Source organism: Streptomyces sp. NPDC031474, from assembly GCF_055581185.1.
In genome coordinates this window covers 227,004-340,693 of record NZ_JBVIJX010000005.1, presented here as the reverse complement: position 1 = coordinate 340,693, position 113,690 = coordinate 227,004, and the positions used below count along the sequence as shown (strand labels likewise).

The 113,690-nt window shown below is 70.8% G+C and carries 100 protein-coding genes, 2 tRNA genes and 3 pseudogenes (2 of these 105 cut by a window edge); 46 read left to right on the top strand and 59 right to left on the bottom strand.

Features of this window, described 5'->3' with window-relative positions; translation table 11 throughout:
- The 3 genes in view from ACZ5SK_RS12265 to ACZ5SK_RS12255 are tightly spaced (at most 41 nt apart) and all read right to left on the bottom strand, a layout consistent with a single transcriptional unit that may run on beyond the window.
- Positions 1-14, bottom strand: the beginning of a protein-coding gene (locus ACZ5SK_RS12265) for an arylamine N-acetyltransferase family protein (protein ID WP_457494499.1). Its footprint begins 868 nt before the window's first position; the window shows 14 of its 882 coding nt (coding positions 1-14); it begins with the start codon at positions 12-14; its stop codon lies beyond the left edge, outside the window.
- A gap of 41 nt (positions 15-55) precedes the next feature.
- Positions 56-901, bottom strand: coding sequence for an EamA family transporter (locus ACZ5SK_RS12260; RefSeq protein WP_361705936.1), 846 nt, complete (start codon positions 899-901; stop codon positions 56-58).
- Positions 898-1,383, bottom strand: a complete 486-nt coding sequence (locus tag ACZ5SK_RS12255; RefSeq protein WP_334579306.1) for a YbaK/EbsC family protein — start codon at positions 1,381-1,383, stop codon at positions 898-900. Before ACZ5SK_RS12255 ends, ACZ5SK_RS12260 begins: the two co-directional genes overlap by 4 nt.
- Positions 1,384-1,548: 165 nt before the next feature.
- Here ACZ5SK_RS12255 and ACZ5SK_RS12250 point away from each other — a divergent pair, with 165 nt between their 5' ends.
- Both ACZ5SK_RS12250 and ACZ5SK_RS12245 read left to right on the top strand, forming a co-directional pair.
- Positions 1,549-1,896, top strand: coding sequence for a GntR family transcriptional regulator (locus ACZ5SK_RS12250; protein WP_334579305.1), 348 nt, complete (start codon positions 1,549-1,551; stop codon positions 1,894-1,896).
- Positions 1,893-2,879, top strand: coding sequence for a DUF1648 domain-containing protein (locus ACZ5SK_RS12245; protein ID WP_457494500.1), 987 nt, complete (start codon positions 1,893-1,895; stop codon positions 2,877-2,879). The genes ACZ5SK_RS12250 and ACZ5SK_RS12245 overlap by 4 nt, the downstream gene beginning before the upstream one ends.
- 49 nt (positions 2,880-2,928) lie before the next feature.
- Here ACZ5SK_RS12245 and ACZ5SK_RS12240 read toward each other — a convergent pair whose 3' ends face one another.
- Entirely contained in the window at positions 2,929-3,312 is a 384-nt protein-coding gene (locus ACZ5SK_RS12240) for a winged helix-turn-helix transcriptional regulator (RefSeq protein ID WP_334579303.1), read from the bottom strand.
- A 99-nt stretch (positions 3,313-3,411) separates the two neighbouring features.
- Between ACZ5SK_RS12240 and ACZ5SK_RS12235 the strand changes: the two genes are divergently transcribed.
- Positions 3,412-3,819: a RidA family protein gene (locus tag ACZ5SK_RS12235; RefSeq protein WP_334579302.1), complete on the top strand. Its 408-nt coding sequence runs from the start codon at positions 3,412-3,414 to the stop codon at positions 3,817-3,819.
- 10 nt (positions 3,820-3,829) lie between these two features.
- On the opposite strand, the gene ACZ5SK_RS12230 is transcribed toward ACZ5SK_RS12235, so the two are convergent.
- The 5 genes from ACZ5SK_RS12230 to ACZ5SK_RS12210 all read right to left on the bottom strand — a co-directional run bounded on the left by ACZ5SK_RS12230 (position 3,830) and on the right by ACZ5SK_RS12210 (position 9,295).
- On the bottom strand, positions 3,830-4,495 hold the full coding sequence (locus ACZ5SK_RS12230; protein WP_334579301.1) for a hypothetical protein: 666 nt from the start codon (positions 4,493-4,495) through the stop codon (positions 3,830-3,832).
- Complete coding sequence (locus tag ACZ5SK_RS12225; RefSeq protein WP_457494501.1) at positions 4,492-5,142, bottom strand: tetratricopeptide repeat protein; 651 nt, start codon at positions 5,140-5,142, stop codon at positions 4,492-4,494. The genes ACZ5SK_RS12230 and ACZ5SK_RS12225 overlap by 4 nt, the downstream gene beginning before the upstream one ends.
- A gap of 196 nt (positions 5,143-5,338) precedes the next feature.
- Positions 5,339-5,926, bottom strand: a complete 588-nt coding sequence (locus tag ACZ5SK_RS12220) for a lamin tail domain-containing protein (RefSeq protein ID WP_334579299.1) — start codon at positions 5,924-5,926, stop codon at positions 5,339-5,341.
- Positions 5,927-6,233: 307 nt separating this feature from the next.
- On the bottom strand, positions 6,234-8,474 hold the full coding sequence (locus ACZ5SK_RS12215) for an MMPL family transporter (RefSeq protein ID WP_334579298.1): 2,241 nt from the start codon (positions 8,472-8,474) through the stop codon (positions 6,234-6,236).
- 212 nt (positions 8,475-8,686) lie between these two features.
- Positions 8,687-9,295, bottom strand: coding sequence for a TetR/AcrR family transcriptional regulator (locus ACZ5SK_RS12210; RefSeq protein WP_334579297.1), 609 nt, complete (start codon positions 9,293-9,295; stop codon positions 8,687-8,689).
- Positions 9,296-9,486: 191 nt separating this feature from the next.
- On the opposite strand from ACZ5SK_RS12210, the gene ACZ5SK_RS12205 reads away from it, so the two are divergent.
- The gene (locus ACZ5SK_RS12205) at positions 9,487-12,744 is read left to right on the top strand and encodes a S41 family peptidase (protein ID WP_457494502.1); all 3,258 of its coding nucleotides are present in this window, start codon (positions 9,487-9,489) and stop codon (positions 12,742-12,744) included.
- On the opposite strand, the gene ACZ5SK_RS12200 is transcribed toward ACZ5SK_RS12205, so the two are convergent.
- The 5 genes from ACZ5SK_RS12200 to ACZ5SK_RS12180 all read right to left on the bottom strand — a co-directional run bounded on the left by ACZ5SK_RS12200 (position 12,733) and on the right by ACZ5SK_RS12180 (position 17,366).
- Complete coding sequence (locus ACZ5SK_RS12200; protein ID WP_468575911.1) at positions 12,733-13,488, bottom strand: hypothetical protein; 756 nt, start codon at positions 13,486-13,488, stop codon at positions 12,733-12,735. The two genes, ACZ5SK_RS12205 and ACZ5SK_RS12200, sit on opposite strands and share 12 nt — an antisense overlap.
- Positions 13,489-13,623: 135 nt before the next feature.
- Entirely contained in the window at positions 13,624-13,827 is a 204-nt protein-coding gene (locus ACZ5SK_RS12195) for a hypothetical protein (protein WP_334579294.1), read from the bottom strand.
- Between the two features lie 91 nt (positions 13,828-13,918).
- Positions 13,919-14,815, bottom strand: a complete 897-nt coding sequence (locus ACZ5SK_RS12190) for an SDR family oxidoreductase (protein ID WP_468575909.1) — start codon at positions 14,813-14,815, stop codon at positions 13,919-13,921.
- Positions 14,812-15,789 carry an alpha/beta fold hydrolase gene (locus tag ACZ5SK_RS12185; RefSeq protein ID WP_361705949.1) on the bottom strand — a complete coding sequence of 326 codons (978 nt, stop codon included), beginning with the start codon at positions 15,787-15,789 and terminating at the stop codon, positions 14,812-14,814. The genes ACZ5SK_RS12190 and ACZ5SK_RS12185 overlap by 4 nt, the downstream gene beginning before the upstream one ends.
- Positions 15,786-17,366, bottom strand: coding sequence for a flavin-containing monooxygenase (locus ACZ5SK_RS12180; protein ID WP_468575908.1), 1,581 nt, complete (start codon positions 17,364-17,366; stop codon positions 15,786-15,788). Before ACZ5SK_RS12180 ends, ACZ5SK_RS12185 begins: the two co-directional genes overlap by 4 nt.
- Positions 17,367-17,551: 185 nt before the next feature.
- Between ACZ5SK_RS12180 and ACZ5SK_RS12175 the strand changes: the two genes are divergently transcribed.
- Positions 17,552-18,220 (top strand): MerR family transcriptional regulator, encoded by a 669-nt coding sequence (locus ACZ5SK_RS12175; protein WP_334579290.1) that lies wholly within the window; start codon positions 17,552-17,554, stop codon positions 18,218-18,220.
- 23 nt (positions 18,221-18,243) lie between these two features.
- Here the strand turns inward: ACZ5SK_RS12175 and ACZ5SK_RS12170 are convergent, their stop codons facing one another.
- On the bottom strand, positions 18,244-19,047 hold the full coding sequence (locus ACZ5SK_RS12170; RefSeq protein ID WP_334579289.1) for an exodeoxyribonuclease III: 804 nt from the start codon (positions 19,045-19,047) through the stop codon (positions 18,244-18,246).
- A gap of 89 nt (positions 19,048-19,136) precedes the next feature.
- Here ACZ5SK_RS12170 and ACZ5SK_RS12165 point away from each other — a divergent pair, with 89 nt between their 5' ends.
- Entirely contained in the window at positions 19,137-19,619 is a 483-nt protein-coding gene (locus ACZ5SK_RS12165; protein WP_334579288.1) for a GNAT family N-acetyltransferase, read from the top strand.
- Here ACZ5SK_RS12165 and ACZ5SK_RS12160 read toward each other — a convergent pair.
- A complete protein-coding gene (locus tag ACZ5SK_RS12160) occupies positions 19,609-20,220 on the bottom strand; it encodes a response regulator transcription factor (protein WP_334581305.1) in 612 nt (203 codons plus the stop codon). The two genes, ACZ5SK_RS12165 and ACZ5SK_RS12160, sit on opposite strands and share 11 nt — an antisense overlap.
- 20 nt (positions 20,221-20,240) lie before the next feature.
- The gene (locus ACZ5SK_RS12155; RefSeq protein ID WP_468575975.1) at positions 20,241-21,590 is read right to left on the bottom strand and encodes a sensor histidine kinase; all 1,350 of its coding nucleotides are present in this window, start codon (positions 21,588-21,590) and stop codon (positions 20,241-20,243) included.
- 244 nt (positions 21,591-21,834) lie between these two features.
- On the opposite strand from ACZ5SK_RS12155, the gene ACZ5SK_RS12150 reads away from it, so the two are divergent.
- On the top strand, positions 21,835-22,677 hold the full coding sequence (locus ACZ5SK_RS12150) for an ABC transporter ATP-binding protein (RefSeq protein ID WP_468416542.1): 843 nt from the start codon (positions 21,835-21,837) through the stop codon (positions 22,675-22,677).
- Positions 22,671-25,109: an ABC transporter permease gene (locus ACZ5SK_RS12145; RefSeq protein WP_361705961.1), complete on the top strand. Its 2,439-nt coding sequence runs from the start codon at positions 22,671-22,673 to the stop codon at positions 25,107-25,109. Before ACZ5SK_RS12150 ends, ACZ5SK_RS12145 begins: the two co-directional genes overlap by 7 nt.
- 122 nt (positions 25,110-25,231) lie before the next feature.
- Here the strand turns inward: ACZ5SK_RS12145 and ACZ5SK_RS12140 are convergent.
- From ACZ5SK_RS12140 to galU, 7 genes are all read right to left on the bottom strand, one after another.
- Positions 25,232-25,305: transfer RNA gene (locus ACZ5SK_RS12140), tRNA-Ala, on the bottom strand.
- A 91-nt stretch (positions 25,306-25,396) separates the two neighbouring features.
- Complete coding sequence (gene sepX, locus ACZ5SK_RS12135; protein WP_457494506.1) at positions 25,397-26,761, bottom strand: divisome protein SepX/GlpR; 1,365 nt, start codon at positions 26,759-26,761, stop codon at positions 25,397-25,399.
- Positions 26,762-26,901: 140 nt separating this feature from the next.
- Positions 26,902-27,528, bottom strand: coding sequence for a GNAT family N-acetyltransferase (locus ACZ5SK_RS12130; RefSeq protein WP_443041345.1), 627 nt, complete (start codon positions 27,526-27,528; stop codon positions 26,902-26,904).
- Positions 27,525-28,043 (bottom strand): MogA/MoaB family molybdenum cofactor biosynthesis protein, encoded by a 519-nt coding sequence (locus ACZ5SK_RS12125; RefSeq protein WP_334579283.1) that lies wholly within the window; start codon positions 28,041-28,043, stop codon positions 27,525-27,527. Before ACZ5SK_RS12125 ends, ACZ5SK_RS12130 begins: the two co-directional genes overlap by 4 nt.
- Positions 28,040-28,519, bottom strand: coding sequence for a cyclic pyranopterin monophosphate synthase MoaC (gene moaC / locus ACZ5SK_RS12120; protein ID WP_319671112.1), 480 nt, complete (start codon positions 28,517-28,519; stop codon positions 28,040-28,042). The genes ACZ5SK_RS12125 and moaC overlap by 4 nt, the downstream gene beginning before the upstream one ends.
- 62 nt (positions 28,520-28,581) lie before the next feature.
- On the bottom strand, positions 28,582-29,907 hold the full coding sequence (glp, locus tag ACZ5SK_RS12115; RefSeq protein ID WP_334579282.1) for a molybdotransferase-like divisome protein Glp: 1,326 nt from the start codon (positions 29,905-29,907) through the stop codon (positions 28,582-28,584).
- The gene (gene galU / locus ACZ5SK_RS12110) at positions 29,904-30,815 is read right to left on the bottom strand and encodes a UTP--glucose-1-phosphate uridylyltransferase GalU (RefSeq protein ID WP_334579281.1); all 912 of its coding nucleotides are present in this window, start codon (positions 30,813-30,815) and stop codon (positions 29,904-29,906) included. The genes glp and galU overlap by 4 nt, the downstream gene beginning before the upstream one ends.
- 115 nt (positions 30,816-30,930) lie before the next feature.
- Between galU and ACZ5SK_RS12105 the strand changes: the two genes are divergently transcribed.
- Positions 30,931-31,545, top strand: a complete 615-nt coding sequence (locus tag ACZ5SK_RS12105; RefSeq protein WP_334579280.1) for a 5-formyltetrahydrofolate cyclo-ligase — start codon at positions 30,931-30,933, stop codon at positions 31,543-31,545.
- Between the two features lie 83 nt (positions 31,546-31,628).
- Here the strand turns inward: ACZ5SK_RS12105 and ACZ5SK_RS12100 are convergent, their stop codons facing one another.
- Positions 31,629-34,457 carry a penicillin acylase family protein gene (locus tag ACZ5SK_RS12100; protein ID WP_468416545.1) on the bottom strand — a complete coding sequence of 943 codons (2,829 nt, stop codon included), beginning with the start codon at positions 34,455-34,457 and terminating at the stop codon, positions 31,629-31,631.
- A 267-nt stretch (positions 34,458-34,724) separates the two neighbouring features.
- Here ACZ5SK_RS12100 and ACZ5SK_RS12095 point away from each other — a divergent pair, with 267 nt between their 5' ends.
- The 6 genes from ACZ5SK_RS12095 (at position 34,725) to mscL (ending at position 40,573) form a co-directional block, all read left to right on the top strand.
- The gene (locus tag ACZ5SK_RS12095) at positions 34,725-36,230 is read left to right on the top strand and encodes a potassium/proton antiporter (protein ID WP_334581302.1); all 1,506 of its coding nucleotides are present in this window, start codon (positions 34,725-34,727) and stop codon (positions 36,228-36,230) included.
- Between the two features lie 273 nt (positions 36,231-36,503).
- Positions 36,504-37,763: an MFS transporter gene (locus tag ACZ5SK_RS12090; protein ID WP_468416546.1), complete on the top strand. Its 1,260-nt coding sequence runs from the start codon at positions 36,504-36,506 to the stop codon at positions 37,761-37,763.
- Positions 37,764-37,831: 68 nt separating this feature from the next.
- Entirely contained in the window at positions 37,832-38,164 is a 333-nt protein-coding gene (locus ACZ5SK_RS12085; protein WP_334579277.1) for an FmdB family zinc ribbon protein, read from the top strand.
- 77 nt (positions 38,165-38,241) lie between these two features.
- Positions 38,242-39,138 (top strand): S-methyl-5'-thioadenosine phosphorylase, encoded by an 897-nt coding sequence (locus ACZ5SK_RS12080; RefSeq protein ID WP_334579276.1) that lies wholly within the window; start codon positions 38,242-38,244, stop codon positions 39,136-39,138.
- Positions 39,139-39,427: 289 nt separating this feature from the next.
- Complete coding sequence (locus ACZ5SK_RS12075) at positions 39,428-39,997, top strand: RcpC/CpaB family pilus assembly protein (RefSeq protein WP_443041275.1); 570 nt, start codon at positions 39,428-39,430, stop codon at positions 39,995-39,997.
- A gap of 108 nt (positions 39,998-40,105) precedes the next feature.
- Complete coding sequence (gene mscL / locus ACZ5SK_RS12070) at positions 40,106-40,573, top strand: large conductance mechanosensitive channel protein MscL (protein ID WP_361705971.1); 468 nt, start codon at positions 40,106-40,108, stop codon at positions 40,571-40,573.
- 40 nt (positions 40,574-40,613) lie between these two features.
- Here the strand turns inward: mscL and ACZ5SK_RS12065 are convergent, their stop codons facing one another.
- The 3 genes from ACZ5SK_RS12065 to ACZ5SK_RS12055 all read right to left on the bottom strand — a co-directional run bounded on the left by ACZ5SK_RS12065 (position 40,614) and on the right by ACZ5SK_RS12055 (position 43,184).
- Positions 40,614-40,796 carry a hypothetical protein gene (locus ACZ5SK_RS12065; protein ID WP_334579273.1) on the bottom strand — a complete coding sequence of 61 codons (183 nt, stop codon included), beginning with the start codon at positions 40,794-40,796 and terminating at the stop codon, positions 40,614-40,616.
- 364 nt (positions 40,797-41,160) lie between these two features.
- The gene (locus ACZ5SK_RS12060) at positions 41,161-41,712 is read right to left on the bottom strand and encodes an arsenate reductase/protein-tyrosine-phosphatase family protein (protein ID WP_334579272.1); all 552 of its coding nucleotides are present in this window, start codon (positions 41,710-41,712) and stop codon (positions 41,161-41,163) included.
- On the bottom strand, positions 41,709-43,184 hold the full coding sequence (locus tag ACZ5SK_RS12055) for a tyrosine-protein kinase domain-containing protein (RefSeq protein WP_334579271.1): 1,476 nt from the start codon (positions 43,182-43,184) through the stop codon (positions 41,709-41,711). The genes ACZ5SK_RS12060 and ACZ5SK_RS12055 overlap by 4 nt, the downstream gene beginning before the upstream one ends.
- A 473-nt stretch (positions 43,185-43,657) precedes the next feature.
- Here ACZ5SK_RS12055 and ACZ5SK_RS12050 point away from each other — a divergent pair, with 473 nt between their 5' ends.
- On the top strand, positions 43,658-44,182 hold the full coding sequence (locus ACZ5SK_RS12050) for a hypothetical protein (RefSeq protein WP_361705974.1): 525 nt from the start codon (positions 43,658-43,660) through the stop codon (positions 44,180-44,182).
- 230 nt (positions 44,183-44,412) lie between these two features.
- The gene (locus tag ACZ5SK_RS12045; protein ID WP_361705976.1) at positions 44,413-45,192 is read left to right on the top strand and encodes a glutaminyl-peptide cyclotransferase; all 780 of its coding nucleotides are present in this window, start codon (positions 44,413-44,415) and stop codon (positions 45,190-45,192) included.
- A gap of 71 nt (positions 45,193-45,263) precedes the next feature.
- Here ACZ5SK_RS12045 and ACZ5SK_RS12040 read toward each other — a convergent pair whose 3' ends face one another.
- From ACZ5SK_RS12040 to ACZ5SK_RS12025, 4 genes are read right to left on the bottom strand one after another with little or no spacing between them, the layout of a single operon-like run.
- Positions 45,264-46,460, bottom strand: coding sequence for a glycosyltransferase family 4 protein (locus ACZ5SK_RS12040; protein ID WP_361705978.1), 1,197 nt, complete (start codon positions 46,458-46,460; stop codon positions 45,264-45,266).
- Positions 46,447-47,208 (bottom strand): D-glucuronyl C5-epimerase family protein, encoded by a 762-nt coding sequence (locus ACZ5SK_RS12035; protein ID WP_361706079.1) that lies wholly within the window; start codon positions 47,206-47,208, stop codon positions 46,447-46,449. Before ACZ5SK_RS12035 ends, ACZ5SK_RS12040 begins: the two co-directional genes overlap by 14 nt.
- Positions 47,209-47,213: 5 nt before the next feature.
- The gene (locus tag ACZ5SK_RS12030) at positions 47,214-48,440 is read right to left on the bottom strand and encodes a glycosyltransferase family 4 protein (protein ID WP_334579266.1); all 1,227 of its coding nucleotides are present in this window, start codon (positions 48,438-48,440) and stop codon (positions 47,214-47,216) included.
- Positions 48,437-51,199 carry an O-antigen ligase family protein gene (locus ACZ5SK_RS12025; RefSeq protein ID WP_468575902.1) on the bottom strand — a complete coding sequence of 921 codons (2,763 nt, stop codon included), beginning with the start codon at positions 51,197-51,199 and terminating at the stop codon, positions 48,437-48,439. Before ACZ5SK_RS12025 ends, ACZ5SK_RS12030 begins: the two co-directional genes overlap by 4 nt.
- A 365-nt stretch (positions 51,200-51,564) precedes the next feature.
- On the opposite strand from ACZ5SK_RS12025, the gene ACZ5SK_RS12020 reads away from it, so the two are divergent.
- Entirely contained in the window at positions 51,565-52,872 is a 1,308-nt protein-coding gene (locus tag ACZ5SK_RS12020) for a glycosyltransferase family 4 protein (RefSeq protein ID WP_334579264.1), read from the top strand.
- The gene (locus ACZ5SK_RS12015; protein ID WP_468575900.1) at positions 52,869-53,480 is read left to right on the top strand and encodes an acetyltransferase; all 612 of its coding nucleotides are present in this window, start codon (positions 52,869-52,871) and stop codon (positions 53,478-53,480) included. The genes ACZ5SK_RS12020 and ACZ5SK_RS12015 overlap by 4 nt, the downstream gene beginning before the upstream one ends.
- A gap of 225 nt (positions 53,481-53,705) precedes the next feature.
- Here ACZ5SK_RS12015 and ACZ5SK_RS12010 read toward each other — a convergent pair whose 3' ends face one another.
- The 4 genes from ACZ5SK_RS12010 to ACZ5SK_RS11995 form a co-directional block, all read right to left on the bottom strand.
- Positions 53,706-54,872, bottom strand: coding sequence for a DegT/DnrJ/EryC1/StrS family aminotransferase (locus tag ACZ5SK_RS12010; protein ID WP_334579262.1), 1,167 nt, complete (start codon positions 54,870-54,872; stop codon positions 53,706-53,708).
- Positions 54,865-55,593 (bottom strand): sugar transferase, encoded by a 729-nt coding sequence (locus ACZ5SK_RS12005; RefSeq protein WP_468575899.1) that lies wholly within the window; start codon positions 55,591-55,593, stop codon positions 54,865-54,867. The genes ACZ5SK_RS12010 and ACZ5SK_RS12005 overlap by 8 nt, the downstream gene beginning before the upstream one ends.
- Positions 55,590-57,422 carry an SDR family NAD(P)-dependent oxidoreductase gene (locus ACZ5SK_RS12000; protein WP_334579260.1) on the bottom strand — a complete coding sequence of 611 codons (1,833 nt, stop codon included), beginning with the start codon at positions 57,420-57,422 and terminating at the stop codon, positions 55,590-55,592. Before ACZ5SK_RS12000 ends, ACZ5SK_RS12005 begins: the two co-directional genes overlap by 4 nt.
- 321 nt (positions 57,423-57,743) lie before the next feature.
- The gene (locus ACZ5SK_RS11995) at positions 57,744-59,504 is read right to left on the bottom strand and encodes a DUF4012 domain-containing protein (RefSeq protein WP_334579259.1); all 1,761 of its coding nucleotides are present in this window, start codon (positions 59,502-59,504) and stop codon (positions 57,744-57,746) included.
- A gap of 356 nt (positions 59,505-59,860) precedes the next feature.
- Here ACZ5SK_RS11995 and ACZ5SK_RS11990 point away from each other — a divergent pair, with 356 nt between their 5' ends.
- From ACZ5SK_RS11990 to ACZ5SK_RS11980, 3 genes are all read left to right on the top strand, one after another.
- Positions 59,861-60,889, top strand: coding sequence for a P1 family peptidase (locus ACZ5SK_RS11990; protein WP_468575897.1), 1,029 nt, complete (start codon positions 59,861-59,863; stop codon positions 60,887-60,889).
- A 205-nt stretch (positions 60,890-61,094) separates the two neighbouring features.
- Positions 61,095-62,333, top strand: a complete 1,239-nt coding sequence (locus ACZ5SK_RS11985; protein WP_334579257.1) for a L,D-transpeptidase — start codon at positions 61,095-61,097, stop codon at positions 62,331-62,333.
- Positions 62,334-62,528: 195 nt separating this feature from the next.
- Positions 62,529-63,275, top strand: a complete 747-nt coding sequence (locus tag ACZ5SK_RS11980; protein WP_361705987.1) for a DUF6227 family protein — start codon at positions 62,529-62,531, stop codon at positions 63,273-63,275.
- A gap of 87 nt (positions 63,276-63,362) precedes the next feature.
- Here the strand turns inward: ACZ5SK_RS11980 and ACZ5SK_RS11975 are convergent, their stop codons facing one another.
- The 5 genes from ACZ5SK_RS11975 to ACZ5SK_RS11955 form a co-directional block, all read right to left on the bottom strand.
- Positions 63,363-63,626 (bottom strand): hypothetical protein, encoded by a 264-nt coding sequence (locus tag ACZ5SK_RS11975; protein WP_361705990.1) that lies wholly within the window; start codon positions 63,624-63,626, stop codon positions 63,363-63,365.
- Between the two features lie 151 nt (positions 63,627-63,777).
- Positions 63,778-65,922: a PTS fructose transporter subunit IIABC gene (locus ACZ5SK_RS11970; RefSeq protein WP_468575895.1), complete on the bottom strand. Its 2,145-nt coding sequence runs from the start codon at positions 65,920-65,922 to the stop codon at positions 63,778-63,780.
- A 259-nt stretch (positions 65,923-66,181) separates the two neighbouring features.
- Positions 66,182-67,129 (bottom strand): 1-phosphofructokinase, encoded by a 948-nt coding sequence (gene pfkB, locus ACZ5SK_RS11965; RefSeq protein WP_361706085.1) that lies wholly within the window; start codon positions 67,127-67,129, stop codon positions 66,182-66,184.
- 68 nt (positions 67,130-67,197) lie between these two features.
- Positions 67,198-67,959: a DeoR/GlpR family DNA-binding transcription regulator gene (locus ACZ5SK_RS11960; protein ID WP_334579253.1), complete on the bottom strand. Its 762-nt coding sequence runs from the start codon at positions 67,957-67,959 to the stop codon at positions 67,198-67,200.
- A gap of 351 nt (positions 67,960-68,310) precedes the next feature.
- Positions 68,311-69,945 carry an MFS transporter gene (locus tag ACZ5SK_RS11955; protein ID WP_334579252.1) on the bottom strand — a complete coding sequence of 545 codons (1,635 nt, stop codon included), beginning with the start codon at positions 69,943-69,945 and terminating at the stop codon, positions 68,311-68,313.
- A 62-nt stretch (positions 69,946-70,007) separates the two neighbouring features.
- On the opposite strand from ACZ5SK_RS11955, the gene ACZ5SK_RS11950 reads away from it, so the two are divergent.
- Positions 70,008-70,991, top strand: a complete 984-nt coding sequence (locus ACZ5SK_RS11950; protein ID WP_334579251.1) for a helix-turn-helix transcriptional regulator — start codon at positions 70,008-70,010, stop codon at positions 70,989-70,991.
- Positions 70,992-71,345: 354 nt separating this feature from the next.
- Here the strand turns inward: ACZ5SK_RS11950 and ACZ5SK_RS11945 are convergent, their stop codons facing one another.
- Positions 71,346-72,059 (bottom strand): TetR/AcrR family transcriptional regulator, encoded by a 714-nt coding sequence (locus ACZ5SK_RS11945; protein WP_457494520.1) that lies wholly within the window; start codon positions 72,057-72,059, stop codon positions 71,346-71,348.
- 1,075 nt (positions 72,060-73,134) lie between these two features.
- Positions 73,135-74,133: a sigma-70 family RNA polymerase sigma factor gene (locus ACZ5SK_RS11940; RefSeq protein WP_334579250.1), complete on the bottom strand. Its 999-nt coding sequence runs from the start codon at positions 74,131-74,133 to the stop codon at positions 73,135-73,137.
- Positions 74,134-74,351: 218 nt separating this feature from the next.
- Here ACZ5SK_RS11940 and ACZ5SK_RS11935 point away from each other — a divergent pair, with 218 nt between their 5' ends.
- Positions 74,352-74,891 carry a GNAT family N-acetyltransferase gene (locus ACZ5SK_RS11935; protein ID WP_334579249.1) on the top strand — a complete coding sequence of 180 codons (540 nt, stop codon included), beginning with the start codon at positions 74,352-74,354 and terminating at the stop codon, positions 74,889-74,891.
- Positions 74,892-74,950: 59 nt separating this feature from the next.
- Here the strand turns inward: ACZ5SK_RS11935 and ACZ5SK_RS11930 are convergent, their stop codons facing one another.
- Positions 74,951-75,760: a dioxygenase family protein gene (locus ACZ5SK_RS11930; protein ID WP_334579248.1), complete on the bottom strand. Its 810-nt coding sequence runs from the start codon at positions 75,758-75,760 to the stop codon at positions 74,951-74,953.
- Between the two features lie 174 nt (positions 75,761-75,934).
- Here ACZ5SK_RS11930 and ACZ5SK_RS11925 point away from each other — a divergent pair, with 174 nt between their 5' ends.
- Positions 75,935-76,450 (top strand): MarR family winged helix-turn-helix transcriptional regulator, encoded by a 516-nt coding sequence (locus tag ACZ5SK_RS11925; protein ID WP_334579246.1) that lies wholly within the window; start codon positions 75,935-75,937, stop codon positions 76,448-76,450.
- A gap of 37 nt (positions 76,451-76,487) precedes the next feature.
- Here the strand turns inward: ACZ5SK_RS11925 and ACZ5SK_RS11920 are convergent, their stop codons facing one another.
- Together ACZ5SK_RS11920 and ACZ5SK_RS11915 are read right to left on the bottom strand one after the other, a co-directional pair.
- Complete coding sequence (locus tag ACZ5SK_RS11920; RefSeq protein ID WP_334579245.1) at positions 76,488-78,026, bottom strand: MFS transporter; 1,539 nt, start codon at positions 78,024-78,026, stop codon at positions 76,488-76,490.
- A 198-nt stretch (positions 78,027-78,224) separates the two neighbouring features.
- Complete coding sequence (locus ACZ5SK_RS11915) at positions 78,225-78,875, bottom strand: TetR/AcrR family transcriptional regulator (protein ID WP_334579244.1); 651 nt, start codon at positions 78,873-78,875, stop codon at positions 78,225-78,227.
- A 273-nt stretch (positions 78,876-79,148) separates the two neighbouring features.
- Between ACZ5SK_RS11915 and ACZ5SK_RS11910 the strand changes: the two genes are divergently transcribed.
- The 10 genes from ACZ5SK_RS11910 (at position 79,149) to ACZ5SK_RS11865 (ending at position 88,406) form a co-directional block, all read left to right on the top strand.
- The gene (locus tag ACZ5SK_RS11910) at positions 79,149-80,549 is read left to right on the top strand and encodes a M6 family metalloprotease domain-containing protein (RefSeq protein WP_468416558.1); all 1,401 of its coding nucleotides are present in this window, start codon (positions 79,149-79,151) and stop codon (positions 80,547-80,549) included.
- Between the two features lie 169 nt (positions 80,550-80,718).
- Positions 80,719-82,428: an IclR family transcriptional regulator domain-containing protein gene (locus ACZ5SK_RS11905; protein WP_468575890.1), complete on the top strand. Its 1,710-nt coding sequence runs from the start codon at positions 80,719-80,721 to the stop codon at positions 82,426-82,428.
- A 181-nt stretch (positions 82,429-82,609) separates the two neighbouring features.
- Positions 82,610-82,936, top strand: a complete 327-nt coding sequence (locus ACZ5SK_RS11900) for a non-heme iron oxygenase ferredoxin subunit (RefSeq protein WP_361706010.1) — start codon at positions 82,610-82,612, stop codon at positions 82,934-82,936.
- 3 nt (positions 82,937-82,939) lie between these two features.
- Positions 82,940-83,554 carry a TetR/AcrR family transcriptional regulator gene (locus ACZ5SK_RS11895; RefSeq protein WP_334579241.1) on the top strand — a complete coding sequence of 205 codons (615 nt, stop codon included), beginning with the start codon at positions 82,940-82,942 and terminating at the stop codon, positions 83,552-83,554.
- 290 nt (positions 83,555-83,844) lie between these two features.
- Positions 83,845-84,756, top strand: a complete 912-nt coding sequence (locus ACZ5SK_RS11890) for an alpha/beta hydrolase (protein ID WP_468575886.1) — start codon at positions 83,845-83,847, stop codon at positions 84,754-84,756.
- A 78-nt stretch (positions 84,757-84,834) separates the two neighbouring features.
- Positions 84,835-85,434, top strand: a complete 600-nt coding sequence (locus ACZ5SK_RS11885; protein ID WP_468575884.1) for a flavodoxin family protein — start codon at positions 84,835-84,837, stop codon at positions 85,432-85,434.
- A gap of 62 nt (positions 85,435-85,496) precedes the next feature.
- Positions 85,497-85,886 carry a nuclear transport factor 2 family protein gene (locus tag ACZ5SK_RS11880; RefSeq protein ID WP_468575883.1) on the top strand — a complete coding sequence of 130 codons (390 nt, stop codon included), beginning with the start codon at positions 85,497-85,499 and terminating at the stop codon, positions 85,884-85,886.
- A 25-nt stretch (positions 85,887-85,911) separates the two neighbouring features.
- A complete protein-coding gene (locus ACZ5SK_RS11875) occupies positions 85,912-86,610 on the top strand; it encodes a type 1 glutamine amidotransferase domain-containing protein (protein WP_334579238.1) in 699 nt (232 codons plus the stop codon).
- Positions 86,611-86,775: 165 nt separating this feature from the next.
- A complete protein-coding gene (locus ACZ5SK_RS11870; RefSeq protein ID WP_334579237.1) occupies positions 86,776-87,219 on the top strand; it encodes a PPOX class F420-dependent oxidoreductase in 444 nt (147 codons plus the stop codon).
- A gap of 308 nt (positions 87,220-87,527) precedes the next feature.
- Positions 87,528-88,406: a helix-turn-helix domain-containing protein gene (locus ACZ5SK_RS11865; protein ID WP_334579236.1), complete on the top strand. Its 879-nt coding sequence runs from the start codon at positions 87,528-87,530 to the stop codon at positions 88,404-88,406.
- 215 nt (positions 88,407-88,621) lie between these two features.
- On the opposite strand, the gene ACZ5SK_RS11860 is transcribed toward ACZ5SK_RS11865, so the two are convergent.
- Positions 88,622-89,494, bottom strand: coding sequence for a helix-turn-helix transcriptional regulator (locus ACZ5SK_RS11860; RefSeq protein WP_334579235.1), 873 nt, complete (start codon positions 89,492-89,494; stop codon positions 88,622-88,624).
- 104 nt (positions 89,495-89,598) lie between these two features.
- On the bottom strand, positions 89,599-90,468 hold the full coding sequence (locus tag ACZ5SK_RS11855) for a helix-turn-helix domain-containing protein (RefSeq protein ID WP_334579234.1): 870 nt from the start codon (positions 90,466-90,468) through the stop codon (positions 89,599-89,601).
- 229 nt (positions 90,469-90,697) lie between these two features.
- Between ACZ5SK_RS11855 and ACZ5SK_RS11850 the strand changes: the two genes are divergently transcribed.
- The 5 genes from ACZ5SK_RS11850 to ACZ5SK_RS11830 all read left to right on the top strand — a co-directional run bounded on the left by ACZ5SK_RS11850 (position 90,698) and on the right by ACZ5SK_RS11830 (position 96,017).
- Positions 90,698-91,030, top strand: coding sequence for a carboxymuconolactone decarboxylase family protein (locus ACZ5SK_RS11850; protein WP_334579233.1), 333 nt, complete (start codon positions 90,698-90,700; stop codon positions 91,028-91,030).
- 121 nt (positions 91,031-91,151) lie between these two features.
- Complete coding sequence (locus ACZ5SK_RS11845) at positions 91,152-92,168, top strand: zinc-dependent alcohol dehydrogenase family protein (RefSeq protein ID WP_334579232.1); 1,017 nt, start codon at positions 91,152-91,154, stop codon at positions 92,166-92,168.
- Positions 92,169-92,383: 215 nt separating this feature from the next.
- Positions 92,384-93,970, top strand: coding sequence for a Na+/H+ antiporter (locus tag ACZ5SK_RS11840; RefSeq protein WP_468575880.1), 1,587 nt, complete (start codon positions 92,384-92,386; stop codon positions 93,968-93,970).
- A 77-nt stretch (positions 93,971-94,047) separates the two neighbouring features.
- A complete protein-coding gene (locus ACZ5SK_RS11835) occupies positions 94,048-95,010 on the top strand; it encodes an amidohydrolase family protein (protein ID WP_468575879.1) in 963 nt (320 codons plus the stop codon).
- Positions 95,011-95,030: 20 nt separating this feature from the next.
- Complete coding sequence (locus ACZ5SK_RS11830) at positions 95,031-96,017, top strand: aldo/keto reductase (protein WP_468575878.1); 987 nt, start codon at positions 95,031-95,033, stop codon at positions 96,015-96,017.
- Positions 96,018-96,035: 18 nt separating this feature from the next.
- On the opposite strand, the gene ACZ5SK_RS11825 is transcribed toward ACZ5SK_RS11830, so the two are convergent.
- Complete coding sequence (locus ACZ5SK_RS11825) at positions 96,036-96,218, bottom strand: zinc-binding dehydrogenase (RefSeq protein ID WP_443041344.1); 183 nt, start codon at positions 96,216-96,218, stop codon at positions 96,036-96,038.
- Between ACZ5SK_RS11825 and ACZ5SK_RS11820 the strand changes: the two genes are divergently transcribed.
- The gene (locus tag ACZ5SK_RS11820; protein ID WP_334579228.1) at positions 96,214-96,342 is read left to right on the top strand and encodes a hypothetical protein; all 129 of its coding nucleotides are present in this window, start codon (positions 96,214-96,216) and stop codon (positions 96,340-96,342) included. The genes ACZ5SK_RS11825 and ACZ5SK_RS11820 overlap by 5 nt on opposite strands.
- 201 nt (positions 96,343-96,543) lie before the next feature.
- Here ACZ5SK_RS11820 and ACZ5SK_RS11815 read toward each other — a convergent pair whose 3' ends face one another.
- A complete protein-coding gene (locus tag ACZ5SK_RS11815) occupies positions 96,544-96,798 on the bottom strand; it encodes a hypothetical protein (RefSeq protein WP_361706033.1) in 255 nt (84 codons plus the stop codon).
- 53 nt (positions 96,799-96,851) lie between these two features.
- Positions 96,852-98,978 (bottom strand): annotated as a pseudogene (locus tag ACZ5SK_RS11810) (amidohydrolase); the annotation flags it as partial.
- 789 nt (positions 98,979-99,767) lie between these two features.
- Here ACZ5SK_RS11810 and ACZ5SK_RS11805 point away from each other — a divergent pair.
- The 3 genes and pseudogenes from ACZ5SK_RS11805 (at position 99,768) to ACZ5SK_RS11795 (ending at position 102,494) form a co-directional block, all read left to right on the top strand.
- Positions 99,768-100,984, top strand: a pseudogene (locus ACZ5SK_RS11805) (IS110 family RNA-guided transposase).
- 57 nt (positions 100,985-101,041) lie between these two features.
- The gene (locus tag ACZ5SK_RS11800) at positions 101,042-101,962 is read left to right on the top strand and encodes an aminoglycoside phosphotransferase family protein (protein ID WP_468575875.1); all 921 of its coding nucleotides are present in this window, start codon (positions 101,042-101,044) and stop codon (positions 101,960-101,962) included.
- Positions 101,963-102,421: 459 nt separating this feature from the next.
- Positions 102,422-102,494 (top strand) — tRNA-Arg (locus tag ACZ5SK_RS11795).
- On the opposite strand, the gene ACZ5SK_RS11790 is transcribed toward ACZ5SK_RS11795, so the two are convergent.
- The 8 genes and pseudogenes from ACZ5SK_RS11790 to ACZ5SK_RS11755 all read right to left on the bottom strand — a co-directional run bounded on the left by ACZ5SK_RS11790 (position 102,456) and on the right by ACZ5SK_RS11755 (position 112,008).
- Positions 102,456-103,013, bottom strand: a complete 558-nt coding sequence (locus tag ACZ5SK_RS11790) for a tyrosine-type recombinase/integrase (RefSeq protein ID WP_457494334.1) — start codon at positions 103,011-103,013, stop codon at positions 102,456-102,458. The two genes, ACZ5SK_RS11795 and ACZ5SK_RS11790, sit on opposite strands and share 39 nt — an antisense overlap.
- A 19-nt stretch (positions 103,014-103,032) precedes the next feature.
- A pseudogene (locus ACZ5SK_RS11785) lies at positions 103,033-104,139 on the bottom strand (hypothetical protein); the annotation flags it as partial.
- A 91-nt stretch (positions 104,140-104,230) separates the two neighbouring features.
- Positions 104,231-106,312 carry a methyltransferase, FxLD system gene (gene fxlM / locus ACZ5SK_RS11780; RefSeq protein ID WP_334579158.1) on the bottom strand — a complete coding sequence of 694 codons (2,082 nt, stop codon included), beginning with the start codon at positions 106,310-106,312 and terminating at the stop codon, positions 104,231-104,233.
- Between the two features lie 21 nt (positions 106,313-106,333).
- Entirely contained in the window at positions 106,334-107,608 is a 1,275-nt protein-coding gene (locus ACZ5SK_RS11775; RefSeq protein ID WP_457494268.1) for a lanthionine synthetase C family protein, read from the bottom strand.
- A complete protein-coding gene (locus tag ACZ5SK_RS11770; protein ID WP_334579156.1) occupies positions 107,605-110,559 on the bottom strand; it encodes a lantibiotic dehydratase in 2,955 nt (984 codons plus the stop codon). Before ACZ5SK_RS11770 ends, ACZ5SK_RS11775 begins: the two co-directional genes overlap by 4 nt.
- Positions 110,560-110,775: 216 nt before the next feature.
- The gene (locus ACZ5SK_RS11765) at positions 110,776-110,955 is read right to left on the bottom strand and encodes an FxLD family lanthipeptide (RefSeq protein WP_334579155.1); all 180 of its coding nucleotides are present in this window, start codon (positions 110,953-110,955) and stop codon (positions 110,776-110,778) included.
- A 190-nt stretch (positions 110,956-111,145) separates the two neighbouring features.
- Positions 111,146-111,334: a hypothetical protein gene (locus tag ACZ5SK_RS11760; protein ID WP_457494269.1), complete on the bottom strand. Its 189-nt coding sequence runs from the start codon at positions 111,332-111,334 to the stop codon at positions 111,146-111,148.
- Between the two features lie 227 nt (positions 111,335-111,561).
- Positions 111,562-112,008: an ATP-binding protein gene (locus ACZ5SK_RS11755; RefSeq protein WP_334579153.1), complete on the bottom strand. Its 447-nt coding sequence runs from the start codon at positions 112,006-112,008 to the stop codon at positions 111,562-111,564.
- Positions 112,009-112,249: 241 nt separating this feature from the next.
- Between ACZ5SK_RS11755 and ACZ5SK_RS11750 the strand changes: the two genes are divergently transcribed.
- Together ACZ5SK_RS11750 and ACZ5SK_RS11745 are read left to right on the top strand one after the other, a co-directional pair.
- Positions 112,250-113,533 carry an XRE family transcriptional regulator gene (locus ACZ5SK_RS11750; protein WP_468575873.1) on the top strand — a complete coding sequence of 428 codons (1,284 nt, stop codon included), beginning with the start codon at positions 112,250-112,252 and terminating at the stop codon, positions 113,531-113,533.
- A protein-coding gene (locus tag ACZ5SK_RS11745) for a GNAT family N-acetyltransferase (RefSeq protein WP_334579151.1) crosses the window boundary here: on the top strand, positions 113,530-113,690 show its 5' end (the start). 379 nt of this gene lie beyond the right edge of the window; the window shows 161 of its 540 coding nt (coding positions 1-161); the start codon lies at positions 113,530-113,532; the stop codon falls past the right edge of the window. Before ACZ5SK_RS11750 ends, ACZ5SK_RS11745 begins: the two co-directional genes overlap by 4 nt.

Genomic DNA, 113,690 nt, shown 5'->3' with positions numbered 1-113,690 from the left:
CTTGTCTCGGACATGACTTCACAATAATCCGCACAACGATCCGCGGGACGGCGGGTCAACCGGTGTGCAGCATCAACCCGATGCCGACGACGAGGAGTCCGGCGGCGACGAGACGCGGCGCACCGAACCGCTCCTTGAAGAGCAGAGCGCCAATGGCCGCGCCGACGAGGATCGACGACTCCCGTAGGGCCGCGACCGGTGCCAGTTCGGCGCGGGTCTGGGCCCACAGGACGAGGGCGTACGCGAGGACGGACAGGGCGGAGCCGAGGAGACCGAGGGCGGCGAAGGGGCGCAGGACGGTGACGGTCCGGCCGCGCCAGCGGTGGACGGCGTACGCCGGGATGACGGCGCCCTGCACGGCCATCAGCCAGGCGATGTACCCGAGGGAGGAGCCGGAGGCGCGGACGCCGAGTCCGTCGACGACGGTGTACGAGGCGATGGTCAGCCCGGTCGCCAGCGCGGCCCCGATCGCCGCCCAGTTCGGCCGCCGTCCGCGCAGCCCCCACAGGGCGACGCCGGTCAGTCCCGCGCACGACAGGGCGATGCCGGCGGCCGCCCAGCCGTCCGGCACCTCGTGCGCGAAGACGGCGGCCAGGACGGTGACGACGAGCGGCGCGGAGCCGCGCGCGATCGGGTACGCCTGCCCGAAGTCGCCGAGCCGGAACGACCGCATCAGCAGCACGTAGTAGGCGATGTGGATGAGCGCGGAGGAGAGCAGGTACGGCCACGCGCCGGCCGCCGGGAACGGGGTGAACGGCACGAGCGCGAGCCCGATGAGCATGCCTCCGCCGGCGATGAGCGTGAACCCGACGAGCTTGTCGGTGATCCGGTGGGCGATGGCGTTCCAGCCGGCGTGGGTGACCGCGGCGAACAGGACGGCCGCGGTGACCAGCGGGGTCACGCGGTGCGCTCGCGCACGTCCACGAGGGTGGCGTCGGCGTGCCGTACGAGGTCCTTGGGCGCCATGGGGAAGACGGTGTGCGGGGTGCCGGCGGCGGCCCACACGACGTCGTGCGCGAGCAGACCCCGGTCGGCCAGCACCCGCGTACGCGTCCGGTGCCCGAAGGGCGGCACACCGCCGATCGCGTACCCGGTCGTCTCCCGTACGACGTCGGCGCGTGCCCTCGTCACCTTCTCGGCGCCGAGTTCCCTGCGTACCAGTTCCACGTCGACGCGCGAGGCCCCGTCCATCAGCACCAGCACCGGCACCCCGTCCGCCGCGAAGATCAGCGACTTGCAGATCTGACTCAGCTCGCACCCGATCGCGGCGGCGGCCTCGGCGGCGGTCCGGGTCGCCTCGGGGAAACTCCGCGTCGGAAGGCCGTCCAGCCCGAGGGCGCGGAGGGCGTCGGCGAAGCGGGGGTGCGCGGCGGGGGTCGTCATGCGGGCACGCTAGCGGTCGGCGCGGAAGCGGGCGAGTGGATTGCGCGGGAGCGGGGCGGCGACACCCCGCTCCCGCGGGGCCAGAGCGCGCGGTGACGTCGTCGCATCGTTCGGCTCAAAACCTCGCTTCCCTTTCAAGCCGTTGGTGCTATCTTCACTAGCACCATGCTGTTGAGACTGAACGCTGCGGACAGTCGCCCCCTGCACGAGCAGGTGGCCGGCGCGATCCGGCGCGCCATCGCCGAGGGCGAGTGCGGGCCGGGAGATCGCCTTCCCCCGGCCCGGGACCTTTCCCTGGCCTTGGACGTGAACGTCAACACGGTTCTGCGGGGCCTTCGGGCGCTGCGCGACGAAGGGGTGCTGGAGTTCCGGCGCGGCCGGGGCGTGACGGTGGCCGACGGGGCGGACGAGCGCTCCGTCCTGCTGGACCGCGTACGCGACCTGGTGACCGACGCGGCACACCTCGGCTACAGCAAGGCTGACGTCATCGACATGATCAGGGGGATCTCGTGACCGATCGGGCGCGCAGGAGCGGAACGGCGTGGGGCGCTGTCGGCTGGGGCGTCGGCGTCCTGGCTCTGTTGTCGGCGCTGCCGTTGGCCGCGAGCGGCCGGCTCCCGGACCGGCTGGCGACCCACTGGGACGCCGGCTCGGACAGGCCCGACGGTTCCATGCCGCTCTGGGCCGCGGCGCTCTTCCCGGCGCTGATCTGGTCCGTACTGGCAGTCGTCGTCGTGCTGACGCTGCGCCGGGCAGGGGCCGGTGGCAGTGGCGGGATACCGGGGTGGGCGGCCGCGGGCCTCGGATTCGGCGGCGTGACGCTGCTCGGCGGGCAGGCGTCCGTCGTACGGGCGAACCTGGACCGCGCGGACTGGCACGAGGCGGGATCGGTGACGAACGGCGTCCTGGGCACGCTCGTCGTGGCAGCCGCCGTGGGGGCGGCCGGTCTGCTGGTCGCACGCCGGGCGCCGGCCGAGCCCCGGCCCGCGGCGGACGGCCCGACCCTGGAGATTCCCGCCGGGCAACGGGTCGTATGGCTCGCCCACGCCTCGAACTCCTGGCTCCAGGCGATCGCCGCCCTGACCGGGCTGCTCGCGATCACCGTCGTCGTGTCGGCGTTCGCGGGCCTGACGAACCGTCCGTTCCTGCTGGCGGCCGCGCCGTTCGGCTTGGCCTGCGTTCTGGTCCTCGGCTGCTCCTCGGTACGGGCACGGGTCAGCGAGCAGGGTCTGGACGTCGCTTTCGGCCCCCTCGGCCGGCCCACGCGGCACTGGGCCGCCGAGGACGTCGAGTCGGCACGCGTCGAGAACCGCACGCCGGCCCAGGTCGGCGGCTGGGGCTACCGACTCAGCGGGCAGGGAACCACCGTGATGCTGCGCGGCGGCGCATGCCTGGTCATCCACCCCTCAAAGGGCAGGGAATTCGCCGTGAGCCTGGACGACGCCGAACGCGGAGCCGCCCTTCTGAACTCCTTGAGGTCCCGCCGCTCAACGTGACACGTGAACGGCCGAGCCGGCACACGTGAACAGCCTGCGCCGCGGGTGCCTAGGCGTCGAAGCTGCTGCGGGAGGCCTCGATGTGGCCGAGGTAGCGGTGGGTCCAGTCGCACATCGCGTCGACCGTGGCACGCAGGCCCGAGCCCGCCTCGGTGAGGGTGTACTCGACCCTGGGCGGCACGGTGGGGTGCACCGTCCGCTCGACCAGGCCGTTGCGTTCCAGCATGCGCAGGTTCTGGGTGAGCATCTTGTGGCTGACGCCCTCGACCTCGTCCCGCAACTCGCTGAAGCGGAGGGTGCGTTCGCCGAGGGCCTCGATGATCAGGAGCGCCCACTTGTTGGCGACGTCCGAGAAGATCTCGCGCGCGAGGGAGTCGGCCCGCCTGAGGTCCGCCCTTTCCTCGGGCGTGCCCGTGAACTGCTTGGTCACCATCAGGTTCCCCAGTCACCGAAAAGTGCGTTCTTCCATGTCAGCAGCCACTCTCTTACGGTTTCCCAGTAACCACAAGAGAGCACGGAAGCAGGCACAATCATGCCCATCACCCTGATGAACCCCGCCGGACTGCCGGAGATCGACGCCTACCGGCAGGTGTCGGTCGCGACCGGTTCGAAGCTTGTCTTCGTCGCCGGACAGGTCGCCTGGGACGCCGACGGAGTCACCGTCGGCGAAGGCGACCTCGCCGCTCAGGTCGAGCGGTGCTACCTCAACGTCGGCACGGCCCTGGCGGCGGCCGGCGCCACCTTCGACGACGTGGCGAAGCTGACCGCCTACGTCGTCGACTGGACGCCCGACAAGATGCCCCTGTTCCTGGAGGGAGCGGGGCGTGCGTTCGCGAAGCTGGGAGTGACGCCGGTCCCGCCGGCCACGCTGCTGGGCGTCGCGGCGCTGGACGTCCCCGACCACCTGGTCGAGATCGAGGCGACGGCGGTCGTCGGCTGAGCGCCGTTCGTCACGCCTGCCAGGTGCTGGAGTACTGGATGTGCAGACGGCCGGGCACGTGGCGACGGGTGCCGGCGTGGGGCCAGGGACCGGCGCCGAGCTCGACGCAGAAGTGCCCGGGGCCCGGGTGACGGTGCGGGTACGACGGGGCCTCGTCGACGAGGCCGCGCAGCGCGGTGCCGTGTTCACGGAACGCGGTGGAGCTGCCCACGACGAAGAGGGTGTGCGCGGCGATGTCGAAATCGAGGTGGTCGCGGTACTCGCGGTGGTGACGCCTGTCGTGGTCGATGGCCGTCTCGTCGGGAAAGTCCTGGTCCGGGGTGGTCACCGTATGGGGTTTCCCGGCACCGAGGCGCGCCCGGATCTGCTTCCACGAGGCGGCCGGGAACTGCAGGCTGTGGTGGAGCAGGACCAGGTCCAGCGAGACCGGCTCACCGTCGCCGACGACACCCTCCGGGACCGGGTTGGCCCGGATCGGCAGATGGACCAGTGAGCGGGCGGACCGGGCGGCCAGCGCCCACAGGGCGACGAGCTGGGCCGCGCCGTCGCGGTCGGCGTACATCGACAGCCAGTGGCGGTCGTCGCGCAGCGCCAGCCGTCCGGGGGCCGGGTCCGCCCGGATCACCCGGAACTCGTCGCCGCCCAGCCGTACGTGATGCACCCGTACCCGAGTCACGGCAGACCGATCTCCTTGCGGGCTTCCGCGACCCAGCGCAGCACGCCGTGGGAGTCGGTGCTCTCGGCCAGTTCCGTGGCTTCCTGGAGCAGCGCCGCCGCGTCGCCTCGCCGCTCCTGCTGGGCGGCCAGATGGGCCAGCCCGATCAGGTTCGCCGCCACCCCCGGCAGGAAGCCCAGCTCCCGGCGCAGGCGGGTGGACTCCTCGAACTGCGCACGGGCCTCGTCCAGGCGGCCGGCCATGTGCGCGGAGAAGCCGAGGTGCCGCAAGGTGTAGGACGTCGTCAGCCGGTCGCCGGCGCGGGTGGCGAGGTCGAGGGCGCGTTCGAAGGCGGGCACGGCGGTCTCGTCGTCATCGCGGACCACTTGGTGGAAGGTGCCGACCCAGAACACCGCCTCGCCCTCGCCCCGCACGTCACCGAGCCGCCCGTACAGCTCCGCCGCCCGCTCGAAGAGCTCCAACTCCCGTGCGTTCTCGACCCGTTCCGCGAGGAAGCGGGCGTGAATCACCCGGCCGCGGCTCAGCGCGAGGTCCGCCTCGACCGCGTCGAGACTCCGGTCGGCGGCCGCCAGCGCACCGCTGTCGCCGCCGAACACGGCACGTTCGTAAAGGAGTTCAGCTTGCTCTATTCGCCCGTCGACAGTCATGCGGCGATCGTATCGATCACTTCGCAACGGGGGTGGACGCCCTGGCCGACCGCTTCGGCGTCGCCCCGGAACCGTGTCCGCGCAAGACGGTGTGGGCTGAGGTGCTGCGCGGATCGAGCCGGCGCTCGGGACATGGGCGAGCGGCGCGCCCGACCCGGAGGTAAGGGTCGGGCGCGCCGCCGTCTGTGCGGGTTCGTCAGTGGCGGTCACCGTCGTGGTGGCCGTTGCCGTCGTGGTGGCGGTCGCCGTCGTAGTGGCCGTTGCCGTCGTGCTGACGGTCGCCGTCGTGCCGGCGGTCCACGCCGTGGTGGCGGTCTACGCCGTGGTGGCGGTCGTGGCCCCAGGACTTCTCGTCGACGAAGCGGTCGCGGTCGTTGCGGAGGGTGGCGGTGTCGGCGTGGTTGTCCCACACCTCGCGCCGGCGGTCCTGGAAGAGGTCGGTGCGGGTGTCGCGGCCCTCTCCGGTGTGGATGCGGACGGTGCCGCGGGGCGCCAGGCGGTAGTGGCGGAAGGTGTAGGTGTCGCCGTGCTCGTCCGAGAGGGTCCAGTCGTGCAGGTTGATCTCGTGGCGGGTGGTGTTGGTCAGCTCCACCCACTCCTTGTTCAGGGAGCGGCCGGCGCGGTCGTCCCGGCCCGGTGCGTCGTACTGCACGGCGCTGATCTCCACGTTCGGCCTGGCCTGACGCGGGTGGCCGGCGGCGGACGCCGGCAGCGCCACCGTCCCGACGACGGCGACGGCGACCGCGGCGACGGTGAGACAGCGAGCGGAAACAGAAGCAGACACAAGGTCTCCTTGCTTGGTGCGGGTCGCGGCCAGATCGGCCGCGTGGCCCACACTCGACCACCGACCCCGCCCCAAGTGCCCCACTGACACCTCTCGTTACGAACCATCCACATTGCGGTGACAGTAGCCTTCAATGTCCATGTATGTAACGAACGCACCGAACCCTTGCGGTTCCGGCCCGCGCGGCCCTGATGGGGAGTGCGCCTCACCCGAAAGTGGGTCACAAAGAAGGAGCCGGTGAGGGCGCCCCGTCCCCACGGAGCCCTCACCGGCGGTCTTTCAGGTGTACTGGCAGGTCAGGCGCGTGTCAGGCGCGTACCAGTTCCCGGTCCTCGTCGCCGTCGCGGGAGGCGTCGGCTTCGTCCTGTGTGCGCAGCCCCTCGCCCTCGACGTCGACGTTGGGCAGGGCGCGGTCCAGCCACTTCGGGAGCCACCAGGCCTTCTTGCCGAGCAGCGCCAGCACCGCCGGCACGATCGCCATGCGCACGATGAACGCGTCGAAGAAGACGGCGATCGCGAGACCGAAGCCGATCATCTTGATCATCGACTCGCTGGAGCTGATGAAGCCGCCGAAGACGGCCATCATGATGATCGCGGCGGCGGCCACGACCTTGGCGCTGTGCCTGAAGCCGGTCACCACGGCCTGGCTCGGGCTCTCGCCGTGGACGTATGCCTCGCGTATGCGGGTCACGAGGAACACCTCGTAGTCCATCGCGAGTCCGAAGACCACGCCGACCATGAAGATCGGCATCATCGACATGATCGGGCCGGTCTCGTCGACGCCGATCAGGCCGGACAGCCAGCCCCACTGGAAGACCGCGACGACGGCGCCGAGCGCGGCGAGCACGCTGAGCAGGAAGCCGAGGGCCGCCTTCAGCGGGACCAGGATGGAGCGGAAGACCACGATCAGCAGGAGGAAGGCGAGGCCGACGACGAGACCCAGGTACGGGATCAGGGCGTCGTTGAGCTTCTGCGAGAAGTCGATGTTCATCGCGGTGGTGCCGGTGACCAGGACCTGTGCGCCGCTGTCGGCCTTGACGTCGACGCCCTGGTCACGGATGGCGTGCACCAGGTCCTCGGTCTGCGTCGAGGACGGCTTGGAGCCCGGGATGACGGTGATCATGGCGGTGTCGCCGGCCTTGTTGAAGACCGCCGGGGTGACCGTCGCGACGTCCTTGAGGTCCTTGATGCCGTCGGTGACGGAGGTGGCCGCGGCCTGCGGGTCGTCGCTGTTCTTGGCGTCGACCACGATCATCAGGGGGCCGTTGAAGCCGGGTCCGAAGCCCTCCGACAGCAGGTCGTAGGCGCGGCGCTGGGTCGTGGACGTCGGCTGTGAGCCGTCGTCGGGCAGGCCCAGCTCCAGCTGGGTGGCCGGGACGGCGATGGTGCCGAGGCCGACCAGGCCGAGCAGCAGCACGGCGGCCGGACGGCGGATGACGAAGCTCGCCCAGCGGGTGCCCAGGCCGGGCTTGGCCGCCGGCTTGTCCTGCTCGCCGCCCGGCGTGCGCTTGCCGCCGGCCGCCTTGCGCTTCTCGCCCGTCGCCCGGACCTTCTTGCCCGCGTAGCCGAGGAGCGCCGGGATCATGGTCAGTGCGATGAGGACGGCGACCACGACCGTGCCCGCCGCGGCGAGGCCCATCTTGGTCAGCATCGGGACGCCGACGACCGACAGGCCCGCCAGCGCGATGACGACCGTGAGGCCCGCGAAGACCACCGCGGAGCCGGCGGTGCCGGTGGCGCGGCCGATGGCTTCCTCACGGTCGCGTCCCTCGGCGAGTTCGCTGCGGTAGCGGGAGACGATGAACAGCGCGTAGTCGATGCCGACCGCGAGGCCGATCATCAGCGCGAGCGTGGAGGTGGTGTCGCCGAGGTCGAGCGCGTTGGCGAGGGCGGTGATGGTGGAGACGCCGATGCCGACGCCGATGATGGCGGTCAGCAGCGGCAGTCCGGCCGCGACCAGCGAGCCCAGGGTGAGGACGAGGACGACCGCGGCGATGGCGAGGCCGATGACCTCACCGATGGCTCCGGCCTCGGCCGCGGCCTGCAGGGCGTCGCCGCCGACGTCGACGGTGAGTCCGCTCGCCCGGGCGTCGTCCGCGGCCTTCTCCAGGGCGTCCCGCGTCGAGTCCTTCAACTCCATGCCGGGGACCTTGTACTTGACGGACGTGTAGGCGACCGTGCCGTCCTTGCTCACGGCGTGCGACGTGAACGGGTCGGCGACGGAGACGACCTCGGAGCCGTCGCCCAGCGCGCTGACGGTCTTCTCGACGGTCGCCTTGTTGGCGGCGTCCGTCATCTTCTGGCCCTCGGGGGCCTTGAAGACGATGCGTCCGGTCGCGCCGTCGGCGCTGGCCCCAGGGAAGCGCTGCTCCAGCAGGTCGAAGGCCTTCTGGGCCTCGACGCCGGGGATGGAGAAGGAGGTGGTGCCGGCGGCGGGCGCGGAGGCCGCGCCGACACCGGCGAGGGTCAGCAGCGCCACCCATATCAGGGCGACGAAGTGGCGTCGCCTGAAGGCGAGCCGGCCGAGTTTGTAAAGGAACGTGGCCACGGAGGCGTACTCCCGGTCAGGTCGTGTGGTGAGGGGGCCCGTGTCGAAAATCCCGGTCGGATCAGCGCACGTCGTCTGGTTGCGTGCGCCCGGCCGGGGTTCCTGCACAGGTCCCGAGGGCAGGGTTGACCAACCCGGCGGGGAGGCAGGGGTGATCGGCCCGACGACGTGAGCGGTGCGTCAGGATGGGCGGACCGTGGGGACGGTCGGGGTCAGGCGGTGGCAGGTGCGCAGAGGGCGGGGAGGACCACTGCGTCGATGTACGAAAGGAGGAACTCCTGCGTCGGCGGCTGCTCGTCGATCATCGAACGGGCGGCGAACCCGCCGATCATCATGTGCATCACGAACTCGATCGCCGGGTTGTCCGCTCGGACCTCGCCCCGGTCGATCGCCCGCTGGAGGACGCGGCGGAAGTCCGCCATCTCCGGTTCGATCAGGTGGTCCCGAAACGCCCGCAGAAGGTCGGGGTTGCCGTGGATCGCCATGGCCAGACCCCGCATCAGCGCGGAGTTCTGTTCCATCTCGCAGTCGTCCGAGCGTCGCGTGAGGGCGTGCATGTCGCCCCTGAGCGAGCCGGTGTCGATCTCGCCGAGACCGGCGATGCCCGGCTTGTTGTGCCGGACCGCCTTCGCCACCAGTTCGGCCTTGCCGCCCCACTGGCGGTAGAGCGTGGCCTTGCTGGAATGTGTGCGCGCGGCGACGGCGTCCATGGTGAGGGCGTCGTAGCCGACTTCGCGGAGCAGGACGAGCACGGCCTCGTACAGTTCGGCCTCACGCTCGGGCGTGATCCGACTGCGACGCGCCGTTGCGACCTCAGTCATGGCACACACCTTCCGATTCCGTCGTCGCCCACTCGTTTCGTACACCATGAACATACCCCGAGAGGCAGCGAAACGAAACCGTTTCGTACGTGCGCTGGCTCACGTGTGTGAAAGAGGCGTAAGCAAGCCGCACGTGTCGCCCGCACGCCGCACGAGTTGCCCGCCCTCTTCCGCCGGAAAAGCATGGAAAGGTGAGCTATCTGCGTCTGCCCCATCTCAGCGGCGATCTGTTGTGCTTCGTCGCCGAGGACGATCTCTGGCTGGCCCCCCTCACCGACCCGGGCCGCGCCTGGCGGCTCACCGTCGACCGTACCAAGGCCGGACACCCCCGCTTCTCCCCCGACGGCCGCCGGATCGCGTACACGAGCTGGCGCAGTCGCGTCCCGGAGATCCACCTCGTCCCGGTCGACGGCGGGCCGGGACGGCGACTGACGTACTGGGGCAACTCCGACACCCAGGTCTGCGGCTGGACACCCCCCGACCAGCACGGCCACGCCGACATCCTCGCCGTCGCCTCCCATGGCGAGCCCTTCTCCTACTACACCTGGGCCTACAAGGTGCCCACCGACGGCGCCCCCGGCCGCAAACTCCCCTGGGGGCCGGTCTCCGACCTCCAGGTCGCCGAGATCGACGGCGAGCGCAGAACCCTGCTCCTCACCGGCACCCCGCCGCACGAGCCCGCCGCCTGGAAACGCTACCGGGGCGGCGCCACGGGCCGCTTGTGGCTGCACGGGCAGCGGCTCCTGGAAGGCCTCGACGGGCATCTCGCGTCCCCCCTCTTCGTCGGCGGCCGGATCGCCTTCCTCTCCGACCACGAAGGCGTCGGCAACCTCTACTCCTGCGCCTACGACGGCTCCGACCTGCGCCGGCACACCGACCACGACGCGTTCTACGCCCGGCACGCCTCCAGTGACGGCACCCGTGTGGTGTACCAGTGCGCCGGGGACCTGTGGATCGTCGACGACCTCGCCGCCGGCTCCGAGCCGCGCCGGATCGACGTACGGCTGAGCGGGCCGCGCGCCGGACGGCGGCCCTACCAGATCCCGGCCGCCCAGCACGTGGACGGCATCTCCGTCGACGAGACCGGACGCGCGAGCGCCGTCGTCGTCCGCGGCAGTCTGTACTGGCTGACGCACCGCGACGGCCCCGCCCGGACGATCACCGACACCCCCGGGGTACGGGTGCGGCTGCCGGAGATGCTCGGCTCGGGCGGACAGGTCGCCTATGTGACGGACGCGGAGGGCGAGGACGCCGTCGAGATCGCCTACCTGCCGCGCGCGAGCGGCGACCGCGAGCCGCGACGGCTGGCCTCCGGGGAACTGGGACGGGTGCTGGAGATGGTCTCCGACCCGGAGGGCGAGCGGCTCGCCCTGGCCGCACACGACGGACGGCTCCTGCTCATGGACGCCACGGAGGACTCCAACGGCGAGGTCACCGAGCTGATCTCATCGGTCAACGGCCCCGTCCGCGACCTGGCCTTCTCCCCCGACGGCAGCTGGCTGACCTGGTCGCACCCCGGGATCGGACGCTCCCTGCGCCAGATCAAGATGGCCCGCACGAAGGACCGGCTGATCATCGACGTGACCAACGGCCGCTTCGAGGACGAGAACCCGGTGTTCACGAGGGACGGCCGCTATCTGGCATTCCTGTCCTGGCGCGGCTTCGACCCCGTGTACGACGTGCACACCGGCGACCTGTCCTTCCCGCTCGGCTGCCGCCCCTACCTCGTGCCGCTGTCGTCGGCGACCCCCTCCCCCTTCGCGCTGACCCCGGAGGGCCGTCCGGCGGCCGGCGGCCTGGACCCGGTGGAGGAGGAGGACGAAGGCGCCGGCGGGGCCGTCACCGTCGAGATCGAAGGGCTGGAGAGCCGCGTCACGCCCTTCCCGGTGGCCGCCTCCAAGTACTCGGCGCTGCACCCGGTGGCGGGCGGCGGGCTGGTCTGGCTGCGCTGGCCGATCTCCGGCGCGCTGGGCGAGACGTTCGCCAACCCCGACGACACCAGCGGGCGGCCGACGCTGGAGTACTTCACCATCAGCAAGGCGAAGAAGTCCGAACTCGTCGGCGACCTGGACTGGTTCGCGGTCAGCGGCGACGGCACCCGGCTCGTCGTGGTCGACGAGGGCGACCTGCGGGCGGTGCCGTCCGTCGAGGCCGGCGACCTCGACTCCACGGTCTGGATCGACCTGCGGCGCATCATGCACGAGGTGGACCCGGGCGCCGAGTGGCGTCAGTCCTACGAGGAGGCCGGGCGGCTGATCCGCGCCTACTTCTGGGAGCCCGGGATGTGCGGCATCGACTGGGACGCCGTCCTCGACCAGTACCGGCCGCTCGTCGAACGGGTCGCCTCGCCCGACGAGTTCGCGGACCTGCTGCGCGAAGTCCTCGGCGAACTGGGCACCTCCCACGCGTACGTCACCGCCGCCCGCCGCAACGAGGGCCCACCGCACTACCAGCGGCTGCAAGGGCTCCTGGGCGCCAACTTCGTACACCGCGAAGGCGGTTGGACGGTGCTGCGGATCCTGCCCGGCGACTCCTCCGACTCCAAGGCACGCTCGCCGCTGGCCGGCACCGGGATCCGCGAGGGCGCGGTGCTCACGCACGTGGACGGCCGGGCCGTGGACCCGGTGACCGGCCCGTACCCGCTCCTCGCCGGCGCCGGCGGCACCACCGTGGAGCTGACCTTCACGCCCGCCGAGGGCGAGGCGGGCCGCTCCCGCCGGGTGGCCGTCGTCCCCCTCGTCGACGAACGCCCCCTGCGCTACCAGGACTGGGTGGCCAAACGACGCGCCGTGGTACGGGAGTTGAGCGGCGGCCGGTGCGGCTACCTGCACATCCCCGACATGGGCGGCTCGGGCTGGGCCCAGTTCAACCGCGACCTGCGGATGGAGGTGTCACGGCCCGCGCTGATCGTCGACGTGCGCGGCAACGCGGGCGGCCACATCAGCGAACTGGTCGTGGAGAAACTGACACGCACCATCCTGGGCTGGGACCTCACCCGCGACGCCCAGCCGGTGTCGTACGCCTCGAACGCGCCGCGCGGCCCGGTGGTGGCCCTCGCCGACGAGGCGACCTCCTCGGACGGCGACATGATCACGGCCGCGTTCAAGCTGCTGAAGCTCGGCCCGGTGGTCGGCCAGCGCACCTGGGGCGGAGTCGTCGGCATGACCGGCCGCCACCAGCTCGGCGACGGCACGGTCATCACCGTCCCGATGAACGCGGCCTGGTTCGACGCGTACGGCTGGACCGTGGAGAACAAGGGCGTCACCCCCGACCTGGAGATACAGCGCACCCCCCTGGACTGGGCCGAAGGCCGCCACGCCCAACTGGACGACGCCGTCCAGCTCGCCCTCGACCTCCTCACCACCAGCCCCCCGGCGACCCCGCCCGACTACGCCAACACCCCGGACTGCTCCCGCCCGAAACTGCCGCCACGCACCTCAGGAGGCTGACGCGGGGGCGTTGCTGCCGGTCGGGGCCTGCGCGAAGGTGGCCGCGGCCACCACCTCGGGCCTGCGCACATACCCGCCGACGCTCTCCACCCGCACCACGAGCGCCAGCGGCGACGCCGTGTCGTACGCCCGGGCCAGTGCGCGGATCGCGCCCCGGGCGAAGAGCTGGGTCACACCCGACGTCGCCAGCAGGGCACAGCCCGCGATCATCACGAGGCGGCTGCCGGGCGCGAAGGGGTTGCGGGCCAGCACGACGATCGCGTGATCCACGAGCGTCGTCCCGTCCAGCGTCGACGCCCCGTACTCCTCGGCACCGTCCGCGGAGGCGATGCGGTACTCCGTCGGATACTGCCGGAACGCGTACGGCGCGTTCAACCGGTCGGCCAGCACCTGCCAGAGGGTGTTGCGCGCCGGTCCGCCGATCACCACCAGGTTCTCCTCTGCGTCGGACGCCATGACGAAGGCCCTGGCCCGGACCGTGGTCACCTCGTGCCGCCGCAGCTCCTGGGAGAGGAACTGGCGCAGGTTCATCGCCGCGAGGGCGTCCGTCTCGGAGATCTTCGGATGCCCCGGCGTCCCACTGGTCGACTCCGCGACGACCATCACCACCCGCCTGCGCCGGTCGAGCCGCCACACGCGCGCGGCGGGCTTCCTGGTCCGCTGATACTGCAGCAGGGCGCGGCCGAGCCACCCGACGACGAACGCCAGCAGCGAAGCGATGAGGTTGACCGTCAGATCCTGCACGACCGGCTCCCCCTCGCCCTCGCCTGTGCGTCAACCAGCAGTGTGCAGCAGCGGGTTGGCACACGAGAAGGGGTGCCCCCCGTCGGGGACACCCCTTCCGTCAACCGCTGTTCGACGTCCGCCGGGGGCGGTGCGTCAGAACGCTTCGTCGTCGCGGTGGTGCGGGGCCTCCGGCGAGCGGCGCTCCGACTCCTCGCGCTCCGGACGCATACGCTCGGACTCCTCGCCCGGACGCTTCTTGCCGCGCTGCTGGACCTGCTCCTTGCCCTGCTGGGCCTTCTGCTTGGCCTGCTGCTGCCACTGCTCGGACTGCTCCTGGAACTTGTCCTTCATACCCATGTGGGTTCACTCCTGTGGGAGATGAGGGGATTGTGGCCCCGTGGTGGGGCCTCGACCAGATTCACACGGGCGGTCACGGCGCGCATGTCGATCAACTACGCTGCGTAGTCCTCGCCTGTCGGGCCTGCTCGTCGGCGGAGCCGCCCGCCCCCACCAGCCCCGTCCGCATCCCTTGCAGCCGGGGCGCGAACCTCCGCATCTCCCGCGCACCGACCCTCCCGATCAGCCCGGGCAGATATCCGCGCACACCCTGCATCCCCCGCAGCCACCCCTGCCCGTACACATGCGCCGAGCGCCGCTCGATCCCGGCCACGAGCCGGTCGACCGTCGGCCCCAGCGGATACGTCCTGTTCGCCGGCCACGGCAGCCGCTGCCGCAGCTCCCGCATCACCTCCTCCTGATCCGCCCCGCGCACCATGTCCGTGTCCGTCCAGGACAGATAGCCGACGCCGACCCGGACCCCCCGGTGGGCGACCTCGGCGCGCAGACAGTGCGCGTACGCCTCCACCCCCGACTTCGACGCGCAGTACGCCGTCATCATGGGAGCCGGGGTGATCGCGGCGAGGGAGGCGATCTGCAGCAGATAGCCCCGGCTCTCCACAAGCACCGGCAGGAAGGCGCGGGCCGTCACCGCCGAGCCGATCAGGTTGACCTCGATGACCCGGCTCCAGGCCTGCGGGTCGGAGTCGGCGAACGGTCCGCCGCTCGCCACACCCGCGTTGGCGACGACGATGTCCACCTTCCCGAAGCGTTCCTTCACCTCCGCCGCGACCCGCGCCATCGCCTCGTGGTCGGTGACGTCGGCGTGCCAGTGACCGCTGTCGCCGTGCAACCGCTCGGCGACCCGCCCCAGTTCGTCGGGTTCCAGGCCGACCAGGGCGACCTTCGCACCGCGCGCGGAGAGCTTGCGGGCGAGCAACTCGCCCACGCCCCGCGCGGCCCCGGTCACGACGGCGACCTGCCCTTCAAGACTCACCCTGCCGCTCATGCGCCCTCCTTCACCTGCGTGTCCGGGGTGTGCGTGGTGTGCGTGCTGTTCGGGGTGTGCGTGATGTTCGGGATGTGCGTGGCGTGCGGCGCCTTCGGGGTGTACGGCGCGTATGTGGTGACGAGTTCGCGGATGCGTGCCGTGACGAGCTCGGGCGCCTCGACCGGCGTCATATGGCCGAGGCCGGCCAGTTCGGTCAGGCCGACGCAGTTCGGGAGCCCGGCGGCGATCCGGCGGGCGTGCACCGGCGGGGTGAGCCGGTCGCCGGTGCCGACGACCACCGCCGTCGGCACGCTCAACTCCCGTATCCCGTCGTCGAGATCGAGCAGACTCAGCACCTGCCCCCAGGTGTGGCGCACCCGGCGCGGGCACGCGTGCACGATCCGGGCGCACCTCTCCACCAGGTGCGGGGCCGAACCGGCGCCCATCGTGGCGTACTTGAGGATCGCCTTCGCGACCGGCGTGACCGGCCCGAGGGGCGCCTTCGACCCGAGGAATTGCCGGGTCAGCCAACCTCGCAGCCGGCCGGGCCGGATCGGCACCACGGTGGCCTCGGCGACCAGCCGCGAGGCGCCGGTGCTGCACAGCAGGACGGCGGCCGCGTGCTCCCGGAACGCGTCCCGGGCGGCCGCCGCCAGCACCGTCATGCCGCCCATGGAGTGACCGACGATGACGGCCTTCTCGCCGGGCGCGAGCGTCGCGCCGAGAACGGCGACCAGGTCGTCGGCGAGGACGTCCGTGCTGCACACCGCGCTCGGCGGGGTGCGTCCGTGGCCGCGCTGGTCGTAGACGACGACCCGGTGATCGGCGGCGAGATCCCGGATCTGGGCGGCCCAGAAAGCGGTCGAGCAGGTCCAGCCGTGGGCGAGGACGACGGCGGGGCCGGCCTCGGGGCCGTGCACCTCGACATGCAGCGGGGCGCCGTCGGCGGAGACGGCGGTGAGCTCGCGGGGAGAGACGCCGAAGACGCTCACGCGCTCACCTCGTCCTGCTTCTCACTCTTCTCGTCCTGCTTCTCGCTCTTCGCGTCCTGCTTCTCACTCTTCGCGTCCTGCTTCTCACTCTTCGCGTCGTTCTTGACGGTGGCGGGGGCGCGCAGGACCTCGTACTCCGCGAGGTCCACGCGTCGCGTCGCGCGCCGGAACTCGCCCGGCGTGCCCGGCCAGATGGTCGTGTTGCGGCCACTGGCGTCCAGGTACCAGCTGGTGCAGCCGCCCGTGCTCCACACCGTGCGCTTCATCCGCTCCTGTACCCGTCGGTTCCACGCGTGCACGGCGCTCGGACGGGCGTCCAGGGCCGCCCGTCCGCCGAGGACGTTCAGCTGCCGCAGATAGTCGGCCAGGTAGTTCAGCTGGGACTCGATGATGAGGATCATGGAGGAGTTCGCGAGGCCGCTGTTGGGGCCGATGATCGTCATCCAGTTGGGGAAGCCGACGGCGGAGGCGCCGCGCAGGGCCTCCATGCCGCCCTGCCAGCTCTCCGCGAGGGTCCGCCCGTCGGCGCCCACCACCCGGTCGGCGATCGGCATGTCGGTGACATGGAACCCGGTGCCGAAGACGATCGCGTCGGCCTCGGTCTCGGTGCCGTCGGCGGCCACCAGCGTGGACCCGCGGACCTCGCTCAGGCCGCTCGCGACGACGTCCACGTTGGGCTGCGCGAGGGCCGGATAGTAGGTGCTGGACAGCAGGATCCGCTTGCAGCCGATGCGGTAGTCGGGGGTCAGTTTGGCCCGCAGGGCCGGGTCCTTGATCGCCCGGGCCATGTTGCGCTTGGCGAGCTGCTCGACGAAGCCGAGCTCGTTGGGGTGCTTGGTGAACGCCTGGACCTGCAGCTCCCGGATGCCCCACAGCAACCCGCGCCGCAGCTGGGCCGTGACGGGCAGCGCCCGGTGGAGCGCGCGCTCGGCGCCGCTGATCGCCCGGTCGACGCGGGGCATCACCCACGGCGGGGTGCGCTGGAAGACCGTCAGCCGCGAGACGTCGGGCTGGAGGGCGGGCACGATCTGGATGGCGGAGGCGCCGGTGCCGACCATGGCGACACGCTGCCCGGTGAGATCGTGGTCGTGGTCCCAGCGGGCCGAGTGGAAGACCTTGCCCGGGAAGGTGTCGAGCCCCGGGACGTCCGGGATCTTCGGGTCGGACAGCGGTCCGGTCGCGGAGACGACGACGTCGGCGAGGTAGCGCCCCGCGCTGGTCTCGATGTCCCAGCGCAACTCCTGCGCGTCCCACGTCATCCGCAGGACCTCGGAGTCGAGGCGGAGGTGGGGGCGCAGCCCGAACACGTCGGTCACCCGCTCCAGATAGGCGCGGATGTGCTTCTGCCCGGAGAAGGTGCGCGGCCAGTCCGGGTTGGGCGCGAAGGAGAAGGAGTACAGGTGGGAGGGGATGTCGCAGGCGCACCCCGGGTAGTCGTTGTCCCGCCAGGTCCCGCCGACGCTGCCCGCCCGCTCCAGGACGACGAAGTCGGTGATCCCCTCGCGGCGCAGCCGCACGGCGGCCCCCAGCCCGCCGAAGCCGGACCCGATCACCGCCACCCGTACGTGTTCGGTCATCCCGACACACCTCCCAGCCGTGCGCACCGCTGCGCGGACTCTGCGGACCTCGCGGACTCTGCCAGTGAACACTGGCGCAATGGGAGGGTAGAGCAGTGCCGTACCGATGGGTAGAGGCCAGAAGAACGACGTCCACATCAGCGGCTGCCTCCGCGGGTACCCGCGGTACGACATAAGCTTCGCCCGTGGCCGAGAAGCGGGAATACCGGACGGAGGAGCTGGCCGGGGAGGCCGGCATCACGGTGCGCACCCTGCGCTTCTACCGCGAGCGCAAACTGCTTCCGCCGCCCCGCCGCGAAGGCCGCATCGCCTGGTACGACGACCATCACCTGGCCCGGCTGCGCACGATCGCGGCGCTGCTGGAGCGCGGCCACACCCTCACCGGCATCGCGGAGCTGGCGGACGCCCTCGACCACGGCCGCGGCGTCGCCGACCTCCTCGGCGTCGACGGCCCCACCGAGGAGGAACCGATCCACCTCACCCCCGAGGAACTCGCGGCCCGCTTCGAGGGCCAGGTCACCCCCGAGAACCTCGCCGCCTCCCTCGACCTCGGCTACCTGGGCATCGACGGCGACGAGATCGTCCACATCAGCCGACGGCTCCTGGACGTCTCCTCCGCCCTGGTCCGCGAGGGCATCCCGCTCGCCGAGGTGCTGGCCGCCGGCGTCCGCGTCCGCGAACACGCCGACGCCCTCGCCGAACTCTTCACCGCCCTGATCCTCCGCCACGCCACCGAGGCAGACCTCCCCCGCCTGCGCCCCCTCGCCCGCAGCGTCATGGAAGCCGAACTCTCCCTGGCCCTGGACCGACGGCTACGCAAAGGGAAGGGAAGTGAAGGGGCCTACAGGTCGTAGACGGCCCACAGGTCGTGGTCGGTCTACAGGTCGTAGACGACGGTCACCGGAGCGTGGTCCGACCAGCGTTCGCCGTGCGTGGCGGCCCGCTCCACGAGCCCCTTGACGGCCTTGCCCGCGAGAGGGGGCGTCGAGACGTGCAGGTCGATGCGCCATCCCGAGTCGTTGTCGAAGGCCCGTCCCCGGTACGACCACCAGGTGTACGGCCCGTCCACGTCCGGGTGCAGGGACCGTACGACGTCCACGTACCCGCCGTCCTGCGGGGCGAGGACCCGGGTCAGCCAGTCCCGCTCCTCCGGGAGGAAGCCGGAATTCCTGGTGTTGGAGCGCCAGTTCTTGAGGTCGGCCTGCTGGTGGGCGATGTTCCAGTCGCCGGTGATCAGGACCTCGCGGCCGTCGGCGGCGGCGCGCCCGCGCAGGTCCTTCAGGTAGGCGAGGAACTCGTCCATGAAGCGGACCTTCTCGTCCTGCCGGTCGGTGCCGACCTCGCCGGACGGGAGGTAGAGGGAGGCGACCGTCACACCGGGCAGGTCGGCCTCGACGTACCGGCCGCTGCCGTCGAACTCGGACGAGCCGAAGCCGACGCGGACGGCGTCCGGCTCGCGGCGCGTGTAGAGGGAGACGCCGGCGCGGCCCTTCGCGGCGGCCGGCGCGTGGGTGACGTACCAGCCCTCGGGGGCTCGGACCGCCTGAGGCAACTGCTCCGGCTCGGCACGCACCTCCTGCAGACACAGCACGTCGGCGGAGGTGTCCGCGAGCCACTCCACGAAGCCCTTCTTCGCGGCGGCTCGCAGTCCATTCACGTTCACGGAGGTCACGGTCAGCACCCGGGCACGATACCGGTCGGATCCATGCACACTGGAGCCGGTCCGAATGTCACTTTTTCCCGAGGATGCATAAAACTACAGTGAGTAGCATGAATCTGCGCAGAGTCCCCTTCGACCACCCCGACGCCATCAAGCTCAACGACGAGGTCCAGGCCGAGTACCACGAGCGCTACGGCGACGGCGGCGACGCCACCACCCTGGAGCCGTCCGACTTCCGGCCGCCGCGCGGGGTGTACCTCATCGCGTACGACGAGCTGGACCGCCCCGTGGCCACCGGCGGCTGGCGCAGCCAGGACAGCAACGGCGAGGGCAACGAGGACGGCGACGCCGAGCTGAAGCGGATGTACGTGATCCGCGAGATGCGCGGCCGGGGACTGGCCCGGCGCATGCTCACCGCCCTGGAGGAGGACGCACGGGACGCCGGGCGGCTCCGCATGGTCCTGGAGACCGGCACCGAGCAGCCCGAGGCCATCGCCCTGTACACCTCCAGCGGGTACGCGCCGTGCACGAAGTTCGGCTACTACCGGGAGTACGAGTCGAGCCGCTGCTTCGCCAAGCCGCTCAGCTCCTGAGGTACGTGAGGACCGCCAGGACCCGGCGGTGGGTGTCGTCCGCCGGGGGCAGGTCCAGCTTGGTGAGGATGCTGCCGATGTGCTTGCCGACGGCCGCCTCCGACACCACCAGCCGGCGCGCTATCGCCCCGTTGGACCGGCCCTCCGCGACCAGCTCCAGCACCTCCCGCTCGCGCGGGGTGAGCCGGGCCAGCGGGTCGCGGCGCCGGCGCAGCAACTGCCGTACGACCTCCGGGTCTACGACCGTGCCGCCGGCCGCGACCTCGCGCAGCGCGTCCACGAACTCCTCCACCTGCCCGACCCGGTCCTTGAGCAGGTAGCCGACGCCGGTGCCGTCCCCGGAGTCGAGGAGCTCGGCGGCGTAGGCGCGCTGCACGTACTGGCTGAGCACGAGCACCGGCAGCCCGGGCCGCTCCGCGCGCAGCCGGACCGCCGCCCGCAGCCCCTCGTCCTGAAAGCCGGGCGGCATGCGGACGTCGGTGACGACGACGTCGGGCGCGTGCTCGGCGACCGCCGACAGCAGCGCCTGCGCGTCACCGACCGCGGCCACGACCTCGTGGCCGAAGCGGTTGAGGAGGGTCTTCAGGCCGTCGCGCAGCAGAACGCCGTCCTCGGCGAGGACTACACGGAGCGCCCGGCCGTGTCCGTCGCCTCCGTCGCCTCCGTCGCTTGCATCAACGCGCTCGGCTGGCTCGGCTGGCTCGGCTCGCAAGGGATCTCCACACGCAGCAGGGTCGGTCCGCCCGGCGGGCTGGTCATGGTCAGTCTTCCATCGAGCGCCGACACCCGGTCGGCGAGACCGGTGAGGCCGGTGCCGCGCAAGGGATCGGCGCCGCCACGGCCGTCGTCCCGCACCTCCACGACCAGTCGTCCGGCACCGTGCTCCCCCGTGATCCACGCACGCCGCGCCCCGCTGTGCCGAGCCACGTTGGCCAGCGCCTCGCGGACCACGAAGTAGGCGGCCGCCTCCACGGCCTGCGGAAACCGAAGGGCGGCCGGGTCGAACGCGACATCCACGGGGACGGGCGAGCGGTCGGCGGCGTCGGCGACGGCCGCCTCCAAACCGTAGTCGGCCAGCACCTTGGGGTGGATGCCGTGGATCAGCTCGCGCAGTTCGGCAAGGGCCGCGCCCGCCTCCTCGTGCGCGCGGGCGAGCTGTTCGGCGAGCGGTCCGCCGGGCGGCGCGTCGAGCCGGGCCAGGCCGAGAGTCATGGCGAGGGCGACCAGCCGTTGTTGCGCGCCGTCGTGCAGGTCGCGTTCTATACGGCGGCGCTCGGCCTCGAACGCGTCGACCAACCGCGCGCGGGAACGCGTCAGTTCGACCACCCTGGCCTCCGCCTCGCCCCCGCGCGGCGCGACGAGGAGCCGGGTCAGCGCGGCCCGGGCGCCCGCCGCGACCCCGACGGCGTACGCCCCGAGGACGAGCAGCAGCACGCCCAGTGCGGACGCGGCGAGGGCGTCCGTCCAGCCGGTCACCGTCCACACCTTGAACACCTTCGTCTCACGGCCCTCGCCGACCGTCGCCAGCAGCACCGGCGTCGCGATCGCCGACAGCGGCAGGAACAACGCGACGGTGAGCAGCAGCGCCTCGGCCGGCCAGAGCAGACAGGCGGTGAGGAGGGCGTGGCCGAGCTCCCGCCAGGTGGCCCGTTCGCGCAGGCGGGTGGTGAGCCAGCTGCGCAGGCCCGGCGCGGGCGGCTCGACGTGCGTGCCGGGTGCGTCGTCCGCGTCGACCAGCCGCAGCCGACGCCGCTCCAGGGCGGCCACGGGCAGCCCGGCGAACGCGACGACGGCGAGCAGCGGCAACCCGACCAGGACGACCGCGAGAACAGCGCCCACCGCCACCAGCGCGACCAGGACGACCAGGACGACGGCCCCGGTGACCGCGCCAGTCAGCAGATAGCCGACCGCCCGCCAGGGCCACGACGACACCAGGTAGCCGGGGCGCGCCAGAGCCTGCCACACGGTCATGGACGCGGGCACGGCCGGGAAGGCCGGCGCGGACGCGGACGCAGTCACGGGCACGGGCACAGACGCAGACGCGGACGCGGGCACGGACGCAGACGTGGGTCGGGGTTGCATGCGGATCACCGTAGAAGGGGCGCCGCGCCACAACCACCGGGCTGGACGGAGGAACGGAGGTATGCCTGGCCCTACCCCAAGTCTCGCCCCTGCCCCACAGACCGGACAGGAGGGCGCACGGTTTCGTGGAGCCATGACCACACACGCCGTCCAACTGACCTCCGTGAGCAGGCGATACGGTGCCGCGGACACCGGGGTGACCGCGCTCGACGACGTCACTCTCGCCCTCCCCCGCGGCTCGTTCACGGCCGTGATGGGACCGTCCGGCTCGGGCAAGTCGACGCTGCTGCAGTGCGCCGCCGGGCTCGACCGACCGACCTCGGGGACGGTGCGGATCGGCGGGACCGAACTGAGCGGACTGAGCGAGCGACGGCTGACGTTGCTGCGCCGGGAGCGGATCGGATTCGTCTTCCAGTCGTACAACCTGCTGTCCGCCCTCACCGCCGAGCAGAACGTCGCCCTCCCGCTGCGGCTGGCCGGCCGCCGCCCGGCGAAGGCACGGGTCCGCGAGGCCCTGCGGCAGGTCGGACTCGCCGACCGCGCCGGTCACCGGCCCACCCAGCTCTCCGGCGGGCAGCAACAACGCGTCGCCCTGGCCCGCGCGTTGATCACCCGCCCGGAGGTCCTGTTCGGCGACGAGCCGACCGGCGCCCTGGACTCCACCACCGGCCGAGAGGTCCTGACCCTGCTGCGCTCCCTGGTCGACGAGTGCGGTCAGACCGTCGTCATGGTCACCCACGACCCCCTCGCCGCCTCCTCCGCGGACCGCGTGATCTTCCTGGTCGACGGCCGCATACACGGCGAACTGACCTGCGCGGGTGCGGGAGCAGGAGCGGGTGCGGGAGCAGGAGCGGGTGCGGCAGTGAAATCCGGTGCGGGAGCGGGTGGGTCGGCGGAGGAGATCGCGGCCCGGATGGCCGGGCTGGAGACCGCCGTCCCGGTGGCGACCCGACGGACGGTGAGCACCCCGTGCTGATCATCGCGCTGTGCACCCTGCGCGCGCGGGGGGTCGCGTTCGTCGGCAGTTTCGTCGCCCTCGCGCTCGGCGTCGCGCTGCTCACCGTGATGGGCCAGGCGCTGGCCGCATCGCAGAACGCGCCGGTGCGCGCCCCCGAGCGGTTCGCGGCGGCGCCGGTGGTGGTCAGGGGCCAGGACACCCTGCGCGTCCCCACCCCGAACGGCGAGCAGTCGACGGCCCTGGCGAGACCGCGCCCGATCCCCGCCAGGACCATCGCCGCACTGCGCACCGTCGGGCGGGTCACCGAGGACCGCGCCTTCCCCGTCAACGCACCGGGCGCCCCCGCCGACCTCGTCGGCCACCCCTGGTCGACGGCACGTTTCGCGCCGTACGAACTGACCGCGGGCCGGGCCCCCGAGACGGCCGGCGAGGTCGTGACGTCCGGCGCCTGGGCGCGCGCGGGCGCCGAACTGCGCACCCCGGACGGCCCGTTGCGGGTGGTCGGCACGGTGAGGGGACGCGGCTTCGAGAACGCCGTGTTCTACATGGACGCGCAAGCCGCCCGACTCTCCCCGGAGCCGGTCCAGTGGGTGGTGGAGGCGACCGCCACGGCCGTCCGGACAGCGATCGCCACCGCCGACACCGCCGACGCCGCCGTACGGGTCCTCACCGGTGACGGTCGCCGGCTGGCCGACGCCGACCCGGGCCGGGACGCCGAGGCCCTGACCGCGCTGAACGCCCTGTTCGGCACGGCCGGCGGCGTGACCGCCTTCGTGTCCGTGTTCGTCGTGGCGTCCACCTTCGCCTTCGCGGTCGACCGGCGGCGCCGCGAGTTCGGGCTGCTGCGCACCGCCGGCGCCACCCCCGGCCAGATCCGGCGGACGGTCCTGACGGAGGCGCTGCTGGTCGGCGCAGCCGCCTCGGCGACGGGCTGCGCGCTGGGCGCGTACGCCGCCCCGCTCCTCGCCGACCTGGTGGTCGACGGCGGGCTCGCACCGGCCTGGTACACGATCGGCGGCCCTGCGGCCGCGGTGTGGCCCTTCCATCTCGCCTTCTGGACGGGCCTGCTGGTCGCCCTGTGCGGGGCGGCCGCCGCGTCCTGGCGGGCCGGCCGGACCGCCCCGGCGCAGGCGCTGCGCGAGGCCTCGGTCGACGGCCGCGCCCTGACCCGGGGCCGGCGCCTGTGCGGTACGGCGCTGCTGCTGACGGCCGTCGCGACCTTGGCGTACGCCCTGGTGAGCGACCCGGGCGAGCTGCTGCACCGCAAGACGTACATCAGCCGGCCGATGCTGCTCATCACGGCGGCGGCGTTGCTGTCGCCGGTGCTGGTGCGCCCGCTGGTGCCCCGACTGCCGGGTGCGGTCGGACTGTTGGCGCGGGCGAACGCGGTCGTCGGGGTGCGCCGTACCGCCGCCGTGGCCGCGCCCGTCCTGGTCACGGTGGCACTCGCGGGGTCCCTGCTGGGCGCGACGGCCACCCTGAACGAGGCCCGCGCGGCGGAGGTGCGGCAGGCGACGGCCGCCGACTTCGTGGTGACGGCGCAGGCCGGAACGACGGTGCGGGCGGCGGCCGTAGAGCGCCTGCGGCAGGTCCCCGGCACCCTGGTGTCCGCCTCCGTCGCGACCGCCGTGTACACCTTGGAGGACGGCGTGGCGCTCGTGAAGTCCGAGGCCCGGGCGGCCGATCCGACGCTGCTCGCAGCGACCGTACGGCTGCCGGTGACAGCCGGACGGCTCGCCGATCTCGACGACGGGTCGATCGTCGTGACCGAGGAGTGGGCCCGGCACCGGGTGGGGCAGCGGGTGCGGGTGTGGCTCGGGGACGGCACCGCGAAGACCCTCCGCGTCGCCGCCGTCCTGGCGACGGGCACGGGAGACAACGGGGCGTACGTCACCCCGGCCAACGCGGGCGGCACGGCCGGCACGGGCGTCGACCGGGTGGACGTGCGGGTGCGGGCGGGGGCCGACGCGGCGGCGGTGGCTGCGGGGCTGCGGGCCGTCGACGGGGTGCGGGTGATGACCAAGGCGCAGTGGGTGCGGGCGAGTTACCCGCGGACCGACCGGACGACCCGGCTCGGCCTGCTGCTCGTCCTCGGCATCGCGCTGCTCTACACCGGTATCTCGCTCGCCAACACCCTGCTCATGTCGGCCGCCGAACGCCGGCGTGATCTGACGGCCCTGCGGCTGGCCGGCGCGACGGGCGGGCAGGTGCTGCGGCTGGCCGCCACGGAAGCGCTGACGGTCGTCGCGGTGGGAGGCCTGCTGGGCCTGCTGGTGACGTGCGCCAACCTGGCCGCCCTGACAGCCGCCCTCCACCAGCTCTCGGCCCCGACCCCGCTCACCCTGCCCTGGCCGGCCCTCGCCCGGACCACAGCAGCGTGCACGCTGCTCGCGCTGACAACCGCCCTGGCGTCAACGGCGGCGGCGTTACGACCACCCGCCGGCCCCTGACCCACCCGGGCCCCGTGCCCCGACCACCGGCCACGAACACCGCCCGCGCGCACTGGCCGCGCGCACTGGCCGTGAACACGATAGAGCCCCCGTCGGTAACCCGACGGGGGCTCTATGCTGCGTGGACCTGAGGGGATTTGAACCCCTGGCCCCCTCGATGCGAACGAGGTGCGCTACCGGACTGCGCCACAGGCCCTTGCAACGAGTGAAACTCTAGCACCCCCATCGTCCTGCTTGGAAATCCGTTCCCCGAGGCCGGGAGCGGGGTGCGCGGGGGCGCGGGGGCCTTATTCGTTGGCGGCGCGGGGACGCTCGCCGTCCTCGTACTGGTCGAACAGCGGGGTGCGTCCGCGTTCGCGCGAGCGTCGGGCCGAGGCCGCGCGTCGGGCGTCGCTGCGCTCGTCGCCGTCCGCCGTGCGGTCCTCCGCGCGGTCCGCGTCTTCCGGGTCCCCGGCCGCTGCGTCCGCGGCGTCCGCCGCTTCCTGTTCCGGCGCGACCGAGCTGGAGCGGGCCGAGCTCCAGGCGTCCGGCGCGGCGAGGTCCACGTCGGAGGTGGCCCGGGGAGCGACCGGGGCGGTCACGTACGTCGGCAGTGGTACCGGTACCGGGTCCCAGCTCTCGCCGTGGCCGGGCCGGCGCTGCCGCTCGCGCTGCTGGTCGACCCACTCCGCGTGGTCGGTCTGCTCGACGAGTGCCCTGCGGTCCGCGGCGAGCGCCAGCAGGCCCGGGTCGGTCTCCGGTTCGGGGGCCTCGTGCGGCTCCTCTGCGCCGGCGTCGGGGCCGGGGTCGACGGAGGACGCGTTCGCGGGGGCGGGTGCGCGCCGGCGCGGCTGACGCTCCCGCAGCCGCTGCGCGGCGACCTCGGCGCGTCTGCGGTCCATCTGGTAGGCGAAGCGGCGATGCTCCTGGGAGCGCAGGTACGCGATATAGGCGCTGAGCAGGACGGCGGGCACGCCGGGCGCCCAGAGAAAGGCGAGGCCGCCGACCGCCGCGACGATCGCGCCGAGCGTGAAGGCGAGGAAGAGCATCACGGTGGTGCGCCTGCGGCGGGCGAGCGACTTCGAGCGCTGGGCACGTGCGGCGGACGCCTGCGCGGAGGTCGCGCGGCGCGCGACCGGCACACGCCGGTCCGCCGCAGCGGCGCTCCCGTCGCGCGCGGGGGCGGAACCCTGATCCCGTGGCTCGCGCTGTTCGCGCTGTTCGCGCTGCTCGCGCTGTTCCCGCGTGGGCTTGGCCGCCGGGTCTCGGGCCGGTTCACGTGCCGTTTCCGGACGTCCCGGCCCTCGTTCCTGGGCCCGCTCCTGGCCGCGTTCCTGTCCTCGCTCGTGCCCCCGCTCCTGCTCTCGCTCCGGAACCGGCGCCTTCACCTGCGGGCGGGTCGGAGGCATGGCGAAGGCCCGGACGTCCACCGAGTCGGTGACGGCGTCCGAGGCGTCGGCGCCCTGCTCCCCCTCCTCGGTGGAGCGCGCCCGCAGGTCCCTGGCGTACCGGCGCTCCATACCCGCCCTTCCGGACAGCAGCCGGATGGCGGTGCTGAAGCGTTCCGTCGGACGGGCCTCGTTCAGCTCGTCCTGCCTACGGAGCCACATCGGCACCAAGTAGGCGGCCCAGGCCCCGACAATGACTGCGTAGATGAGGCCGCTGCTGCTCACGCCTCACACGGTAGAGGGGTTTGCGTGAGGCCATCCGCCAATTGAGCCGGTGTGTCGCACGATCTGGCTGATATTTCGAGCTTTTTTTGCGACCGATGCGATCAACCGATCATTTTCGAACGCTTATTCGACACGTTTTTTCAATTGGACGCGTTCCGCGAGCGCGCTCGCCGCCACCTGCTCAGCAGGCCTTCCGGGACCTCCTCCGCGGTGAGCGCGAAGACGAGATGGTCGCGCCAGGCGCCGTCGATGTGGAGATAGCGCGGCCGCAGCCCTTCCTCACGGAATCCGAGTTTCTCCACGACCCGGCGGCTGGGGCCGTTCTCGGGGCGAATGCAGACCTCGATGCGGTGCAGTCCGACGGTCCGGAAACAGTGGTCCACGACGAGCGCCACCGCCGTCGGCATCACCCCGCGGCCGGCCACCGACTCGTCCACCCAGTAGCCGACGTGCCCCGAGCACATCGACCCCCAGGTGATCCCGGCCACCGTCAACTGCCCGACGAGCCGCCCCTGGTACTCGATGACGAACGGCAGCATCCGCCCGGCGTTCGCCTCGGCCCGCAGGTGCCGGACCATCTGGCGGTAGGTCGGCCGGTGCGCGATCGGCCCGCTCGGCGCGGGCGGCGGGATGGTCGCCTCCCAGGGGCGCAGCCAGTCCCGGTTGCGCCGGTTGACCTCGCGCCAGGCCCGCTGGTCGCGCAGCTTTATCGGCCGCAGGACGATGTCGCCCTCCGCGAGCTCCACGGGCCAGGATGCGCTGTTCAGCTCGCACCCCCCGGGCCGGCCCCGGGTCTGGGGTGGTCACCGCCGCGGATCTGGTCGACGGCATGGATCAGCAGGGGTTCCAGGACGGCGAGACCGTCCTTCACCCCGCCGGTGGAGCCGGGCAGGTTGACGATCAGGGTGCGGCCCGCGACCCCGGCCAGGCCCCGGGAGAGCGCCGAGGTCGGCACCTTCTCCCGGCCGTAGGCGCGGATCGCCTCGGGAATCCCCGGCACCTCGTGGTCGATCACGCTGCGCGTCGCCTCGGGGGTGCGGTCGGTGGGCGAGATGCCGGTGCCGCCGGTGGTCACGATGACGTCGTAGCCGGCCTCGGCGCCCGCCCGCAGCGCCGCCTCGACCGGGGCGCCGTCGGGGACGACCTGCGGCCCGTCCACGGCGAAGCCGAACCGCTTGAGGCCGTCCGCGACCAGCGGGCCGCCGTTGTCCTCGTAGACCCCGGCGGCGGCCCGGTTGGAGGCGGTCACGACGAGCGCCCGGTACCCGACAGCCGTTGTCATGCCCGGCTCCAGTCGCCCGACTTGCCGCCCGTCTTCTCCTCCACGCGCACGTCCGTGATGACCGCTCCCTTGTCGACCGCCTTGACCATGTCGATCACGGTGAGCGCGGCGACGGAGACCGCGGTGAGGGCCTCCATCTCGACGCCCGTGCGGTCCGTCGTCTTCACCGTGGCGGTGATCTCCACGGCGTCGTCCGCGACCGACAGGTCCAGTTTCACACCGGAGACCGACAACGGGTGGCACAGCGGGATGAGGTCGGGGGTGCGTTTGGCGCCCATGATGCCCGCGATCCGCGCGGTGGCGAGGGCGTCACCCTTGGGTACCCCCTCGCCTCGCAGCAGCTCGACCACCTGGGGTGAGACGAGGACACGGCCGCTGGCCCGCGCGGTGCGCGCGGTGATGTCCTTGCCGGATACGTCGACCATGCGGGCCGCGCCCGCGTCGTCGATGTGCGTCAGTCGGTCCTGCGTACTCATGCTCTGTCGGCGCTCCCGGTCGGGCCTGTTGTGCGCGACACGGTACCCCCAACCAGGCGTGCTCAGCCGAGGAGGACCACGTCGACCTCGGTGCCGGGCTCGACGCACTCCGCATCCTCGGGGACGACGATCAGCGAGTCGGCGTGCGCGAGGGCCGCGATCAGATGGGAGCCGACGCCGCCGACCGGGCTGACGGCGCCGTCGGCATAGGTGGCGCGCAAGAACTGTCGGCGGCCCTTCGGCGAGGTCAGCGCCTTCTCGGCGGTCAGCTTCGCGCGCGTGGTGGGCCGGTGGACGTCGTCGAGGCCCATGAGTGTGCGGATGGCGGGGCGGACGAACAGTTCGAAGGAGACGTACGACGACACCGGGTTGCCGGGCAGGGCCAGCAGGGGGGTGTGGTCGGGGCCGATGGAGCCGAAGCCCTGAGGCTTGCCCGGCTGCATGGCGAGCTTGCGGAACGCGATGCCGCTGCCCGCCTCGTCCTCGTCGCCGACGTGCTCCAGCGCCTCCTTGACGACGTCGTAGGCCCCCACGCTCACACCGCCGGTGGTGACGACGAGGTCGGCGCGGACGAGCTGGTCCTCGATGGTGGAGCGGAGGGTGTCGGCGTCGTCGGCGACCGCGCCGACCCGGTAGGCGATGGCGCCGGCGTCGCGTGCCGCCGCGGTGAGGGCGAAGCTGTTGGAGTCGTAGATCTGGCCGCTGCCCAGTTCCTCGCCGGGCTGGACGAGTTCGCTGCCGGTGGACATGACGACCACGCGCGGGCGCGGGCGCACGCGTACAGTGCCGCGTCCGATCGCGGCGAGCAGGGCGATCTGCGGCGGGCCGAGGACGGTTCCGGCGTCGAGGGCGCGGTCGCCGGCCTTCACGTCGCTGCCCTTCGCGCGCACGTGCGCGCGTGCCTCGGCGGGCCGGTAGACGCGCACGTGCCCCGAGGCCTGCTCGGGCGCGAGGCTGCGGGCGCGCATCCCGGTGACGGGGCCCTCGCCGAGCCCGCCGTCGGTCCACTCCACAGGGACGACGGCCTCGGCGCCGGACGGGAGCGGGGCGCCCGTCATGATCCGGGCGGCCTGCCCCGGTCCCACGTACAGCAGGTCGGCCTGCTGTCCCGCCGCGACGTCCCCGACGACGTCCAGGGCCGCCGGGAACTCCTCGCTCGCGCCCGCGACATCCGCGACCCGCACCGCGTACCCGTCCATCGAGCTGTTGTCGAAGGGCGGCAGCGAGACCGGCACCGTGACGTCCTCGACGAGGACGCAGCCCTGGGCGTCGGGCAGTTGGAGCTCGATGGGTTCCAGGGGGCGGACGGCGGCGAGGATGTCCGCCAGGTGTTCGTCCACCGACCAGAGGCGGTCCTGGTCGGCGGGGCGGGGTGCGGCGGTGCTCAAAGTGGCTGCATCTCCTCGGTGACGTAACTGCGAAGCCAGGACCGGAAGTCCGGACCCAGATCTTCACGTTCGCACGCGAGTCTGACAATGGCACGCAGATAGTCGCCGCGGTCGCCGGTGTCGTAGCGCCGTCCCTTGAAGACGACGCCGTGGACGGGTCCGCCGACCTTCTCGTCCTGGGCGAGCTGCTGGAGGGCGTCGGTGAGTTGGATCTCGCCGCCGCGGCCGGGCTCGGTCTGGCGGAGTATGCCGAACACGCTCGGGTCGAGGACGTAGCGTCCGATGATCGCGTAGTTCGACGGGGCGTCCGCCGGGTCCGGCTTCTCGACGAGGCCGGTCACCTTGACCACGTCGCCTTGTGCGGTGGGCTCGACGGCCGCGCAGCCGTAGAGGTGGATCTGCGCGGGGGCGACCTCCATGAGCGCGACGACGCTGCCGCCGTGCCGTTCCTGGACCTCGATCATCCGCTGAAGCAGCGGGTCGCGGGGGTCGATCAGGTCATCCCCCAGGAGGACGGCGAACGGCTCTTGTCCGACGTGCGGGGCCGCGCACAGCACCGCGTGTCCGAGACCTTTGGGGTCGCCCTGTCGCACGTAGTGCATCGTCGCGAGGTCGCTGGACTGCTGGACCTTGGCGAGCCTGGCGGCGTCGCCCTTCTTCTGCAGCGCCGACTCGAGCTCGTAGTTGCGGTCGAAGTGGTCCTCCAGGGGACGCTTGTTGCGACCCGTGACCATGAGGACGTCGTCGAGCCCCGCGGAGACGGCCTCCTCGACCACGTACTGGATAGCCGGCTTGTCCACGACGGGCAGCATCTCCTTGGGAGTGGCCTTGGTGGCCGGCAGGAACCGGGTACCGAGACCGGCTGCGGGGATGACAGCCTTGCTGATCCTGGGGTGCGACTGAGTCATGGCGGCAACCTTATCCGGTGACTTTGAGAGAAATCTGTAGCTCCGGTTAATTCATGATCATATGACCGCGTTGGAATGGTGCGGGAGGAGTGCGGGAGCGATGCGGGAGCGACATATGAGTCACCTTGAAGGCGTACAGGAGCCTGACAAAGCTACGTTGCGGCGAGAGCTCCTCGCCGTGAGGAACAGGTTGACGTCGGACGACGTGCACCGGGCGGGCATCGCACTGGCCGCCCGCGCCCTGGAGCTGCCCGAGTTGACGCACGCGCGCGTAGTGGCGGCGTACGTCTCCGTGGGCACCGAACCCGGCACCCTGGCGCTGCTGGACGCGCTGCGCGGGCGGGGCGTACGTGTCCTGCTCCCCGTGCTCCTGCCCGACAACGACCTCGACTGGGGCGCCTACACCGGCGAGGACTCCCTCGCGCGGGTCCGGCACGGCGGGAAGATGGCCCTCCTGGAGCCGTCCGGCGAGCGCCTCGGCCCGGACGCCGTGACGGATGCCGACGTGGTGCTGCTGCCGGGGCTGGCGGTCGACGAGCGCGGCATGCGGCTGGGCCGCGGCGGAGGGTCGTACGACCGTGTACTGGCCCGGCTGGCGGACTCCGACGCGCGTCCCTCCCTGGTGGTGCTTCTCTACGACAGCGAGGTCGTCGAGCAGGTCCTGGTGGAGCCGCACGACCGACCGGTGCACGCGGTGGTGACGCCCTCGGCAGTGCGTCGCTTCACCTGAGGCACCCGCCTTCCTGGGCAACGGGAGAAGGTGAAGGGGGCCCTCCACGCGCGCGTGGAGGGCCCCCTTCACCGGGCGGTCGCTCAAGGCTTGAGGACCAGGGTGTCGCTGGTGCTGTCGTCGACCGCCTTCTTCGAGAAGGACCAGTCGAGCAGCTCACCGTTGGCCCACTTGCCCGTCTGGTCGGTGTAGTGGGCGCTGAAGGCGTGCCCCGAAGCGCCGCTGAGGTTGATCCACTTCGACTTGTCGAGGTCGTCGAGGTTGACCACCATCCGCATCGACGGCACCCACACGACGCCATAGCCGCCGGCCGCGTTCCAGCCCGTCGCGTTGACCGTCGCCTCCCCGCCCCCGAGCTTCCAGGGGCCGCGGTTGAGGATGTACTGCAGGAAGCCGGGGCCGCTGGTGCCCAGCGTCTGGTTCTTCAGGAACAGGCGGTGCAGCCGCCCCCAGCTCCAGGTGTCGATGTCCTTGCCGAGCTTGGCGGTCAGCTCCCAGCGGGCGTCGATCAGGGCCCGCGCGAACAGCTTGTCGCGGTTGTGGTCGGCGCCGGGGCGGCCGCTGACCGACTTGGGCGTCGTCCACCACTCGCTGTCGGTCTTCTGCATGAGGTTGCGCACGACCTCGAACCAGCGGTCGCCGCCGTCCGGCTGCGCCTGGTCGGCGTCGCGCTCACCGCACTCGCGGACCTTGTCGGTGTCGTCGACCGGGCCGGTGCTGTTGACCGGGTCGACCCACAGGCACTGCCCCTCGACGCGCAGCTCCTTGGGCAGCTTGTTGCCGAAGGCCAGCTTGAGGATGTTGCGCCAGACCGCGTTGAAGTAGGCGGCCGCCGCCGAGTCGGCGTCCTGGGTGTAGCCCCAGCCCTGCAGCAGCTTCTGCGCCTCGCGGACGTCCGGGTCGTCCAGGTTGATCTTCAGCAGGGTGGGCACGAGCAGCCGGGCGATCTGGCTGTCGTTGTCCAGCTGCATCTGCCGCATGTCATCGGTGGAGATCTTGCCGCCGCCCTTGATCTTGCCCTTGATCAGGTCGGTGATCCGCTGGCTGCGCGCCCCGTAGCCCCAGTCCGTGGTGAGCGTGTAGGGGTACTTGTCCTTGTCGACGACGGCCTGGTTGGCGGTGACGATGTACCCGCGCGCGGGGTCGTACTCGTAGGGCAGCTCGTCGAAGGCGATGTAGCCGGTCCACTTGTACCTGGAGTCCCAGCCGGGCGCGGGGATCGAGCCGTCGAGGCCCTTCGCACGCGTGGGGATCTTTCCGGGCAGCTGGTAGCCGATGTGGTTCGCGGTGTCGGCGTAGACGAGGTTCTGCGAGGGCACGTCGAAGAGCTTGGCCGCAGCGCGGAAGCTGTCCCAGTCCTTCGCCTTGTTCATGGCGAAGACGGCGTCCATGGAGTTGCCCGGTTCCAGAGCGGTCCACTTCAGGGCGACGCCGTAACCGTCGCCGCGGTCGGGCGCCGCGGTGTCGACGGTGGCCTTCTTGCCGACGTTGACGAGCTCGTCGTCACGGTCGGACAGCAGGGGCATCCCGTCCTCCGTCTGCCGGACGACGATCTTCTTGGACGTGCCGCCGGCGACCTTGATGGTCTCCTCACGCGTGGTGAAGGGCTTGACCTTCTTGTTGTAGATGTAACCGTCGTTCCCGGAGAGCTTCTCCAGGTAGAGGTCGGTCACGTCGACGCCCGAGTTGGTCATGCCCCAGGAGATCGTCTGATTGTGGCCGATTATCACACCGGGCATGCCCGCGAAGGTGTAGCCGGAGACGTCGTACTGGCACTTGGCCGACACGGTGCGGCAGTGCAGGCCCATCTGGTACCAGACGGACGGCAGCGAGGCCGACAGGTGCGGGTCGTTGGCCAGCAGCGGCTTTTTGGTGATCGTGTACTTCCCCGCGACGACCCAGGAGTTGGAGCCGATGCCGTTGCCGTTCACGCCGACGGCCGTGGGCAGGTCGTCCAGGACGTTGTAGAGGCCCGAGAGCTGGCTCTGCAGGGCCGAGCCCGACCCGTTCGACGTTCCCCTGCCGCCAGTGGCGCCGCCGCCTGTGCTGCCATCCGTGCTGCCGCCCGTGGAGCCGCCCGTGGAGCCGCCGTCCGAGCTGCCCCCACTGCCGGTGTCGCCGTCGCTCTGCTTGAACGTCTTGGTCAGCTCGTCGTACTCGCCGTCCTGGACGATCGCCTGGTTGCGGTCGTACGGATACTGCGGGTACAGCTCGGCGATCTGCTGCGGGCCGAGACGGCTGGTCATCAGGGCGCGGTCGATCTCGTCCTGCATGTTGCCGCGCAGGTCCCAGGCCATCGCCTTCAGCCAGGAGACCGAGTCGACCGGGGTCCACTCGGCGGGCTTGTAGTCGTTGGTGAAGCCCAGGGCCGCGTACTCCAGGGAGATGTCCGCGCCGTCCTTGCCCTTGAGGTAGGCGTTGACTCCCTTGGCGTACGCCTGGAGGTACTTCTTGGTGGCGGGCTTCAGCTTGGTGTCGTACTCCTGCTGGGCTACGCGGTCCCAGCCCAAAGTGCGCAGGAACTCGTCGTTGTCGACCTGGCCCTTGCCGAACATCTCCGACAGGCGTCCGGACGTCATGTGCCGGCGGACGTCCATCTCGTAGAACCGGTCCTGCGCCTGGACGTAGCCCTGCGCCATGAACAGATCCTCGTCGGAATCCGCGTAGATCTGCGGGATGCCGTAGCCGTCCCGTTTCACGTCGACGGGCCCGGAGAGGCCCTCGAGTGTGATCGAACCCTTGGTCTGCGGGAAGGACGCGCGGACGGTGCTGATGGACCAGTAGGCGCCGTACGCGATGCCTCCGATGATGGCCAGCACCAGCACAAGCACGATCAAACGGGCTTTGCGCCCCTTCTTCCTGCCGGACTTGCCGGGCTTGTCACCCGATGTGGCGGTGGTGTTGGGGGGCATCGCTGTCCTTGCTGTCCTAACGCGAGCGGCAGGCGGTCCTGGAGTGCTGGAGCAACCATAGGCGCAGGGCCTCGCGCCACTTGACGCGGAGTCGGGTACCAGCACGGAAGGATGTTCGATCCTGCCTCGGCGAGCGTCAAGAAATCGTCAAGAGTTAGGTAAGGTAACGAAGTAGTTGGGTCCGGAGCGTGCCGCTTCGTGTCCGATGTATCCGATGCACGTGTGCGCCCGTACGCGAGGCGCGCACGCCGGTGAAGGGAACCGCCGCTGACTGTCCACCACCTCAACCAGCTCCTGCTCGTCTGCTCGCTCGTCCTGCTCGTCGCCGTCGCAGCGGTCCGGATCTCCTCGCGCAGCGGGCTCCCCAGCCTGCTCGTGTACCTGGGGATCGGCATCGCCATGGGCCAGGACGGCATCGGCGACATCCACTTCGACAACGCCGAGCTGACCCAGGTCATCGGCTACGCCGCCCTGGTCGTGATCCTCGCCGAGGGCGGTCTCGGCACGAAGTGGAAGGAGATCGAGCCGGCCCTGCCGTCCGCCACCGCGCTGGCGCTGGCCGGCGTCGCGGTGAGTGTCGGCGTCACCGCCATGGCCGCGCACTTCGTGGTGGGGCTGGAATGGCGGCAGGCGCTGATCATCGGCGCGGTGGTGTCCTCGACGGACGCGGCGGCGGTCTTCTCCGTCCTGCGCAAGATCCCCCTGCCCGCGCGCGTGACGGGCACCCTGGAGGCCGAGTCCGGCTTCAACGACGCCCCGGTGGTCATCCTGGTGGTCGCCTTCTCCACGGCGGGCCCTGTCGAGCACTGGTACGTGCTGGTGGGCGAGATAGCCCTGGAGCTGGCCATCGGCGCCGCCATCGGCCTCGCGGTCGGCTGGCTGGGCTCCTGGGGTCTCAGGCACGTCGCGCTGCCCGCCTCCGGCCTCTACCCGATCGCCGTCATGGCGATCGCCGTCACCGCGTACGCGGCGGGCTCACTGGCGCACGGCAGCGGCTTCCTGGGCGTCTACCTCGCCTCGATGGTCATGGGCAACGCGAAACTGCCGCACTGGCCTGCCACGCGCGGGTTCGCCGACGGCCTCGGCTGGATCGCCCAGATCGGCATGTTCGTACTGCTCGGCCTCCTGGTGACCCCGCACGAGCTGGGCGACGACGTCCTGCCCGCCCTCGTCATCGGTCTCGTGCTCACGATGGTGGCCCGACCACTCAGCGTCATGCTCTGCCTCACACCGTTCCGGGTGCCATGGCAGGAGCAGACGCTGATGTCCTGGGCCGGGCTGCGCGGCGCCGTGCCCATCATCCTGGCGACGATCCCCATGGTGAACGGCGTCGAGGAAAGCCGCCGCATCTTCAACATCGTCTTCGTCCTGGTCGTCGTCTACACCCTGGTCCAGGGACCGACGCTGCCCTGGCTGGCACGCAAGCTGCGGCTGGGCGGGGAGCCCGAGGCAGCCGACCTGGGCGTCGAGTCGGCGCCCCTGGAGCGGCTGCGCGGGCACCTGCTGTCGGTCGCGATCCCCGAGGGGTCGAAGATGCACGGCGTCGAGGTCAACGAGCTGAGGCTGCCGGCCGGGGCTGCCGTGACCCTCGTCGTAAGGGATGGAAAATCGTTTGTTCCTCTGCCGGCGACGGTACTGCGGCACGGGGACGAGCTGCTCGTCGTCGCCACCGATCCCGTCCGGGACGCTGCGGAACAACGGCTCCGCGCGGTGGGCCACGGCGGCAAGCTGGCCGGGTGGCTCGGGACGGGCAGCACCGGCGCGGGCCGTTAAGGGTATGTTTCGTACAGTTCACCCTCCCGCCAAATGCAGGTGAACGCGCCCGTCGTGCTCGTTTTCACAGGTACACCAGGCGTTGATCCCTGTACGATGAAGGCGCATTCTGATCGACCAACTCTGCCTGACGCAGTGCTGGCGCGACCGTATGGCGGCCGAGAAGCCCTCCGCAGTGAGTGCCGGCATCTACCGCAGTCCGCGCAAGAGGACAGCTCTCGGCGCCCCGGCCCCATGTGGGCCGCGCTACCAGGCGGCAGAAAGGCACGGGCCGTGGCATCCACGGTCACCTCCCGCCCGGGATACGGACAGCTGCTGCGCACCCGCGGTGCCTGGACGTTCCTGCTCCCCGGCTTCGCGGCACGCCAGCCGTTCGCGATGCTCACCATCTCCATCGTGCTGCTGGTGCAGCACACCACCGGCTCCTACGGCGCGGCCGGCGCCGCCGCGGCCGTCACCGGCGTCTCCATGGCACTGTGCGCCCCCTACAGCGGCCGTCTCGCCGACCGCTACGGCCAGCGCGCCGTACTTGTCCCCGGCGTGCTCGTGCACACGCTCTCCGGCCTCACCCTCACGTCCCTCGCCCTCGCTCACGCGCCCCTGTGGGCGCTGTTCGCGGCGGCCGTGCCCACAGGCGCGTCCGTGCCGCAGATCGGGCCGATGGTGCGGGCCCGCTGGGGCGTGAAGCTGAAAAACTCACCCCTGATGACCACCGCGGCGGCCTTCGAGTCCGTCACCGACGAGCTCACCTTCGTCTTCGGCCCGCTGCTGGCGACCGCCCTGTGCACCGCCGTGAACCCGGCCGCCGGTCTCATCACCGAGGCCTCGCTGACCCTGTTCGGCGGTCTGCTGTTCGCCGCGCAGAAGGGCACGCAGCCCCAGGTCGCCGTCGGGCACGCGCGCGTGGAGCACGCCTCGGCGCTGCGCGTCCCCGGGGTGCGCGTGCTGATCGTGGTCTTCCTGGGCATCGGTTCCGTCTTCGGCGGCATGCAGGTCTCGTTGGCCGCGTTCACCGAATCGATCGGCGAGCCCGGCCTGAACGGCGTCCTCTACGGCACTTTCGCCGCCGGCAACATGCTCTCCGGCCTGGTCTGCGGCGCGATCGCCTGGAAGACCTCCCCGCGGCGACGCCTCGTCGTCGCCTACACCGCGCTGGCCCTCGTCGCCTCCGGCCTGTGGGCCGCACACTCGGTGCTCGTGCTGGCGGGCCTCGGCCTCCTGGTCGGCATGTGCATCGCGCCCGCACTGATCACCGGCTACACCCTGGTCGAGGGCCTCGTCCCGGCCGGGGCCCGCACGGAGGCGTTCACCTGGCTGACGGGCGCGGTGGCGCTCGGGCAGGCTGCGGCCGTCACGATCGCCGGGCAGTTGGAGGACCACTTCTGGGGCGGCGCCGGTTTCCTGGTGCCGATGGGCGGCACAGTGGCGGCGCTGGCGGTCCTGCTGGCGCTGCGTTCGCGGCTGGAGACGCGCCCACGCGCGCGTACCGTCGCACGTGGCGTCGGTCACCGCGTGCCGGTGACAGTGGACTGATGCTCGGGAATGCGTCAAGATAGACCGTCGTTAGCACTCACTGAGTGAGAGTGCCAGGAGGAAGACAAGTGCCGACCTACCAGTACCAGTGCACCGAGTGCGGCGAGGGCCTCGAGGCGGTGCAGAAGTTCACCGACGACGCCCTGACCGAGTGCCCCAACTGCGGTGGCCGCCTCAAGAAGGTGTTCTCCGCGGTCGGCATCGTCTTCAAGGGGTCCGGTTTCTACCGCAACGACAGCCGCGGCTCCTCGTCGAGCAGCTCCCCGGCGTCGTCCGCGTCGAAGTCGTCGACGTCCGGTTCCGACGCGAAGTCGTCGAGCTCGACCTCGACGTCCTCGACCTCTTCGGACTCGAAGTCGTCGAGCACCGGCACCTCGACCGGCAACAGCTCCGCCGCGTAAGGCCACTTCTTACGGGACCCTGTCGTCAACCGACGGCGGGGTCTTCGGCGTTCTCGACGGCAGTTAGGGTGCGGGACATGGCGAACAAGGCGGGCACGGAGCCCGGGGCGAACACAGACTTCGGGGCGAGCGCAGAGATCGAGGCGAACGCTGAGATCGGCGTGATCGGCGGGTCCGGCTTCTACGCGTTCCTCGACGACGTGACCGAAATCCAGGTCGACACCCCCTACGGACCGCCCAGCGACTCCCTCTTCCTCGGCAAGATCGCCGGCCGGCGGGTCGCCTTCCTGCCCCGGCACGGGCGCGGCCACCATCTGCCGCCCCACCGCATCAACTACCGGGCCAACCTGTGGGCGCTGCGTTCGCTCGGGGTGCGCCAGGTCCTCGGTCCGTGCGCGGTGGGCGGCCTGCGCCCCGAGTACGGACCCGGCACGCTGCTCGTGCCCGATCAGTTGGTGGACCGCACGAAGTCGCGGGTCGGGACATACTTCGACGGGCTGCCCCTGCCCGACGGCACCGTGCCCAACGTGGTGCACGTGTCCCTGGCCGACCCCTACTGCCCCGCCGGACGCTCGGCTGCGCTGAAGGCGGCGCGCGGGCGGGAGTGGGAGCCGGTGGACGGCGGGACACTGGTCGTGATCGAGGGGCCGCGGTTCTCGACCCGCGCCGAGTCGCTGTGGCATCAGGCGCAGGGCTGGGCGGTGGTGGGTATGACGGGCCATCCGGAGGCCGCGCTCGCCCGAGAACTCGAGCTCTGCTACACGTCGTTGACCCTGGTCACCGATTTGGACGCGGGTGCCGAGAGCGGTGAGGGCGTGTCCCACGAGGAAGTCCTGCAGGTGTTCGCGGCGAACGTGGACCGGCTACGAGGCGTCCTGTTCGACGCTGTGGCCGCACTGCCCTCGAACGAGGAGCGGGACTGCCTGTGCACGAACGCGCTGGGCGGACTGAACCCGGGGTTCGAGCTGCCATAGGCGGAACTCCTCGTTCGGGTGAAGGAGTTGTCCACAACCCGTCGGTAGTCCACCGGCTCCGGCGAGCGGCGGCGCGAAGTCTCATCGTGGTTTCGCAAGTCCGTCCCTCGTCGCAGGTGGTGATCCCATGTCCGACCCCTTCCCCGCCCGAACGTCTCCACTCGCCCCTCCCGCTCCACTCCCTCCTCCCGCTCCTCACAGTCGTCCCTCTCCCCTCGCTCCGCAGCCGCCTCTTCCGCGCACGTCCGCGGCGTACCCAGCCGGTGCGGACGCTCCGGCCACGTGCGAGGTGCCGTCCTTCGCTCCCGTGCGGGTCCGCGGCGGGCGGTACCGGCTGCAACGGCTCGTGCGGAGCCGGCGACGGGCCCTCGCGATCGGTCTCGCCATCACCGCCGCCGCCCTCGTGGCGGCCGGCCCACGGGTCGGCGGTCCGGCGAGCGGACATTCAGACAGAGGCGCGGGCGGGAGCGGGAAGGCGAGCCAGGGCTCGTACGCCCGCGCGCAGACGCCGGTGCGCGCCCCTGCGTCTGATCCGCGCGCCGCGGAGAAGGTGACGGCGCCGGTGCGGATCGCCGACGCGGCCACCGTCGGGCTCCTGCGGCCCGGTGACCGGGTCGACATCCTCGCCGTCGCCGAGCACACGGCGTCGGGCAGCGGTGGGGGCATGGGCGATGGCGTGGGCGGCGACGCCCATGTGGTCGCGCGCGGGGCGCTCGTGACAAAGGTGCCGGAGCCTCTGGACACCTCGGCGGGCGCCGCCGACGGCGGTGCGCTGGTCGTCCTCTCGGTGCCCCGGTCCACTGCGGCGCGCCTGGCGGGTGCGAGCGCGACGGCTCAGCTGGCGGTGACTCTGTGGTGAAGTCAAGTCCCTCGTTCGAGCTACCCAAGGAGACACGGGCGCGTCGCACTGACGTAGGTTGCGGAGCTGTTTGTTCCACAACCTGTACATGTGAGGAGTGTCCCCGAGGTGAGCGAAAAGAAGGCAAGCGTCTGGCAGGGTTTCAAGACCTTCCTGATGCGCGGGAACGTAGTCGATCTGGCAGTCGCGGTGGTGATCGGCGCGGCCTTCACGAACATCGTCAACTCGGTGGTGAAGGGGATCATCAACCCGGTCATCGGAGCGGTCGGCACCAAGAACCTGGACAGCTACAGCTCCTGCCTCAAGGGCCCCTGCACGGGCACGGGCGACAGTGCGACGGGAGTGCGGATCCTGTGGGGCTCCGTCCTCGGCGCGACGCTCACGTTCGTGATCACCGCGGCGGTCGTCTACTTCCTGATGGTCCTGCCGATGTCGAAGTACCTGGCGACGGTGGAGGCCCGCAGGAAGGCCAAGGAGGGCACGCAGGAGGTCATCGAGGTGACCGAACTGGAGGTCCTCAAGGAGATCCGCGACGCGCTGGTCGCCCGACGGGGCTCGGGCCACAGCGAGCGGTAGCGACGCTGCGGACGGTACTGCGCCGGGCGGCCCTCCGGGTTCAGATGTGGTGGGGCGGCTTCTCGTCGAGGAAGCGCCTCAGGTCGGCGGCGTTGTCGCCGTCGGAGGCAGGGCGCTCGCCCCACCCGCGGTCGGTGTCGTCCGAGGACTGCCGGTCCAGCGGGTCGTCGAAGATCAGCGCGGCCTTCGGCGCGCGCGGCTCGGGGCCGGCGGAGGTGCTCATGCCTCCAGGGTACGGCCCTGGGGCCGGCCCGGTTGAGGGCCGGACCACCCGCCCCGAACTCCGCGGGCAGGCCCTCGGCCCGCGCGGGTCCGTGGATTCCGCACAAGATCTTCCGGCGGTCAACTGCTGTGCTGAGAGCAGTGACCGACGAGGGGGAGGGGGATCAGCGTTGGTACGCCCTTGCCGATCGGCTCGCCCTGCCGGAACCGCTCACGGAAGAGCGCGGGCCCGGAGCCGCCTGCCGCACGCCGACGTCGGTTGCCGGCCGATCCGAACCACGCTGTGCCAGGCGCGCACTGGCGATCACCAAGCACAACCAGAGCTAGACGCAATACCGGTGATTCAGTGCACCCGAAGTCACCGGCTATTGCGTCTGGCGCATCCCCCACAGCCTGACCAGCCCGCTCACCGCCCTGTCGATCTCCAGGGCGCACTCGTACAGCTCCTCGCGGGGCCTGCCCCAGGGGTCCGGGATGTCGTCCTCGGCCGGCGGGACCGGGGCCGCGGCACCGCGGCGGGTGGCCGCGGCCGCCACCACGGCGCCGAATTCGCCCCCACCCTCCGCACCGCCCCCGTCCGCGAGCCGCACGAACTCCTTCAGGGTGAAGCATCGCCGCATCGCCGACGGCGCGAGGCGCACTGCCGCCTCCCGGTGCTCGCGCGCGAGCCCGAGGACCAGTCCGGCGCCCACCACGAGCTGCGCGGTGAGCGGGCGGGAGGTGAATCTGCAGCCGTCGCCACCCAGCTCCTCCACGACCGCCCGGGTGGTGTCCTCCATACGGGAGCGGTGCCACGCCTGCGTGCCGGCGCTCTCTGGCCGCAGGGCCGCGCCGGGCGGCAGCCTCGCCGCCAACAGACGTTCGGCGAGCACCGAGCGGTGCACGTTTCCGGTGCAGACGAACAGGACCCGGGTCATTTCCCGTCCGTGGGGTTCGTCGCCGTGGAGGCGGCCCTCCCTTCCAGCAAGGCCGACATACGCGGAGCGGGCAGCTCGCCGTACTGCCCGTAGGCGCCGTAACCGCCATAGCGGCCACCCTTGGGAACAGGAGCCATGCTGAACACCGTGCCGAGCACGCGGACGCCCACGCGCTCCAGCGCCTCCGTGGCCGTGCGCACCTGGTCCTGGCTGGTCTTCGCGGCCCGTACGACGAGCAGCGCGCCCTGGGCGAGGGAGGCGAGCCCCACGGTGTCAGCGACCGGCAACAGCGGCGCAGTGTCGACGACAACGACCTGGTACATGTCCGCAAGCTCGCGCAGCACCTCTTCCATGCGCGCCGAGCCGAGCAGTTCCGCGGGGTTCGGCGGCACAGCGCCGCTGGCGAGCACCGAGAGTCCGCCGGTGACCTCCTGCATCACGTCCTCGAGACGGGCCTGTCCGATGAGCACCGTGGTGAGGCCTGCGTCCTGGACGAGGCCGAAGGTCGGTGCCACGCACGGACGGCGCAGGTCACCGTCCACAAGGCAGGTGGAGACGCCACCCTCGGCGAGCGAGAGGGCGAGGTTGATCGCGGTGTTCGTCTTGCCCTCACCGGGCACCGAGCTCGTCACCACGATGATCCGCGGCGGATCGTCGACCTGCGAGAACTGCAGGTTGGTACGCAGCTTGCGGAAGGCCTCGGCGCGCTTGGAGTGCCCGTCGGAACTGACCAGCGGCTGCCTCGGGGCGTTCCTGTCGTACGGGATGGTACCCAGGCCTGGCAGAGAGCTGAATTCGCCCAGCGTCTCGCTCGTCTTGAACGTGCTGTCGAGCGTCTCACGCAGGGCGACCAGCCCGGCAGCGAGCAGGAGGCCACCGAGCACACCTGCGGCCAGGTTCAGCAACGGGCGGGGCGAAGCGGGACCGGTGGGGGCGATGGCTTCCTGTGTGACGCCCAGGGAGACCGGGGACACAGGCGCGGCATCCTCGCCCTTACCCCCCTTCTTGGACTGCGGCGAGCGGACCGCGTGCTTGGGGGTCTCCAACTGCTCGATGACCGAGCTGAACCTTTTTGCCACGGCGTTGGCGATGCGCGCCGCACGCTGGGGCATGGTGTCCTGGACGGTGATGTCGATGAGTACGGTCTTGAGCGGGACGACGGCGGTGATCCGGGACGCCAGCTCCTCCGGGGTGCTGCGCAGCCGCAGCTGTTTCACCACGGGAGCGGTGACCTGACGGGTCCTCACGATCTCGGCGTACGACTGCACACGCGCCTGCGAGAAGGTCTGCCCCTGGTTGAGGTCGACGGTGTCATCACCGGTGCGAGTGGCGACGAAGAGCTGCGTCCTCGCCTCGTAGACAGGGGTGCTCAGGCTTGTCACGGCGAGCGCCGACCCGACCGAGAGAACCAGACAGACCACGACCGTCGGCCAGCGTCTGGCAAGAGCCTTCAGGAATCCTTGGAGATCCAAGCTGCACCCCTCACAGGACTGAGGGAACGACCCCATTTGAGGCTTTCTGTTCCCTACGGACGCAGTCGACCATAGGGACTCGGGCGCTTCGAACGAGGGATCCACCACCCCGTGTCGACCCCTCGAACGATCTTTGCGACAGACGCCGCGTGAGCGGGGACTCCACCAATCCGGTGACTTCATGCGCGGCCGCGCCAGTAAATGTCGCCGTGTTCCGCATATTCCATATATCCAGATCTTGGTGCCCACTCACGCCTCACGGCCGCCGCAGGCCCAGGCCCGGACCCAAGTCGAGGAGATTGATGAAGATGACAGCATCGCGCAGATGGCGGGCCGCACTGGTTTCGGCGGCATCGACCGCCATTCTCATCGGAGCACCGCTGATGGGGGCGCCCGCAGCCTCGGCGCAGCCGTACCCGCCGCCACCCCCGCCCCTGTCCGTCAGTACCACCACGGTGACAGCCGGGGGGCAGTTGAGTTTCAGCACCGTCGCCGGCGTGTTCGCCGCCGGGGCGAACGTCACGGCGCTGTTGGAATCAAACCCGGTCGTGCTCGGCCACTTCCGGGCCCGGACCGACGGATCGGTTGCGGGCACGGTGACCATTCCGACGAGGACCATTACCGGCTGGCACGTCTTCCGGCTCACCTCGCGCCACCCCGACCCGAGTGTCGGCGTCAGCATCTACGTGGAGGGTCGGATTGCACCCACCCCCCACCCGCCCCTCCACCCGCCCCTCCACCCGCCCCTCCCGGGCAGCATCGGGCACCACCACGAGCCAAGGAGCCGTGGGCACAACGGACCTGGTGACACACGCGACGCCTCCCACGAACTCGCCGCAGCCGTCGAGCCGGCGGCTTACCCGCAGACGGACCAGAACGCCAAGAAGCTCGCGGCAACGGGCAGTGACAAGGCCCTGGTGATCGGCGGCACCGCGACCGCCCTGCTCGTGGCAGGCGGTGGCACGATGCTGGCCGTACGCCGTCGTCGCAGTTCCTGACGGATCAGGACGTGCATACGACGGAACAACGGCGTCCCGGCCGGGGCCGGGACGCCGTCCGCTTGACTGGAACCAGTCGTTCCGGCAACCGAGCGGCGGACCGTCGCCGCACATCGAGATACGCCCTGCCGACAATCACGGCGCTCCTGGTCACCGGCTCCGTCTGGATCGCGACCACCGCGCCGCTCACCCGATCGGAGCCACTCTCGGCCCAGCGGAACGTCGAAGCGGTGTCCGCCGATCCGGCCGGCCGAAGCCACACGCACGGGCGGCAGGCCGGCCCCCACCGGGTCGAGCACCTGCGGGTGAAGGTCCTCGAAACCCTCCCCCACGACCCGGAATCGTTCACACAGGGCCTGGAGATGACGGGCAGCACGCTCTACGAAGGCACCGGGCTGTCCGGTCACTCCTCCGTACGGTCCGGGGCCCCTGGCACGCCGCCCACGGCCCGCGTCGGCCTTCCCGCTCCTCTCTTCGGTGAGGGGATCACCCTGGTGGGCCGGACCCTGTGGCAGCTGACCTGGCGGGACCGTATCGCCATCGAACGGGACGCGACGACACTGAGGGAGCTACGCCGCCTCCCCTACCCCGACGAAGGCTGGGGCATTTGCTTCGACCGCCTCAAGAGGCAACTGGTGACGAGCGACGGCTCGGCACGACTGGCCTTCCGCGATCCGCGCACCCTCGCGAAGACCGGCGAGGTCACCGTGACCGAAGACGGCCGACCGGTGACGAGAGTGAACGAGCTGGAGTGCGCCGATCACGCCGTCTACGCCAACGTGCTGTCCACCGACCGCGTGGTGCGCATCGACCCCCTCACCGGCACGGTGACGGCGAGCATCGACGCCTCAGGCCTCCTGCGTGCCGACGAACTCGTCCCCGGCTCCACCCTGAACGGCATCGCGGCCGTCCCCGGAACGGACCAGTTCCTTCTCACGGGCAAGTTCTGGCCCAAGATGTTCCGTGTCGCCCTTGTTCCGGCACAGCCGCCGAGCCGAACCGCCCGCTGAACCAGCAGTGGGCGGCGGCGCCTTCCTGCCCACGGTTCTCATCGTTGCCCCTCCACTTACAGGGGCCCTGATCACACCGTCCCCGCACGGGCCACATCCCTGTACAGCCCTTCGAGTTCAGCGACTTTCAGGGAGCCGCGCTCGGCGTGACTGATCAGCTGATGATTGATCAGGCGATCCCCGGCGTCCAGCGGCCCGGTACTTGAGAGAGCATCAGCCAACGAGCTGACCAGCGGATCGGGAAGCAGGTCCGCCAACAGGCCGTCCGCCACCAGTTCTCGGTAGGGCGCGATGTCGGAGAGCAGCAGTCGGCACCCGGCAGCCGCGGCTTCAAGCACCGATGAGCTTCGCTGGTCGGCCCGGGGAACCGAGATCGCCGCATCGCTGGCGCGCATCAGGCTGAACATTTCAGCCTGACCGAGTGGCTGTTCGATGACGGTGACCCGGCCGGCCAGATCTTGCGCTCGGGCGCGCAGAGGCTCGAGATATTGCTGCTGCGCGAGTCTGGCAGCGGCATGAGCCGGCCGGTGCCCCGCCAGCAACACGAGGAACAGGTCAGCCCGGACCCGCGCGACACGGGTGAATGCCTCCAGAATCTCGCGTGTCCGGTACACCTCCGACGTGCTGCGGACCGACAGCACGACCGTGGCTCCGGCCGGGATCCCGTACCTCGCACGCGTCATCCGGGGATCGGCGTCGTTGCCGGCATCCAGCAGCACGTCCGGGACCCCCCAGGAAAGAACCGTGATCCGTGAGCGGCGGACCCGGTATCGGCTCGCGACGTGCTCAGCCACCTCCTGGGAGGTCGGCACCACACGGGCGGCCCGTCGGAGCGCCAGCCGAGCGACCGACGCCCGGCCTGGATGCCGCTCGGCCGCGCGCAGTTCGGATCCCCACGGAGTGATCACGACCGGCACCGCTGGGCGGGCCGGCAGCAGGAGGGAGAGCGCCCCGTGCAGGCCGAGCGAATGAACATGGATGACATCCGGCCGCACCCGGCGCACCTCGCGGCGCAGCCAGTGCCCCGCCCGTACTGCCCGCAACGGCAGGAACGCTCCGGTGGGGGCGGACACGGCTCGCCAGCCGTCGGGACGCAGGTCCGGCTCATGCCAGCTGCAGACAGTCACCTGATGCCCCCGCACGGCCAGGTCGTCCGCCCAGCGCCGGGTGTGCGCCGACGTGGCCGGCGCGAGCAGGACGACACGCAGCGGCGCGGGCGGCGAATCGCACGGGCCCAGCCGTCGCACGACGTGATCACGATCCGGCACGGCGCTCCCTGAGGACGAACCAGCCCTCGCCCGCCGCAGCTCGCAGCCGTCCGGCCGGGTTCCGCGTGCAGCGGTCCCATGCCATCGCCACCGCCGGCCGTCGTGCGTCGGCGAGCACGCTTCCGGCCGCGGTCAGCAACGCGGTGTGCAGGCGGTGGTAGGCGGGACTGGCGGGCGCGCGGTACCGCAGGTCGTATCTGGTCCGGTACCCCAGGTCGAACTCGGCCGGCGAGTCGCGCAGCCGGTCCGCGACGTGCTGGTGGACAGCCACCCCCTGATGCCGACTCAGCTCACAGAGACCGAAGAGGGCGAAGACGGCACCGTTGAGAATGTGACTGACCGGTTCCGACGGGCACTCATCGAGCAAAGGCCGCCCCAGTTGGTCGTCATCCGAGCAACCACCCGCGGCCGGCGACCGGAGCATCACTTCCACCACGCCCTCGCCCGTGTCAGGACAGGACCGCTCGTCGGTCGTGCCATACCCCCGCAGCACCACGGACACCGCCAGGCCCTGGGCCATGGCCGAGTACCAGCCCGGGCGCACCTCGTACCGGGGCACTGGTCCCAGGCGCTCGTGGTCGCGCACGCTCCCGGCGGTCATCGGCCGCAGGCCGAGCGGGTACCTGCCCGGCCGGTCGGCCGGCATGTCACCCGGCAACGGCATCGCGTCGGCCGGGAAGCTCGGCCGCCGCAGATCGCGCACCGCCTCCCCCGCCCTGCCCGGCAGCGCAGCCCCGGCCCGCACCATGTCCTTCACGCCGGATTCTCGCGGCGGAGCCGCCTGCGACGCCCTCGCGCGGCCAGCGCCTGGTGGTACAGATCGTTCACCTGACTGACTGTCTGAGCGATGTCGAACTGCCGGAGGGCAAGTTCACGACCTTGGCCGGCCATGCGCAGACGCGCTGCAGGATCGGCGACCAGCGCGGTCACGGCCTGTGCCAGTGCCGTCGGATCGGCAGGCGGAACCAGCAGGCCGGTGCGGCCGTGCCGGACGGTGTCCGGCAGGCCACCGACCTCGGTTGCCACTACGCCCTTACGCATGAGCAGCGCCTCCACCACGGTGTAGCAGGCGGACTCCTCCATCGACGGGTTCACCAGTACGTCCAGCCCGGCCATGACCGAGCTGATGTCGGACCGGAATCCGGTGAACAGGACCCGGTCGGCGACACCGAGCCGGGTGGCGCGGCGTTCCAACTCGCGCCGGTACTCCCCGTCCCCGACCAGTTCGTCGCCGACGACGAAGAACCTGGCGTCGGGGATGTGTCGCAGGACCAGCGGAACGGCGTCGATGAAGACTTCATGCCCCTTGACACCAACCTGACGGAACGCCCGCGACTTGCTCGGATACATGTACGCGACCATGCCGATGGCCGGCGTGTCGGCGGCGAGCCCGAACTCACGGCGGAACGGCTCCGGCGGGGTTGCCGGATCGAACCGGTGCACGTCGCAGCCGTAATAGCTGACCGCGACCGACCGCGCACCCATGGCCTGGTAACGGCGGGCGATCGCCCGGCAGGATCCGATCACCAGATCGTCCCGCCACAGCGAAAGGCGCTCCAGGATCCAGAAGGGCGCCATCCGTAGATGCACCACTCCCGGAACCTGCGACACGACCAGCGCCGGCCGGTGGGCTGCCGACGCCACTCGGGCCACGAGCTTGGCGATGATCAGATGCGAATGGATGACATCCGGCTTGTACACCCTGACGAACTTCATCAGCCGCCACAGCCCAGCCGTCAGCCCCGGCAGCTGCCTGATCCGACGGGGCAGTCCGAACGGGATGATTTCCACCCGGACACCGGGGATCGAGCGCAGCCGGTCGGCGAGTGGGCCCTCTCGGGGCAGTAGCGCGCACACCTCGTTGCCCAGCTCGGCAAGGCCCCGCACCTGGTCGTGGAACCAGCTCCCCCCGACGGCAGCCGAGCTGATCTGCAGGATGCGCAGGGGCCGCGGGGGCCTCCCGATCTCGGACGTACTCATCGCGCCACCGCCACCGCTGCCGATGCCCGTGCCCGTGCCGGCACCGGTGGCGGTGGCGGTGGCGGTACGTCGGCCTGATCTGGCTTCGCAGCCAGGATGATCAGCATCAGACCGGCCAACAGAGGGGGAACCAGCAGGACCTCGCCGAACAGCGAGCAGACCCCCGCACCGACCATGGCCAGCAGTGCCGCCTCGCCCGCGGGATCACCGGAGCGGATCGCCCGCCACGCCCGGCGCGCGCCGAACACGGCAAGCGAGCCGATGCCGGCCATGCCCACCAGGCCGGTCTGCGAGAGCACTGTCAGGTAGGTGTTGTGCGCGAAACTCAGGGACGGGAGCTGTAGGAGCATGACCTCGTAATCACCGGTGACTTCGTAGTAGGCGGACAGCTCTCTGGCGAAGTTCAGGTATCCGACGCCGAAAGCCGGGTGGTCCTCGAACATCCGCAGGGCGCTGCTCCAGAGGTCGAGCCGTACGGCGGAGTCGGCGTCCATGGTGCCGCCGCCGAGCATCGATCCGAACCGGGCCGCGATCGCGGCGGGCAGCAGCGGCAAGAGGCAGACCGCACCGAAACCCAGGGCCAGGATGCCGCGCATGGATCTGCGGAGGGCATAGGCCGCGACCACCGCGATTCCCGCGAGATAGGCCGCGCGGCTCAGCGAGTACGCAACTCCCAGGGCGAGCACGACGACGCCGGCGCCGGTTGCCAGCCGAGGGAGGCGCCCTCGGACGGCCGGATAGCGACTGAGCAGGACTGCGGCCGCCATGACGAACAGAGCACCCACGGCGTTGTGGTTGGCCGCGGCCTCTTGGGTCATGGCCACAGCGGCGGTGACGGCAGGGGCGAGATCCGTCCTCGTGGCGAAGATGGAGTCGACGTGGACGATCTCGATCACGGCGAGAATCACGCTGCCACAGCAGAACAACAGGAGAGCCCGGTCGAGTACCCGTCCAGGTTCGGCGACCAGTGGCAGCAGAAACAGCGGCGCGCACACCAGCAGCAGGTACTGCCATGTGCTGGCACCCTGCACATCGGTGTCACCGAGCACTATGCCGGCGACCGCCATGTAACCGACCGTGCCGACGGTGGTCAGGACGCCGATCAGCTTCGGCCGCGCGATCCCCCGGCCGCCGGCAACACGGCCCAGCAGGCAGATGAGCATCAGAGCCCCCAGCACGCTTGGGGTGATCAGCGAAGCGCCGACGCCGGACTGCGAGAGCGGAATCGCGGCCGCGAGCACATACAGACCCGCGTCCCGGATCATCAGACAGGCCAGCGCGATGACCACGAGCCCGGCGGCGGGACGGTACACCGTGGCGAGACATGCGGCACCCGCCGCGGTCAGGAGCCCCGCCACGACCATGGGTTCCCTCCGGGCCAGGCCGGACCCCACCGGCCTCGGGCACGCGCTGCGCAGGTGATCACCGACCGTTTTGACCGACCATCGCCCAGCGGACGGGCGCGAAGGGCCGGCCGGTCCCTCCTCGATGGCCGGCTCGGCCGTAAGCCCCTGGCGGGCGCGGACGCCCAGCCGGGCGCCCCGGCCGACGAGCGTCGCGAGCACCAGGTATCCGGCCGAGTCGGCCACGCCGGCACCGACCGCCGCATAGTGGGGTGTCAAGGCCAGGAGCAGCACGATGTTGACGATCGCGCCGAGCGCGGTGGCCGCGATCACCGGCCGGAGCAGGCCGACGGCCGCCAGATACGGCTGGATCGAGCGGGCCGCGCTGAACAGTACGAGGCCTGGGAGCATCGCCCAGATCACCGGCACGGCACCGGAGTAAGGCTGCCCGTAGACCGCTGGGATCAGGAGCGGTGCGGCTGCCGCCGCCGTGGCGGCGGCCAGAGCGGCGGCAGCGAACACGGTCCGTGCAATCCTGGCCGTCGCCCGCGCCTCGACGGCACCCGAAGTAACCGCGGGAAACATCACCAGCCCGACCGCCGTCGGCAGCAGGAGCAGCCCCTCGGCCAAGGGCAGTGCCACCGCGTACGCGGCGACGGCCGTAGCCCCGGCAAGCATGTGGATCAACGGCACGTCCAGACGCAGCATGCCGTATTGGATGAGATCCGGGAGGTAGGTCCTGATGGCAAACCTGCCGAAAGTGTGGGCGGACAGAGGTTCGCCGTCGGCGTGGACGCGGGTGATGGCTGCGATCAGCAGAACCCCGGCGCAGACCAGCTGCCCGGCCAGCGCCGACAGGAAGCAGCTGGCAGGGGTCAGCGATCCCGTGGCGAGCAGGCCGCAGACGCCGGCGAGGTAGCAGGCTGCGGGGACGGTGCTCACGAGGTTGTACATCGCGACCCGGCCACGGCCGATCTCGGCCATGCCGAGCAGCGTGGTCAGCAAGGCCACCGGGCACATGGTGGCCACGACCACCGCAAGCGGGAACGGCACGCCGAGCAGCACGACGGGCCAGAGATGACCGAGCAGCAGCCACAGTCCCGGCAGCACCGAACCGGCAACCAGGGAGAACGCCACGCTCCACCGGACGATCTGCCGGAACGCCGTGTGCGAGGTTCCGGCGAAGCGGGCGTTGGCGTTGTCCACGCCCAGGACCGTGACGACGCTCAGCACGCCGGGGACCGACATCATGACCGCGAACGTGGCCCGGCCCTGCACCCCCAGCTCCCGCGCCGCGATGACGCCCGCCGCGAAGCTCATCGCCGTGGCCAGCACTCGCGTGGCCAGCGTTCCCCCGATCGCCGCCGGACTTACCCCCGGCAGCCGGACGCGGAGACTCTTCGTGATCGACAGCACCAGGGAATGGCCTCCGGAGTCGTGAACGGTGCCGCTGGGGGCGGCGGATGTTCTCGCCGCCTCGGCATGCAGGCACAATGTAGCGGCACATATAGCGGAAAGTAGCGATGTGCGCACGGTGAGTAGTAGGTTTCTCGGCGTCGAGCCGTCACCGCCGGCCTGAAGGTGCCGGCGGCCAGACGGTGCCGGCCGTTGTGCCCGATCAGATGCGCGTCACCGCGCCGTGCCCGGCCGACGAGCCGCCGACGCCTTCGGTGGCGGTGAGGCCGCCGTAAGGATCATCGACGAACTGGCGTCACGGGCCCGGGGCGAGCTCATGCCCAGCCGCCGTCGGGTGGCAGGGCAGCTTCGGTGGAGGTGAGGACATGAGGATCTGGATCTTCAACCACTATGCGGCGCCACCGGACTGCGCCGCCGGCACCCGGCACTACGAGCTGGGCCGGGTGCTGGCGGCCGGGGGGCACGAAGTCACCGTTTTCGCCAGCAGTTTCAGCCACTTCAGCAGACGTGAGGAACGGCTCGCACCTGGCGAGAAAGTGGCCACCCGGACGATCGACGGCGTCCGCTTCGTCTGGGTCCGCACGCCGCCCTACACCAGCAACGGCTACAGCCGCGTGCTGAACATGGTCCACTATGCGGCCCGCGTGCTCTCGGCGCAGCGCGGCCTGAACCGGCCGGATGTGATCGTCGGCTCATCAGTGCACCTGGTCGCGGTGCTCGCCGCCTGGTGGGCGGCCTGCCGCCGCCGTGCCCGCTTCGTCGTCGAGGTGCGTGACCTGTGGCCGCAGACGCTGATCGACATGGGCGCGCTGCGCGCGAACGGGCTGCCTGCCCGGCTGCTCCGGCTGGTCGAGTCCTTCTGCTGCCGGCGCGCTTCCGCCGTGATCTGCCTCCTGCCCGGTGCCGCCGGCTACCTGCAGGCCCGTGGTGTGCCGGCCGACAAGATCCATTATGTGCCGAACGGGATCGCCGACTTCCCCCGGCCGAGGGATCCGGGCCAGCCGGCCGACCCGAACACTGCGGACCCCGGGAACCAGGCCGCCGACCTGATCGACCGGATCAGGCGCTTTCGCGAGGAGGGTTGCCTCACCGCCGGCTACGTCGGCTCGCACGGTCCGGCCAACGGGGTGGCGACCATCGTCGCGGCCGCGGCGGAACTGCGCGCTGCCGGCCGTCCGCGGGTCGCTGTGGTGATGGTCGGCGACGGCCAGGAGAAGGCCGCGTGCGAACAGCTCGCGCACCGGCATGGCCTGGACAACGTGCTGTTCTGGCCGCCAGTGCCGAAGCAGGCCGTGCCGGCCGTGCTGGCCGAGCTGGATGTGACGTTGTTCTGCCTGCGTGATGTCGCGGTCTTCAAGTACGGCCTGAGCAGCAACAAGCTGTTCGACTACTTGGCGTCCGGAAAGCCGGTGCTGTTCGCGAGCAACGCGCCCGGCAGCCCGGTACGCGAGTCCGGCGGCGGCGTGTGCGTGCCCGCCGAGTCGCCGGCGGAGATGGCGGGCGCGCTGGCCGAGTTGGCCGCGATGAGCGAGAGCGAACGGGAGCGAATGGGCGAGCGCGGCCGCCGCTGGGTCTACCGGCATCACGGCATGACCACGCTGGCGGGCGCGTTCCTCACCGCGGTCTCGGAACCGGCGAGGGGCCGGGGGCCGGTGACGGAGGCGGGGCTGTGACGCTGCACATCGTGGGCGCAGGCGGTTTCGGCAGAGAGACGCTGGACGCGGTGCGGGCGACAGCGGCGGCACCCGAGGTGGTCTTCGTGGACGAGCACCCGGCGGCCACCACACTGACCGGCTGTCCGGTGCTGCTGCCCGGGCAGTTGGCTGCGTCTGGCGGGCAGCAGGACGAGTTCGTGGTCGCGATCGCCGACGCGGAGGTGCGCCGCAGACTGGCCCGGCAGTTCGAGGACCGCGGACTGCGAGCGGCGACGGTGATCGACCCGCGGGCGGTTGTCTCCCCCACCGCCAGGATCGGGCGCGGCTGTGTTGTGCTCGGCCAGGCGTTCGTCTCCGCCGGCACCGTCCTCGGCGCACATGTCCAGGTCAACTACCATGCCAGCGTCGGTCACGACACGGTGCTCGAGGATTTCGTGACGATCCTGCCGGGGGCCAATGTCGCCGGCAGCGTGACCGTCGGCGCCGGGTCCACGGTGGGCAGCAACGCCGCCGTGCTGCAGGGCCGTCGGATCGGGCCGTCCGTCATGGTCGGCGCCGCGGCTCTGGTGACCCGCGATGTCGCCGCCGGTCAACTGGTCGTCGGCATCCCCGCCAGAGCCCGCTGATCGGTCCGGTCAGCGGCAACCGGCGGCCTGCGCTGCTCAGCAGGCGCCGATGATCGGCCAGGACCCGGGAGCCCAGATGCTCCGGTTCGATCACAGGATCTGGGTTCAGCACGTCGGCCACCGCTGCCATGTCCTCGCAGCCGCCGCGACGCCTGGTGGGTCACCGCCGCCCGCAGGGTGCCGGCACGGCGGTGACCAGGCCGCAGACAGATGTGTGATCGGCGGTCAGCGGGGGGCACCGACAGGCATCAGCTGGGCCGGGGCACTCGGTGACGCCGTTGCCCGGCCGACAGCGGCAGTCACCGCGTCAGCGATCTCGGCCACCTCCGCCTCGGTCAGCCGGTGGTGCACCGGCAGCGAGAGCATCGCCTGAGCGACGGCCTCGGTCACCGGCAGTGCCGCGGCGAGCCCGCTGCCGCCGTCCCGCTCGGCGAAGACCGGCTGCTGGTGTACCGGCGGGAAGTAGATCCGTGCCTCGATGCCCTGGTCCAGCAGGTCCGCGAGCACATGGTCGCGGATGCCGGGAAGCAGGCAGGTGTAGAGCGCCCAGGTGCCCCGCGCATCGGGCACCTGATGCGGCGTGGTCAGGCCGGGGAGCCCGGTCAGCCGCCGGGTCAGCGATCCCGCGACCAGCTGTTTGCGCCCCAGGATGCCATCCAGCTTGCGCAGCTGCACCCGGCCGATCGCGGCCTGCATCTCGGTCAGCCGCCAGTTGTAGCCAAGGCTCTCGTGCTGGTACAGCCCGCTCTGACCGTGGTTGCGGAGGAGTTTCAGCCGCTCCGCGACGCCCGGGTCGTTGGTCAGCACCATGCCGCCCTCACCGGTTGTGATGTTCTTGGCGGGGGTGAAGCTGAACATGGCCGACCGTCCGAAGGCGCCGACCGGTCTGCCCCGGTACTCGGCGCCTGCTGCCTGCGCGGCGTCCTCCAGCAGCGGCACGCCGGCCTCGGCACATACCCGCGCCAGCCCGTCGAGGTCACCGGGCTGCCCGGCGTAGTGCACGGTCATGACCGCCCGGGTGGCCTGGGTGATCCGGGCCGCGACCGATGCCGGATCGAGGTTGAACGTCCGTGGGTCGATGTCGGCGAACACCGGGGTGGCCCCGACGTGGCACACCGATGTCGCGGTGGCGACGAAGGTCATCGACGGGACGATCACCTCGTCGCCGGGTCCGATGCCCTCGGCGAGCAACATCGCGTTCAGCGCGGCCGTGCCGGTGCAGAACGTCACACCGAACCGCGCCTGATGCCGGTCGGCGAACTCCTGTGCGAAGGCCTCGTTCTCCGCGCCGTTGGTGAGAACACCGCTGCGCAGGACCCTTCGTACCACCTCCCATTCCTCCTCACCGAGGTCGGGACTTGCAAGCCGGATCCGGACGTTGCTGTCAGGCACCTGAGAGCACCCTTTCTGGTCTGCTGGCGATCGGATCGTTGTCGTGGCCGACGGTGGCTCCGCCCTTGGCCAGGACCGTCCAGACAGTGAGGAACAAGATGCCCAGGTCGAGCCAGAAGCTCTGGCGGCGGACGTAACGCAGATCCCACTCGATGCGCTCCGGCCAGCTCAGGCACTGTCGCCCGTGCACTTGCGCCAGGCCGGTCAGGCCGGGGGTGGCCAGCAGCCGTAGCCGTTGACGACCGGTGTACCGGCGTACCTGGTAGGGCAGCGTCGGTCGAGGCCCCACCAGGCTCATCTCTCCGCGCAAGACATTGACCAGCTGGGGCAACTCGTCAAGGGACATACGGCGCAGCACCCGTCCGACCGCGGTCACCCGGGCCGGATCGGCGTCACCTGGTCTCTCCGAGCCGCACGGAACATTGCGCATCGTACGCAGTTTCAGCAGGACGAACGGCCGGCTGTCGCGGCCGACCCGCTGCTGCCGGAACAGGACGGGTCTGCCGTGCGCGAGCAGGTGCGCCAGCGCGGCGATCGCGCAGAGCAGCGCGGCCGGCACGATGATCAGGCTGACCCCGACCAGGTCCAACATCCGCTTGCCGCGGTACGACCTACGGCGCGGCACCTGGTTGCCGACCTCGGCGTCGCCGGGAAGCGCGGTGGGCGCCTCCGCAGCCAACGAGCCTGCCCGGTACCGGCCCGGCACGGGCGAGGCGGTCATGTGCTGGCCTCCGCTCTTCCGGGCTGGCCGTGCAGCACAGGCAGGCAGGCAGGCTGCCCAGGGCCGGGCGCGGCGGCGAGGAGCGCCAGGGCGGCGCGTACCTCGTCGGGATCGGTGAGGTGACCGATACCGGTGATCTCACCGGCATCGAGTGCGGGCACCGGCACCTGTCTGACCAGCGGATGCCTCGGCCGATGGTCCGGTTCCCCACGGCCCAGCAAGTCCTCGATCAGCTTTTCGCCGGGCCGCAGCCCGGTGAAGACGATCTCGACGCGCCGCGATGCCGCGGCGGCCATACGGCGGGCGAGGTCGACGATGCGGACCTGGTCTCCCATGTCGAGGACGAGGACCTCACCACTCTCCCCGACGGCCACGGCCTGCAGCACCAGTTGGACGGCTTCAGTGGCTGTCATGAAGTAGCGAGCGACCTGCGGGTGAGTCACGGTGATCGGGCCGCCCGCAGCGATCTGCGCGGACAGCGAGCCGAGCAGCGAACCCCGGCTGCCCAGGACGTTGCCGAACCTGACAGACACCCAGGTCCCAGGGAATTCTCCGGCCATGTGCGCGGTGAGTCGCTCGGTGATCCGCTTGGATGTGCCGAGGACGCTCGCCGGGTCGGCCGCCTTGTCGGTGGAGACGTTCACGAACGACCGCACACCGCAGGCCGCAGCCGCTTGCAGCACGTTCAGCGTGCCGGTCACGTTCGTCTTCAGCGCCTCGCGCGGATACCGCTCGAGCAGCGGAAGATGTTTCACGGCCGCCGTGTGGAACACGATCTCCGGGCGAGTGTGCGCGAAGACCTCGCTGATGCGGGCGGCATCTGTGATGTCGGCGAGCACGACCTCGTCGGAATCGAGCAGTGCACGGCCGTGCAGCGCGAGCTGGATCGCGTGCAGCGCTGATTCGTCCCGGTCGAGCATCACCAGCGAAGCGGGACCCAACCGGTGCAACTGGCGGCACAGCTCCGAACCGATCGAGCCGCCGGCGCCGGTGACAAGGATGCGGCGTCCGGCGAAATGACCGGCAAGCGCCGTCAGGTCCAGACGGATCGGTTCGCGCCCCAGGAACTGGGTGATCCGCGGGTCGCGGACGTCGTCGATCCGCGCCGGTCCGGCGACCAGCTCCTCGACGCGCGGGATCACCTTGGTGATCAGGCCGATCGACTCGGCCCGTGTGATCAACTCACGGATCACCTGGCCGTCACGGCACCCGTCGGCAATGGCGACGACCATGACCGTCGCCCCGGTCTCCGCAGCGACCTCGGCGAGCCGCTCCCGTCCGCCGCGCACTCGGATACCGCAGATCCGCAGTCGGCGCTTGCCGGGGTCGTCGTCCAGTAGGGCAACCGGTTGGTACTGCGCGCCAGGCTGACCGGTCAGCCGCTGCACCAGTTGCGTTCCGGCGCTGCCCGCGCCGAACACAATCACCTTGACGGCGTTCGGGGCAGGCCGTCTCGGCCTGCGCTGGATGGCCGCGACTGCGGCCCGCACGGTGATCGTGGCGAGCACGCCCATCAGCACGGCGAGGTCGGCCGTGGCCGGTCTGCCGCCCACCAGGGGGAGCTCTGCCAGGTAGATGCCCTCCAGGAGCAGCGCGGTCAGCCCGGCGGAGACCAGCGCCGCCCTCAACTCCGCGCCGGTCTCTGCCTGATAGCGCCCGGAGTAGAGCCCACAGACAGTCCCGGCCAATACCGCTGCCATTCCTGTGACACCGCAGACGATGACCAGATCGACGGGTCCTACGAGCGGGTCGGAAGCGTCGTGGCTGGTCAGGTCGGCGATCAACAGGCCGCATGTCCAGGCGATCGCGTCTATGGTGGCTCGCACCACCGGTCGGCGATACCGAGCGAAAACGCCAGACCGACCGCTCGGCCGTGCCTGCGTTTCCTGTGCGGTTTGGAGAACGGCCGGTTGAATCGCTGTCAGCTTTTCGTTGCTGGCACATTGCCCACGCAAGGTGAACCCCGATCAGCAGGATGTCAATTGCCCGGGATCTATTTGGACATTTCGCTGACGGCCTGTCCAAAGACGCTACCGCGTCCTTTTGGGTGGTCATCAAAGTTCTTCGTCCTCGCGGACCTGCTTCTCGCGTGGGCTCTTCGTGTTCGCTCAACATGCACAGCCAGCGAGAATCCGACTCGGACGGTCGGACTACTTCGCGCACGGTTGGACAAGCACCTTGGTCGTCTGCGGCCGCGCCAACGGCTGCACCGGGACCACGGGGGTGCGCTCCGAAGCCGGTTCCAGCAGACGAACATCCACCTCTCGTGTCTGACCGGGCAGGAGTTCCACCTGTGCGCCCACTACCAGGTGACCGCGCTCCTCGGTCGACGACAGCAGAAGCCGCTGTCCGTCCAGGGTCGCGCCGGTGAACCGCGCACCGGAGCTGGCGTACAGGGAAAGCCAGATCCGTGTGGACCCCGGCGGGTGCGGGTGCTCGGGATCGTCGGAGCGGAGAGTGACCAAGGCAGGCAGACCCGCGGCGGGAGCGGAATTGGTCAGCCTCATCCGCACCACGCTGGGACGGGAACCGCCTTCGCAAGGACCGAGTTCGTAGGTCAGCGAACGTCCCAGATAGTAATCCATCTTGTTGCCCGCGAAATTGTTGACCACGAGATGAGCGAAGGGTCCTGTTGCCTCGGGAACTTCGCCCGCCAGCCCGGCTTCTTCCAACGCCGACTCGGTGGAGGCATCTCTGCTCCACATGCGCAGTCTGCCGTCATCGGCGTTCTGCCGCAGGGCCTGGAAGAGGGCCATGGAATCGGGGTGGTGATTCAGCAGGGCGGTAGCCACGGACTGCGCGACCTGCACCAGGAAACGTTTGCGTTCGATGTTGTTGTACGACGCGTAGAGGGTGCTCTCCGTGAGCTCTACAGTGTTCGCCGCCGTCAGCCGTTTTCCGTCCGGAAGTTGGACCGGTCCCGTGGCTTTGAGGACATGGGCGAGTCCGACGGGATCGGTCGCGATGGCCCCATCGAGTCGCTGTCCCGTGTGCCGCTGCCACAGTCCCACCCAGATCTGCGCCGCAAAAGGAAAATGAGCGGACAGATTCGAATTGGCCAGCCCCTGTGTGCTCTCAGCAGGTCCGTAGCGACCTTCGAACGCCGGTCCGAAGTCCGCCACGGGAGTGTTGGTATTCGGCAGCATTCCATCCGAGGCGAAGTCGTGCAAAGTGATGCGGCCACGGTCGGCGGTCAGGATGCCGAAGGTGCCAACGAGCCCACCGGTGCCCCGGGCCTCGGCATTGTTCTGGAAGGCAAAGAAGTAGGAGCGTGGTCCCGAGGCGCCCAGAACGGGCATCAGCAGCCGCGTCGTCGACTCCGCCTTGGAGACCGAGTCGGAAAGGCTCGCCACTTGGTCGGACAGCCGCTGCCGTGCCGTATCAAGGCGACGGATCGCCGTCGAACCGGGTAGGCCACTCAATCCCTTCTGGATTCCGGTCAGTTGCCGGTGCACATTCCCCAGCAGGTCCGTGGCCGCCGAAAGCCTGCGGAGGTCGACACGATCATTGTGCACAATCTGGCCGGACGAGAGCATCTGGTGCAGTCGCACCGCCTCCGGCAGCACTCCGGTGGCCATCTCGTCGGCGGCGACACTCAGCCCCCGGGCAGAGCGGAGCAGTGGGCTCATCAGTGGGAGTTTCTCGGCTACGCCCCACACCGGCGTGGCGGCCGCCCTCCGGGCGACCGCTGTGTGTTTCTGGATGGAGCCCAGCGCCTCGGCCGAGGGCCGGCGATGCCGGACCATGTCCGTACGGATTCGGTCGGTCGCCACCTGGGCCGCGACAAGATTGCTCTGGACCGCGCGGACCTCCCACCATAGGCAACCGGCCGACGCTACGGACAACAGGCCGCCAACTGCCGCAATCCACAGGATTGCCCTGCGATGGCGGCGCGGGACCAGCACCGCCACGCATGCCCGCGCACTCTTTCTGCCTCGCTCAAAGGCCCACCTGTCCGGTTGTTCAGCAGGCTCCCTCTCCCCAGCGTCCTTCAGGCCGTACGTCGGGTCCTTCCCTGCCGTCATCGCCCACCCATGAATCGAAGGGGTTCGTTTCCACCAGAACAGAGCACGTGGGTTACATCAGTAATGACAGTCACGACTCGTTGCAAACGTCATCGCGTCAGGGGACCGGAAACTGGATCCAAATGGCTTAACCATGAACATTTATGACGTGCCGTGAGCTTGCTGTCGGTCTCTTTCGTGGTGGCGGTGTGACGCCATGCGACGCCTCCGGGCACCGTGCGCGCTGGGCGAGACTGGCTCCCATGACAGTTGACGCTCTGACAGACGTCGTCGGCTTGCGCGTGGGACACGCCACGCGCACCGGCGACGGTTGGCTCACCGGCACCACGGTCGTCCTCGCGCCGGAGGGCGGCGCCGTGGCCGCCGTGGACGTACGCGGCGGCGGTCCCGGCACGAAGGAGACCGACGCCCTGGATCCACGCAACCTGGTGCAGCGGGTCGAGGCGGTCGTGCTGACCGGGGGCAGCGCCTACGGGCTCGACGCGGCGTCCGGCGTGATGGCCTGGCTGGAAGAGCAGGGGCGCGGGGTGCCCGTGGGGCCCGACCCCGCGCACGTCGTGCCGGTGGTGCCCGCCGCCTGCGTCTTCGACCTGGGCCGGGGCGGCGACTTCCGGGCCCGGCCGGACGCGGCCACCGGCCGGGCGGCGGTTGAGGCGGCCGCGGCGAGCGAGCCTGGCGCGCGGGTGCGGGAGGGATGCGTGGGCGCCGGGACGGGGGCGGCGGTCGGCCCGATGAAGGGCGGGGTCGGCACCGCCGCCGTCCTCCTCGACTCGGGGATCACGGTGGCCGCGCTGGTGGTGGCCAATGCCGTGGGGTCGGTGCTGGATCCCGAAACAGGGGTGCTGTACGGGGAGTTGTTCCAGGGGCGCGTGACATACCCGGAGACGCAGGTGCACGATGCCGCACGTCGGCGGCTTGCCGAGAGCGCGGCGAGGAACGCGTCGCCGCTGCTCAACACCACGCTCGCGGTGGTCGCCACCGACGCGGACCTGTCGAAGGCGCAGGCGCAGAAGCTCGCGGGCACAGCGCACGACGGGATCGCACGCGCCGTGCGGCCGGTCCACATGCTCAACGACGGGGACACGGTGTTCTCCCTGGCGACGGGCGCCCGACCACTCGATCCCGCCCACCCGCTCGCCCTGAACGACATCCTCGCGGCAGGTGCGGACATGGTGACCCGCGCGATCGTACGAGCCGTCCGCGCCGCCGAGTCGGTGGACGGGCCGGGCGGCCTGTGGCCCTCCTACGAGGAGTTGTACGGGGGCCGGTGACGTGCCGCGGGTCCAGGGCGACTCCGACTCGCGAAGGGAGCAGGAAGGCGGGCGGGAAGGTGGATTGTCCCGGTTCTGTCACGCGATGGTGCCAAGGGACGGCGGAGGGAACCTCACGGGCGGTCGGGTCCCTCCTTGTCCACGTACTCCACGTACTCCACGTACCGGAGCGGATCACTCACCTCACATGAAGCTGGAGCAGCCCGTGACAACGGCGGACAAAGCAGCGCGGCGTGCACTGGGAGCCTGTGCCGTCCTGGTGGTCGGCGCCCTGACCCTGACCGCCTGCGGGGGCAGCGCCACCGCCAAGGACGACGGCGGCAAGGACGGCAAGAGCTCCACCAAGACGTCCACGGCGAAGATCGCCATCTCGGCGCAGGACGGCTCGACAGGCGCGTCGATCAACGCGACCGGTGTGAAGGTGAGCGACGGCCGGCTCACCGAGGTGAAGATGACGGTGGCCGGGTCGGGACAGGCCGTCGAGGGCTCCCTGTCGGCCGACGGCAGCAGCTGGAAGCCGAAGGAGCAGCTGGAGCGCGGGACGAAGTATCAGATATCGGCGATCGCGAAGGACGCGAGTGGCAAGACCGCCGCCGCCAACTCCATCTTCACCACGGTCACTTCGGCCAACAGCTTCATCGGGACGTACACGCCGGACAATGGCACGACGGTCGGCGTGGGGATGCCGGTGTCGTTCACCTTCGACAAGGTCATCGGCGACAAGAAGGCCGTGCAGTCGCACATCACGGTCACCTCCAGCAGCGGTCAGCAGGTGGTCGGGCACTGGTTCGGGGCGCAGCGGCTCGACTTCCGGCCCGAGGAGTACTGGAAGGCCGGCTCCAAGGTCACGATGAAGATCGACCTGGATGGCGTCGAGGGCGCGAACGGTGTCTTCGGGGTGCAGAAGAAGACGGTCACGTTCACCGTCGGGCGGTCCCAGGTGTCCACGGTCGACGTGAACACGCAGACCATGACCGTGGTGCGGGACGGGCAGACCCTGAAGACGATTCCAATCTCGTCGGGCAGCCCGGAGCACACCACGTACAACGGGCAGATGGTGATCTCCGAGAAGTTCACGCAGACCCGCATGAACAGCCGGACGGTCAACCTGGGCGGCGAGTACGACATCCCGGACGTGCCACACGCGATGCGTCTGACGACGTCCGGCACGTTCATCCACGGCAACTACTGGTACAACCAGGGCAATCCGCCCTTCGGCCGCACCGGCACCAGCCACGGCTGCGTCGGGCTCGCGGATGTGCGGGGCGCGCAGGGCAACACGCCCGCCAAGTGGTTCTACGACAACTCGCTGATCGGCGATGTCGTGATCGTCAAGAACTCCCCGGACAAAACGGTGGCCCCGGACAACGGGCTGAACGGCTGGAACATGTCGTGGGCCGAGTGGACCGCGGGGAGCGCGGGCAGCACCGGGAGCGCGGGCTGAGCGCCCGGTAGGCGGAGATCGCCGGGAACGCCGTCTGACCGGCGGTTTCTGTCAGGTCGCCGGGCCGCGCGGGAACTTTTCGCGCGGCCTCCGCGTTTTCCCGGCGTACGTTTTCTCGGTTCCCGGACATGATGTCCGACCGAGGGGCTACGGTATGCACCCACAAGGTGACATGCAGCAACGCCGGGAGAAGCCTTGAGCGTTCCGTACGAGACAACAGCGTACGAACCAGCCGAGTCGCCCGAGTCTCCGGAGGAGCACCTCGCGCGACTGCTCGGTCGCGCCCTGAACTCGTTCGAGCTGCCTGACGAAGCCCTGCGGCGGCTCGACTGCGCCCTGGCCCACGACAGCTCGCTGCACTCCGCGCACCACAGCGCGGGTCTGCACCGGGAGACGTACCGGCACACCTGGCTGCTGGCCGACGGCTGCGCCCTCACGCTGTGGGAGCTCGTGCACAACACCGCGCCGGGCAGCGAGCCGCAGCACGAGGTGTATGTCGACGAGGAGGAGTTGCGCACCGCCACGGCCCGGCTGCCGCTGCCGGCGGATGCCCCGGACTTCGAACTGCCGGTACTGGTGCAGCTGGCGCCGGTCACCGCACCCCGTCATGTGTATGTGCCGGACGACTCGGCGGACCACGCGCGTCGGCTGCTGCGCCGCGCGGAGAACCCCGACCGGCCCGGCACGGACACGGCCGCGCTGCTGACGTCGGCGTTCGCGCACCAGATCACCCAGGCCTTCGGGCGCCCCTGCCGTGCGGGTCGTATCGGCCTCGGCTACTCGCTCTACGAGCATGCGTTCCTGCTGCGCGACGGCCGGGAGATCTCCCTGTGGGAGGTCGAGCACACGGCGACGCCCGACGGGCGGCACATGTGTGAGGTGTATCCGTCCGAGACGGCGGCCCGGGACGCGATGGAACGCCGGGCGGCACAGGTCTCCTGAGCAGGGGCGGGCGGATCGCCTCAGCAGGGGCGGGCGGATCGCCTGGGCTGGGGCAGGTCGCCTGAGCGGTGTGGACGCGCGTGGGCGTCAGCGGCCGCCGTCGAGTTGCCGTACGAGGCCCGCGAAGGCGTCCCGCTCCGCGGGGGTCAGTTCGACGCTCTCCAGATGGGGGCCGGTCTGCCGTTGGCTCGGGAGGGCCGGCAGGTCAGGGCGGGTGGGGAGCGCCGGAGGGTTGTCGGCACCGGAGCGGATGCGGCGCAGGATCCGGGTCAGGACGAGCAGCCAGGCGATGGACGCCACGGCGAGGACGGTCATGGCCGTCAGCTGAGTGGGCGTGAAATGCACAGGCATACCGCCCAGTACACACCACGGTCCGGGACGTTGGTCCCGGACCGTGATGTATCTCGCAGGCCACGCAGATCACGCTAAAGGCCTTTTTCCGCGTACGGAGTCACGGATCACCGCAGACAGTCGTGGAGAGCGACGCCGAGCACCGCGCCCCTTACGCGGCCACCGGCTGCTTCGTCTCCGCCGACGTGGCGGTCGCGGTCTCCTCCGTGCTCCCGGGTTCGGCGGCCCCGGGGGCCGGCTTGCGCAGGCCCTTGAGGACGACGACCACGGCCGTCGTCACGCACACGCCCGCCGCGATGGCGACCAGGTAGAGGAAGGCGTTGCCGATCAGCGGGATCACGAAGACGCCGCCGTGCGGAGCGCGGAGCGTGGCGCCGAACGCCATCGACAGGGCGCCGGTGACCGCGCCGCCCGCCATCGAGGCCGGGATGACGCGCAGCGGGTCGGCTGCGGCGAACGGGATCGCGCCCTCGGAGATGAAGGAGGCGCCCAGGACCCAGGCGGCCTTGCCGTTCTCCCGCTCGGTCGGGGTGAAGAGCTTCTTGCGGACGGTCGTCGCGAGTGCCATGCCCAGCGGCGGGACCATGCCCGCGGCCATCACTGCGGCCATGACCTTCATCGCGGAGTCGCTGGGGTCCTGGACGGCGATACCGGCCGTGGCGAAGGCGTATGCGACCTTGTTGACGGGGCCGCCGAGGTCGAAGCACATCATCAGGCCGAGCAGGACGCCGAGCAGGACGGCGTTCGTGCCGGACAGGCCCGACAGCCAGTCCGTCATGCCCTTCTGGGCCTCGGCGATGGGCTTGCCGATCACGACGAACATCAGGAAGCCGACGACCAGCGAGGAGATCAGCGGGATCACCACGACCGGCATGATGCCGCGCAGCACCGGCGGGATCTTGATCCGCTGGATCGCGAGGACGGTGCCGCCCGCCAGCAGACCTGCGGCCAGACCGCCGAGGAAGCCGGCGGCGATGTTGGAGGCGATCATGCCGCCGACGAAGCCGGGGACGAGTCCGGGGCGGTCGGCCATGCCGTAGGCGATGTAACCGGCGAGGACGGGGATGAGGAAGCCGAAGGCGACTCCGCCGATCTGGAACAGCAGGGCGCCCCAGCTGTCGACCTGGGTCCAGGAGAAGTGCTCCATGACCGAGGGCGCCTTGTTGATCTGCCAGCCGCCGATCGCGAACCCGAGAGCGATCAGCAGACCGCCCGCGGCGACGAACGGGACCATGTAGCTCACGCCGGTCATCAGCCACTTGCGCAGCTTGGTGCCGTAGCTGTCGCCGGACTCGCCAGTCCGCTCGACCGGTGTGCCGCCCTTGGCCGCCGCGCTGACCTCACCGCGCGCCGCCTTCCCGCGCACCTCGGTGATCAGTTCGGCGGGACGGTTGATGCCCGCCTTCACGCCGACGTCCACGGTGGGCTTGCCGGCGAAGCGGTCCTTGTCGCGTACGGGGACGTCGTGGGCGAAGATCACGCCGTCGGCGGCGGCGATGACGGCCGGGTCGAGGCGGGTGAAGCCGGCCGAGCCCTGCGTCTCGACGACCAGCTCGACGCCCGCGTCGCGGCCCGCGTTCTCCAGGGACTCGGCCGCCATGTAGGTGTGGGCGATGCCGGTCGGGCAGGAGGTGACGGCGACGATCCTGAAGGGACTCTCGGGTGCGGAGGCGGGTGCGGGGGCCGGGTCCGGGTCCTGGACCTGGGCCTGGCCCTGGGTGGTGGTGGCCGTGTCGGCGTCGGCGGAGGCCGCCGCCGACGCCGACACGGAGTCCTCTGAGGTGGGCGCGGACGCCGGAGCTGAGGCCGGAACGGACGCCGGGGCCGAGGCGGCCTCGGCCGCTGCCGCCGGGGCTTCCTCGCCGCGGATCAGCGCGGCCGCGGCGGCCGCGTCGCCGGCCGAGCGCAGTGCGTCGGTGAACTCGGCGTTCATCAGCTGACGGGCCAGCGACGACAGGATCGTCAGGTGGGCGTCGTCCGCGCCGGCCGGGGCGGCGATCAGGAAGATCAGGTCGGCGGGGCCGTCCGCCGCGCCGAAGTCGATGCCGGCGGCGCTGCGCCCGAAGGCGAGCGTCGGCTCCGTGACGTGTTCGCTGCGGCAGTGCGGGATGCCGATGCCGCCGTCGAGGCCGGTGGGCATCTGGGCCTCGCGGGCGGCGACGTCGGCGAGGAAGCCCTCCAGGTCGGTCACCCGGCCCAGGGACACCATGCGCTCGGCGAGGGATCGCGCCGCCGCTTCCTTCGTTGAGGCGGACAGGTCGAGGTCGACCAGGTCCGCGGTGATCATGTCGCTCATCGCGGGCTCCTTCGCACGCGTATCGCCCGGGGCGTGGGGTGGTGGGCGGGGGTGGGGACGGGGACAGAGGTGAAGCGGGGGGCGGAGGCGGGGCCGGGGAAACCCCGCCTCCGGGGGGCCGCAGGCGGGTTCGGGGCCTGCGTTCCCTGGTCAGCGGGGCGGCTCAGGGTGCCCCGCTGCCCGTCGTGGACGGCGAGTAACGAGGAGCCTCGCCGCGTCCCGGCCGCTGATGTGAACATTTCGGGCGACGTCAAGCGGGTCATGACACCGGCTCCTTCAGTTCGCGGTCCACCGGCACCTCGGTCGTGACCGTCACCGCCGCCGGGTCCAGGTCGGCCGGGGTCGGCATCACGCTGCCGGGCAGCTGGACGGCGGCGGCGCCGTGCGCGACGGCGGAGGCGAGCGCCGCCGGACCGCTGCCGCCGGCGATCAGGAAACCGGCGAGGGAGGAGTCGCCCGCTCCCACGTTGCTGCGTACGACGTCGACGCGTGCGCTCGCGAACCAGGTGCCCGTGTCCTCCACGAGCAGCTGCCCGTCGGCGCCCAGGCTTGCGAGCACGGCTCGGGCGCCCATCTCGCGCAGTTCCTCGGCCGCCTTCACCGCGTCACCCACGGTCGCCAGGGGGCGGCCGACGGCTTCCGCGAGCTCCTCGGCGTTGGGCTTCACCACGTCGGGCCGCTCGCGCAGCGCTTCGAGGAGCGCACGCCCCGAGGTGTCCAGCGCGATGCGCGCACCACCGGCGTGCGCCCGTGCGACCACCTCGGCGTACCAGGAGGGCGCGAGCCCGCGGGGCAGGCTGCCGCAGCAGGCGATCCAGTCGGCGTCGCGCGACTGCTCGCGGACCGTCTCCAGGAGCAGTTCCTGTTCCTCCAAGGACAGCTCCGGGCCGGGCGCGTTGATCTTCGTCAGGACGCCGTCCGACTCCGCGAGCGCGATGTTGGAGCGGGTGGCTCCGGCGACCGGGACCGGTGCGACCTCGATGCCCTGGGCGTCGAGGAGGTCGGCGACGAGTGCGCCCGGCGCACCACCCAGGGGCAGCACGGCGACCGTGCGCCGCCCGCCAGCGGATACGGCGCGCGAGACGTTCACGCCCTTGCCGCCCGGGTCCATCCGCTCGCCGGTGGCGCGGATGACCTCGCCGCGGTCGAGGGAGGGGACCTCGTAGGTACGGTCGAGGGACGGGTTGGGGGTGACGGTGAGGATCATGCCCGCGTTGCTCCGGCCCGCGTTGTTCATGCCGGTGCCGCTCGGGCTCGTACCGCTCGTCGTGCTGCTCATGCGCGTACTACTTCCGTGCCGCCGCGCTCGATCGCGGCCGCGTCGTCGGGGCTCAGCCCGCTGTCGGTGATCAGCAGGTCCACGTCGCTCAGGTCGCCGAAGCGGGCGAAGTGCTCCTGGCCGTGCTTGGAGGAGTCGGCGAGCAGCACCACGCGGCGCGCGGCGGCGACGGCCGCCCGCTTCACCGCGGCCTCGGCGAGGTCGGGGGTGGTCAGCCCGTGCTCGGCGGAGAAGCCGTTGGCGGCGACGAACAGGACGTCGGCGCGGATCTCGCCGTATGCGCGCAGCGCCCAGGCGTCCACGGCGGCGCGCGTCCGGTGCCGTACGCGCCCCCCGACGAGGTGGAGCTGCATGCCCGGGTGGTCCGCGAGGCGGGCCGCGATGGGCAGGCTGTGCGTGACGACGGTGAGCTCGGCCTCCAGTGGGAGGGCAGCGGCCAGGCGGGCGACCGTGGTGCCGGCGTCGAGGATCATCGTGCCCTCCGACGGCAGTTCCGTGAGGGCCGCCTTGGCGATGCGGTCCTTCTCGCCGGCGGAGGTGCCCTCGCGCTCGGCGAGATCCGGTTCGAAGTCAAGGCGTCCGACCGGTATGGCACCGCCGTGCACGCGACGCACCAGGCCCGCACGGTCGAGGGCCTTCAGATCGCGGCGGATCGTCTCCGCCGTGACCTGGAACTCCTCGGCCAGCGACAGGACGTCCACCCGGCCGCCGTCACGGGCGAGCCGCAGGATCTCCTGCTGCCGCTCCGGTGCGTACATGTCCGTTCGCCTCCGACCCTTACCAGGTTTATGCCCGAACTTGTGGTTTCGTCACGGAGGCTACGCCCGGATTTCCGGAAAGTAAACAGGTTCGGACCCGATTCGGGCATGAACGGACTTCCGTCCCACGATCGACCGCCCACCACCGCCCGGTCCGGCGTCGCCCGGTCCGGCGTCGACAGGTCCGGCACCGACAGGTCCGGCACCGACAGGTCCGGCACCGGCAGGTCCGCCGGACGCCCGGTCCGGCGTCGCCCGAGGCCGAGCTCTCGGCCCTGCCCTGTGGCGGCATGGCGAAGGGCCCCGCACCTGGGGTGCCGGGCCCTTCGCCTGGGGAGTGCGTGGGTCAGGTCATCCCACAAGCTCCGTCTCCCGCTCGTGCTCCCCGCCAGACGAGCCCTCCCCGCCACGGGTGCTCTCCTCGCCACGGGTGCTCCCCTCGCCGCGGGAGGCGTCCTCGCCATGGGAGGCGTCCCCGTCGTGGGAGGCGTCCTCGATCGCGCCCTCCACGTGCTGTGCCGGACGCTTCGGCAGGGCGAACATCAGCAGGAAGATCGCGAACATCACCAGGGCCACCCAGCCCAGGGCGTGCTGGAAGGCGTTCACGAAGGCGGGACGCACCTGGACCGGGGTCAGCCGGTCGCCGATCTCACCGAAGAAGACGACCGCGACGAGGCCGAGGCCGAGCGCGTTGCCCATCTGCTGGACGGTGTTGATGAGCCCGGACGCCGAACCGGCGTGCTCGCGCGGCACCTCCGACAGCACCGCGTCCGTCAGCGGGGCGACGATCAGGCCCATGCCGAGGCCCATCACGACCAGCGGGAGCGCCATCTGCCACGGGGCGATGGCGAGGCCGTAGCGCTCGGACTCCCAGATGTACAGGAGCACACCGGCACCCATGGCCAGGGCGCCCGTCTGGAGCACCTTGCGTCCGAAGCGCGGGACAAGCTGCTGGACGGACAGCCCCGCGGCCAGCGAGACGGCGATCGAGAACGGCACCCCGGTCAGGCCGGCCTTCAGCGGGCTCCAGCCCAGGCCGGTCTGCATGTACAGCGTCCAGACCAGGAAGAACACGCCGAGGCCGACCCCGAAGACGGTCTGCACGGCGATGCCGGCCGCGAAGCTCTTCACCCGGAAGAGGGAGAGCTCGATCAGCGGCGAGCCGTCCCGTGCGCCCTTGCGCCGCTCGTAGGCGACGAGCGCCCCGAAGACGGCGAGCGAGCCGGCCATCGACACGTACCCCCACACCGGCCAGCCCAGCTCACGGCCGCGGGTGAGCGGGTAGAGCAGCATGAGCAGTCCGACGACGACCAGGACGACTCCGACGAGGTCCAGCTTCAGCGCCTTCGGGGCCTTGGACTCCGTGATGAAGCGGCTGCCGAGGATCAGTCCGGCGATGCCGACCGGCAGGTTGATGAGGAAGATCGGCCGCCACTCGAGACCGAACAGGTTCCACTCCGTCAGCAGCGCGCCGAGCAGCGGTCCGGAGACGGCCCCCAGCCCCACGACCGCGCCGAAGAGCCCGAACACCTTCCCGCGCTCGTGCGCCGGGAACGTGGCGTGCACGATCGACAGCACCTGCGGGACCATCATCGCCGCCATGCCGCCCTGGAGGATGCGGGATGCGACCAGCATCTCCGGGTTCGCGGCGAGACCGCACAGCGCGGAAGCGAGGGTGAAGCCTCCGATGCCGACGAGGAACAGCCGCTTGCGGCCGTGGATGTCGCCGAGCCGCCCGCCGGTGATGAGTCCCGCGGCGAAGGCGAGGGCGTAACCGGCGGTGATCCACTGGATCTGGCTCCAGGAGGCACCCGCGTCCTGCTGGATGGAGGGGATGGCGATGTTGACGATCGTGACGTCGACGAGGTCCATGAAGGCCGCGGTCATCACGATGGCGAGTGCGAACCAGCGGCGGCGGTCACCCGGGGTCTTCTCGGGGACGGAAGGGGCCGACTGCTCGTCGGTGGAGGTCTCCGTGGAGGTCATGGTGTGACAGTAGGACCGCATTAGGTCAGATCGTGTCCTAGTGGTGCGGCATCCTCGGTTGCATGACGACGGACACTCCGGCTCGGCTGCTGCAGCTCCTCTCCCTCCTCCAGACGCCCCGCGAATGGCCCGGCGGCGAACTCGCCGACCGGCTCGGGGTGTCCCGCCGCACGGTCCGGCGGGACGTCGACCGGCTGCGCGAACTGGGGTATCCCGTGCAGGCGTCCAAGGGCTCGGACGGCGGGTACCGGCTGGTCGCGGGCAAGGCGATGCCGCCGCTCGTGCTCGACGACGAGGAGGCGGTGGCGATCGCGGTCGGGCTGCGGGCGGGCGCCGGGCACGCACTGGAGGGGGTCGACGAGGCGTCCGTACGGGCCCTGGCCAAGCTGGAGCAGGTGCTGCCGGCCCGGCTGCGTCACCGCGTGTCCGTCCTCCAGGCCGCGACCACACCGCTGACCAGCGGAGACGGCGCGAGCATCGCACCCGAGACGCTGACCGTCATCGCGTCCACGGTGGCCGGACAGGAGCGGTTGCGGTTCGCCTACTGCGCGAAGGACGGCACGCAGACGCGCCGCCTGACCGAGCCCTACCGGCTCGTGTCCACGGGCCGACGGTGGTACCTGGTGGCGTACGACCTCGACCGCGACGACTGGCGGACGTTCCGCGTCGACCGGATCCAGGACCCGTTCGCGACCGGCGCCCGCTTCACACCGCGGGAACTGCCGACGGGCAGCGCCGCGGAATATCTCCGGCGGTCCATCCAACGACGCCCGGACGCCGGCGAGTACGAACTCGACGTCACCTTCGACGCCCCGGCCGAGTTCGTGGCGACGCGGCTGTCGGCCTCGCTGGGAACGCCGGTCGCCCACCCGCCGGAGAACGGCGAGAACGGCTGCCGCCTGCGCAGCTCGACCAGCGACCCGGTGGAGTGGGTGGCGGTACGACTCGCCATGCTGGGTTGCGAGTTCTCGGTCCGCCGACCGGCGGAACTGGTGGAGTCCGTACGGGAGTTGGGGGGACGGTTGGGGCGGGCGGCGGGTGGGTGAGCGGGCACCCCGCCCGGCGATCGGGCAGACGGGTGGGTGAGCGGGCGGACGGGTGGGGGATCGGGCAGACAGGCGGGTGAGCGGGCAGACGGGCGGGCGGCCGGGTGCGAGTGTGGGTGAGCGCGTGGGCGGGCGAGCCGCGCGGGGTGAGCGGGCTGGGTAAGAGGGCGGCCGGTCAGGGCTGTTGAGGCGACTCCGTCGGGCGCTTCGCCGGCCGCCCTGTCGGCCTCTCCGTCGGCCATTTCAGCCGACCTGCCCACCTGCCGCCCCTACGCCGGCCCTGCTGTAGGCCTCTCCGCCTGCCCCTGCGGCGGCCCCGCAGTCGGCCTCTCCGGCCGCCCCTACGTCGGCCCCCTACGTCGGCCCCTGCGGCGGCCCCTGCGCCGGCCCCTGCGCCGGCCCCGCTGTCGGCCTCTCCGCGGGTCCCTGCGGCGATCTTTCAGCCGGCCCTTCTTCCCACGTGAAGCCCCGCAGGGACCGCAGGTTGTGCAGGGCCAGTTCTGCCGGGCCCTGGGGGCCGGTGGGCGGGGTGCTGCTCGCCGCCCAGCTCTCGACCGCGACCCGGACGGTGGCGCTGGCCACCGCTGCGGTGAAGCGCTGGTGCGGTGAGGCAACGTTGTCGGGGGCACTGCTGGGCGACGGGGCGGCCGTGGGCGTTGTGGCGGCGGCCTGCACCCGCTCCGCCAGCACCTCTGCGAGCGTGGTCTCCGAGGTGTGGCAGACCTCCGCCCAGACCTTGCCGAGCGCGGGACTCGTTCCGGCCAGCCGGATCAGCGTGCGGACCCACTCCCAGGACGCCGCCGACACTCCACGACCGGGGACGAGGGTGTGTCGTACGGCGTGCTCCAGCGCCTCCGGGACGGGCAGTTCGGCAGGGGCGTCGCGCACTGCCTCCGCCCAGCGCTGGGCGCCCGCCGCGTAGAGCGGGGTGACGGCTTCCTCCTTCGTCGCGAAGTACCGGTAGAAGGTGCGCGGGGCGATGCCTGCGGCCTGGGCGATGTCCTCGGCGCGGGTGGCCTTCAGGCCCCGGCTGACGAAGAGGCCGGCCGCCGCCCGGGCGATCTCCATGCGGGTCGCCGCTTTGCGCCGCTCGGTCAGCGAAGCCTGGGCGGAGGGGGAGGTGGAGCTGATCACCTCGGCAGGCTATGCCCATGTGGCACAATCTGCCATTCGGGCGGGCCACCCCGTGGTTCAGGTACGGGGTGTCCCGCCCTTCGGCGTGCCCGCCCGCTTTCGGTACCCCGCGCCGGGCGTGTGCGCCCGCAATCCCCGCCCGGGACCACGGCCCCCGCCCGGGACCACGATCCCCACTCGCGGGACGAACTCGGGGGCGAACTCGCGGAACGAACCCAGGGGGCTAACTCGGGGGACAAGAGGGAGCCGGGCCCCGGCGCCTGGGGGGAGAGGCGCCGAAGCCCGGCTCGGGGAGAGTCCCGGCGCCGGGGGGATGTGCGTCGGGACTTGGCTCACGTAGGACAAAGATCTCGGAGGAAGCTGCAGGGTCCGGTCGACCCGAACTCCCGTGCCGACCTGAACTCCCGTGCTCTGAAGTCTTGTTCCCGCACTCCTCCTGGTTGAAGCGGCGTTCCCACGCCATGTTTGCGCGGCCCTCCACCACCCGGCGTACGCGGGCGGAAACCCAGCACCAGGCAACGCCCGAGGCCCACTCACCCCAGCCTCGGCCCCAGTCGGCCGCCGCGACCCGGCTCCCCAGCCGCTCGGCGCGGGACCCGCCCCATGGGCAGCGACACCGGCCCGGCCGAGCCACACGCCCCGCCCGACGGGACGGGCAGACGCACCGGACCAGCCGGCCGCACGGGCCTGCCGCCGAGCCGGGCATCAGCCCACCCCGACCTCCGGTACCGCCCCGCCCGGCCGGACATCAAGCACACCCGAGCCGCACGCTGAGACTCGCCCAGCCCGACCCAGCAGTCGCCCAGCCCCGCCCGCTGCCCAGCCCGGTCCTGCCTAGCCCGGCCCAGTCCGCCGCCCGGCCCAGCGCGGTCCAGTCCCGCCCGGCCCGGTCCAGCCCATCCAGCCCAGCCCAGTCCCGGCGGTCCAGGCCACCCGGCCCCGCCCGGCCCAGCCCACTCCCACCCGGTCCAGGCCAGCCCGGCGGAGCGCAGGCGCCGCGCGCCGTGCGTTATGCCGCTGCTTCGAAGCCGGTGTCGCGGGCGAGTTTCTTCAGTTCCAGGAGGGCGTGCTTTTCGATCTGGCGGATGCGTTCCCTGGTCAGGCCGTGTTCCTTGCCGACCTCGGTGAGGGTGCGCTCGCGGCCGTCGTCGATGCCGTACCGCATCTTGATGATGGACGCCGTGCGCGGGTCGAGGCGGTCGATCAGGCCGTCCAGTTCCTCGCTGCGCAGCAGGGTCAGGACGGACTGTTCGGGCGAGACCGCGGAGGTGTCCTCCAGCAGGTCGCCGAACTGTGTGTCGCCGTCGTCGTCGACCGACATGTTCAGCGAGACCGGGTCACGGGCCCAGTCCAGGACGTCCGTGACGCGCTCCGGCGTGGAGCCGAGCTCGGTCGCGATCTCGGCGGGCTCCGGGTCGCGGCCGTTCTCCCGGTTGAACTCGCGCTGCACGCGCCGGATCCGGCCCAGCTCCTCCACGAGGTGGACGGGCAGGCGGATCGTGCGCGACTGGTCCGCTATCGAGCGGGTGATGGCCTGCCGGATCCACCAGGTCGCGTACGTGGAGAACTTGAAGCCCTTGCGGTAGTCGAACTTCTCGACCGCGCGTACCAGACCTGCGTTGCCCTCCTGGATGAGGTCGAGGAGGGGCAGACCGCTGCGGGGGTAGCGGCGGGCGACCGCGACGACCAGGCGGAGGTTGGATCGGATGAAGACGTCCTTGGCCCGCTCGCTGTCGGCGACCAGGGCCTCGAGCTCCTCACGGGAGGCGTCCGCCTTGGACTCCTCCTCGCCGTCGAGGACCTGCTGCGCGAAGACGCCCGCCTCGATGATCTGGGACAACTCGACTTCCTTGGCGGCGTCGAGCAGCGGTGTACGCGCGATCTCGTCGAGGTACATGCCGACCAGGTCGCGGTCGGCGATCTCGCCGCCATGGGCGCGAACACTGCGGGCCGCGTCGGTCGTCCCGCCAGTGGCGGACTTGCGACGGGCGACGGCACGGGTTGCCATGCGTGCTCCCTTGCGATGGAGGTTCAGCGGGTGGCCTTCGGACGCTCGGCGTCTCGGAGGTTTCGAAAGCCCTGGAACTGAAGCCTGGAACTCTCGGAACTCTCCTCGTGTGCCCTGCATCCGATGGAAACAACGACTGGAATCAGGACAGAATTCCCAACCCGCACCCCGATTTTTATGATCATGCAGTACCCTGTCCGACCACGCGGGGAGGCGCGATGCCGTCAGGACCTAAAGAGGTGCAGGTCAGACCGGGAGTCGAAGGTGATCTCGACGCCCTCACGCGCCTCTACAACCACTACGTACATGAGACGTCCATCACATTCGACACGGCGGTTTTCACTCCGGAAGAGCGACGTCCTTGGCTGCTCTCCCACCCTGAAGACGGGCCGTACCGCCTGATGGTTGCCACAGAGGCGGACTCACAGGACATCCGGGGGACCTCACAGGAAATCCTCGGCTACGCCACATCCAGCCCTTACCGGCCGAAGGCGGCGTACTCCACCTCGGTGGAGGTGACGGTCTACGTCGCCCCGCACGCCGGCCGGCGCGGCATCGGCACGCTCCTGTACGAGGCGCTCTTCGAGGCGCTGGCCGGCGAGGACGTGCACCGGGCGTACGCGGGCATCGCGCAACCGAACGAAGCGTCCGCGCGGCTGCACGAACGCTTCGGTTTCCGGCATGTCGGCACCTACCGGGAGGTGGGCCGCAAGTTCGGCCGCTACTGGGACGTCGCCTGGTACGAGAAGGACCTCTAGACAGGACCTCTAGGCGGGACCTCCAGGCGGGACCTCTAGACAGGACCTGTCGGCCGGCCTCAGCCGAACTGCACCGACCGCTTCGCCATTCCCCCCCAGAACCCGTCGATCACCGACTTCTGCGCGTCCAGCTCGCCGGACACCTCCGCCGCGCCCATGGTCACGAAGAGCGGGGCGAAGTGCTCGGTGCGCGGGTGGGCGTACCGGCCGGCCGGGGCCTTGTGGAGGAAGTCCAGCAGACTGTCCCAGTCGCGGGCCTCCAGTGCGCGCCTGCCCCAGTCGTCGAACTCGGAGGACCAGGTCGGCACGCCCGGGCCTGTGTGCCGTAGCGCGGCCAGGTTGTGGGTGAAGAAGCCGGAGCCGACGATCAGGACGCCCTCGTCACGCAGGGGCGCCAGCTTGCGGCCGATCTCCATGAGCTTGACGGGGTCGAGGGTCGGCATGGAGATCTGCAGGACGGGGATGTCGGCGGTCGGGAACATCTCGACGAGCGGGACGTACGCGCCGTGGTCGAGGCCGCGGTCGGGGATGTCCTGTACGGGGATGCCCGGGGCGCGCAGCAGCTTGCGTACGCTCTCGGCGAGCTCCGGTGCGCCGGGGGCGTCGTACGTCACCCGGTAGTAGTGCTCGGGGAAGCCCCAGAAGTCGTAGACCAGGGGGACGGGGTCGACGGCGCCGAGGGCGAGCGGGGCCTCCTCCCAGTGGGCGGAGACCATGAGGATCGCCTTGGGGCGCGGCAGGTCTGCGGACCAGGCGGCGAGTTCGCCGGGCCAGATCGGGTCGTCGGCGAGCGGCGGGGCGCCGTGACTGAGGTAGAGCGCGGGCATGCGCCCCCGGGGAAGGGATCGTTCCTGGGGTACGGCGGTCATGGCGGTGACTCCTTCCGGGACCTCAGCCCCTCACTCCTGGCGTTCCTGGCACTCCTGGCGCTGCTGGCGCTGCTGGATCGTCAGGCTCTGTTGATTGAAACCTAAAACGTCAATGTCAGTGAGCATATTCCTAATTGATTTAATTTTCAAGGAGACGGCGTTTACCATGGAGTAATGACGACGGCATCCGTACCCACTGACGCTGACGAGCCCCGCTGGCTCACCGCCGAGGAGCAGCTCATCTGGCGTTCCTACGTGCACGCCACGACCCTCCTGGAAGACCATATGGACCGCCAGCTCCAGCGTGATGCGGGCATGCCACACGTCTATTACGGACTCCTGGTCAAGCTCGCCGAGTCCCCCCAGCGGCGACTGCGGATGACCGAGCTGGCCATGCACGCGAAGATCACCCGTTCCCGTCTCTCGCACGCCATCGCCCGCCTGGAGAAGAACGGCTGGGTCCGGCGCGAGGACTGCCCCTCCGACAAGCGCGGCCAGTTCGCCGTCCTGACCGACCAGGGCCTGGAGGTGCTCCGGCAGGCCGCACCGGGCCACGTCGCCATCGTCCGCAACGCGGTGTTCGACCGGCTCACCCCCGAACAGCAGAAGTCCCTCGGCGAGATCATGCAGATCATCGCCGAGGGACTTCAGCCCAACGAAGCGGGTGCCGACCTGCCCTGGCTGCGCTAACGGCCCCTGAAGGCCGGGCGCGCCAGAGCTACGCGCGTCAGTGGACCATCACCGGCACCGCGTCCTCGGCGTCCTCGGCCCCCGAGCCCGCGACCGCGCCCATGTCCGGCTTGCCGGTGTTGACGAGGGTCAGGGCGATCGTCGCGGCGGCGACCAGGATGCCGACGGCGAACCAGATGGCGCTGGTGTAGCCGTGCACCATGCCCTCCAGCTGCACCAGCTGCTGCTGGGGCCTGGAGGTGGCGCCGGCGACGTGGTCCTTGATGTACGAGGTCGTCGCGGACGCGGCGATCGTGTTCAGCAGCGCGGTGCCGATGGCGCCGCCCACCTGCTGCGAGGTGTTGACCATCGCGGAGGCGACACCGGCGTCCCGCGGCTCGACGCCCAGGGTGGCCAGGGACATGGCCGGCATGAACGCCGAGCCCATGCCGAGGCCGAGCAGCAGCATCCCCGGCAGCAGCACGGCCGCGTACGAGGTGTCGACCTCCAGCTGGGTCAGCAGCAGCATGCCGAGCGCGGCGACCAGGAAGCCCGGGCCCATCAGCAGACGCGGAGCGACCCGGGTCATCAGACGGGTGCCGATCTGGGTGGAGCCGGTGATCATGCCCGCGATCATCGGGAGGAAGGCGAAGCCGGTCTTGACCGGCGAGTAGCCCTTCACGATCTGCAGGTAGTAGGTCAGGAAGAGGAACAGACCGAACATCGCGATGATCGCGAGGCCGAGGGAGAGGTAGACACCGCCGCGGTTGCGCTCGGTGATCACGCGCAGCGGCAGCAGCGGAGCCTTGACCTTCGACTCGACGACCACGAAGGCGAGCAGCAGCACGGCGGACGCGGCGAACATGCCGATCGTCACCGAGTCGCTCCAGCCCTCGGACTCGGCGCGGGTGAAGCCGTAGACCAGCGCGACCAGGCCCAGGGTGGAGAGAATGACGCCCGGGATGTCGAGCGCGGAGCGGTTGCGGCCGCCCTCGGGCTCACGGATGACGAAGTAGGCGCCGGCCGCGGCGATGATCGCGAACGGGATGTTGACGAAGAACGTCCAGCGCCAGTCCAGGTACTCGGTGAGGAACCCGCCGAGGATCAGACCGACGGCGCCGCCACCACCGGCGATCGCGCCGTAGATGCCGAACGCCTTGGCGCGCTCCTTCGCGTCCGTGAACATCACGGCGAGCAGCGACAGAGCGGCGGGCGCGAGCAGCGCACCGAAGGCGCCCTGCAGGGCACGGGCACCGAACATCATCGCCTCGTTGGCGGCCGCGCCACCGAGCGCGGAGGCCGCGGCGAAGCCGCCGAGGCCGACGACGAAGGCGCGCTTACGGCCCCACAGGTCGGCTATGCGGCCGCCGAAGAGCAGCAGACCGCCGAAGGCGAGGGCGTAGGCGGTGACGATCCACTGCCGGTTGCCGTCGGAGATGCCCAGGTCCTGCTGCGCGGAGGGCATGGCGATGTTCACGATGGTCGCGTCGAGGACGACCATCAGCTGGGCGAGGGCGATGAAGGCCAGCGCTTTCCACCGGTTGGCGTCCGGCGCGGCGCCCGTCTTACCGGGGGCCTTCTGGGCTGTTTGAGACATGGGGATACCCGCTTCGGGACTTCGTGACGGAAAAAACGTGAGAAAAGGGAGCGGCTCGTCGTCGATGACAGCCGTTCGGGCACAACGTCTGTGGTCTGTGTGCTGAGTCTGTGGTCTGAGTCTGTGTGCTGGGTCTGTGTGCTGGGTCTGTGTGCTGAGTTCTGTGTGCTGACTTCCGCGACGCCGCGGACTAATCGCTCAGGACTGGCGCAGGTCCTCCATGGTCACGGCCGCTCCCGGCAGGACGGAGGGGGCCGGGGCCCGCAGCCCGTCCAGGAACAGCTGGAGGTGGCGGTGGACGAAGCGGTCGGCGCTCAGGCATCCGGTGCCGGCCGGGGGCCGGCTGAGCTGGGCCACCGCGATCATCACGTCCCCCACGCCGACGTCGGGCCTGAGCTGCCCGGCCGCCTTCGCGCGGTCCATGACCTCCTCGACGATCCGCTCGGCCCGTTCACGCGCGGCTTCGAGGTCGGGGTGGAACTGGTCGAAGGTGCTGGACATCATCGGGCAGAGCGCGCTGATCCGCTCGTCGGCGGAGGCGTGCACGAACCGCTCCAGGGCCCCGAACGCGTCACCGGTCTCGGCGAGGGCGACCTGTCCGGCGCGGACCGTGCGGTCCAGCACCGAGCAGACGACCTCACGGACCAGCGCGTCCCGGTCGGGGAAGTTGCGGTACACCGTGGCGTTGCCGACGCCGGCCCGGCGGGCGATGTCATCGAGCGGCACATCGGGGCCGAACTCGACGAACATCTCGCGGGCGGCGGTGACGATCCGCTCCCGGTTGCGCAGGGCGTCGGCGCGGGGCCGGGTCACCTTACGCGCGGTGGGGGTGGCGGTCGCGGTCTGCACGGCGTACTCCTGCTGAGTTCTGCGACGGGTTGCGATCCGGGGATGGAGTCCCCGTTTCACTCGGACACCTGACTAAACGGGGAAGAGGTCCCCGGTTATTTCCCGGACCGGAGACTTTCTCGATGTGACCTGAGCCACACCCTCGTGAGGCGACTACCACCCGGTAATCCACGATCGGTCTCCTCCAGCGCGCGCCCGCGTGCGCCCCGACACAGGGTGATCGCAAGGGTGCAGCCGGTGACCGGCGGCTGCCCGGAGCGAGAGGCCCCCCGCATGCAGCCGCAGCCCGTGCGCACCGCCCCGGCCCGCACAGGCGAGCCGCTCCGCCGTCGGATACGCCCGCGCCGCGCCGCCGCCCTCGCCTCGGTCACCGCCCTGACCCTGGCCGTCAGCACGTCGGCCGGCACGGGACACCTCCGGCCGTTCCCCGGCTCGGCGGCGGCCGGCGCGGGCCCGATCTCCCTGGCCCGCTCTTCCGCGCTCGCGCCCTGCATGATCAGCGGACGCTCGTCCGTCCAGATGTCCGAAGGGGTCCCGACCACCGGCGGCTACGCACGCTCCACCGGCACCGTCCGCGCCCTCACCCTGATGATCGACTTCTCGGACGCGCCCGGCCCGGGCAGCGCGCTGAACCGCTACCGCGAGTTCTTCCCGAAGACCGAGCAATGGTTTCACACAGCGTCCTACGGCCGCCTCGCCTACCACGCCGAGACCCCGATCCCGCACTGGCTGCGCATGCCCAAGTCGTTCCGCGCGTACGGCATACAGCGCGGCGCGCCCTTCGACCCCGGCTACCGCGAACTCGTCCAGGACATCGTGGCCGCCGCCGACCCGACCGTGGACTTCCGCGCGTACGACCTCCTGAACGTGCTGGTCACCCCGAACGCGGGCCCCTCCGCGCTGGACACGGTCCTGTCGGTGACGTTCGCCGGCAACACCGAGGCGCCGGTCGCCGACGGGGTGTCGGTGGCGAACGCGTCCTTCGTCTACTCCCGCCAGGACGACGGCTCCGGCTCCTACGACCGCACCGGCTACCGGGTCCTCCCGCACGAGAACGGCCATGTCTTCGGCCTGCCCGACCTCTACACCCAGGAGGGCGGGGGCGCGGTCGGCCACTGGGACATCATGAGCGAGGACTGGGGGGCCAACAACGACATGCTCGGCTGGCACAAGTGGAAGCTGGGCTGGCTGGACGCCTCCCAGATCGCCTGCGCGGCGACCCGCGGCACGAGGGAGTACCCACTGACCCCGCTCTCCCGCGCGGGCGGCCCGAAGCTGGTCTTCGTCCCGATCGACGGCCGCACCGGATACGCCGTCGAACTGCGCGCCCCCGGCGGCAACGACGAGGCGGTGTGCCGCCCGGGCGTCCTCATCTACAAGGTCGACGCCGACGTCGACACCGGCATGGGGCCGGTGACCGTCTACGACTCCCACACCGCCAGCGGCGGCTGCACCCGCAGCCCCAACGTCCACGCCGAACTCTCCGACGCACCCTTCACCCCGGGCGAGACGTTCAAGGACCCCAAACGCGGCATCCGGATCTCGGTGACAGGGACAGGGACAGGGACGGGGACGGGCACAGCGGCCGCCGAGGCGGGCCCGGAGGCCGGGACGCGGGCCGAGGCCGGGGCGGCTCCGGAGGGGGACTACCGGGTGCGGGTCACCAGGACGTAGCAGGTGCGGAGAACCCTGAGCCGGCCGGCGAGCACCGCGCACGCCCCCGGGCCGCTGCCCATCTCGCCGCCGACGGGACCCACCACATGAACACCCTGCCCAAGCCCTGATATCCGTCGCCCCCCGTTACGGTGTCCCGAACACCCTCCACGGGGAGCACACACCGCCCATGCCACTGCCCGACGCCGCCACGACGTCCCCCATCGACGACGCTGCCTCCAGCGACACCAGCACCCCCGCCGATACCCCCGCCGAAGCCGTGGCGCCGTTGATGCGGGGCGTCGCCGTGCTGCACCGGCTCACCGAGGCGAACGGCGGACTGAGCCTCAGCGCGCTCGAACGCGCCACGGGCCTGGCCCGCTCGACCGTCGACCGGATCGTGGCGACGCTCGCACGCATGGGATACGTCCGACTGAACGGCCGGGACGCGATCCTGACCCCGCGCGTCATGGAACTGGGCAACGCCTACCTGGCCGCCCTGCGCCTGCCCGCCCTGCTGGACGCCCGCGCGGACGCCCTCGCCGACGAACTCGACGAGTCGGTCTCCCTGGCGGTCGCCGACCGCGACGGCATCCGTTTCATCCACCAGGCGACCCGCCGCCGCGCGATGTCCCTGAGCTTCCGCATCGGCGACCTCCTCCCGGCCGAACGCACCGCCCCCGGACCGCTGTTCGCCACCGAGTGGACGGACGAGGACTGGCAGACCTGGCGCAGCCGCCGCACCACGGACCCCGAGAACCGAAACTTCCCGACGGTACCGCCGCTCCCCCACCACACCCCGGGGGGCGAGCCCGCCGACGAGGACGAGGCTGTCGTCGACGTCGACGTTGACGTTGACGTTGACGTTGACTTCGTACGAAGGACGGCGGAAGCGGCGTCCGCGCACCACGCCGTGGACGACCAGCTGATCGAACCGGGGCTGGTGGCGGTCTCCGTGCCCGTACGGGATCCGCGTACCGCCCGGATCGCGTGCGTGGCGAGCGTCGTCAGCCACACCAGCCGGCACACGGCGGCGGACCTGCGCGAAACGCTGCTCCCGCGCCTTCGGGCGGCCGTGGCGGCGATGGAGGACGATCTGCGCCACGCCCCGCCCCCGCACCCCGGACCGCCCCCCGCAGGCCTGGCGACCTGGACGGGCGCGTCCAAACAGGAACTCGGCCGGGAGTTCATCGAGTCCCTGGCCCGGGGCATGACCGTCCTGACCGCGTTCGGCGAGGGCAGGGCGGAACTGACCCTCACGGAGGTCGCGAAGGCGACGGGCCTGGCGAGAGCGACGGCCCGCCGCGCACTGATCACGTACGAGCACCTGGGCCTGGTGACCCCGACCCCGCACCGCGCCTTCGCCCTCACCCCCAGAGTCCTCGCGCTCGGCTTCCCGCCCCTCTCCCGCACGTCCCTCCCGCGCATCGCGACCCCCCACATGGCGACACTGGCGGCGCAGATCCAGGAGACGACGTCCCTGGCGATCCTGACCGACCGGGGCGACGAGATCCAGTTCACGGCCCAGGTGCCCGCGAGCCACGTCATGAGCGTGGACATCACGGTGGGGACGAGGCTGCCGGCGAGCGGAACGTCGATGGGCCGGGTGCTGCTGCCGAAGCACACGGGCGCGCCGACGTCGCCCGCACCGACGTCGCCCGCGCCCTCGTTCTACGCCCTGGTCGACGAGGAACTGGAACAGGGCGTACGCGCGATCGCCGTCCCGATCCGCGATCGGACGGGTCGCGTGATCGCCGCCCTCAACGCGGCGACCCACGTGGCCCGTCGCACGGCCGAGAGCTGCGTCCACGACATCCTCCCCGCCCTGATGTCCGCCGCCTCCCGCATCGAGACGGACCTCCACACAGCCTCCCGCTTCACCACAGTCCCCCTGACCTGACCCCCACGGGATCGGCGCAGGGGTGGCAGCGGCTTAGGTCCATCAGCCGAGTCCGACTCGGGCTGCGGTCGGGTCCGCGTGCCCGGCTGCGTCGCTAGCGTGGGCGACCAGTCACCCGGCCACCCAGTCACCAGCCACCCAGCCACCAGCCCCGACGCCATGGCCGTACCCGAGGAGAGCGATGCCCAGCAGCGGTTACACGTACCTCTGCCCGTTCGATGTACTGGAGGAGGGCGTCCCCCGACGGTTCGAGGTGGAGGGGGTGGCCCTCTCCCTGGTCCTGACGGAGAAGGAGCTGTTCGCGATCCACGACGTGTGCTCGCACAGCGCCGTCTCGCTCTCGGAGGGCGAGGTGGACGGCTGCACGGTCGAGTGCTGGCTGCACGGCTCCCGCTTCGACCTGCGCACCGGACACCCCCTCGACCCGCCGGCGACCCGTCCCGTCCCGGTGTATCCGGTGCAGATCGAGGACGGCTGCGTATATGCGCACCTGGCACCGCGGGATTGACCGGTGACGCAGCCGCCGGACGATCCCGCCGATGAGCGCGCCGACGAGCGCGCCGATGCCGCCCGCAACCGGACCCGGCTGTTGGAGGCCGCCGCCTGGCTGGTGGCCGAGCGGGGCGCCGCACACGTGACGATGCACGAGGTCGCGCGGTTGGCCTGCGTGGGCAAGGGCACGCTCTTCCGCCGGTTCGGCGACCGCAACGGGCTCCTGCTGGCCCTGCTGGACGACGTAGAGGGGGAATTCCACGATGCGTACACCTTCGGTCCCCCTCCGCTGGGGCCGGGAGCGCCGGCGAAGGACCGGCTGACGGCATTCGGCCGGGCGTTGATCGAGCGCGTCGCCGACCCCACCGACCTGGGTCCGGCGCTGGGACGCCAGATCCCCGTGGAACGCCGCCGGACCTCGCACTACGGCAGGGCGTTCCATCGCCACGTCTCCTCGCTCCTTCAGGAGGCGGGCGTCGAGGGCGATCACGACATGCTCGCGCACGCCATGCTCGCCTTCACCGACCTGGAGACCATGGACTACCTGCGAGGCGAGCGTCAGGCCACCACCGCGCGGCTGCAGAGCGCCTGGGTGGATCTGGTGCGGCGGGTCACCGGAGCCGACGCGCACTGACCGCCGTGATCAGGCCGACGGGAGGACGCGCACGGCGCCTGCCCCGCCCATGACCTGCGCCTCCTGGACGTCAGCGGCGATGCGGTGGACGACGACATTGCCAGATCCCGGGACAGCCGGGTGAACGCCGTCGCCCTGAGGGAAATGAGAAGGGGAGCCGTCTCCCCGGTAATTCATGTCCAGGGGAAAATTTCTTCCCCCCATCGCGAGTGGACATCATCTCGACACCGGCGAATCATGGTGTGCGGACCGCCGGTCGGCGGATCAGGGGCGAAAAGGGGACAGCCGCCATGGTCGAGACTGTTTCATTCAAAAACAAGGCAGTGGAAATCGCAGGACACCTTCACCTACCGGACGACTTCGACAAGGAAAAGAAGTACCCGGCCCTCCTCGGAGTTCACCCGGCCGGCGGTGTGAAGGAACAGACCATCGGCCAGTACGCGAAGCGACTGGCTGCCCACGGATTTGTCACCGTGGTTTACGACTCCTCCTATCAGGGAGAAAGCGGCGGCGAACCGCGCCTCCTGGAAGATCCGACGACCAGGGTGGAGGACGCCCGCTGCGCGGCGGACTTCCTCACCACCCTCCCGTACGTGGACACCGACCGGATGGGCGTCTTCGGCATCTGCGCCGGCGGCGGTTACGCGATCAGCGTGGCGCAGACCGAACGTCGCTTCAAGGCGGTGGCCACGGTCAGCGCAGCTCCGATGGGCGAAGGCTCCCGGGGCTTTCTGGGGCACCTGTCCCCGGTGGCCGAGCAGATCAAGACCCTGGAAATGGTCGCCCAGCAGCGCACGGCGGAGGCGAGGGGAGCAGCGCCTGTCTACGCCCCGTTCGTCCCGGAGACGCTGGAGGAGATCGACGACAACACGCCGGACCTCCTGCGCGAGGGATATGACTACTACCGGACTCCGCGTGGTCAGCATCCCAATTCCAAGGGCCGTTTCCTGCTGACCAGCATGGACAAGATGTACGCCTTCTCGGCGTTCGACCAGATTCCACAACTGCTGACCCAGCCGCTGCTTCTCATCGCGGGGAGCAAGGCGGACACAAAGGTGTTCAGCGACCAGGCGTACGAGCTTTCCAACGGCCCGAAGGAACTGTTCGTCGTCGACGGCGCGACTCATATCGCCATGTACGACGTGCCCGAGTACATGGATCAGGCGCTCACCAAGATGGTGAAGTTCTTCGCCGTTCTCTAGTCCGTTCTCCAGTCCGTTCTCCAGTCCGTTCTCTAAGGGCTGTCCCGCCGAAGGAATCATTCGAGGAGCACGATCACCATGTCGCATCCCGGTCGGCCCACCGTCGCCATCGCCTTTCATTCGGGCTACGGCCACACGGCCGTCATCGCCGAAGCCGTGGCGCGTGGTGCGGCGGGAGCCGGCGCCGAGGTCGTCTCGGTCTCCGTCGACACCATCACCGACGAGCAGTGGGCACAGCTGGACGGCGCCGACGCGATCATCTTCGGCGCCGCGACGTACATGGGCACCGCCTCCGCGGCCTTCAACACGTTCGCCCAGGCCAGCAGCAAGCGCTGGTTCCCGCACGCCTGGGTGGACAAGCTCGCCGCGGGCTTCACCAACTCCGGCGCGAAGAGCGGCGACAAGTCCTCCACCCTCGGCTATTTCGCCACCCTGGCCGCCCAGCACGGCATGCACTGGATCAGCCTGGGCCTGCTGCCGGGCTGGGACTCCACCAAGGGCAGCGAGGACGACATCAACCGGCTGGGTTTCTTCCTGGGCGCCGGCGCCCAGAGCCCGACCGACGCCGGGCCGGAGGCGGTCCACACGTCGGACATCGCCACCGCGGAGCACCTGGGCGCGCGCGTCGCACGCCAGGCCGCGGTCTTCCGCGCCGGGCTGGCCGCCCTCGCCGCCTGATCACAGGACCTCTTTTCCGCTTTATCCCCCTCGCATCCATCCCCCCGCGCAAGGAGCCCGCCATGTCCGATTCCCCGAGCCTCGCCCTCATCCGCCGGGTCTACGAGTCCCGAATGGCACCCGAGGTCACCAAGGAGGCGATGGCTCCGGACTTCGTCTGGGACATCACCCCCGGCTTCCCGAACAGCGGCGTCTACCACGGCTGGGACAGCGTGGCCACGGACTTCTTCGGCAAGATGACGGGCTACGAGTCCTTCGGCGCGGTGCCCGAGGAGTTCTACGCGGACGAGGCCGGCCATGTCTTCGTCTACGGCCACTACCACGCGGAGACGAAGACCGGGAACACGGCCGACGTCCGGTTCCTGCACCTGTGGACCGTCCGGGACGGCCAGGCCGTACGGATGCGACAGATCGCCGACAGCCACGTCCTCCAGGAAGCCCTCAAGGGCTGACACTCCCCCTCATCAGGAGCTCCCCATGGCGAAGATCCTCTTCGTGATCACCGCGTCCGACCACTGGACGCTGGCCGACGGAACCCGCCAGCCGGCCGGTTTCTGGGCCGAGGAGGCCCTCGGCCCCTACCAGGTCTTCAAGGAGGCCGGATACGAGATCGCGGCGGCGACGCCGGGCGGTGTGCCGCCCACCGCGGACGCCCTCAGCCTCACCGCGGAGTTCAACGGAGGCGAGGAAGGCGCCGAGCGCATGCGCACCGCGCTGCGGGAGGCCACCGAGTTGGCGCACCCGATGCGCATCGAGGACGTCGACATCGACGACTACGTCGCCGTCTTCTACCCCGGCGGCTGGGGTCCGATGGAGGACCTGCCCGACGACGCCGCCTCCGGCAGGCTGCTCACCGAGTGGCTCGCCACCGGCAAGCCGGTCTCCCTGGTCTGCCACGGCCCCGCCGCCCTGCTGGCCACCATCGGCCCCGACGGCACATCCCCCTTCACCGGCTACCGCCTGACCGGCCTGTCCAACGCCGAGGAGAAGCAGAACGGTCTCGCGGACCGCGCAAAGTGGCTGCTGCAGGACCGCCTCGTGGGCGAACTCAAGGCCGACTACCGCGAGGCCGACCCGTTCACCCCGCACGTCCAGGTCGACCGCACCCTCTACACCGGCCAGAACCCGTACTCGGCCGTCCCCCTCGCCCAGGAACTCGTCAAAGCACTCAGCTGACGGGGCTGACGCAAGCGCGGTCCTGATTCGGCAGCCGAGTGCACACTCGGGTGTGTCCTCGGCTGCCGAGTTCTGTGGCTGCTGCTGTGCGACGGCCGCGTGACGGCCTGCGGGGGTCCGGCGAACCTATTTCAAATGCACATGCATAAAACCATGGTGGGCCCAATGACGAATTCCTCCTCCCTCTCCTCTCCCTCCTCCTCTGCGGAAGGCCATCCCTCCCTCGCCGACTGGGTCCGTGCCCTGCTCGACGGCAAGAACTACGCCACCGTCGCCACCATCGGCCCCGACGGATCCCCGCAGAACTCTGTGGTCTGGATCAAGGGCGAGGGCGACACCGTGCTCTTTTCCTCCCTCGGCCATCGCCAGAAGGTGCGCAACCTGCGCCGCGACCCCCGTATCAGCGTCTCGGTCTACGACCTCGCCAACCCCCACACCGCCGTCGAGATCCGGGGAACCGCCGAGATCGTCCCGGACGAGGGCAAGCGCCTCCTGCGCGAGCTCTGGCAGAAGTACCTCGGCGTCGACCTGCCCGCCGCGAAGAACGACGAGGACCGCGTGATCATCCGCGTCGTGCCGCGGAAAATTATCGGTGTTCCGGGGTCGTGAGGTTCCCGCCCGAGGGGGCGGTACGGATGGGGCCGGAGACCGGGAAGCCGGTTCCTGAGGTGTCCGGAGATCTGGGCATCCACCCACCGAGCAGCGCTTGCGCAACAGCCGTGGCGATCTACCGCTGGTCAGCCACCTCGTAGGAGCCGGCGGGGCCCGGATCGGCCCGGTGCGCACGCACGCCCTGGGCCACCGCCCGTTTGCGGGACCGACCACGAACTCAAGAGGATCGTCGCCCCCTGGCCGATCAGCCAGGGGAACGATCCGTCCCCCTCACAAGATGCGGCGTTTGTGCCAGGCTGAAGGTCATGAACCGCAACCCGCATCTGAACGAGCTGGGTGAGTTCCTCAAGGCCCGTCGTGCCGAGCTCACCCCCTCCGATGTCGGCCTCCGCGGCGGGCAACGGCGGCGAGTGAAGGGTCTGCGCCGTGAGGAAGTGGCACTCCTCGCCGCGATGAGCACCGAGTACTACGCCCGGATCGAGCAGGGCCGGCTCCAGGCATCGGCCCCTCTCCTCGACGAGATCGCCCAGGCCCTGCGGCTCAACGACGACCAGCGCACCTACCTCTTCGACCTCGCGGCGAAGGAGCGGGTGCGCCGTTCCGCGTACCGCGAGCGCCAGCAGGTGGACCCGCAGCTGCAGCGCATGCTGGACGATCTCACCACCTCCCCGGCGTTCGTCATCGGCCGGTGCACCGACATCCTCGGCTGGAACCGGCTCGCCGCCGCCCTGTGGACCGATTTCGGGCGCTACCCCGAGCAGGAGCGGGTGTTCGTCCGGCTGCTGTTCACCGAGTCCTGGATGCGTGAGCTGTACGTCGACTGGGAGGAGGTCACCCGGCTGGCCATCGCCCAGCTGCGCATGGAGAGCGCGCGCTACCCCGACGACCAGCCTCTCACCGCACTGGTCGAGGAACTCTCCGCCCGTGACGCGCAGTTCCGGCAGTGGTGGACCGAACACGACGTCGCGATGCGGGGCAAGGGCGTCAAGAAGCTGCGCCACCCGGTGGTGGGCGAGCTGACGCTCGACTGGAACACGCTCACCTGCGGCACGGACCCCGACCAGCACATCATCGTGTGGAACGCCGAACGCGGCACTCCGTCCCACGACGGGCTGCGCCTCCTCGCTTCCTGGACCGCCGACCAGAAGCCGACGGCGTCCGCCGGAGGTGCTTCAGCTTCTTGAGGCTGCCTGTCCCAAATGCCGGTCCGCGAAGAGGTCCCGGAGGGCGTCGACGGACTCCTCGACGGCGCCTGGCTCGGCGCTCTGCGCGGCCGCCGAGGCGCACCGGCTCCTCGCCGCGGGCGCGATCCCCGGGGGCGTGCAGGGCTCCAGATGTGGGCAGGCGGCGGAGCTCCCGGTGGCTGGGCGGCGGGCCGCCTGAACCCAACCCGGAAACCTCAAGCTGCCGCACCCTGTGCGGGCTGGTCCGGGTCCTCCGCAGTCCAGGACGCCAGGAGCACAAGCCCGTCGTGGGACGGGGCCCCGGGATCGGCGGTCGCGATCACCAGCTTCTGTGTGGGGTCTGCGGTGCAGGTCAGGCTGTCCCAGTCGAGGGTGAGGTCGCCGACGATCGGGTGGCGCAGCCTCTTGGTGCCCATCCGCAGGCCGTTCATCTGGCGGCCCGCCCACCACTGCCGGAAGTCGGCGTCGCCGACCGACAACTCGCCGACGAGTGCGGCCAGCCCAGGGTCGCCGGGGTGCCGGGCGGCCTCCAGGCGCAGATGGGTCACACAGGTCCGGGCGTTCGTCCTCCAGTCGAGGCAGAGCTCCCGGAAGGCGGGGTCGGTGAACATCAGCCGCGCGTAGTTGCGCTTCCTCGCGGGGATCTTGTCGAAGTCGGTGAGCAGAGCCGCGGCCAGCGGATTCCAGGCGAGGATGTCCAGGTGCCGGCCGATGACGAGTGCGGGGGTCGTGGTCAGCTCGTCCAGGATGCGTCTGAGCTGCGGGTGAACCTTCTGCGCCGGCCGGCGGCGTGGTTCGCGCGTGCCCCTCGCTGCCAGTTCGAACAGGTGGTCGCGCCGGGCGTCGTCGAGGTGCAGGACGCGGGCGAGCGTGGCGAGCACCGTCGTCGGCACGGGGGCGCGCCCCTGTTCCAGCCGCGTGTAGGCGTGGGTGCTGATGCCCACGAGTTGAGCGACCTCCTCACGGCGCAGCCCGGGCACTCGCCGGGGCGCCCCGGACTCGGGCAGACCGACGGTCCGCGGGCTGAGCTGGGCCCGGCACACCTTGAGGAATTCTCCCAGTTCAGGCGATTGCGCTTTGGTGTACATAGCAGCGAGTGTCGCAGTATTCAGCCGACATGTAAGGGGGAGGTTTTTCTCCCAGGTCTGTCGTCTGTTCTCCGCGAATCGGCAGGGCCGGCGAGATCGTCCTATCAGCCGGCCTGACCGGCCGTGAGGCCGCCGGGGCGACCGGTGGCCCGCGCGGCGAGGGCGCGCAGTCCGTCGTACGACGGCGTGCCTGGCTCCGCCGTCCAGACGACGAGTTTCTGATCGGGATCGCTGCCGCAGACGAGGGTGTCCCAGTCCAGGACGAGTTCGCCGACGAGAGGGTGGTGGAACCTCTTGACGCCCGGCCTGCGCGACGGCGCGCGACGGCTTCCCCACCATTGCCCGAAGTCGCTGTCCTCCACGGAGAGTTCGCCGACCAGGCTGATCAACTGCGGATCCTCGGGGTGTTTCGCGGCCTCCATGCGCAGATGGGACACGCAGTCACGGGCGACGGTCCGCCAGTTCGCGTAGAGCGTCCGCATGGAGGGATCGGTGAAGAGGATGCGGACGCAGTTCCGCCTGCCTTCCGGCACCTTCGCGAAATCGGTGAACAGGGCGACGGCGAGCGGATTCCACGCCAGGACGTCCATACGGCGGCCGATCACCACGCCGGGACTCCAGGTGAGATCGTCGAGCAGGCGGCGCAGCTGCGGGTGCGCCTTCTGCGCGGCCGGCCGGCGGTGTCGTGCCCGTTGCCGGCCGACCAGCTCGAACAGGCGGTCACGCTGGTGATCGGACAGGTGCAGGACATGGGCGAGCGTGGCCAGCACCGACACCGACGGCTGGATGCGGCCCTGCTCCAGCCGTGTGTAGTAGTCGGTGCTGACGGAGGCGAGCAGGGCGACCTCCTCCCTGCGCAGGCCGGGCACACGTCGGCCACCGGTGTCGGGCAGACCGACGGTGCGCGGGGTCAGCTCGGCCCTGCGCGCCTTGAGGAATTCTCCCAGCCCATTCGGATGCGCGTCGCCGGTCATGGCGCCAGTGTGGCAGCGCTCGGCCGCCGGGAGGGGGGTAAGGATTTTTCCCCTGGATAAAGGGCTCCCCGGATGGAATTCTCCCCTTTGCAGGTTCCCGGGAAAGCGACAAAGTCGGTGACCTGTTCGGCGACTGCAATGATGAGCGGCCTCTGGAATCCAGTATTGCCGTGGAACGCGGAGAACCATGAAGTCCCCCCACCCGAAACCACGCCAGGAGCACCACCTCATGTCCGAACGGAAGAAGTTCACGCCGCCGGCCATCCAGGAGTTCGCCCCCAAGCTCGCGGAGGTGACCGACACCGTCCTGTTCGGCGACATCTGGGCGCGGCCGGGCCTGTCCCCGCGCGACCGCAGCCTCGTCACCGTCACCGCTCTGGCCTCCCTGTACCGGGCCGACCAGCTCGGCTTCCACCTCGGCAAGGCCTTGGAGAACGGTGTCACCAAGGACGAACTGATCGAGGTCATCACCCATCTGGCCTTCTACGCCGGATGGCCCAACGCCATGACCGCGATGACACAGCTCAAGGAGATCGTGGAGAAGGCCGACCAGTCGGGTTGACGCCTCTTCGCCGCCCGCACGTCGCGAGCTCTCCCCCCACTCCCCCCCCCACACACACCGCCGTCGTACGCCCGCGACAGCACGTCAGCACGACAGTCACGACGAGAGCCGGGAAGGCACCATGCGAGCAACCATCATTCACGCGCCGGGTGACATCCGGGTGGAGAACGCCCCCGAGCCGAAGATCACGGCACCGACCGACGCGGTCATCCGCACCGTCGCCACCTGCGTGTGCGGCTCCGACCTGTGGAGCTACCGGGGCGTCCTGCCGGTCGCCGAACCGCAGCCGATCGGCCACGAGTACGTCGGTGTCGTCGAGGAGGTCGGCAGCGACGTTTCGACCGTCAGGCCGGGGCAGTTCGTCATCGGTTCCTTCGTGGCCTCCGACAACGTCTGCCCGATCTGTCAGGCCGGCTACCAGACCTCCTGCCGGCACGCGCAGTGGGTCAACGGCGCCCAGGCCGAGTACGTCCGCATCCCTCTCGCCGACGGCACCCTGGTCGCCACCCCGGAGCAGCCGGACGAGGAGCTGATCCCGAGCCTGCTGACCCTGTCCGACGTCATGGGCACCGGCTGGTACGCCGCCAGGGCCGCCGAGGTCGGGCCCGGTTCCACGGCCGTGGTCGTCGGTGACGGCGCGGTCGGCCTGTCCGGGGTCATCGCCGCGAAGGAACTGGGCGCCGAGCGCATCGTCGCCATGAGCCGGCACGCCTCCCGGCAGAAGCTGGCCCTGGAGTTCGGCGCCACCGACATCGTCACCGAGCGGGGTGCGGAAGGCGTCGCCCGCGTCAAGGAGCTGACGAACGGCGTCGGCGCCGACTCGGTCCTCGAGTGCGTCGGCACGCAGGAGTCGATGCATCAGGGCCTGCAGTCCGCGCGTCCGGGTGGCAACGTCGGCTTCGTCGGCTTCCCGCACGGTACGCGGATCGACGGCCAGGAGCTCTTCTTCTCCCACGTCGGCCTGCGCGGTGGCCCCGCGCCCGTGCGCGCCTACCTTCCCGACCTGATCGACCGCGTCTTCGACGGCCGTATCAACCCGGGCAAGGTCTTCGACCTCACCCTGCCCCTGGACGAGGCAGCCGAGGGTTACCAGGCGATGGACGAGCGCCGCGCCATCAAGACGCTGCTGCGTCCGTGATCGTGACTCCCATGACCCGCGTCGACGCGGCGTAGCGGAGCAAGTACGGCCGTTTCGGCGGCGCGTACGTCGATCCCATGGTGGCGGCACGTTCCACGACGCTGCGGCTGCTGCCCAGATGACCACGGCGGATGACCACGACGGATGACCAGGACGTTCCCCATGCAGCCAACTGAGCCGCCACCGCCGGCCGGCCCCGCACCGGAGTAAGTGTCATGCTCGGTCTCGAACTCGTCGTCGTCCTGGGTGCGGCGGTGCTGGCGGGGAACTTCCTGGGACAGCGCCTCCGTGTCGCACCACCCGTCGTGCTCCTGGTCCTGGGCGCCCTCATCGGCCTCGTCCCGGCCGTCCGCCAGACCCAACTCCCGCCCGAAGTGGTGCTGTTGCTCTTCCTCCCCGTGCTGCTGTACTGGGAGAGCCTGACCACGTCGATGCGGGAGATCCGGACGAACCTGCGCGGCATCGTCCTGCTCAGCACGGTGCTGGTGATCCTCACCGCAGGTGCGGTGGCGGTCGCCGGGCACGCACTCGGGCTGCCGTGGGGACCGGCGTGGGCCCTGGGCGCGGCTGTGGCGCCGACCGATGCCACAGCGGTGAGCGCCCTGGCGGGTTCCCTGCCGCGCCGTCAGATCACGGTCCTGCGTGCGGAGAGCCTCGTCAACGACGGCACCGCGCTGGTGATCTACGGCCTGGCGGTCGGCATCACCGTGGGCGAGGAACACCTCACCCTCCCGCATGTCGGCGCGCTGTTCCTGCTCGCCTACGGCGGCGGAGCCGCGGTCGGCGTCGCGGTCGCCTGGGTCAACATGAACCTGCGCCGCCGGCTGGACGATCCCCTGCTCGGCAATCTGGTCATGATCCTCGCCCCGTTCACGGCGTATCTGCTGGCCGAGTTGATCCACGCCTCGGGCGTCCTCGCGGTCGTGGTGAGCGGCCTGATCATGGCCCAGGTGGCGCCCGGCCTCATCCGCGCCGAACACCGCCGACAGGCGCTGGCCTTCTGGCCGCTGGCCACCTTCATCATCAACGGCGCGCTGTTCGTCCTGGTGGGAGTGGAACTGCAGTACGCGCTGCACCACCTGAGCCGGTCCGACCTCACGGACGCCCTCATCGCGATCGGGGCGGTCAGCGCGGTCCTCGTCGCGGTCCGCTTCGCGTTCCTGTTCTCCTCCGCCTACCTGATCCGCGCGATCGACCGGCGTCCCGAGCAACGGCTGCGGAGAATGAGCGACCGGGCACGTGTCGTCAGCGGGCTGGCGGGGTTCCGCGGCGCGGTGTCGCTGGCCGTGGCCCTGTCGGTGCCCGAGACCCTCGACTCCGGAGCGCCCTTCCCGGACCGCGCCTTCATCGTCTTCGTCACCTCCGGCGTCATCGTGGTGACCCTCGTGGTGCAGGGGCTGCTGCTGCCGGGCGTGGTGCGCTGGGCCCGGCTGCCCCGCGACACCTCCGTCGACGAGGAGCAGATCCTCGCCGAGACCACGGCGACCGAGGAGGCCATCAAGGCGCTCCCGCAGCTCGTGGCCGAACTGGGCACCACCCCCAAGGTCGCGGAGTGGCTGCGCCAGGAGTACGAGGCCAACCTGGCGACCGTACGCGCGCGGGGCGCGGGCACCGACGACGATCCCGCCCTGCTCCACAACCGCCACTACTCCGACCTCCGCCTCGCCCTCATCTCCACGAAGCGGGCCACCGTCGTCCGTCTGAGGGACGAGTCACGGATCGACGACACCGTGCTCCGCCGGCTTCAGGCGGCCCTGGACAACGAAGAGGTCCGGCTGACCGGAGGCGAGCAGGTGGAGTAGGCGCAGCAGCCTCCTGAACCTCCTGGCCTCGACGACCCAAGCCCAGGCCCCCGCCCACGGGAAGGAATCCCGCCGCCATGACCTCCGGCCTCATCGACGTCCACGCCCACCTCCTGCCCGACTTCTACGTCGAGCAGGCGACTGCGGCGGGCCACGCCCACCCCGACGGCATGGGCGGCTGGCCCGCGTGGTCCGTGCGAGCCCATCTGGAGCTGATGGACCGCAACGGCATCTCGACCGCGATGCTCTCCCTGTCCTCTCCCGGCGTGCACTTCGGCGACGACAAGGCGGCCCGCGTCCTCGCCCGGCGCGTGAACGAGTACACCGCCGAAGTGGCGCGGGACCACCGGGGCCGCTTCGGCTCCTTCGTGTCGCTTCCGCTGCCGGACGTGGACGGCGCGTTGGAGGAGATCGCCTTCGCCTTCGACGAACTGGGCGCCGACGGCGTGGCGTTGCTGACGCACACGCACGGTGTGTACCTGGGCGACGAACGCCTCGACCCGGTGTTCGCGGAGCTGGACCGCCGGGGGGCCGTGGTCTTCCTGCACCCCACCTCACCCGTGTGCTGGGAGCAGTCCGCTCTCGGCAGGCCGCGTCCGATGGTCGAGTACATCTTCGACACGGCCCGCACCGTCACCGACCTGGTGATGGCGGGCGTCCTGACCCGTCACCCGGACCTGCGGGTGATCGTCCCGCACTGCGGCGCCGCGATCCCTGTCCTGGCCGACCGCATCAACGAGTTCATGCGGCTCTTCGTGCCGTCGCGGGAGGCGCCCCCGCTGGACGCCGTGCAGCAACTGCGCGCCCTGTACTACGACATCGCGGGCACGGCCTTCCCGCGCCAGGTTCCGGCCCTGCTGAAGCTGGTCGGCCCGGACCGCGTGCTGTTCGGCAGCGACTACTGCTGGACGCCGGCGCCGCTCGCCGACGCCCACATCGCGGCGATCGACGCGGCCGAGCCGCCGGCGGAAGACGCGACGTGGCGCTCGCTCACCACGGCGAACGCCACGCGCCTCTTCCCGCAGGCGGGGCCGCGGTGAAACATCCACAAGGAGGAAGCATGCACACGCGAACCCTCGGACGAGACCTCCAGGTCTCCGCCATCGGCCTCGGCGCCATGGGCATGTCCCAGAGCTACGGCCCGAACCCCGGTGACCGGAGCGACATGATCGCCGTGCTCCGTGGGGCCGTCGATCGGGGGGTGACGTTCTTCGACACCGCGGAGGTGTACGGCCCCTACGTCAACGAGGAACTCGTCGGAGAGGCCCTGGCCCCGGTGCGTGACCACGTGGTCATCGCCACCAAGTTCGGATTCCGCATCGAGGACGGCAGGCCCGTCGGACTGAACAGCCGGCCCGAGCAGATCCGCTCCGTCGCGACGGCCTCTCTCAAACGGCTGCGGGTCGAGCGGCTCGACCTGTTCTACCAGCATCGCGTCGACCCGGAGGTGCCCATCGAGGACGTCGCGGGCACGGTGGGCGAACTCGTACAGGAGGGCAAGGTCCGCTGCTTCGGGCTTTCGGAGGCCAGTGCGCAGACGATCCGGCGTGCCCACGCGGTCCACCCGGTGACGGCGGTGCAGAGCGAGTACTCGTTGTGGACCCGGGATCCCGAGCCGGAGGTTCTGCCGACGTGCACGGCGCTCGGCATCGGATTCGTGCCCTTCAGCCCGCTCGGCAAGGGGTTCCTGACCGGAGCGGTGGACGCCTCGACACCGTTCGCGGCCGACGACGTGCGTACCACCATTCCCCGGTTCACGGCCGAGAACCGGGCGGCGAACCAGGCACTCGTCGAGCACATCGGCGCCCTCGCGACGGCCAAGGACGCCACACCGGGGCAGGTGGCCCTCGCCTGGCTGCTCGCCCAGCACCCGTCGATCGTGCCGATCCCCGGAACCCGGCGCACCACGCGCATCGAGGAGAACGCAGGCGCCACGCGCGTCCCGCTCTCCGCAGACGAACTGTCGGACCTCAACGAACTCGCAGGACGGGTCGGGGTCAAGGGAGACCGTTACAACGAGCACCACATGTCGCTGGTGGACAAGTAGGGGACCTGCTCAGCTCTCCTACGGTCGCAGGAGCACCTTGCCGCGCGCATGGCCGGACCCGCTCAGCTCGTGCACCCTGGCGGCGTCGGCGAGCGGGAAGCTCCGGTCCACGCGCACGCGCAGCCGACCGTCGGCGGCCAGACGGGCGTAGTCGGCGAGCTGAGGCCCGAACCCGCTGCTGAACGCCTGCGACGCGGTGATCCACCACGGCGACTCGGTGATCCACCACGGCGGCGCGGTGATCCACCACGGCGGCGCGGACAGCCTGATGACGGCGGCCGCACCGGTCGCCGACTTCGAGGCCCTCGTGACAGCTCCCCGCTGACCGGGCGCGGCCCGCCCCGGCCGGCAGTCAGCGCCGTCCCGGCGTCACGAAGTCCTTCACGACCTCGGAACCGCTCCAGCGCTGAAGGACAGGTGCCGGGCGGCCCGCAGGCTTCTGGGCCGCGGCCCACAGAGCAGTGAGGGCGGGGCCGAGGAGTCTGCGGGGGCCGGGGGGCTGAGGGCCGGGCGGGGGCCGGGGTGGTCAGGTCGCGCAGCAGCTTTCGCGGCGGATGATGTGGCCGACCGCTTGCCAGTGCTCGCTGTCGCCGTCCGCCGGGCCGGCGGTGAGGTGGTGGGGGCCGACCAGGTCCTCCTGACGGTGCACGATGCCGTCGCGCATCACCCAGGAGACGCGCGTCAGGTCGGTGAAGTCCTGGAAGGGGTTGCCGTCGATCACCGTGAGGTCGGCCAGCTTGCCGGATTCCGCCGTGCCCAGATCGTCGTCGACGCCGAACATCCGGGCGGGCACGACGGTGGCGGTGCGCAGGGCCTGTGCGGGGGAGAGACCGGCGTCTGACGGCCGCCGTAGATGTTCTGGTACGGGTGGGTGTGCGAGTCCCACAGGCCGGGGATGACGGTGGAGCCGGAGGCGTCGATCCGCTGTTCTCCTTGCCGCCCCGCACCGGAGCGGTGCGGTTCGACGGCGGTGATGCGGTTGCCGGTGATGACGATGTCGACGTCCTCGCGGACGGTGTCCCCGGTGCCGTCCCACAGCCGCCCGGCGTGCACCCGGGTCACGTCGGTGCGGGGCGGCAGGCGGCGGGCGGTCGCCAGCCGGACCGGGAGGGTACGGCGGCCGGTGCCGTCCCGGTTGATCATCCTCAGTCGGCCGCCGGAGAGGTGGAGCAGGCGGCGGGAGTCGCCGGACCACGACGGGTGGTCGGCCGGTTCGTCGGTGATTCGCTGTGGCCGACCGGCGGGTGTGCCGTCCGGGTCGACGGGCAGGACCCACAGCGCCGACTCCACGACCAGCGCCAGGGACGTTCCGTCGGGTGACCAGACCGGTCCGCTGTCGCAGCGGTCGGACACCGAGGTGTGGGGCAGCGGCAGGAAGGCTCTGGACGACCCGTCCCGGGTGTCGATCACCCGGATCACGTTGTAGCCCTCGCGGAACCGCTGGTTCAGCCGGTTGCGGTCGCACACGGCGATGTACCGGCCGTCCGGGGACCAACTGGGACGGCCCGGCAGGCCGTTGCCGCCGAGGGGCGTGGCGAGCTTGGTCTCGGCGCCGGATGCGACGTCGACGAGGAGGAGGTTGCCGGTGGTGTCGTGACAGGCGAGCCGGGCGCCGTCGGGAGAGAGCGCCGGGTTGAGGCGCCCGCCGGTGGCCAGGACCGTGTCCTCACCGGTGTCCGGTGAGAGCCGGTGGACGGCGGCCAGACCGTCGCCGCCGGCGTCTCCGTCGTACGAGTAGACGATGCTCCTGCCGTCCCTGGCCCAGGACGGCATCTGCACATACCGGGAGGCGGCGGCCTGGAACAGCTTGCGGGGCCGGCCGCCGATGGGCATCAGCCACAGGGCGTTCAGGGCGGCGAAGACGACGGATCCGCCGTCGGGCGATAGCGCCGGGAGGTGGATGCCGCGCACCGGCCTGCGGGCGGTGGAGTCGAAGTCGCGTGCCTTGCGGCGGTACACGGGCCTGGGGACATCCAGCGATGCGGTGAACGGGATGTCCCCGGCCGGTTCCAGCGAGGGGCTCAGGTCCTTGAGCCGGCCGTCGGCGAAGTAGAGCAGGCCGCCGTCCGGCGTCCAGCAGGGCGGCAGCGGCGAGACGTCCTCGGTGCCCGAGACCGTCCGGCCGTCCACGACCAGGACCGACGTCGCGGCGACGAACTGGGCCCCGCCGGCGGTCCACACGAAGGCCAGGCGGCCGTCCTTGGAGACGGCGGGGCACATCAGCGTGCCGGAGTCCACCGTGCGCACCGTGGTGACCTCGCCACCCGCGGCCGGTATGGCGGCGATGGTCCGCGCTCCGGAGGCGTCCGCGCGTACGAACAGGATCCGGTCGCCGTCCGGGTGCCAGGCAGGGTCGTAGTCCTCGACGTCCGGCCGACTGGTCAGACGGGTCAACTCACCGGTCGCCACCTCGACGGTCCAGATGTCGTACGAACTGCCCCGCACCGGGTCCCCACCGCGCTCGGAGGCGAAGGCGATCCGCGTGCCGTCCGGTGACCAGGACACACCCCGGTCGTCCCACGGGCCGGAGGTGAGCCGCCGCGGGTTCGAACCGTCCGGGGCCATCGTCCACACGTGGAAGCCGCCGCCCTTGTAGGAGCAGAAGGCGATCGCCGAGCCGTCCGGCGACCAGACGGGACGGGTCGGTTCGAGGTCGGGAGCGGTCAGCGCGGTTGCCGTTCCCCCACTCCGGGGCAACGCCCACAGCACACCCTGCACCTCGATGACGAGCCGGTCGCCGTCGGGCGAGACGGTCGTGGAGGCGTTGGTGGCTGTGGTGAACGTCAGCGTCCGGGCATACGGGCCGACTTCGTCGGGCTCGCCCGCCGACGGGGCGAGGGGTGATGCGGCCGCCGCCGGGAGCGCCGAGAACGGAACGAGCGCGGTACCGACACCCCCCAAGGCCGCCGCTCCCAGGAACCCCCGCCGGGTGACACCCGCGGGGAGCCGTCCCGCGGTCATCCCGTCGGATCCGTCGGGATGAAGGTGCGCGGGCGCGCCCGCCAGGGGGGCGGTCGGCTCTTCGTCGGCGGATTCGCCGGGGAATCCTTGCGCGGCTGTGATCATGAGGAGAACTCCAGGGGTGTGGGGGAACCTGACTGGCATTCACACTGCTTGCATGGCCAAAGAAGACCGGCGGGGGGGGGAAGTGACCAAGCCTCAACCCTCCGGCGCCCAGAGGATACTGCTCGCCTACGAACGAGGCGCTGGTACAGCAGGCGTTCCTTCGCCGTGGCGAAGCGGACGGGCGTGCCTCGGGTGACGTCCGGGATGCGGGCCCCGGAACCGCGGCAGTCCTCACCTCGGGTGGGATCTCGTGGGTGAGAACGGCGGGTGGCCCGCCGGAGCATCTGGCGAGGGCAGGAACGATCCGTCTCGGGGCTCCGCCGCTCCCTCTGTCGGCGGCCCGGTTCCAGGCGCCGCGGGCGCAACAGGATCCGCAGACGCCGATCCGCAGCGACCCACGCTTCTCGCATCTACCTCCCCCCCCCCCGTTACCTTTTTCGTGGCTCCGCAAAGGGGCCTCCGGCCTTCGGGTCCGGCATGACTTCCCCCTCCTGTTGTTGATGATCCGGGGGGTGGTGTCACCGGGCCCGGGAGGTGCCGTCGGAGACGCTGATCAGAGGTCCGGCCACCGCCCGGTCCGGCGCCACGCCGGACAGCTCGCGGGCGGCAGGTCTGCATAACGTGGATGCGCGCGTACGACACCACTGCCGAGGCCGGCACGATCAACTCCCCTGGAAGGGCGCGATGTTCGACACCGAAGACGTGGGCGTGTTCCTCGGCCTGGACGTCGGCAAGACCGCTCACCACGGCCACGGGCTCACTCCGGCCGGGAAGAAGGTCTTCGACAAGCCGCTGCCCAACAGCGAGCCGAAACTACGGGCCGTCTTCGACAAGCTGACCGCGAAGTTCGGCACCGTGCTGGTGATCGTCGACCAGCCCGCATCCATCGGCGCCCTCCCCCTGACCGTGGCCCGGGACGCGGGCTGCAAGGTCGCCTACCTGCCCGGCCTGGCCTGGCCATGCGACGGATCGCCGACCTGTATCGCGGCGAGGCCAAGACCGACGCGAAGGACGCAGCGGTCATCGCAGACGCGGCCCGCACCATGCCGCACACCCTGCGCTCGCTGGAGCTCACCGACGAGATCACCGCCGAGCTGACCGTGCTCGTCGGCTTCGACCAGGACCTCGCCGCCGAGGCCACCCGCACCTCCAACCGCATACGCGGCCTGCTCACCCAGTTCCACCCCAGCCTCGAACGCGCCCTCGGCCCCCGCCTCGACCACCAGGCCGTCACCTGGCTCCTGGAGCGCTACGGCTCACCGGCCGCCCTGCGAAAGGCCGGCCGCCGCAGACTCGTCGACCTCGTCCGCCCCAAGGCGCCGCGCATGGCCCAGCGGCTGATCGACGACGTCTTCGACGCGCTCGACAAACAGACCGTCGTCGGGCCCGGCACCGGCACCCTCGACATCGTCGTACCCTCCCTGGCCGCCTCGCTCGCCGCCGTCCACACCCAGCGCCGGGCCCTGGAAGCCCAGATCAACACCCTGCTGGAGGCGCACCCTCTTTCCCCGGTCCTGACGTCGATGCCCGGCGTCGGCGTCAGGACCGCCGCCGTCCTGCTGGTCACCGTCGGCGACGGCACCAGCTTCCCCACCGCCGCCCACCTCGCCTCCCACGCCGGCCTCGCCCCCACCACGAAGTCGTCGGGCACCTCCATCCACGGCGAACACGCCCCAAGGGGCGGAAACCGGCAGCTCAAACGCGCCATGTTCCTCTCCGCCTTCGCCTGCATGAACGCCGACCCCGCCTCCCGCATCTACTACGACCGCCAGCGAGGCCGCGGAAAAACCCACACCCAAGCCCTCCTCCGCCTCGCCCGCCAGCGCATCAGCGTCCTGTTCGCCATGCTCCGCGACGGCGCCTTCTACGAGACCCGCGTCCCCGAAGCAGCCGCCGCATGACCCTCGGCCTTACCTGTGGTCGCGGTGGGACGCCCCACTCCCTCGAAGGACAACCCCATGAGTTCGCCTGGTATCGAAGTTCCTGACGCCCTGGTCGCGTCGTACACGAGGAACGGTGGTGAAGAGGAACGGACCTGGATCGCCCGGCTACCCGAGCTGGTGGCGGAGCTGCTCGACCGATGGGAACTGGAGCGTGACGGAGGCATCGGGTCCGGCGAGGCCTCACTGGTGGTGCCGGTGCGCCGCACGGACGACACCCGCGCCGCGCTCAAACTCCAGATGCCCCGCCAGGAGACGGCCGCCGCGCTGATCGGGCTTCGGGCGTGGAACGGCGACGGCATCGTGCGGCTGCTCGACCACGACCCGCAGAGCAGCGTCGTGCTGCTGGAACGCCTGGACGGCTCACGCACTCTGGCTTCCTTCGAGGACGACGACGTGGCCATGAGCGTCTTGGCCGGACTTATGGCCCGGCTGCACTCCGTCCCGGCGCCCGAGGGCCTGCGCGGCCTCGGTGACGTCGCGCGCGACATGCTGGCGTCCGTGCCGGCGGCCGTCGCCGCCCTGCCGGACCCTGAGGACCAGCGGCGGCTGCACGGCTGGGCCTCGGCAGTCACCGAGCTGGTCGGCGAGCCCGGCGACCGGATGCTGCACTGGGACCTGCACTACGACAACGTGCTCGCCGCCGAGCGCGAGCCGTGGCTGGCCATCGACCCCGAACCCCTCATCGGCGACCCGGGCTTCGACCTGTGGCCGGCGCTGGACACCGGCTGGGAGAAACATCACGCCACCGGGGACGCTCCCCGGGTGGTGCGGCGCCGCTTCGACCTGCTGACCGAGGCGCTCGGGCTGGACCGCCAGCGCGCGGTCGGCTGGACCCTGGCCCGGTTGCTGCAGAACACACTCTGGGACATCGAGGACGGGCGGACCACCATCGACCCCTCCCAGACCGCCGTGGCCAAGGCTCTGCCCCGTCACTGAACACTTCACCACCGAGCGCGACACACCCCCAAACCGCCCCAAAACCAACATGGGCGCCTTGACGAAAGACATAGAGGCACCTCCCCCCAGGCCGGAGCAGGAGGCGGCATGCCAGGCACCGACAGGACATGGCCAAGTGGCCCTACACGCCGGCACAGGGAACAGAACGGTCCAACAGACCTCGCCCCCTGCCCCTCCACTTCCACCCGCCTTGCGCCCCGAGCCGCAGAAACAGCAGGCCAGAGGCACTCCGGCTCGCCGCCCCGACCTCCTACGCCTATACGGAGGCCCCTCGCTGACGCACATCCGCTAGGCTGTCCCTGGTCAGTCGTTGGTACGTCGCGTTGTCCGCCCAGGTAGCACTGCGGCACCCGTCGAACCGCGTCTGACCAGCGGGCTTGTACACCGAGGCCGAAGATCCACTCGCCGGGTTTTCTCCAAGGTTTCCTACAAGCCCCCGCCTTCGTAGCTCAGGGGATAGAGCACCGCTCTCCTAAAGCGGGTGTCGCAGGTTCGAATCCTGCCGGGGGCACAACGCATTACGCCGCTGACCTGGTGTTTCTCCCTCAGGGAGGCGCTCCATTCGGCCTCGGACTCCTCGTCCGGGGCCGTTTGCGTGAGCGGTTGTGAGCGGACGGAGAGTTGATCTCCGGAATATCTCCCAACGGATCAGCATCATCCGGCGCGGACTCCGGGCTGGGATGCTGCGCGTCGTCGGGCTCAGGCTCCGCTTCAAGGGGGTGTTTTCGGAGATGGCGCGGGCGCACGGGACGAGCCGGGCTGCGGCCTCGGCGATCGCCGGGTCCGCTTCGGGGAGCAGGCTCGTGTACGTGTCGGCCGTGATGGTGATCGAGGAGTGGCCGAGCATCTCCTGGATGTCCTTCAGGTCGGCCCCGGCCTCGTGGGCGAGGGTCGCGGCACCGTGGCGGAGGTCGTGGAGCCGGACCGGCGGGAGGTCGATCTCCTCGTACAGCTCGATGAACCGCCGTGTGACGTTGGCGGGGTGGAGCAGCTCGCCGTTCTCCTTGGTGAAGACGCGGCCGGTCTCCACCCAAGCGCTCTCTTCCTCCGGGATCGGAGGAACGTGCGAGGCTTTCCCTGATCACGCTGTCGCTGGCGTGCAAAGCCGCCGTCAGTTCTCTTCGCAGCTCGTCCGGAAGGATCCCGGCGCCGAGGGCGCAGGCGCGCACCAGCGCGCGACAGTCCTGCACTTGCCGGTCCGTGGCGATCTCGGTGAACAGGGGGTGAGCCAAGTTCTCGCGAGCCGCATAGCCGTCTTCGGCGTCCGTCGTCCTGCGGTGGAGGTCCTCGACGATGCGGTGCGCGGCGAGCGCCTCGGCGGAACCGATCGCGTCGAGGACCGTAAGTCCGAGCCGGGTGTCGAAGACGGTCATTCCGGGTTCGGTCTTCCGTCCGGAGTAGACCGTCACCAGGTCCGCCAGGTGGCCGTCGATCTGCTGCCCGGCGTCGCGGCGGCATAGAACGGTCAGGCATGCCGTGACTGCTTGCTCCCACGCATCGCCGGGCACCGTGTCGGAAAGGAGGGCAGCGGCCCACGCGGTGTCACCCGCAACGAGGGCGGCGAGTACGGCGACCTGCCGACCGTCGAGCATCCGCTTGCCGATGCCATGGTGGACGTCGATGTGCGCCAGCGCCTCGGCCCATCGCCCCTCGGTGGTGAGGGTGCGCGTGCCGTCCGCGAGGAGGACGCGCCACAGCCACGCGCGAACTTCCTGGCGGTCTTCGCCGGTCGCAGTGAGGTCCGCAGGTACGTTGACGCCCTCGAACCGGCCAGCTGCGCCCGCCTCGACGGCCTCGTACAGATCGAGGAGTCGCTGACGGCCCTGATCGGTGTGGCCGGCGCGGATCTGGAGGCGAGCGAGATTGACGACCGGTTCCAGTCCTCGGATCGCGCTCATGCCGGGCAGGGGGCAGGCATGAAGGTAGGCGGCGGCGTGCTGGTGACACATCTCGCGGGCGAGGTCGGGGAGGTCGATGTCGGAGGCGATGAGGGCGGCCTGGTTGTAGACGGCCGATGCGAGCCCCTGATCGGTCTGTTTCGCCGCGGTCTCGGCCAGGTCGACGAGCGCACGTACGCGTTCAGGCAGGGGCAGGCAGGCGGGGCGGAATCGGGCGACGAGCGGGAAACGCTGGGCTACGGGGCCGTGCGGGTCCATGGATCCCCCGGGTCGAGAGTGAGAACTGCTGAGGTGGCGACGGTGCCCGCCGGCAGTGTGTCGGCGGGCACCGTCCGCTACGCGTACGGCGTTATCGCCAGTCGACGACGATGCGGTTCAGCGGCGTGTCGAGGGCGAAGAGACCGGGGCGCCGCTCGATCTCGGGGGCGTCGAGGGGCTGGATCTCGAACGTGGCCTCACGGCCTCGGTACTCCCTGTCCCAGGTACGGACGGTGTCGGCGACCTTCGCGGCCAGCTCGTCGCTGCCGGGGCCGTGGCCGATGACGCCGAACTCCCAGAGCCTGTCGCCCTCGGGGGTCTTCTCCTTGGACACGCGCCGGGCGAGGTAGGTGACGGCACCCTTGTCGACGACCGCAGTCGACGAGGGGTAGGGGTCCTCAGTGAGCAGCGTGCCCTTGGCGCTCCGGGGGAACAGCATCCGGATCAGACCAGAGGGGAAGCAGCAGGTGACGAACAATTCCATCCACTCCGGCGACTCCATGGCGCGGACCGTCATGCCGGTCCACTCCTCGGTGCGCGGCTCGTCGAGTACACCTGCGAGGGCATCGGCGTCGATGCTGAGCCCGGCGGGGGCCTGGAGTCGTACGGCGCCGTCCGCGCTGAGCGGGATCACTCGGCGGTCGTCGTCGGCGATGCCCCGCCGAAGCGGCATGAAGGTGTTCATCTCGCTGCCCAGGGAGACCCATCGGTCGTCACGCTGCTCGTAGGCGATGGAGCGGGACACCGTGCCCTTGAGGCGCTGGGGGACGAGGAGCCGGCCGCCGGGGGCGAGCTGCTGCAGCCAGGCGTGCGGCACACCGTGCGCGCCCACAGTGGCGATGATCCGGTCGTACGGCGCGCCTTCGGCGTAGCCGATTGCTCCGTCGCGGGTCACGGCCTCGACGTTGGTGATCCCGGCGGCGGCGAGGTGCGCACGAGCGCCTTCCACGAGGTCGTCGTCGACGTCGACGGTGGTCACGTGTCCGCTCTCGCCGACCAGGTGGGCGAGCAGTCCGGCGTTGTAGCCGGTGCCGGCGCCGAGTTCGAGGATGCGCTCGCCAGGTTGGGCTTCGAGCTGGTCCAGCATGAGGGCGACGACGCCGGGCTGGGAGGCGCAGGAGATGGACGTGCCGTCGGTGTCGTACTTGATGTGCACCGGTGCGTCGGCGTAGGCGTCTTCGAGGGACGCCTCGGGCACGAACACATGGCGGGGCACGGTCCGCAACGCGGTCTCGACGGCGGGCGTGCGGGCGTGTCCGTCCGCGCGAAGCTGGTCGACCAGGGCGTTGCGGAGGCGCTCGGCGTCCGCCGTGGGGGTGGTGATCGTGTCGGTGTTCACCGCGCTGACGCTATCGATGTCGGCCGTGGCCTCGGTGGGCGACGCAGTGTTGTCACTCGTTCCCATGACTACCTCTCGTGCAATGTGGGACAGGGCGCTCTGGTCGTCCCGGAGGAGACCGGCGCGGTTGGCGTGGAAGATCACGTGGTGGGCGATGATGGCTCGCAGGCCACGGGTGAGGGCGCCGCGGCCTGCGAGAGCAGCGAGAGTGGTTCCGGCCCGTTCGAAGGCGGTCACCCATTCCTCGTGAGCGTGGAGTGGGCCACCCGGACGGCAGAGGCTGTGGGCGTCGACGGTCATGAGCTTGCGCATGGCCGGAGCCAATTCGGCGGCTCGTTCGGGCGATTGTGGAGCGATGGCCGGTCGAAGGGCCGCGACCTTCGCCCATACGTCGCTCTGTTCGAACCAGTCGAGTCCAGCGCCGCGCATCATGACGCCCGCCAGCAGGACGGCGGTCTCCCGGCGTCCCAGGTGCATCGGGCTCGGCTGGTAGGTGAGCAGGTGGCGGGAGTCGCTGTGGAACAGTTCGTGGGCTACGTCCATGGCCTCCGGGCCGCCGAACGTGTCGGTCTCGGGCTCGTAGACGCAGGGCGGGCACGACACGGCCACGCCGTCGCCGATGAGATCGCTCAGGAGCGACTCAATGGCTGGTGAGGGCTTGTCGGCGAGGTAACGCAGCGGCCAGGGCTGCTTCTTCATGAACCACCAGCCGGTGAGCTGCTCGTCGGCCTCGGCCTCGATCAGGGTGGGGCCGAGGCGTTCGGCGATGACGCGCCGGGCAATCTCGCGGTCGACGAAGGTGATGTTGTGCTGCTGCCAGCGGTCGGGAGGCATAGAGGTCCTTCGGTCGGTGGATCAAGCGATGAGGAGGCATGCGTCCCAGGCGGACCGGGGTGGTGCAGCGGTGCTGAGCGCGAGGAGGGCCAGGGCTATGCCGGCGGCGCCGTCGAGTAGTCCGGGGCCGCCTTCCTTGTCCTGGATGAGCGCCGTGGCCATGAGTTCGGGGTCGGTGCCCGGTGGGATGACCGCAGCAAGGAGGGCCGGGATTGCGGCGCGGAGTTTCTCCGCGGTTGAGGGGTGGGCCTCGTCGGCCGTACGCGCGGCAACGTGTGCGAGGCCGGCGAACCCGTGGCAGAGGCCGTTGTCCGTCGTGGCCTTCAGCTGCTCGGGATCGGTGAGGGCGGCCACAAGTGCGTTCTCCGCGTCAATCTGGCGGCTGGTATCGCCGAGGGCAAGCGCGGCAAGTTGCTGGGCGCGAGCGAGGCCGGCGGTGCCGTAGCACCAGGACGGCCGCCTGGGGGCTGACGAGCCGAGACGCCCGCTGCGCAGCTCTCCCTGAGTGACCCAGTACGGCCAGACCGGTCCGCCGTCGGTCTTCTCCTTCCAGCGGTCCAGCCAGGTCAAGATGGTGCGCAGTGCTGCGTGGTGCCCGTCGGTGGCGGAGCCGTTCCGAGCGGCGAGGGCCAGGAGCGCGAGCACGCCGCCGATCCCGTGGGCCATACCGGTGTTGGCGTGCCCGCCGGGGAATCGGTCGTCCGGGCTGCCCGAGGGCCCAGTCTCTGCCCACCAGCCCGGCAGGGTCTCGCCGTGGTGGGTGATCGGTTCGGTGAGGCGCACGCAGTAGTCGAGAACGGCGCGCATCAGGGAGCTGCCGGGGCTTCGGCGCAGCAGATAGGCGCCATATCCGGTGACGCCCCGGATGGCGTCGAACTCGGCAAGCTGCGGCAGGCGTCCGGCGTCGATGCGGCGGTGCGCGGTGTCGAGACGACGTCCGACGTCGACTGCGATCTGGGCGTCCACCGCGTCGAGGGCACGCTGGTAGGAGCCGGGAAGGTGGTCCGCGGCACAGCTCAGAGCATGGGCGAAGGCGGGCACTCCGTAGAACGGGTGGCTGTTCGGGCCGCTGGTGAGCGGCTGCTGCGAGGCGGTGGCGAGCCAGTCGTGGGCGCGGTGCCACGGGCCGAGGCCGTTCGCGGCATGCTCGATGTGCAGGAGCGCGATGCCGGGCGGGCCGTAGGCAAGGTGCTGCCGGTCCGAGGACAGCGTCCTGGAGCCGAGGGGCACGGTGTCGGGGTCGGCGAGACGGACGGCGATGGCGTCGACCAGGCCGAGCGCGGGGTGGGCGGTCACGAGTCCCTCCCCCTAGTGCGGGCGGTCCAGGCGAGGGCGGCGGCACGAGCGAGGTAGAGGCATACCTCTTCCTCCGGGAAGTTCACAGCGACGTGCCTCACGAAGTGGACGTGCAGCAGGGAGGTCAGGACGTCGTCGACGGCGATGCCCTGGGTGTCTGGGCCGGGCAGGCGCGGGCGGTACGCGGCGAGCGCCGTATCCCGGTCAGCCCATCCGGACACGATGGCATCTCCGCCCGGAAGGCTGCGCAGGGCCGACCAGTCGCCCCTCGGGTCGGCGAGCCGTACGGCCTCGGTGAACTGCGGGCGAGGAACGGGCACGGGGGCGGTCGGCAGGATGTGGTCGATCAGCCACTGCATCCCGGCCTCGGTGGTACCGAGGAAGGCGGAGGTGATGGCGACCGTGTGGGCCGCCACCAGCGTGCGCTGGCCCGGACGCTGTGGCTGCGCGAGCTGCGCCAGGATGGCGCGCGAGTCCGCCCGGAACACCTCCTCAGCCGCCTCCCACGCGGTGCCGGATCCCCAGCGGCCCATCTCACGGTAGGAGGTGGGATAGCGCAGTTCGGCCAGCAGGCCAATGCTTCGTAGCTCGTCAGCCCAAGCGCTCACCGTTCGGGCTGTGTCGGCGAAGGCTTCCTGGTCTGGGAGGTCGATGCGTACGCGGAGGTGTTGATCCGGGTCACGGAAGCGAATGAACCACCACTGCGGGTTGCCGAGTTGTTCGAGGAGGCCGGGCAAGTGCCGGGAGAGCAAGACGTCTTGGCGGCGGGGATCGCCGTACAGAGCGGCCAGAAGAACCGAGGAAGCGGCAGGCGTCTGCATCTGGGTCGCAGACAGGGCACGGGCCCGGCTGGGGGCTGGAAGTGGCGGCCATGCCGACGGCCTGGTTACTTTGAGGGGCACCACAACCTCGTGGGCTCGCCCGCCGCACCAGCCGTACGCCTCCGGTTCCGGGGCCTCGACGAGCACGGCCAGGCGCGAATGGTCGAGGTGCCGGCGCAGGAGCGCACGGTGGCCGGCCTCGTCGAGGTCGAAGAAGAGGCACCGGTCGTCCTCTACGAGGTAGACGCGGCGCGGCAGCCTCCGTCTGGCACGCCAGTCGCTGAGCGCGGCGTCCCACTCGGCCCGAGGGCGGACATGGCCAGGCAGTTCGGACACTTCCAGCCGCCAGCGCGCAGGGGCCAGCACCGTCCGGCCGTACCGCAGACGCGGAAGGAACGGCATCGCCGCTGCGGCGCCCCAGTCGAAGACGGTGACCTGCGCGCACTGGGCGCGGGACAGTTCGGTGAGGAAGCGCACCAGCGGCGGGGTGTGGGTGCGCAGGTTCAGCGCGTGCATCCCGACGGCCTCCACGCGGTGGCCTCGCTCGGGGATGGCGAGATACATGCGGCGGCCGTCACACGCCACAGCCAAGTCCTCCGGGGTGAGGACGGTGTCCTGCGGGGCTCGGTGCTCCTGAAGGCTGATCACAGTGGGTAAGACCTGCGGGGAGCGGGTGACATGGGCGCTCTCGGGGAGCAGGGGCGGGAAAGAGAGCTGCGCAGGCATGGTGTTGCCGTCTGCGGCTGGGAGGTCGGCAAGCTCCATGACCAGGGCCTCCCGGTCGGCAGGGGCCAGCACGCTGAGGAATCTGCCCGTGGAGACGCCGACACCACGGGACACGCTCACGACCTCCAGCCGGAACCGCCCGCGCTGCAACTCCTCCAGGCTGGCCGCGTGCACCCGCACCCCGATCTCCAAGTGCGGCGGCAGCCGTGGCTCGTCGGGACCCGCGTCCAGGGCCTCGATCTGTTCGTCCGTGAGGACCACTTCGTCACGGCCGTCGAGCGCGGCAGCCTGAGCCAGCCGTACAAGGGCGTCATCCCGAGCGGAGACGCGGGGCCTGTGTGCACCGGCCGGAGCGCCTGGGTAACCGTCGGGATAGCCGGTGCCGCTGTCCGCGACGACCTCCGCGAGCGGCACCATCGTGCCGATGCCGTACCGCTCGTAGAACCGCTGGTGGTACTCGTTCCACGCGGCGGTCCCGTACGGGCGGATGCTCAAGCGGGTCAGGATGAGAGCGGCGCGCTCGATCTCTCGGGCGACCGCTTCCGGCAGAACGATCTGGGCGTCCAGGCGGAGGTCGAGCGCGACGGGGTGGCGACGCAGTCCAGGGACGAGGTCTCGCATCCGCGCCGCGACGCTGTCCCGGCCGCCGTGAGTGGCGCACTCCTCCAGGCCCACCCGGACCGCGTGGAGTTCGCGTACGGTCTCCGCGACCGGGGCGAGGCTTCCAGCGTCGATCGCGTCGAGTTGGCCGAGCAGATACCCGAGGGCGTCGGTCTCGGTGCTCGGAGCGTGCAGGCCCGTGATCAGTACCCGCCGCCGGATCAGCTCCGCCAGCAGTTGGCGCGCCCCCTCGGAACCGGCCTCGGGGAACTCCGCCCGGAGCTTGTCCACGAGGGTGCTGAACCGGATGGGCGCTCGGGTCGCGGCAAGGACCGCGCGCACCGGTCCGGTCAGGGCCAGAGACGCCTCGACCGCGCGAGTCCGGTCGTCCTGGACGTCGGGCTGGAAAGGCACGATGAGCCGGTCTCCGCGATACGTCACGGTGTTGTTGATGACGACGGGCAGCCGTTCGAGGAGGTCCGGGCATGACTCCAACCGTGCGACCACGGCCGCCAGCCACGCTGCCCCCGCCCGGCCGACGGCCACGTACTTCTCGCCCCAGTCGGCCCGCGCCTGCGGGCCGAACTCCGCGGTGGCCACGCCGGCAAACAGGCCGAAGGGTGTCGCCCGGTGCTGGGCCCGCAGCAGGTAGCGGGCCACGGACAGCGCCGCGCGCCGCACATCCCGGAGGGCGGGGTGCTCAGCCGTGCACAGGGCCCGTACCTGCGTGGCCAGGGCCGGGCTGGAGTGCTGGAGTGCCTCGGCGACGTCCGTGTCAGCCCAGACCGCGCGTAGCCACGCCACACGGGCAGACGAACCACTGGGCAAGCGGTCATCGAGGTCAGGACATGGAGGAAACGGCAGCGAGGGGCGGGCCACGGCGCGCACGAGAGCGGTGGAACCGGTGCGGAACGCTGCGGGCGGAGCAACCACCAAGTACCTCCGTAGTGAGGGGGCGGGCGGCTGGTGCCGCCGCGCGAAGACGCGGCGGCACCAGACCGGGGTGACCTGGGGTCCGGGTCAGGCGACGTTGGTGGTGCAGGCGCCGCAGGTGGACCCGCAGTTGTCGTCGGTCAGGTTGACCAGGCCCGCCGGGTCGGCGATCTCGACGAGGGAGACGTCCAGGTCGAAGCCGTCCGATGCCCCAGGGATCTGCGGGCGTACTTCGGTGCGGTTGGGGACTACGGTGTTGCGCGTCATGCGTCGACTCCTCGTAATCGTTGTGGTGTTTCTGGGCGGGAGCGCCCACCAAGTGCCGTCACGGGAGCGTTGCCACACGGCTGCTCCCCGGACGGCTCCTGGCCGCCCGGCACGAGAGGACGTGCTCCGCGTAGGAAGTCCCTCGCGGGCCGCCTGCCTCCTGCCGGGAAGTCATGTGCCGGACGTCTGATCAAGCGGACGCCGGCCGCCGCTCCATGAAGTAGGCGAACGCCTGGGCCTTGAGGCGATCGAGGCACGGCTCGCACGCGTAGAAGGGGTGCGTGCTGCCCGTCCCGCTGCACCGGCCTAGCCAGATCACCAGGACGCCGGTACGCCCCCAGCCGAGCCAGCAGTCACCGGTGATCCACGGCCATTCCATGGAAGGACATCCCCTTTCTCAACCGGTCGGGATAGTCGGTCTGGCGGCCTGACAGTTGGGAGCGCAGGCCCAGAGCGGGAACGGCAGGCCCCGATGGCGTATCTCGCCCAGCCGTCGACCGCTCGCTCCCAGCGGCCGGGCGCAGGGGGTGCAGTCCGTGGCCATCTGCTGGCGGGGCCGGAGCCGGGCCAGATCCGGAAGGGGCGAGGGTGCCGTGGCCGGGATGCTCACTTGCCGCCCTCGGTACGGAGTTCCGCCCAGACCTCTTTGCCCCAAGGGCGTCTGTCCGAGCCGTGCAGGTCGTAGCCCCAGCGGTCGGCAACAGCGTTGACGAGGAGCAGCCCGCGGCCCGATTCGTCGTCGTCAGCCGCCTGGCTGAGTAGGGGAAGACGCGATGGTTCCCGGTCCACGACCCCGACACGCAGTCGCGTCGCGCTCGGCCGCCCAACCGTGAGGCGAATCTCGGGACACGGAGTGTGCCTGGAGGCATTCGCGATGAGCTCCGTGATGATCAACGCGGCACGGTCGGCGAGGCTGTCGAGGTGCCACACGCCGAGGACGTCTCGGACGAGTTCGCGACCGAGCTCGGCCGTGGACGGCTCGCACAGGAAGGTCTGGCTGTACATGGGGTGGCCGATGGAGAGGGCATCAACTGGTGTTCTCAGACTCGTCATTGGGGTGGAGCCTTCGTGTCGTCTCGGTGCCCGGCCCGCCCTTGCGGGGGAACCTCAGGGGCGGGCCGGGCCGTCAACAGCCGCCCGCATGGTGGGGCGCGGCGGGCGACCAGTACCCAGACAACTCCCTTTCGCAGCAGGTTGGTTAGGACGTTCAGGTGCTCGATCGACGGACCGACCTAGGGTGTTTTGACCTCTCCTTTACCTGGCGGGTGAGGATCGCGCGGGCTACCGTGCCCGCATGGACACCACCCGCAACACCGTTCTTGAGGCGTGGATGACCGAACACGGCTACAGCTCCAACAGCCTCGCCGAGGCCGTGAACAGGGCCATTGAACGGTTGACCGGACGCCCTGGAGGACTCGACGGCTCATCGGTCCGGGCATGGAAAGCAGGCCGGGTCACGTGGCCAAAGTCAGCCGCCCGCAAGGCACTTGCAGAGGTCACCGGACTACCCGCCATCGCCTTAGGGTTCGTGCCACGGAGCCGGCCTTCGTCCACCCCGGCCCCACCGCAGCAGGAGGACCCCGACATGAAGCGCCGCACCCTCGTCGGCGGGATTGCCGCGGCAGCAGCCGCAGCAGCCGCACCCGGCAGCGCATCGCCGCGCCGTATCGGCATGAGCGACGTCAACCGCCTCAACAAGCGCTTCGCCGAGATCATCGCCAGCGACCACCGCCACGGCGGACAACTCGGCATCGAACAGCGGGCCGCCGCCCTCGCCGACGAGGCACTCAACCTCCAGAACGCCGGCACCGCCACTCAGCGGGTACGCAGCAACCTCTACGCCTCCGCAGCCGCCTTCCGCTCCTCCGCGATGTGGGCCGCCATCGATGGCCGGCGCTACGACATCGCCAAGGCGCACATGCGTGAGGCCCAGGCTCTCGCCGAGATGTCCGGCGACCAGGCCATCAAGTTCCGCATCTGGAGTCATGCGGGCACCATGTACCGCCACATGGGCCGTCCCGCCGACGCGTTCGCCGCCAACGACGTCGCCCGCAACCTGCACCTCACCCGCCGCGACCCCCTGTTCGCGTCCCTCGGCCTGGCCCGCCAGGGCGCCATCCACGGAGCGGCTCAGGACCGCACCGGCACCCGCCGCGCCTTCGATCAGGCCCAGGACGCCATGCTGCGCGCCGACCCCGCCGACTACCGGACGGTGTGGATGCTCGCCTTCTACGACCAGGCCGAACTGGACTCCCTGGCCCTCTCCGCACATTTGGCACTCGGCGACTACTCCACCGCCGAGTACCACGCCCACCGCTGCCTGTCCGCCCTCCGGCCCCACATGATCCGTTCCCGGGCCATCACCACCACCCGGCTCGCCCACGCCCAGCTCGCCCAGGGCGCCCCCGACGCCGCCACGGCCACCGCGATAAAGGTCCCCGCCGAAGCCGCCACCCAGCACGCCCGGGTCACGCGCATGCTGCAGGAGTTCGGGGCCGCACTGCGCGCCACCGCACCGGGCAGCACCACCGTGCAGACCTGGACCGAGCACACCGCCACCTGGAGGATGGCCGCATGACCACGGCGCCCGCCATCGAACTCCGCACCTTCACCACCCTCGACACCGCCCGCGGCGACCTCCTCGACGTGTACGCCGACGTACGCGCCCCACTCCTCCACCTGCCGAACTACGCGGTCACCGCGTTCGGCGAGCGCCTGGACCGGCACGGCACCGA

What these genes read in the sequence shown, in the direction of transcription:
- ACZ5SK_RS11890 (WP_468575886.1), top strand. Translation starts at nt 83,845, where the DNA reads ATGGTCGAGACTGTTTCATTCAAAAACAAGGCAGTGGAAATCGCAGGA.
- ACZ5SK_RS11765 (WP_334579155.1), bottom strand. Translation starts at nt 110,955, where the DNA reads ATGACGCGCAACACCGTAGTCCCCAACCGCACCGAAGTACGCCCGCAG.
- ACZ5SK_RS11835 (WP_468575879.1), top strand. Translation starts at nt 94,048, where the DNA reads ATGACCTCCGGCCTCATCGACGTCCACGCCCACCTCCTGCCCGACTTC.
- ACZ5SK_RS11800 (WP_468575875.1), top strand. Translation starts at nt 101,042, where the DNA reads ATGAGTTCGCCTGGTATCGAAGTTCCTGACGCCCTGGTCGCGTCGTAC.
- ACZ5SK_RS11960 (WP_334579253.1), bottom strand. Translation starts at nt 67,959, where the DNA reads ATGTACGCACCGGAGCGGCAGCAGGAGATCCTGCGGCTCGCCCGTGAC.
- ACZ5SK_RS12150 (WP_468416542.1), top strand. Translation starts at nt 21,835, where the DNA reads ATGACCACACACGCCGTCCAACTGACCTCCGTGAGCAGGCGATACGGT.
- ACZ5SK_RS11885 (WP_468575884.1), top strand. Translation starts at nt 84,835, where the DNA reads ATGTCGCATCCCGGTCGGCCCACCGTCGCCATCGCCTTTCATTCGGGC.
- ACZ5SK_RS11990 (WP_468575897.1), top strand. Translation starts at nt 59,861, where the DNA reads ATGACAGTTGACGCTCTGACAGACGTCGTCGGCTTGCGCGTGGGACAC.
- ACZ5SK_RS11850 (WP_334579233.1), top strand. Translation starts at nt 90,698, where the DNA reads ATGTCCGAACGGAAGAAGTTCACGCCGCCGGCCATCCAGGAGTTCGCC.
- ACZ5SK_RS11900 (WP_361706010.1), top strand. Translation starts at nt 82,610, where the DNA reads ATGCCCAGCAGCGGTTACACGTACCTCTGCCCGTTCGATGTACTGGAG.
- ACZ5SK_RS11875 (WP_334579238.1), top strand. Translation starts at nt 85,912, where the DNA reads ATGGCGAAGATCCTCTTCGTGATCACCGCGTCCGACCACTGGACGCTG.
- ACZ5SK_RS11945 (WP_457494520.1), bottom strand. Translation starts at nt 72,059, where the DNA reads ATGGAGATCGCCCGGGCGGCGGCCGGCCTCTTCGTCAGCCGGGGCCTG.
- ACZ5SK_RS12020 (WP_334579264.1), top strand. Translation starts at nt 51,565, where the DNA reads ATGAGGATCTGGATCTTCAACCACTATGCGGCGCCACCGGACTGCGCC.
- ACZ5SK_RS12165 (WP_334579288.1), top strand. Translation starts at nt 19,137, where the DNA reads ATGAATCTGCGCAGAGTCCCCTTCGACCACCCCGACGCCATCAAGCTC.
- ACZ5SK_RS11865 (WP_334579236.1), top strand. Translation starts at nt 87,528, where the DNA reads ATGAACCGCAACCCGCATCTGAACGAGCTGGGTGAGTTCCTCAAGGCC.
- ACZ5SK_RS11935 (WP_334579249.1), top strand. Translation starts at nt 74,352, where the DNA reads ATGCCGTCAGGACCTAAAGAGGTGCAGGTCAGACCGGGAGTCGAAGGT.
- ACZ5SK_RS12255 (WP_334579306.1), bottom strand. Translation starts at nt 1,383, where the DNA reads ATGACGACCCCCGCCGCGCACCCCCGCTTCGCCGACGCCCTCCGCGCC.
- ACZ5SK_RS12105 (WP_334579280.1), top strand. Translation starts at nt 30,931, where the DNA reads ATGAGTCACCTTGAAGGCGTACAGGAGCCTGACAAAGCTACGTTGCGG.
- ACZ5SK_RS11845 (WP_334579232.1), top strand. Translation starts at nt 91,152, where the DNA reads ATGCGAGCAACCATCATTCACGCGCCGGGTGACATCCGGGTGGAGAAC.
- ACZ5SK_RS11955 (WP_334579252.1), bottom strand. Translation starts at nt 69,945, where the DNA reads ATGACCTCCACGGAGACCTCCACCGACGAGCAGTCGGCCCCTTCCGTC.
- moaC (WP_319671112.1), bottom strand. Translation starts at nt 28,519, where the DNA reads ATGAGTACGCAGGACCGACTGACGCACATCGACGACGCGGGCGCGGCC.
- ACZ5SK_RS12195 (WP_334579294.1), bottom strand. Translation starts at nt 13,827, where the DNA reads ATGGGTATGAAGGACAAGTTCCAGGAGCAGTCCGAGCAGTGGCAGCAG.
- ACZ5SK_RS11860 (WP_334579235.1), bottom strand. Translation starts at nt 89,494, where the DNA reads ATGTACACCAAAGCGCAATCGCCTGAACTGGGAGAATTCCTCAAGGTG.
- ACZ5SK_RS11755 (WP_334579153.1), bottom strand. Translation starts at nt 112,008, where the DNA reads ATGACGAGTCTGAGAACACCAGTTGATGCCCTCTCCATCGGCCACCCC.
- ACZ5SK_RS11930 (WP_334579248.1), bottom strand. Translation starts at nt 75,760, where the DNA reads ATGACCGCCGTACCCCAGGAACGATCCCTTCCCCGGGGGCGCATGCCC.
- ACZ5SK_RS12155 (WP_468575975.1), bottom strand. Translation starts at nt 21,590, where the DNA reads ATGACCGTGTGGCAGGCTCTGGCGCGCCCCGGCTACCTGGTGTCGTCG.
- ACZ5SK_RS12035 (WP_361706079.1), bottom strand. Translation starts at nt 47,208, where the DNA reads ATGGTGCGGGCCGGGGCTGCGCTGCCGGGCAGGGCGGGGGAGGCGGTG.
- ACZ5SK_RS12235 (WP_334579302.1), top strand. Translation starts at nt 3,412, where the DNA reads ATGCCCATCACCCTGATGAACCCCGCCGGACTGCCGGAGATCGACGCC.
- ACZ5SK_RS11750 (WP_468575873.1), top strand. Translation starts at nt 112,250, where the DNA reads ATGGACACCACCCGCAACACCGTTCTTGAGGCGTGGATGACCGAACAC.
- ACZ5SK_RS11940 (WP_334579250.1), bottom strand. Translation starts at nt 74,133, where the DNA reads ATGGCAACCCGTGCCGTCGCCCGTCGCAAGTCCGCCACTGGCGGGACG.
- ACZ5SK_RS12240 (WP_334579303.1), bottom strand. Translation starts at nt 3,312, where the DNA reads ATGGTGACCAAGCAGTTCACGGGCACGCCCGAGGAAAGGGCGGACCTC.
- ACZ5SK_RS12190 (WP_468575909.1), bottom strand. Translation starts at nt 14,815, where the DNA reads ATGAGCGGCAGGGTGAGTCTTGAAGGGCAGGTCGCCGTCGTGACCGGG.
- ACZ5SK_RS11840 (WP_468575880.1), top strand. Translation starts at nt 92,384, where the DNA reads ATGCTCGGTCTCGAACTCGTCGTCGTCCTGGGTGCGGCGGTGCTGGCG.
- ACZ5SK_RS11920 (WP_334579245.1), bottom strand. Translation starts at nt 78,026, where the DNA reads ATGTCTCAAACAGCCCAGAAGGCCCCCGGTAAGACGGGCGCCGCGCCG.
- ACZ5SK_RS11880 (WP_468575883.1), top strand. Translation starts at nt 85,497, where the DNA reads ATGTCCGATTCCCCGAGCCTCGCCCTCATCCGCCGGGTCTACGAGTCC.
- ACZ5SK_RS12065 (WP_334579273.1), bottom strand. Translation starts at nt 40,796, where the DNA reads ATGAGCACCTCCGCCGGCCCCGAGCCGCGCGCGCCGAAGGCCGCGCTG.
- ACZ5SK_RS12005 (WP_468575899.1), bottom strand. Translation starts at nt 55,593, where the DNA reads ATGACCGCCTCGCCCGTGCCGGGCCGGTACCGGGCAGGCTCGTTGGCT.
- ACZ5SK_RS11905 (WP_468575890.1), top strand. Translation starts at nt 80,719, where the DNA reads ATGCCACTGCCCGACGCCGCCACGACGTCCCCCATCGACGACGCTGCC.
- ACZ5SK_RS11970 (WP_468575895.1), bottom strand. Translation starts at nt 65,922, where the DNA reads ATGAGCGACATGATCACCGCGGACCTGGTCGACCTCGACCTGTCCGCC.
- ACZ5SK_RS12250 (WP_334579305.1), top strand. Translation starts at nt 1,549, where the DNA reads ATGCTGTTGAGACTGAACGCTGCGGACAGTCGCCCCCTGCACGAGCAG.
- ACZ5SK_RS11760 (WP_457494269.1), bottom strand. Translation starts at nt 111,334, where the DNA reads ATGGAATGGCCGTGGATCACCGGTGACTGCTGGCTCGGCTGGGGGCGT.
- ACZ5SK_RS12225 (WP_457494501.1), bottom strand. Translation starts at nt 5,142, where the DNA reads ATGACTGTCGACGGGCGAATAGAGCAAGCTGAACTCCTTTACGAACGT.
- ACZ5SK_RS12030 (WP_334579266.1), bottom strand. Translation starts at nt 48,440, where the DNA reads ATGAGTACGTCCGAGATCGGGAGGCCCCCGCGGCCCCTGCGCATCCTG.
- galU (WP_334579281.1), bottom strand. Translation starts at nt 30,815, where the DNA reads ATGACTCAGTCGCACCCCAGGATCAGCAAGGCTGTCATCCCCGCAGCC.
- ACZ5SK_RS12100 (WP_468416545.1), bottom strand. Translation starts at nt 34,457, where the DNA reads ATGCCCCCCAACACCACCGCCACATCGGGTGACAAGCCCGGCAAGTCC.
- ACZ5SK_RS12125 (WP_334579283.1), bottom strand. Translation starts at nt 28,043, where the DNA reads ATGACAACGGCTGTCGGGTACCGGGCGCTCGTCGTGACCGCCTCCAAC.
- fxlM (WP_334579158.1), bottom strand. Translation starts at nt 106,312, where the DNA reads ATGCCTCCCGACCGCTGGCAGCAGCACAACATCACCTTCGTCGACCGC.
- ACZ5SK_RS11870 (WP_334579237.1), top strand. Translation starts at nt 86,776, where the DNA reads ATGACGAATTCCTCCTCCCTCTCCTCTCCCTCCTCCTCTGCGGAAGGC.
- ACZ5SK_RS11855 (WP_334579234.1), bottom strand. Translation starts at nt 90,468, where the DNA reads ATGACCGGCGACGCGCATCCGAATGGGCTGGGAGAATTCCTCAAGGCG.
- ACZ5SK_RS12210 (WP_334579297.1), bottom strand. Translation starts at nt 9,295, where the DNA reads ATGACTGAGGTCGCAACGGCGCGTCGCAGTCGGATCACGCCCGAGCGT.
- ACZ5SK_RS11975 (WP_361705990.1), bottom strand. Translation starts at nt 63,626, where the DNA reads ATGCCTGTGCATTTCACGCCCACTCAGCTGACGGCCATGACCGTCCTC.
- ACZ5SK_RS12060 (WP_334579272.1), bottom strand. Translation starts at nt 41,712, where the DNA reads ATGACCCGGGTCCTGTTCGTCTGCACCGGAAACGTGCACCGCTCGGTG.
- ACZ5SK_RS11910 (WP_468416558.1), top strand. Translation starts at nt 79,149, where the DNA reads ATGCAGCCGCAGCCCGTGCGCACCGCCCCGGCCCGCACAGGCGAGCCG.
- ACZ5SK_RS11950 (WP_334579251.1), top strand. Translation starts at nt 70,008, where the DNA reads ATGACGACGGACACTCCGGCTCGGCTGCTGCAGCTCCTCTCCCTCCTC.
- ACZ5SK_RS11815 (WP_361706033.1), bottom strand. Translation starts at nt 96,798, where the DNA reads ATGTTCGGCGTCGACGACGATCTGGGCACGGCGGAATCCGGCAAGCTG.
- ACZ5SK_RS12080 (WP_334579276.1), top strand. Translation starts at nt 38,242, where the DNA reads ATGGCGAACAAGGCGGGCACGGAGCCCGGGGCGAACACAGACTTCGGG.
- ACZ5SK_RS12180 (WP_468575908.1), bottom strand. Translation starts at nt 17,366, where the DNA reads ATGACCGAACACGTACGGGTGGCGGTGATCGGGTCCGGCTTCGGCGGG.
- ACZ5SK_RS11830 (WP_468575878.1), top strand. Translation starts at nt 95,031, where the DNA reads ATGCACACGCGAACCCTCGGACGAGACCTCCAGGTCTCCGCCATCGGC.
- pfkB (WP_361706085.1), bottom strand. Translation starts at nt 67,129, where the DNA reads ATGATCCTCACCGTCACCCCCAACCCGTCCCTCGACCGTACCTACGAG.
- ACZ5SK_RS11925 (WP_334579246.1), top strand. Translation starts at nt 75,935, where the DNA reads ATGACGACGGCATCCGTACCCACTGACGCTGACGAGCCCCGCTGGCTC.